The sequence below is a fragment of the Bacillus sp. NMCC4 genome, assembly GCF_002998555.1.
Classification (GTDB): Bacteria; Bacillota; Bacilli; order Bacillales; family Bacillaceae; genus Bacillus.
Map to the genome: position 1 here is coordinate 687,673 of NZ_PVRA01000001.1, position 115,343 is coordinate 803,015.

114 protein-coding genes, 1 pseudogene and 2 riboswitches (2 of these 117 only partly in view) are annotated in these 115,343 nt (G+C 42.4%); of the genes and pseudogenes, 29 read left to right on the forward strand and 86 right to left on the reverse strand.

All coding sequences use genetic code 11. The features are described 5' to 3' along the window. From C6Y02_RS03595 to sigY, 9 genes are all read right to left on the reverse strand, one after another. Window positions 1-58, reverse strand: the beginning of a protein-coding gene (locus C6Y02_RS03595) for a BglG family transcription antiterminator (RefSeq protein ID WP_095285630.1). 1,886 nt of this gene lie to the left of the window's left edge; 58 of the gene's 1,944 nt are visible here — the first part of the coding sequence; its start codon is at window positions 56-58; its stop codon lies beyond the left edge, outside the window. A gap of 237 nt (window positions 59-295) precedes the next feature. Beyond that, window positions 296-655, reverse strand: a complete 360-nt coding sequence (locus C6Y02_RS19420; protein ID WP_223249927.1) for a class F sortase — start codon at window positions 653-655, stop codon at window positions 296-298. Next, window positions 615-896, reverse strand: a complete 282-nt coding sequence (locus C6Y02_RS19425) for a hypothetical protein (protein ID WP_223249928.1) — start codon at window positions 894-896, stop codon at window positions 615-617. The genes C6Y02_RS19420 and C6Y02_RS19425 overlap by 41 nt, the downstream gene beginning before the upstream one ends. Window positions 897-966: 70 nt before the next feature. Further along, window positions 967-2,349 carry a copper amine oxidase gene (locus C6Y02_RS03605; protein WP_106030662.1) on the reverse strand — a complete coding sequence of 461 codons (1,383 nt, stop codon included), beginning with the start codon at window positions 2,347-2,349 and terminating at the stop codon, window positions 967-969. A gap of 123 nt (window positions 2,350-2,472) precedes the next feature. After that, window positions 2,473-2,586 carry a hypothetical protein gene (locus C6Y02_RS19430; protein ID WP_008345567.1) on the reverse strand — a complete coding sequence of 38 codons (114 nt, stop codon included), beginning with the start codon at window positions 2,584-2,586 and terminating at the stop codon, window positions 2,473-2,475. A gap of 83 nt (window positions 2,587-2,669) precedes the next feature. Next, a complete protein-coding gene (gene gdhA, locus C6Y02_RS03610) occupies window positions 2,670-4,040 on the reverse strand; it encodes an NADP-specific glutamate dehydrogenase (RefSeq protein WP_106030663.1) in 1,371 nt (456 codons plus the stop codon). Window positions 4,041-4,354: 314 nt separating this feature from the next. Next, window positions 4,355-4,567: a hypothetical protein gene (locus C6Y02_RS03615; protein ID WP_034660437.1), complete on the reverse strand. Its 213-nt coding sequence runs from the start codon at window positions 4,565-4,567 to the stop codon at window positions 4,355-4,357. Further along, complete coding sequence (locus tag C6Y02_RS03620) at window positions 4,564-4,875, reverse strand: YxlC family protein (protein WP_034660438.1); 312 nt, start codon at window positions 4,873-4,875, stop codon at window positions 4,564-4,566. The genes C6Y02_RS03615 and C6Y02_RS03620 overlap by 4 nt, the downstream gene beginning before the upstream one ends. After that, on the reverse strand, window positions 4,872-5,405 hold the full coding sequence (gene sigY / locus C6Y02_RS03625; RefSeq protein WP_034660439.1) for an RNA polymerase sigma factor SigY: 534 nt from the start codon (window positions 5,403-5,405) through the stop codon (window positions 4,872-4,874). The genes C6Y02_RS03620 and sigY overlap by 4 nt, the downstream gene beginning before the upstream one ends. A 483-nt stretch (window positions 5,406-5,888) precedes the next feature. On the opposite strand from sigY, the gene C6Y02_RS03630 reads away from it, so the two are divergent. Continuing rightward, entirely contained in the window at window positions 5,889-6,926 is a 1,038-nt protein-coding gene (locus tag C6Y02_RS03630) for a pectate lyase family protein (RefSeq protein ID WP_034660738.1), read from the forward strand. A 57-nt stretch (window positions 6,927-6,983) separates the two neighbouring features. On the opposite strand, the gene cydC is transcribed toward C6Y02_RS03630, so the two are convergent. From cydC to C6Y02_RS03705, 15 genes are all read right to left on the reverse strand, one after another. Then, window positions 6,984-8,717: a thiol reductant ABC exporter subunit CydC gene (cydC, locus tag C6Y02_RS03635; RefSeq protein ID WP_106030664.1), complete on the reverse strand. Its 1,734-nt coding sequence runs from the start codon at window positions 8,715-8,717 to the stop codon at window positions 6,984-6,986. Then, entirely contained in the window at window positions 8,707-10,443 is a 1,737-nt protein-coding gene (gene cydD / locus C6Y02_RS03640) for a thiol reductant ABC exporter subunit CydD (protein WP_106030665.1), read from the reverse strand. The genes cydC and cydD overlap by 11 nt, the downstream gene beginning before the upstream one ends. Further along, window positions 10,443-11,459, reverse strand: a complete 1,017-nt coding sequence (gene cydB, locus C6Y02_RS03645; RefSeq protein WP_060597575.1) for a cytochrome d ubiquinol oxidase subunit II — start codon at window positions 11,457-11,459, stop codon at window positions 10,443-10,445. The genes cydD and cydB overlap by 1 nt, the downstream gene beginning before the upstream one ends. Beyond that, window positions 11,446-12,861 carry a cytochrome ubiquinol oxidase subunit I gene (locus C6Y02_RS03650; RefSeq protein ID WP_060597576.1) on the reverse strand — a complete coding sequence of 472 codons (1,416 nt, stop codon included), beginning with the start codon at window positions 12,859-12,861 and terminating at the stop codon, window positions 11,446-11,448. The genes cydB and C6Y02_RS03650 overlap by 14 nt, the downstream gene beginning before the upstream one ends. Before the next feature lie 331 nt (window positions 12,862-13,192). Further along, window positions 13,193-14,314 (reverse strand): heme oxygenase, encoded by a 1,122-nt coding sequence (gene isdG / locus C6Y02_RS19645; protein WP_106030666.1) that lies wholly within the window; start codon window positions 14,312-14,314, stop codon window positions 13,193-13,195. A 1-nt stretch (window position 14,315) separates the two neighbouring features. Next, window positions 14,316-15,329 carry a FecCD family ABC transporter permease gene (locus tag C6Y02_RS03660; protein ID WP_106030667.1) on the reverse strand — a complete coding sequence of 338 codons (1,014 nt, stop codon included), beginning with the start codon at window positions 15,327-15,329 and terminating at the stop codon, window positions 14,316-14,318. Then, a complete protein-coding gene (locus C6Y02_RS03665) occupies window positions 15,326-16,264 on the reverse strand; it encodes an ABC transporter substrate-binding protein (protein WP_106030668.1) in 939 nt (312 codons plus the stop codon). Before C6Y02_RS03665 ends, C6Y02_RS03660 begins: the two co-directional genes overlap by 4 nt. 18 nt (window positions 16,265-16,282) lie before the next feature. Beyond that, window positions 16,283-17,035 carry a class B sortase gene (gene srtB / locus C6Y02_RS03670; RefSeq protein WP_106030669.1) on the reverse strand — a complete coding sequence of 251 codons (753 nt, stop codon included), beginning with the start codon at window positions 17,033-17,035 and terminating at the stop codon, window positions 16,283-16,285. A gap of 16 nt (window positions 17,036-17,051) precedes the next feature. Beyond that, window positions 17,052-17,822, reverse strand: a complete 771-nt coding sequence (locus C6Y02_RS03675; RefSeq protein ID WP_034660447.1) for an ABC transporter ATP-binding protein — start codon at window positions 17,820-17,822, stop codon at window positions 17,052-17,054. Next, entirely contained in the window at window positions 17,809-18,795 is a 987-nt protein-coding gene (locus C6Y02_RS03680) for a FecCD family ABC transporter permease (RefSeq protein ID WP_106030670.1), read from the reverse strand. Before C6Y02_RS03680 ends, C6Y02_RS03675 begins: the two co-directional genes overlap by 14 nt. A 33-nt stretch (window positions 18,796-18,828) precedes the next feature. After that, window positions 18,829-19,716: a heme ABC transporter substrate-binding protein IsdE gene (gene isdE, locus C6Y02_RS03685; protein WP_106030671.1), complete on the reverse strand. Its 888-nt coding sequence runs from the start codon at window positions 19,714-19,716 to the stop codon at window positions 18,829-18,831. A gap of 75 nt (window positions 19,717-19,791) precedes the next feature. Further along, window positions 19,792-21,600: an NEAT domain-containing protein gene (locus tag C6Y02_RS03690; RefSeq protein WP_106030672.1), complete on the reverse strand. Its 1,809-nt coding sequence runs from the start codon at window positions 21,598-21,600 to the stop codon at window positions 19,792-19,794. An 18-nt stretch (window positions 21,601-21,618) separates the two neighbouring features. Beyond that, a complete protein-coding gene (gene isdC, locus C6Y02_RS03695) occupies window positions 21,619-22,272 on the reverse strand; it encodes a heme uptake protein IsdC (RefSeq protein WP_106030737.1) in 654 nt (217 codons plus the stop codon). A gap of 20 nt (window positions 22,273-22,292) precedes the next feature. Further along, on the reverse strand, window positions 22,293-22,751 hold the full coding sequence (locus tag C6Y02_RS03700) for an NEAT domain-containing protein (RefSeq protein WP_106030673.1): 459 nt from the start codon (window positions 22,749-22,751) through the stop codon (window positions 22,293-22,295). Between the two features lie 371 nt (window positions 22,752-23,122). Further along, on the reverse strand, window positions 23,123-23,455 hold the full coding sequence (locus tag C6Y02_RS03705) for a winged helix-turn-helix transcriptional regulator (RefSeq protein WP_106030674.1): 333 nt from the start codon (window positions 23,453-23,455) through the stop codon (window positions 23,123-23,125). A 176-nt stretch (window positions 23,456-23,631) separates the two neighbouring features. Between C6Y02_RS03705 and C6Y02_RS03710 the strand changes: the two genes are divergently transcribed. From C6Y02_RS03710 to fosM, 4 genes are read left to right on the forward strand one after another with little or no spacing between them, the layout of a single operon-like run. Next, window positions 23,632-24,525, forward strand: a complete 894-nt coding sequence (locus C6Y02_RS03710) for a VOC family protein (protein WP_060597585.1) — start codon at window positions 23,632-23,634, stop codon at window positions 24,523-24,525. Further along, window positions 24,503-25,264: a GTP cyclohydrolase II gene (locus C6Y02_RS03715; RefSeq protein ID WP_060597586.1), complete on the forward strand. Its 762-nt coding sequence runs from the start codon at window positions 24,503-24,505 to the stop codon at window positions 25,262-25,264. Before C6Y02_RS03710 ends, C6Y02_RS03715 begins: the two co-directional genes overlap by 23 nt. Next, window positions 25,251-26,342 carry a bifunctional diaminohydroxyphosphoribosylaminopyrimidine deaminase/5-amino-6-(5-phosphoribosylamino)uracil reductase RibD gene (ribD, locus tag C6Y02_RS03720; protein WP_106030675.1) on the forward strand — a complete coding sequence of 364 codons (1,092 nt, stop codon included), beginning with the start codon at window positions 25,251-25,253 and terminating at the stop codon, window positions 26,340-26,342. Before C6Y02_RS03715 ends, ribD begins: the two co-directional genes overlap by 14 nt. A 58-nt stretch (window positions 26,343-26,400) precedes the next feature. Next, window positions 26,401-26,826 carry a FosM family fosfomycin resistance protein gene (gene fosM, locus C6Y02_RS03725; RefSeq protein WP_060597588.1) on the forward strand — a complete coding sequence of 142 codons (426 nt, stop codon included), beginning with the start codon at window positions 26,401-26,403 and terminating at the stop codon, window positions 26,824-26,826. 129 nt (window positions 26,827-26,955) lie between these two features. Here the strand turns inward: fosM and C6Y02_RS03730 are convergent. The 8 genes and pseudogenes from C6Y02_RS03730 to C6Y02_RS03760 form a co-directional block, all read right to left on the reverse strand. Then, a pseudogene (locus tag C6Y02_RS03730) lies at window positions 26,956-27,812 on the reverse strand (polysaccharide deacetylase family protein). 65 nt (window positions 27,813-27,877) lie between these two features. Then, the gene (locus C6Y02_RS03735; protein WP_060597590.1) at window positions 27,878-28,207 is read right to left on the reverse strand and encodes a PTS sugar transporter subunit IIA; all 330 of its coding nucleotides are present in this window, start codon (window positions 28,205-28,207) and stop codon (window positions 27,878-27,880) included. Between the two features lie 19 nt (window positions 28,208-28,226). Beyond that, a complete protein-coding gene (locus tag C6Y02_RS03740; protein WP_060597591.1) occupies window positions 28,227-28,550 on the reverse strand; it encodes a PTS sugar transporter subunit IIB in 324 nt (107 codons plus the stop codon). A gap of 12 nt (window positions 28,551-28,562) precedes the next feature. After that, a complete protein-coding gene (locus C6Y02_RS03745) occupies window positions 28,563-29,996 on the reverse strand; it encodes a glycoside hydrolase family 1 protein (protein ID WP_106030676.1) in 1,434 nt (477 codons plus the stop codon). Further along, on the reverse strand, window positions 29,993-30,250 hold the full coding sequence (locus C6Y02_RS03750; RefSeq protein ID WP_223250427.1) for a mannonate dehydratase: 258 nt from the start codon (window positions 30,248-30,250) through the stop codon (window positions 29,993-29,995). Before C6Y02_RS03750 ends, C6Y02_RS03745 begins: the two co-directional genes overlap by 4 nt. Beyond that, window positions 30,172-30,351, reverse strand: coding sequence for a hypothetical protein (locus C6Y02_RS19445; protein ID WP_223256476.1), 180 nt, complete (start codon window positions 30,349-30,351; stop codon window positions 30,172-30,174). The genes C6Y02_RS03750 and C6Y02_RS19445 overlap by 79 nt, the downstream gene beginning before the upstream one ends. 14 nt (window positions 30,352-30,365) lie before the next feature. Next, entirely contained in the window at window positions 30,366-31,676 is a 1,311-nt protein-coding gene (locus C6Y02_RS03755; protein WP_034660464.1) for a PTS sugar transporter subunit IIC, read from the reverse strand. Window positions 31,677-31,765: 89 nt separating this feature from the next. Beyond that, entirely contained in the window at window positions 31,766-33,724 is a 1,959-nt protein-coding gene (locus C6Y02_RS03760) for a BglG family transcription antiterminator (RefSeq protein ID WP_106030677.1), read from the reverse strand. Window positions 33,725-33,860: 136 nt separating this feature from the next. On the opposite strand from C6Y02_RS03760, the gene C6Y02_RS03765 reads away from it, so the two are divergent. Beyond that, a complete protein-coding gene (locus C6Y02_RS03765; RefSeq protein WP_223250412.1) occupies window positions 33,861-34,073 on the forward strand; it encodes a hypothetical protein in 213 nt (70 codons plus the stop codon). A gap of 48 nt (window positions 34,074-34,121) precedes the next feature. On the opposite strand, the gene C6Y02_RS03770 is transcribed toward C6Y02_RS03765, so the two are convergent. From C6Y02_RS03770 to C6Y02_RS03795, 6 genes are all read right to left on the reverse strand, one after another. Then, on the reverse strand, window positions 34,122-34,547 hold the full coding sequence (locus C6Y02_RS03770) for a YwqH-like family protein (RefSeq protein ID WP_060597595.1): 426 nt from the start codon (window positions 34,545-34,547) through the stop codon (window positions 34,122-34,124). A gap of 287 nt (window positions 34,548-34,834) precedes the next feature. Further along, entirely contained in the window at window positions 34,835-35,098 is a 264-nt protein-coding gene (locus C6Y02_RS03775; protein ID WP_106030678.1) for a YwqI/YxiC family protein, read from the reverse strand. 38 nt (window positions 35,099-35,136) lie between these two features. Further along, complete coding sequence (locus C6Y02_RS03780; RefSeq protein ID WP_060597597.1) at window positions 35,137-35,562, reverse strand: YwqH-like family protein; 426 nt, start codon at window positions 35,560-35,562, stop codon at window positions 35,137-35,139. 295 nt (window positions 35,563-35,857) lie between these two features. Continuing rightward, window positions 35,858-37,264 (reverse strand): Na+/H+ antiporter NhaC, encoded by a 1,407-nt coding sequence (nhaC, locus tag C6Y02_RS03785; protein ID WP_106030679.1) that lies wholly within the window; start codon window positions 37,262-37,264, stop codon window positions 35,858-35,860. Between the two features lie 140 nt (window positions 37,265-37,404). After that, a complete protein-coding gene (aspA, locus tag C6Y02_RS03790; RefSeq protein ID WP_066031535.1) occupies window positions 37,405-38,829 on the reverse strand; it encodes an aspartate ammonia-lyase in 1,425 nt (474 codons plus the stop codon). A 28-nt stretch (window positions 38,830-38,857) separates the two neighbouring features. Further along, complete coding sequence (locus C6Y02_RS03795) at window positions 38,858-39,847, reverse strand: asparaginase (RefSeq protein ID WP_003215391.1); 990 nt, start codon at window positions 39,845-39,847, stop codon at window positions 38,858-38,860. Between the two features lie 207 nt (window positions 39,848-40,054). Here C6Y02_RS03795 and C6Y02_RS03800 point away from each other — a divergent pair, with 207 nt between their 5' ends. Next, window positions 40,055-40,402 (forward strand): helix-turn-helix domain-containing protein, encoded by a 348-nt coding sequence (locus tag C6Y02_RS03800; RefSeq protein WP_003214932.1) that lies wholly within the window; start codon window positions 40,055-40,057, stop codon window positions 40,400-40,402. Window positions 40,403-40,464: 62 nt separating this feature from the next. On the opposite strand, the gene C6Y02_RS03805 is transcribed toward C6Y02_RS03800, so the two are convergent. From C6Y02_RS03805 to C6Y02_RS03825, 5 genes are all read right to left on the reverse strand, one after another. Continuing rightward, on the reverse strand, window positions 40,465-40,932 hold the full coding sequence (locus C6Y02_RS03805) for a helix-turn-helix domain-containing protein (protein WP_034660471.1): 468 nt from the start codon (window positions 40,930-40,932) through the stop codon (window positions 40,465-40,467). Window positions 40,933-41,030: 98 nt separating this feature from the next. Then, the gene (locus tag C6Y02_RS03810) at window positions 41,031-41,558 is read right to left on the reverse strand and encodes a YfjD family protein (protein WP_106030680.1); all 528 of its coding nucleotides are present in this window, start codon (window positions 41,556-41,558) and stop codon (window positions 41,031-41,033) included. A 21-nt stretch (window positions 41,559-41,579) separates the two neighbouring features. Further along, a complete protein-coding gene (locus tag C6Y02_RS03815) occupies window positions 41,580-42,338 on the reverse strand; it encodes a hypothetical protein (protein WP_106030681.1) in 759 nt (252 codons plus the stop codon). Between the two features lie 12 nt (window positions 42,339-42,350). Further along, window positions 42,351-43,547 (reverse strand): DUF6861 domain-containing protein, encoded by a 1,197-nt coding sequence (locus C6Y02_RS03820; protein WP_034660741.1) that lies wholly within the window; start codon window positions 43,545-43,547, stop codon window positions 42,351-42,353. Between the two features lie 4 nt (window positions 43,548-43,551). Then, complete coding sequence (locus C6Y02_RS03825; protein WP_034660474.1) at window positions 43,552-43,875, reverse strand: WXG100 family type VII secretion target; 324 nt, start codon at window positions 43,873-43,875, stop codon at window positions 43,552-43,554. A 226-nt stretch (window positions 43,876-44,101) separates the two neighbouring features. Between C6Y02_RS03825 and pepT the strand changes: the two genes are divergently transcribed. Both pepT and C6Y02_RS03835 read left to right on the forward strand, forming a co-directional pair. Further along, on the forward strand, window positions 44,102-45,334 hold the full coding sequence (pepT, locus tag C6Y02_RS03830; protein WP_106030682.1) for a peptidase T: 1,233 nt from the start codon (window positions 44,102-44,104) through the stop codon (window positions 45,332-45,334). Between the two features lie 287 nt (window positions 45,335-45,621). Continuing rightward, window positions 45,622-45,801, forward strand: coding sequence for a hypothetical protein (locus C6Y02_RS03835; protein ID WP_003215411.1), 180 nt, complete (start codon window positions 45,622-45,624; stop codon window positions 45,799-45,801). Window positions 45,802-45,884: 83 nt separating this feature from the next. Here the strand turns inward: C6Y02_RS03835 and C6Y02_RS03840 are convergent, their stop codons facing one another. Further along, window positions 45,885-46,562 carry a DUF3298 and DUF4163 domain-containing protein gene (locus C6Y02_RS03840; protein ID WP_066031534.1) on the reverse strand — a complete coding sequence of 226 codons (678 nt, stop codon included), beginning with the start codon at window positions 46,560-46,562 and terminating at the stop codon, window positions 45,885-45,887. A 210-nt stretch (window positions 46,563-46,772) separates the two neighbouring features. After that, window positions 46,773-46,885, forward strand: a riboswitch (SAM riboswitch). An 87-nt stretch (window positions 46,886-46,972) separates the two neighbouring features. Between C6Y02_RS03840 and C6Y02_RS03845 the strand changes: the two genes are divergently transcribed. Beyond that, the gene (locus C6Y02_RS03845; RefSeq protein WP_106030683.1) at window positions 46,973-48,097 is read left to right on the forward strand and encodes a 5-methyltetrahydropteroyltriglutamate--homocysteine S-methyltransferase; all 1,125 of its coding nucleotides are present in this window, start codon (window positions 46,973-46,975) and stop codon (window positions 48,095-48,097) included. Window positions 48,098-48,150: 53 nt separating this feature from the next. Here C6Y02_RS03845 and bglH read toward each other — a convergent pair whose 3' ends face one another. From bglH to C6Y02_RS03900, 11 genes are all read right to left on the reverse strand, one after another. After that, window positions 48,151-49,569, reverse strand: a complete 1,419-nt coding sequence (gene bglH, locus C6Y02_RS03850; RefSeq protein ID WP_060597604.1) for an aryl-phospho-beta-d-glucosidase — start codon at window positions 49,567-49,569, stop codon at window positions 48,151-48,153. Next, on the reverse strand, window positions 49,541-51,448 hold the full coding sequence (locus tag C6Y02_RS03855; RefSeq protein ID WP_106030684.1) for a beta-glucoside-specific PTS transporter subunit IIABC: 1,908 nt from the start codon (window positions 51,446-51,448) through the stop codon (window positions 49,541-49,543). Before C6Y02_RS03855 ends, bglH begins: the two co-directional genes overlap by 29 nt. Window positions 51,449-51,775: 327 nt before the next feature. After that, window positions 51,776-52,609, reverse strand: coding sequence for a BglG family transcription antiterminator LicT (licT, locus tag C6Y02_RS03860; RefSeq protein WP_034660482.1), 834 nt, complete (start codon window positions 52,607-52,609; stop codon window positions 51,776-51,778). A 235-nt stretch (window positions 52,610-52,844) separates the two neighbouring features. Beyond that, a complete protein-coding gene (locus C6Y02_RS03865; RefSeq protein WP_106030685.1) occupies window positions 52,845-53,660 on the reverse strand; it encodes a YwqG family protein in 816 nt (271 codons plus the stop codon). Between the two features lie 171 nt (window positions 53,661-53,831). Continuing rightward, window positions 53,832-54,671: a methyl-accepting chemotaxis protein gene (locus C6Y02_RS03870; RefSeq protein ID WP_034660484.1), complete on the reverse strand. Its 840-nt coding sequence runs from the start codon at window positions 54,669-54,671 to the stop codon at window positions 53,832-53,834. Between the two features lie 149 nt (window positions 54,672-54,820). Further along, window positions 54,821-55,555, reverse strand: coding sequence for an energy-coupling factor transporter transmembrane component T family protein (locus C6Y02_RS03875; protein WP_034660485.1), 735 nt, complete (start codon window positions 55,553-55,555; stop codon window positions 54,821-54,823). Beyond that, on the reverse strand, window positions 55,545-57,143 hold the full coding sequence (locus C6Y02_RS03880) for an ABC transporter ATP-binding protein (protein WP_106030686.1): 1,599 nt from the start codon (window positions 57,141-57,143) through the stop codon (window positions 55,545-55,547). The genes C6Y02_RS03875 and C6Y02_RS03880 overlap by 11 nt, the downstream gene beginning before the upstream one ends. Next, on the reverse strand, window positions 57,118-57,717 hold the full coding sequence (locus C6Y02_RS03885) for an ECF transporter S component (protein ID WP_034660488.1): 600 nt from the start codon (window positions 57,715-57,717) through the stop codon (window positions 57,118-57,120). The genes C6Y02_RS03880 and C6Y02_RS03885 overlap by 26 nt, the downstream gene beginning before the upstream one ends. Continuing rightward, window positions 57,714-58,400: a thiaminase II gene (gene tenA, locus C6Y02_RS03890; protein ID WP_106030687.1), complete on the reverse strand. Its 687-nt coding sequence runs from the start codon at window positions 58,398-58,400 to the stop codon at window positions 57,714-57,716. Before tenA ends, C6Y02_RS03885 begins: the two co-directional genes overlap by 4 nt. A gap of 86 nt (window positions 58,401-58,486) precedes the next feature. Further along, window positions 58,487-58,590, reverse strand: a riboswitch (TPP riboswitch). 56 nt (window positions 58,591-58,646) lie between these two features. Further along, on the reverse strand, window positions 58,647-59,774 hold the full coding sequence (locus C6Y02_RS03895) for a hypothetical protein (RefSeq protein WP_106030688.1): 1,128 nt from the start codon (window positions 59,772-59,774) through the stop codon (window positions 58,647-58,649). A 141-nt stretch (window positions 59,775-59,915) separates the two neighbouring features. Further along, entirely contained in the window at window positions 59,916-60,572 is a 657-nt protein-coding gene (locus C6Y02_RS03900) for a type 1 glutamine amidotransferase domain-containing protein (RefSeq protein WP_034660493.1), read from the reverse strand. 254 nt (window positions 60,573-60,826) lie between these two features. Here C6Y02_RS03900 and C6Y02_RS19270 point away from each other — a divergent pair, with 254 nt between their 5' ends. After that, window positions 60,827-60,991, forward strand: a complete 165-nt coding sequence (locus C6Y02_RS19270; RefSeq protein WP_003214630.1) for a hypothetical protein — start codon at window positions 60,827-60,829, stop codon at window positions 60,989-60,991. 33 nt (window positions 60,992-61,024) lie between these two features. On the opposite strand, the gene C6Y02_RS03905 is transcribed toward C6Y02_RS19270, so the two are convergent. The 11 genes from C6Y02_RS03905 to C6Y02_RS03960 all read right to left on the reverse strand — a co-directional run bounded on the left by C6Y02_RS03905 (window position 61,025) and on the right by C6Y02_RS03960 (window position 71,343). Then, window positions 61,025-61,396: a DUF1304 domain-containing protein gene (locus tag C6Y02_RS03905; protein WP_034660494.1), complete on the reverse strand. Its 372-nt coding sequence runs from the start codon at window positions 61,394-61,396 to the stop codon at window positions 61,025-61,027. Window positions 61,397-61,401: 5 nt separating this feature from the next. Continuing rightward, the gene (locus tag C6Y02_RS03910; RefSeq protein WP_012011773.1) at window positions 61,402-61,656 is read right to left on the reverse strand and encodes an ORF6C domain-containing protein; all 255 of its coding nucleotides are present in this window, start codon (window positions 61,654-61,656) and stop codon (window positions 61,402-61,404) included. 208 nt (window positions 61,657-61,864) lie between these two features. Beyond that, window positions 61,865-64,246 carry an immune inhibitor A domain-containing protein gene (locus C6Y02_RS03920; RefSeq protein WP_106030689.1) on the reverse strand — a complete coding sequence of 794 codons (2,382 nt, stop codon included), beginning with the start codon at window positions 64,244-64,246 and terminating at the stop codon, window positions 61,865-61,867. A gap of 189 nt (window positions 64,247-64,435) precedes the next feature. Next, on the reverse strand, window positions 64,436-64,729 hold the full coding sequence (locus C6Y02_RS03925; RefSeq protein ID WP_060597613.1) for a putative quinol monooxygenase: 294 nt from the start codon (window positions 64,727-64,729) through the stop codon (window positions 64,436-64,438). Window positions 64,730-64,754: 25 nt separating this feature from the next. Next, window positions 64,755-65,393 (reverse strand): nitroreductase family protein, encoded by a 639-nt coding sequence (locus C6Y02_RS03930; RefSeq protein ID WP_106030690.1) that lies wholly within the window; start codon window positions 65,391-65,393, stop codon window positions 64,755-64,757. 14 nt (window positions 65,394-65,407) lie between these two features. After that, a complete protein-coding gene (locus tag C6Y02_RS03935; RefSeq protein ID WP_081311465.1) occupies window positions 65,408-65,851 on the reverse strand; it encodes a MarR family transcriptional regulator in 444 nt (147 codons plus the stop codon). A gap of 181 nt (window positions 65,852-66,032) precedes the next feature. After that, window positions 66,033-67,334, reverse strand: coding sequence for a pyrimidine-nucleoside phosphorylase (locus C6Y02_RS03940; RefSeq protein ID WP_066031527.1), 1,302 nt, complete (start codon window positions 67,332-67,334; stop codon window positions 66,033-66,035). A 25-nt stretch (window positions 67,335-67,359) separates the two neighbouring features. Further along, on the reverse strand, window positions 67,360-68,541 hold the full coding sequence (locus C6Y02_RS03945; protein ID WP_060597614.1) for a NupC/NupG family nucleoside CNT transporter: 1,182 nt from the start codon (window positions 68,539-68,541) through the stop codon (window positions 67,360-67,362). A 166-nt stretch (window positions 68,542-68,707) separates the two neighbouring features. Continuing rightward, window positions 68,708-69,379 carry a deoxyribose-phosphate aldolase gene (gene deoC, locus C6Y02_RS03950; RefSeq protein WP_060597615.1) on the reverse strand — a complete coding sequence of 224 codons (672 nt, stop codon included), beginning with the start codon at window positions 69,377-69,379 and terminating at the stop codon, window positions 68,708-68,710. Window positions 69,380-69,462: 83 nt separating this feature from the next. Beyond that, window positions 69,463-70,407 (reverse strand): DNA-binding transcriptional repressor DeoR, encoded by a 945-nt coding sequence (deoR, locus tag C6Y02_RS03955; protein ID WP_034660503.1) that lies wholly within the window; start codon window positions 70,405-70,407, stop codon window positions 69,463-69,465. Window positions 70,408-70,467: 60 nt separating this feature from the next. After that, a complete protein-coding gene (locus tag C6Y02_RS03960; RefSeq protein WP_060597616.1) occupies window positions 70,468-71,343 on the reverse strand; it encodes an aldose 1-epimerase family protein in 876 nt (291 codons plus the stop codon). Between the two features lie 241 nt (window positions 71,344-71,584). Between C6Y02_RS03960 and C6Y02_RS03965 the strand changes: the two genes are divergently transcribed. After that, entirely contained in the window at window positions 71,585-73,408 is a 1,824-nt protein-coding gene (locus C6Y02_RS03965) for an acyltransferase family protein (RefSeq protein WP_106030691.1), read from the forward strand. Between the two features lie 27 nt (window positions 73,409-73,435). Here the strand turns inward: C6Y02_RS03965 and C6Y02_RS03970 are convergent, their stop codons facing one another. Both C6Y02_RS03970 and C6Y02_RS03975 read right to left on the reverse strand, forming a co-directional pair. Continuing rightward, window positions 73,436-74,533: a saccharopine dehydrogenase family protein gene (locus C6Y02_RS03970; protein WP_106030692.1), complete on the reverse strand. Its 1,098-nt coding sequence runs from the start codon at window positions 74,531-74,533 to the stop codon at window positions 73,436-73,438. Next, entirely contained in the window at window positions 74,530-75,237 is a 708-nt protein-coding gene (locus C6Y02_RS03975) for a class I SAM-dependent methyltransferase (RefSeq protein ID WP_034660508.1), read from the reverse strand. The genes C6Y02_RS03970 and C6Y02_RS03975 overlap by 4 nt, the downstream gene beginning before the upstream one ends. 128 nt (window positions 75,238-75,365) lie before the next feature. Here C6Y02_RS03975 and C6Y02_RS03980 point away from each other — a divergent pair, with 128 nt between their 5' ends. Continuing rightward, the gene (locus C6Y02_RS03980) at window positions 75,366-76,373 is read left to right on the forward strand and encodes a helix-turn-helix transcriptional regulator (protein WP_106030693.1); all 1,008 of its coding nucleotides are present in this window, start codon (window positions 75,366-75,368) and stop codon (window positions 76,371-76,373) included. 36 nt (window positions 76,374-76,409) lie between these two features. Here the strand turns inward: C6Y02_RS03980 and yidA are convergent, their stop codons facing one another. Next, a complete protein-coding gene (gene yidA, locus C6Y02_RS03985; protein ID WP_106030694.1) occupies window positions 76,410-77,222 on the reverse strand; it encodes a sugar-phosphatase in 813 nt (270 codons plus the stop codon). A gap of 310 nt (window positions 77,223-77,532) precedes the next feature. On the opposite strand from yidA, the gene C6Y02_RS03990 reads away from it, so the two are divergent. Both C6Y02_RS03990 and C6Y02_RS03995 read left to right on the forward strand, forming a co-directional pair. Beyond that, complete coding sequence (locus C6Y02_RS03990; protein ID WP_034660511.1) at window positions 77,533-77,892, forward strand: MerR family transcriptional regulator; 360 nt, start codon at window positions 77,533-77,535, stop codon at window positions 77,890-77,892. A 144-nt stretch (window positions 77,893-78,036) separates the two neighbouring features. Continuing rightward, a complete protein-coding gene (locus tag C6Y02_RS03995) occupies window positions 78,037-79,020 on the forward strand; it encodes a Gfo/Idh/MocA family protein (RefSeq protein WP_106030695.1) in 984 nt (327 codons plus the stop codon). 42 nt (window positions 79,021-79,062) lie between these two features. On the opposite strand, the gene C6Y02_RS04000 is transcribed toward C6Y02_RS03995, so the two are convergent. Next, a complete protein-coding gene (locus tag C6Y02_RS04000) occupies window positions 79,063-80,577 on the reverse strand; it encodes a methyl-accepting chemotaxis protein (protein WP_106030696.1) in 1,515 nt (504 codons plus the stop codon). A gap of 319 nt (window positions 80,578-80,896) precedes the next feature. On the opposite strand from C6Y02_RS04000, the gene C6Y02_RS04005 reads away from it, so the two are divergent. Beyond that, complete coding sequence (locus tag C6Y02_RS04005; protein WP_106030697.1) at window positions 80,897-82,234, forward strand: amino acid permease; 1,338 nt, start codon at window positions 80,897-80,899, stop codon at window positions 82,232-82,234. Between the two features lie 31 nt (window positions 82,235-82,265). Here C6Y02_RS04005 and C6Y02_RS04010 read toward each other — a convergent pair whose 3' ends face one another. The 6 genes from C6Y02_RS04010 to C6Y02_RS04035 form a co-directional block, all read right to left on the reverse strand. After that, complete coding sequence (locus C6Y02_RS04010) at window positions 82,266-83,372, reverse strand: DNA alkylation repair protein (protein ID WP_066031518.1); 1,107 nt, start codon at window positions 83,370-83,372, stop codon at window positions 82,266-82,268. A gap of 89 nt (window positions 83,373-83,461) precedes the next feature. After that, window positions 83,462-84,790: a GntP family permease gene (locus tag C6Y02_RS04015; RefSeq protein ID WP_106030698.1), complete on the reverse strand. Its 1,329-nt coding sequence runs from the start codon at window positions 84,788-84,790 to the stop codon at window positions 83,462-83,464. 24 nt (window positions 84,791-84,814) lie between these two features. Next, window positions 84,815-86,359 (reverse strand): gluconokinase, encoded by a 1,545-nt coding sequence (gene gntK / locus C6Y02_RS04020; RefSeq protein ID WP_060597626.1) that lies wholly within the window; start codon window positions 86,357-86,359, stop codon window positions 84,815-84,817. A 185-nt stretch (window positions 86,360-86,544) separates the two neighbouring features. Next, the gene (locus C6Y02_RS04025; protein WP_106030699.1) at window positions 86,545-87,402 is read right to left on the reverse strand and encodes a MurR/RpiR family transcriptional regulator; all 858 of its coding nucleotides are present in this window, start codon (window positions 87,400-87,402) and stop codon (window positions 86,545-86,547) included. A gap of 164 nt (window positions 87,403-87,566) precedes the next feature. Then, complete coding sequence (locus C6Y02_RS04030) at window positions 87,567-87,905, reverse strand: DUF3969 family protein (protein WP_045210169.1); 339 nt, start codon at window positions 87,903-87,905, stop codon at window positions 87,567-87,569. A gap of 3 nt (window positions 87,906-87,908) precedes the next feature. Beyond that, the gene (locus tag C6Y02_RS04035; RefSeq protein WP_106030700.1) at window positions 87,909-88,352 is read right to left on the reverse strand and encodes a hypothetical protein; all 444 of its coding nucleotides are present in this window, start codon (window positions 88,350-88,352) and stop codon (window positions 87,909-87,911) included. Window positions 88,353-88,749: 397 nt separating this feature from the next. On the opposite strand from C6Y02_RS04035, the gene C6Y02_RS04040 reads away from it, so the two are divergent. After that, complete coding sequence (locus tag C6Y02_RS04040) at window positions 88,750-90,426, forward strand: hypothetical protein (protein ID WP_060597628.1); 1,677 nt, start codon at window positions 88,750-88,752, stop codon at window positions 90,424-90,426. A 15-nt stretch (window positions 90,427-90,441) separates the two neighbouring features. Here the strand turns inward: C6Y02_RS04040 and C6Y02_RS04045 are convergent, their stop codons facing one another. After that, window positions 90,442-91,341 (reverse strand): LysR family transcriptional regulator, encoded by a 900-nt coding sequence (locus tag C6Y02_RS04045; protein ID WP_034660520.1) that lies wholly within the window; start codon window positions 91,339-91,341, stop codon window positions 90,442-90,444. 172 nt (window positions 91,342-91,513) lie between these two features. Here C6Y02_RS04045 and C6Y02_RS04050 point away from each other — a divergent pair, with 172 nt between their 5' ends. The 7 genes from C6Y02_RS04050 (at window position 91,514) to C6Y02_RS04080 (ending at window position 101,104) form a co-directional block, all read left to right on the forward strand. After that, the gene (locus C6Y02_RS04050) at window positions 91,514-92,509 is read left to right on the forward strand and encodes a LacI family DNA-binding transcriptional regulator (RefSeq protein ID WP_060597629.1); all 996 of its coding nucleotides are present in this window, start codon (window positions 91,514-91,516) and stop codon (window positions 92,507-92,509) included. A gap of 172 nt (window positions 92,510-92,681) precedes the next feature. Next, window positions 92,682-93,947, forward strand: coding sequence for a galactooligosaccharide ABC transporter substrate-binding protein GanS (gene ganS / locus C6Y02_RS04055; RefSeq protein ID WP_106030701.1), 1,266 nt, complete (start codon window positions 92,682-92,684; stop codon window positions 93,945-93,947). Between the two features lie 138 nt (window positions 93,948-94,085). Further along, the gene (locus tag C6Y02_RS04060; protein WP_003214698.1) at window positions 94,086-95,324 is read left to right on the forward strand and encodes a carbohydrate ABC transporter permease; all 1,239 of its coding nucleotides are present in this window, start codon (window positions 94,086-94,088) and stop codon (window positions 95,322-95,324) included. Window position 95,325: 1 nt separating this feature from the next. Next, window positions 95,326-96,168 carry a sugar ABC transporter permease gene (locus C6Y02_RS04065; RefSeq protein WP_106030702.1) on the forward strand — a complete coding sequence of 281 codons (843 nt, stop codon included), beginning with the start codon at window positions 95,326-95,328 and terminating at the stop codon, window positions 96,166-96,168. A gap of 11 nt (window positions 96,169-96,179) precedes the next feature. Further along, window positions 96,180-97,388: a glycoside hydrolase family 53 protein gene (locus C6Y02_RS04070; protein WP_106030703.1), complete on the forward strand. Its 1,209-nt coding sequence runs from the start codon at window positions 96,180-96,182 to the stop codon at window positions 97,386-97,388. Between the two features lie 23 nt (window positions 97,389-97,411). After that, the gene (locus tag C6Y02_RS04075) at window positions 97,412-99,478 is read left to right on the forward strand and encodes a beta-galactosidase (protein WP_106030704.1); all 2,067 of its coding nucleotides are present in this window, start codon (window positions 97,412-97,414) and stop codon (window positions 99,476-99,478) included. A 297-nt stretch (window positions 99,479-99,775) separates the two neighbouring features. Next, window positions 99,776-101,104, forward strand: a complete 1,329-nt coding sequence (locus C6Y02_RS04080; RefSeq protein WP_034660528.1) for a CitMHS family transporter — start codon at window positions 99,776-99,778, stop codon at window positions 101,102-101,104. 45 nt (window positions 101,105-101,149) lie between these two features. On the opposite strand, the gene C6Y02_RS04085 is transcribed toward C6Y02_RS04080, so the two are convergent. The 7 genes from C6Y02_RS04085 to C6Y02_RS04115 all read right to left on the reverse strand — a co-directional run bounded on the left by C6Y02_RS04085 (window position 101,150) and on the right by C6Y02_RS04115 (window position 107,915). Then, a complete protein-coding gene (locus C6Y02_RS04085; RefSeq protein WP_034660529.1) occupies window positions 101,150-101,578 on the reverse strand; it encodes a DUF4064 domain-containing protein in 429 nt (142 codons plus the stop codon). Window positions 101,579-101,602: 24 nt separating this feature from the next. Next, window positions 101,603-102,556: an ABC transporter permease gene (locus C6Y02_RS04090; RefSeq protein WP_066031512.1), complete on the reverse strand. Its 954-nt coding sequence runs from the start codon at window positions 102,554-102,556 to the stop codon at window positions 101,603-101,605. After that, a complete protein-coding gene (locus tag C6Y02_RS04095; RefSeq protein WP_106030705.1) occupies window positions 102,553-103,482 on the reverse strand; it encodes an ABC transporter ATP-binding protein in 930 nt (309 codons plus the stop codon). Before C6Y02_RS04095 ends, C6Y02_RS04090 begins: the two co-directional genes overlap by 4 nt. 327 nt (window positions 103,483-103,809) lie before the next feature. Further along, window positions 103,810-104,148: a zinc ribbon domain-containing protein YjdM gene (locus C6Y02_RS04100; RefSeq protein WP_060597637.1), complete on the reverse strand. Its 339-nt coding sequence runs from the start codon at window positions 104,146-104,148 to the stop codon at window positions 103,810-103,812. Between the two features lie 93 nt (window positions 104,149-104,241). Then, a complete protein-coding gene (locus tag C6Y02_RS04105) occupies window positions 104,242-105,381 on the reverse strand; it encodes a glycerate kinase (protein ID WP_106030706.1) in 1,140 nt (379 codons plus the stop codon). A 31-nt stretch (window positions 105,382-105,412) separates the two neighbouring features. Beyond that, the gene (locus C6Y02_RS04110; protein WP_106030707.1) at window positions 105,413-106,684 is read right to left on the reverse strand and encodes a GntP family permease; all 1,272 of its coding nucleotides are present in this window, start codon (window positions 106,682-106,684) and stop codon (window positions 105,413-105,415) included. Window positions 106,685-106,802: 118 nt separating this feature from the next. Next, window positions 106,803-107,915, reverse strand: coding sequence for a CdaR family transcriptional regulator (locus C6Y02_RS04115; RefSeq protein ID WP_106030708.1), 1,113 nt, complete (start codon window positions 107,913-107,915; stop codon window positions 106,803-106,805). A gap of 161 nt (window positions 107,916-108,076) precedes the next feature. Between C6Y02_RS04115 and C6Y02_RS04120 the strand changes: the two genes are divergently transcribed. The 4 genes from C6Y02_RS04120 to C6Y02_RS04135 all read left to right on the forward strand — a co-directional run bounded on the left by C6Y02_RS04120 (window position 108,077) and on the right by C6Y02_RS04135 (window position 113,149). After that, on the forward strand, window positions 108,077-108,724 hold the full coding sequence (locus C6Y02_RS04120; RefSeq protein ID WP_066031508.1) for a TetR/AcrR family transcriptional regulator: 648 nt from the start codon (window positions 108,077-108,079) through the stop codon (window positions 108,722-108,724). 72 nt (window positions 108,725-108,796) lie between these two features. Continuing rightward, window positions 108,797-110,050 carry an MFS transporter gene (locus C6Y02_RS04125; RefSeq protein ID WP_106030709.1) on the forward strand — a complete coding sequence of 418 codons (1,254 nt, stop codon included), beginning with the start codon at window positions 108,797-108,799 and terminating at the stop codon, window positions 110,048-110,050. Continuing rightward, on the forward strand, window positions 110,047-112,374 hold the full coding sequence (locus C6Y02_RS04130; protein WP_106030710.1) for an ABC transporter permease: 2,328 nt from the start codon (window positions 110,047-110,049) through the stop codon (window positions 112,372-112,374). The genes C6Y02_RS04125 and C6Y02_RS04130 overlap by 4 nt, the downstream gene beginning before the upstream one ends. 13 nt (window positions 112,375-112,387) lie before the next feature. After that, entirely contained in the window at window positions 112,388-113,149 is a 762-nt protein-coding gene (locus tag C6Y02_RS04135) for an ABC transporter ATP-binding protein (protein WP_106030711.1), read from the forward strand. 32 nt (window positions 113,150-113,181) lie between these two features. Here the strand turns inward: C6Y02_RS04135 and C6Y02_RS04140 are convergent, their stop codons facing one another. After that, entirely contained in the window at window positions 113,182-113,394 is a 213-nt protein-coding gene (locus tag C6Y02_RS04140; RefSeq protein ID WP_066031504.1) for a hypothetical protein, read from the reverse strand. A 414-nt stretch (window positions 113,395-113,808) separates the two neighbouring features. Here C6Y02_RS04140 and C6Y02_RS04145 point away from each other — a divergent pair, with 414 nt between their 5' ends. Further along, window positions 113,809-114,987 (forward strand): Rap family tetratricopeptide repeat protein, encoded by a 1,179-nt coding sequence (locus tag C6Y02_RS04145; RefSeq protein ID WP_095285588.1) that lies wholly within the window; start codon window positions 113,809-113,811, stop codon window positions 114,985-114,987. 100 nt (window positions 114,988-115,087) lie between these two features. On the opposite strand, the gene C6Y02_RS04150 is transcribed toward C6Y02_RS04145, so the two are convergent. After that, window positions 115,088-115,343, reverse strand: partial view of a PRD domain-containing protein gene (locus C6Y02_RS04150; protein ID WP_106030712.1) — the 3' end only. It continues 593 nt past the right edge of the window; only the last 256 of its 849 coding nucleotides appear in the window; its start codon lies off the right edge, out of view — the gene reads right to left on this strand; its stop codon occupies window positions 115,088-115,090.

Consider the following 115,343-nt stretch of genomic DNA (forward strand, 5'->3'; position numbering starts at 1 on the left):
GCGGGGTCTCCGCTGCCATGAGCTGACTTAAGATGTGCGCCAGTCTTTTACTCAGCATCAGATCGGCCTCCTTATGTAAGGGTGGAGAATCTGCCTTGTCTGGACAGGGTGTATACGCTTGCAGTTCTCTTCATTACTCATATTCTACTGAAAAGAAATAAAAATTGCCAACTCATTTATATGACAAACGCCCCTATTTATACAACAAACCATATCTAATGACCTATGAATCTTTTTGTAGGACTCTGGCAGAAACCATCAAAAAAGGCGCTACACCTCCGTGTCATCGCCTTTTTTATGAAGGGATCAGCTGGGTAAAGACAACCAGTCTCTTTTCATGAGTCCCTGCTGCATGATCAAATGTCCCTGTACACGTAATGAAATTGAGATTCCGTGTAAAAGCGTACCCGAAAAACGCATTCGGCTTTTCTTCACGCGGATAGCTTTGCACTTTGATCACTTCAAAAGTTCGCTTTTTTCCTGACGAGGACGTCACGATTACCTTGTTTCCCTTTTTTAGCTCCTTTAATCGATAAAAAACAGAAGGTCCCCATTTATTATCAACATGGCCATTCATGACGGCATTTCCTTTATCTACTGGCTTTGGACCATCTTTAAACCAAGCTGTGTTGTCCGTATTTTTTGGGACGCCCATACTGCCATCCTTTGATAAAGTTGTTTTCTCCACTAATCGCCGGAATCGCAATTTCAGCCGGGACAATACCAGACGGTTCGTCTTTTAACATGTCTTGTGAATGAGACTGTTTTGCGGCTTGGTTTGTTGTCATTTTTTCAGGAGATGAGGTTGTTTTAGAGGATGACGAATCATCCATAGATTGTGATGCGCAGCCCGTGATGATGAGAAGCATCAGAAGACCAAACAACCACCTTATCAAGTCAGTCTGCCTCCTTTTAAAGAAAGGAACGGCACGATTGTGCACGTTCCCCTTTCCTTTTTATACGAGCTTAATTTGATGTCTTACGGCGAGTAAGGAAGAACGCACCCGCTGCACCGCCAGCTAGGATCAAACTTGCGATCATTCCCGCAAATGCTTCATATGACATACCTAAAGGACCGGCTGTGCCTCCCATACCTGTTTTAGGCATTTCATTAGGCATGTTGGATTTGAACAGTTCAGGATGCTGATCAACAATCGCTGCTGCGACATCTTGACCGACCATGAACATATGACCGTACGCTTCTCTCACTGTTGGATAAAGCTGATCATATTCGCCATTATGGTAAGACGTATATGTTTTGATCAGCTCATCAATATGCATTTTCAAGCCAGCTTCTAAATCCGCCGCCTTCAAACGTCCATCTGTCGCTTGATCTAGAAATTTCGCTTGCTTCATCCGATACGCATCTAAGTTTTTCACAGCTTTTTCTTTCGCTTCTTTGTCTCCTGATGCATCCGCTTTGACATAATCAACTAAGTAACCGATATGGCTTGACCAAATGTCTTTGAATTGTTTTCCTGCATCCTTACCATAAACAGATGCAAGCGCATCTGATAAATCATTTGTGTTTTCGTTCAAAGCTGCCGCTGCTTGATCAAAGTCCTTGCTGCCATCATTTCCTTTTTGCATAGCAACGACCGCAAGCGCCAAATGCTCTGAGAACAAGTAGTTTAAATCTTCACGAAGGTCTGCTGCTGGTGTGTCGACTGATTTGTGATCAAATTTCCCAGGAAATTGATCTGTGATCGCCCACGATACGCCTTTGCCTACTTCAAACATATGATGAATGGATTTTCTAACCGTTTCATAGGTCGTATCAAAATCCTTTTCAGTGTAGCTATCAAACGCTTTTAACAGTTCATTGACGTGCATTTTTAAGCCTTCTTCTAGTTCGCTAGCTTTCAATCTTCCGTCTGTTGCTTGATCGAGCATATCGGCTTGTTTCATGCGATATTGGTCAAGCTGCTTAACTGCTTTCTTTTTACCTGCTTCATCTTTCTTTGCCGTTGCTTGTACATAATCAACAAAGTAGCCGATATGACTTGACCAAATGTCTTTGAATTGTTTCCCTGCTTTTTTTCCGTACACAGAAGCGATGGCTTCCGATAAGTCATTTGTGTTGTCATTTAGCGCTGCCGCTGCTTGTTTAAAATCTTTGCTACCGTCAATTCCCTTTTGCATTGTGATGACTGCTAAGTAGGCATGCTCCGAAAATAACTGGTCTAGTGCTGCTCGAAGAACGGTTGCTTTGTTTGAAACCTCTTGTGACGAAGATGTCTTCTTTGCCTCTCCATGCATATGTCCTTCGTGTGCACTTGCGCTATGAGCTGCCGGAAATAGTAATGCTGCGCTAAGTGGAATGGTTAAAATCGCTTTTTTCATGTTCATCTGTTTTTCTTCCTCTTTCCGTTTGTTATGTACTTAACGGAGTGAGGCATGACTTGGATCATTCAAATCTATTATTTTTTCGTTCAGGACACAATCGGTAATGCTTGCATAAAAAAAGCCGGATTATCCGGCTGATACGTTACGACTTTTAGATGCTTTTCGCTCTTTATATATTTTCCTCACCACTGGATAAATCACTGGTGCCCATTTGACAATTTGTTTCAGCCATTTTTTCATTTCTCCCGCGCCTCCTTATTGTCATTCTTACAAGGACGATTCCCCATCTTGTCATGAAATAAACAGGTGCGGGAGAGCAGGAGTTAAATCACGCCTTGTGCGATCATCGCATCTGCCACTTTGCGAAATCCTGCAATATTTGCTCCTACGATTAAGTTTCCAGAGTGTCCATATTCATCTGCTGTCTCTGTACACCGACGATAAATCGTCTGCATCATTTGTTTCAGCTGATCATCTACTTCTTCAAATGTCCAAGACATTCTTGCACTATTTTGTGCCATTTCCAGTGCTGAGACACCTACCCCGCCAGCATTCGCCGCTTTTGCCGGCGCAAATAGAATATCATTCTGTTCAAACACTTTGACTGCCTGAAGAGTAGAGGGCATATTAGCTCCTTCTCCTACCGCAATGACACCATTTTTCACGAGCTGCTGCGCTTGCATCTCAGATATTTCATTTTGCGTTGCACATGGAAGCGCAATATCACAAGGAACAGACCAAATTTGTTCACAATCTTCAATCAATTTGGCATGCGGGTGAATGTCTATGTATGCCCCAATCCGTTGATTGCTCACTTCCTTTAGCTGCTTCACGGTCTCAAGTGAAATGCCTTGAGGATCATAAATCGCTCCGCTTGAATCACTGCAAGCAACGACCTTACCGCCTAGCTCCATGACCTTTTCCATCGCATAAATAGACACATTCCCTGATCCAGACACAACAACTGAATGCCCTTCAAATTGCAGTCCATGCGCTTTTAACATTTCTTCCATAAAGTACACCAGTCCATAGCCTGTCGCTTCTTTTCTCGCTAAGCTGCCTCCAAATCCAGGACTTTTCCCTGTGAGCACACCCGCCTCATAAGCACCGCGCATTTTCTTGTACTGTCCGAACATATAGCCAATTTCGCGTGCCCCTACGCCAATATCACCTGCTGGTACATCTTGATCAGGTCCAATATATCGGCTGAGTTCACTCATAAAGCTTTGGACGAAACGCATGATTTCTCCATCAGATTTCCCTTTAGGGTCAAAATCTGATCCACCTTTTCCCCCGCCGATCGGCATACCAGTCAGTGCGTTTTTAAAGATTTGTTCAAATCCTAAAAACTTAATAATGCTTGCATTGACAGATGGGTGGAATCGAATGCCTCCTTTATAAGGACCGATGGCACTATTGAATTGAACCCTGAACCCCCGATTGACTTGTACTTTCCCCTCATCATCTACCCAAGGTACACGAAATACCACAAGCCGCTCAGGCTCAATGAGTCGTTCTAAAATGCCCTGTTTTTCATACTCTGGGTGTTTTGCAAAAACAGGAACGAGTGATTCTAGAATTTCTTTTACGGCTTGCTGAAATTCCTCCTCACCAGGATTTCGTTTTTCCACCTCCTCTAACACACGGTCGATGTAGCTTTGTGCTGTTTGTGCTGCTCGATCTAAGGTCAACATGTCTCTTCTGCCTCCTTTGTATATCTTCACACATTTATCCTGTTAGATTTTCTAACGCATATTGAGATTAATTTAACACCATTTGTAAAATCTGATCAATACTGATAACAGATGAAAATGATGCCGATTTGAGATGGATCAAGCAGCTGCAGCAATCGTTTTTAGAAAGTATCTCTTGCAGAATGACTATTGTGCTAGAAATGATGATTTAGACGTTATATATCCCGCACTCTTTAACAAATAGATGAATCATGAATGATTTCTAGTTGATCTTCAACCCGAAAAAAAGGCCTAAAGTTTTATAGGCCGTCCGCTCAATCTTTTCGGATCTTCTCATCTTTCTTTCGATCAGGGTACACGACACAAAGCCAATATAAAATAGAAGACGATGGGAAATTAATTAAACCGACAATGCCCCAAAACCACTTATAGCGCCCTCTTTTCTTTGCATCCATAAATAAAAGAAACCCCTGCGCAAACAATAACGGCAATGCGCACAATAAGATGATCATCTCCGTCTGACTCATAAGGAAGACCCTCCTTTAATGTGTTGATATTCCTTGATGCCGACAACGACGCAGAGCGGCACACTCACTACTTGAAGAAGAATGAAGATGATAGGCAAATGGGTGATGGCAGCGACAAATAGTGCCAGAATGGTCAGACTGATGAGAACGTACGCCAGTACTTCTTGTTTAAAACGCCTTTTCTCTTGTTCCTTTGCCTGCTTCAGCATCATCATGACAGCCTGCTCACTTGGCTCTTTCACTTCAATTTGTTCATCTAGCTGCTGTAACTCTTCCTTTAAACGTTCGGTGAACTGATCTTCCTTCATTGAGACCACTCCTTTCGAATTTTCTTTAATCCATGATGAACCCTCGACTTCACAGTGCCTTCTCTCATACCGAGCATTGAAGCAATCTCTGGATAAGTAAAGCCATAATAATAGTGCAAAATAATCGGTGCTCTCTCCTGTGCCTTCAATTCGTTTAGAGCATCCCACATCTCATGCCATGTGCGGCCCTTTTGCTGAATGTCCCATTTGAAGCGGCGTATGGTCTCTTGATTCGCCTTCCCTTCTCTTAATTGTTCACGTTTTCTTTTCTTCTGGTGATCTAAAAATTGTCTAGATGCAATGGAAATGAGCCATGTTGAAAATAAGGAATCTCCTCTAAATGAAGAAAGTTTCATGTACGCTTTCAGCATCGTTTCTTGCATGATTTCTTCTGCCAGCTCTTCTTGAAGGGTGAGCTTCATTATATAACGGTAAAGAAAGGAATAATGATGACGATAAAGGGCTGTAAATGCAGCATCATCTCCCTGTTTTGCCCGCTGAATCAATAATGTCTCTTCTGTCTGCTCCAAACACACCCCTCCTTCCTTTTCTTCTCTTATTCATGTGACGACACGGATGACGACATCGTTCAAAATAGACTTAATTTTTTTAACTTGGCTCCTTTTCTCCCTGTTGATCCAGTATTTGATTCATTTTATATCCAATTTTTTCTTATGTAATGATTATGACATTCTTTCGTCCCTAACAAAATGGTGCGTTCGTAATCATCTTGATTTTCTATCAAGCGAAGAGCCTCTCCCTCATAATCACTAGGTCATCCCAATACCTATCGTCAATGATCCTTGTCTCATTTAGATGAAAATAAAATAATCATGGCCTTAGTTTCCTAGAAAATCATGGAATACACAGCGCCAATTCTTAGCCGATGATACCTTTTTGCGTGCTATGCTCTTCCTACATTCCGAAAAAGGCGATACTGGCGAAGAAAGGGGGAGCAGTTGAATTGCAGCTTATTTTTGGAAACGTTTACATTAAAACAAAATAGAATGGAGATGTTGACTTTGAAGAAAAAAGTTCCAATGTTAGCTGGTGTGTTAGCGGTTGGTCTCGTGACTTCATTATTTGCACCTAATGGGGAGGCAAAAGCGGCAGCCAAGTATCCAGAAAGCCCTTCTATTATGGCCAATTTTAATCAACAAGGATTCTCCACATTAAATGGCGGTACAACAGGCGGTGAAGGCGGTAAAACCGTCACAGTCAAAACTGGAAATGAACTATTGGCTGCCCTCAAAAGTAAAGGAACAAACGAAAAATTAAAAATTGTTGTCGACGGGACGATTGCCCCTTCTAATACATCTGCCAATAAAATCGATGTGAAAGATACAAACAATGTCTCGATCGTCGGCAAAGGCACGAAAGGTGAATTTAATGGAATTGGTATCAAAGTATGGCGTTCCAATAACGTCATTATCCGCAACCTGAAAATCCATCACAGTAACATCGGTGACAAGGATGCCATCGGAATCGAAGGCGCTTCTAAAAACGTATGGGTCGATCATAATGAGCTGTACAACACATTAAACTCTGGGAAAGATGATTATGATGGATTATTTGATGTGAAAAAAGACTCCGACTATATTACCTTCTCATGGAACTATGTACATGACAGCTGGAAAACGATGCTCATGGGCAGCTCTGATAACGACAACTACAACCGAAAAATTACGTTCCATAACAACCGTTTTGAAAACCTGAATTCTCGTGTACCGTCTATGCGCTACGGGGAAGGTCATGTGTATAACAACTACTATAAAGGCATTCATACCACAGCGATCAACTCTCGTATGGGCGCGAAGATGAGAATTGAGCACAACGTATTTGAAAATACAAATAATGCGATCGGCAGCTGGGACAGCCGTCAAGTCGGTACATGGCATGTCATCAACAACTCATTTATTAACAGCACAGGCAGTCTGCCAACGTCTTCAACAGGTACGTACAACCCTCCTTATAACTACTCTTTGCTTAACGTAAACAATGTCAAATCAGAAGTGGTATCAAATGCTGGTGTTGGAAAGGTAAACCCTTAAAACCACAAAACGTTCGGGCAGAGATCTCTGTCCGAACGTTCTTGTTATTTCGTTTATTTATATTTTAGAAAATGGACGATCCATCTCATACAATTTTTGATAGCGCAGGTTTTCTCTCAGTAAATCCTGATGCTCCCCCTGCATCTCAATTTGTCCATCTTCAATAAACATAATGCGGTCACATGCCTCACAGCCAGTGAGATGATGGGTAATCCAAATGACCGTTTTTCCTTTTAACACACGGAAGATGGTTTCAAGCAGCTCACGCTCTGTGCGCGGATCAAGTCCGACGGTGGGCTCATCTAATACAACAATCGGGGTGTTTTGCAGCAAAATCCGGGCTAACGTCATCCGTTGTCTTTCTCCACCTGAGAAACGAATCCCTGTCTCCTGCACACCGGTGTGATAACCCTCTGGCAAGGATTCGATGGTATCGTGCAGCTGCACTTGTCTCGCTGCTTCTTTTACTTGCTCTTCTGTCGCATCTGGAGAGCCTAAGCGAATATTGTTTAAAACAGAGGTATCGAATAAATACGGCTGTTGATTGAGCACTGACACATAGGTGGACATGGTTTCTCGAATGCTTTCTACCGGTTTCCCCTGGATACTGACAGCTCCTTGATTTGGCACGACAGCTCCTTCTAACAATTTCAAAATAGTCGATTTTCCTGCACCACTTTTTCCTAAGAGAGCAAGTGATTCACCTTGCTTCAGTGAAAATGAGAGATGCTTTAGCACGTGTTGGTGCGAATCATACCCAAAGGATACTTGATCAAAACAGACAGCTTGATCGTGAGAAATGGTTGACTGATCCACTGTCTTGCGCTCAGATTCTCCTTCATACGAAAGCTTTTCATAATGATTTAATCTGCTGACAGCATGCTGATAGACTGGAATATCACCTGCTGCATCTGAGAGTGGAAGAAAGGCTTCTGTTAACGGAAATAGCACAAGCACAAAGGCTGCAATCAGGGTGTGTGACATCGAGCCTGACTGAACGACCGAACCGCTCCAATACACGACAAACACGACAGCTCCTCCAATCATAAGCTGGGCAAAAAACTGGCGCAGACGGATAAACCGGTGCTTGGCTGCTTCAAGCGCTAACAGTTTCGCTTCTTTCTGTTCATATTCATCAACAAAATCTTTCTGCCTGCCGCTAAACAGCCAGTCACTAACGCCCATGACTGCATCTGTTAAATGGCTGTACAGTTCATTTCTGCCTTTTTTCATTTGAATTTGTCTCGCCCGGTTCACTAGCACTGTGACGTATGGGAAAACAAATACGAGAAGTGCCATATAAAGCAGCATCAGTCCAGCAAAAGGCCACGAGAATAGACCAAGTGCCCCAATGGATGCGGCATATAAAAGCAGCGCCCCGATGGATGGAAAGATGGTTTTTAAATAGGCGTCCTGCAGTCTCTCGACATCATCTGACAGGAGCCCAAGCATTTCACCTGTACCCAGCTTTGTCTGTTTCGCACTTCGTTCAGCCATGTCATACAGACGGACACGCATTTTTTCAATCATTGTCAAAATGAGCTGGTGGCTCGCCAGTCTTTCTGCATAGCGGGCAGCTGAGCGTGAAATACCAAAGGTCCGTACAGCTACAATTGGAACGTATACCATAAGTATATTCTCAGGTCTTGTGGCAGCTTTTGAAATGAGAAATCCTGACGTATACATCAGCATAGAAGCAGAGAATACTGCAATTGCCCCTAGAAACAAAACCAGCGCAAACAGCTTTTGATTCTCCTTGATATAAGGTATAAACCAGCCTTTACTGACCATGTGTGACCGCCCCCATTTGCTCCTGTACCAATTGATAATACACGCCTTTTCTTTGCATCAATGATTCATGTGTACCCATTTCTGCAATTGTTCCATGATCCATGACAATGATCTCATCCATGTCTGGCATCCAATGAAGCCTATGTGTCGCTAAGAACACAAGTTTATCTTCAAACAGCGGAAGCATTGTTTTCTTCAATTCATACTCTGTCTCAATATCGAGATGCGCCGTTGGTTCATCTAACAGCATAATTGACCGCTGGCCCAGCACCGTTCGCGCAAGCGCAATTCTTTGCGCCTGTCCGCCGCTTAGTCCTCTTCCCTGTTCTCCAATGACCTCATCGAGACCATTTGGCAGCTGCGCTACGAGCTGAGATAATCCAGCTTCACAGACAGCTCTTTCCACTTCTTCATCTGTGGCATGCGGTTCATAAAAACGAATGTTTTCTCTCAATGTCATGTGAAATAAATAAGGGTGCTGCGGCATATAGACGACTTCCTTTTGCCATTCCTTCATCTGTAAATGAACAAGCGGCTGGCCGTTTAGCGTGATTTGACCTGAGGTCGGTTCAACAAAGCCGCCGAGCACATCGGTTAACGTCGATTTCCCTGAACCACTGGCACCAATGATCCCGATTTTTTTCTTCCCTTTGACAGTGAGGTCTACATCCTGAATCGAATAAGGGGCATGTTCATCATGCTGGACACTAACATCTTGCAGCGTGAGCACAGCTTGTTCACCCCACTTGTCTAGCTGCACGGATTGTGTCTCCTGCGCGCGGAAGCCCTTTTCTTCTAAAATGACCTGCATCGCTTCATTCGCTTCTTTCCCATTTAGCGTCGCATGATAATCATTTCCCACTTCACGTACTGGCAGGAAATATTCCGGCGCCAGCATGAGCGCCGTCAGAGCCGGCAATAACAGAAGCTCTCCTTCAATTAATCGCAAGCCAAGAAAGACAGCGACGGTTGCAATCGACAGCATGGAAAAGAAATCAAGCGCAAATGATGAAAGAAATGCAACCTGCAGCGTGCTCATGGTCGCCTTTCGATATCGCTTTGACACTTCCCCGATATTGCGGGAATGTTTTTTGCTAATGCCTAAGTAACGAAGCGTTTCAAGGCCGCGGAGAGAATCAGTAAAATGATTGGATAATTTCTCATACGATCTCCATTGTTTGGCCGCTTTACGCTGAGCGACAAGGCCTAGCAAAATCATAAAGATAATTAAAATCGGCAGCGTCACGATTAAAATGACGGCAGATGTTTCGTCTAACGTCCAAACATAGATGAGAACCATAGCCGGTATCACTGCCATGTTCACCATTTTCGGTAAAAATAGCTGTAAATACTGACGATATTGAGCAATCCCCTCCATCGCTAATGTGACAAGCTTTCCTGTACCTTTTTTCTTTGTAAAAGCTGGACCTAAACGAAAGAGTTGGTCTAACAGCTGTTTTCTGACGTCTGCTCCAATTCGGGAAGAGTAGGTAAACATGACCTTCTCCCGAATCAAGGTGAGACCGTGCCGCACCAGAAAGGCAGCAAGAAACAGCAGGACATAAGGCGTTGCCTGCGAAAGGCTTTTCCCGTCAAACAGCGTAGTAATGGCATGTGCCAGCCACTGTGCTTGGAAAATAATACTTGCTCCTTGGATGAGTGACACAATACCCAAAAGGGCAAGAAGCCCCCTTATTCCTTTTAATTGAAGCAAACGTTTGTCCATTAGTAGGTCATTGGCTCCTTACCGCTTACACGTTTACGGAAGACGTAATAGCTCCAAATTTGATACCCAAGCACAAAGGGCAGCAAAGAAATGGCAACAATCGTCATCACCGTCAGTGAATATGATCCGGATGCAGCGTTTTGAATGGTAAGATCAAACGCATGGTTGATTGAACTAATCATGACGCGCGGGAACAATGCAGTGAAAAGCATCGTCACTGTCACCATGATGCCTGCACCTGTGAATAAGAATGTCCAGCCATCACGTTCTTTTCTCATAAAGAATAGAGCCGCGACGTAACAAACCACAATCAGGACAGTTAACGGAATGGTGATGATCGGGCGTACCGTATAAATGTCTGTTTCCATGATAGATACACCGACAAATAGGACAAGAACTGGCAGCGCAATAAGCAGGACACGCTTGCCAAGCTTTCTTGCACGATCTCTTAAATCACCCTCTGTACGTAGTGTGACGAAAATCAATCCGTGCAGAAGGCAAAGAACCGTCACAGCTAACCCGCCAATCACTGAATAAAGGTTCACAAAATCCGTAAAACCAGCATACATATTCATGTCTTGATCAATTGGCATCCCGCGTAAAATACTCGTGAATAGCACACCGAGTAAAAACGGCGGCAGCAGACTGCCAAAGAAGATGACCCAGTCCCATGCTTTGATCCAAGAGGCTTTCTCCACCTTCCCTCGGAATTCAAAGGCGACTCCGCGCCCAATGAGCGCTAAGAGGAGAACCGCAAATGGTATATAGTATCCACTGAACATCGTGGCATACCAGTGAGGGAATGCAGCGAAAATAGCGCCCCCAGCTGTAATCAGCCAGACCTCATTCGCATCCCAGAAAGGACCAATCGTATTAATTAAAATGCGGCGTTCGTGCGCATCCTTTCCAAGCAGCTGCATGGACATCCCAACACCAAAATCAAATCCCTCTAAGAAGAAAAATCCAACAAACAATACTGCGACAAGAATAAACCAAATCTCGTTAAGATATGCCATGATATGCGCCTCCATCAAATGGATCTGTAGACAGGTCCGTTTCATCCTTTTGATCTGTATCCTCTTCCGAATGTGCACCTTTTTTAATTTCTCGAATGAATAGGTAGGCAAGCAAGATGGCAAGAATCAGATAAATCGTCGTAAAGCTAATGACTGAGAATAACAGCATGCCATACGATACGTTTGGCGAAATCGATTGAGCCGTCGTCATCATACCAAAGACAGTCCACGGCTGACGCCCAATTTCAGTCATGATCCAGCCAGCTGAGTTCGCAATAAACGGGAACGCAATCATCCCTACCATGAAGCGTAAAAACCATTTGTTCGTTTCGAGTTTCTTTCTAAAGCTCAAGTACAAGCCAATCATACTGGCAAAAATCATCAGCATTCCGGCACCAACCATGATTCTAAAGCTCCAGAAGGTTGTTTTCACTGGCGGAATGTAGTCTCCAGGGCCAAACTTTGCTTCATATTCTTTTTGAAGTGTCAGCATGCCTGGCACATCTCCACTGAACTTCTGATAAGCCAAGTAACTTAAAGCAAACGGAATATTGATCTCCGCAGAGTTTTCTTTTTTATCTGTGTCAATATTGGCAAATAGTGTCCAAGCCGCTGGATCTCCACTATCCTTCCAAAGGGCTTCACTTGCTGCCATCTTCATCGGCTGTGATTTCATTAAGTGCTTCGCTTGATCATGTCCAGAGAACGCCACACCTAAGCCAGAAATTAAAGCGAGGACCATGGCAATCTGGAATGATTTTTTGAAAAAGGCGATTTCTTGTTTTTTGATCATTTTATAGGCACTAACTCCTGCAATAAAGAATGCACCTGTAGCCAGCGCACCAAACAGAACGTGCGGGAATTCAACCCAAAGCTGCGGGTTCGTTACAAGAGCGCCAAAATCATTCATTTCTGCGCGGCCATTTTTAATGACAAATCCAACTGGCTCTTGCATAAATGAGTTGGCGAGTAGAATCCAAAACGCCGAAAAGATCGTACCAAGAGAAACAAGCCAAATACACAATAAATGAATCTTCTTCGGCAGACGATCCCAGCCGAATATCCAAAGTCCAATAAATGTAGATTCAAGGAAAAAGGCGAGCAGTGCTTCAATGGCAAGCGGTGCACCAAACACATCACCGACAAACCTTGAATAATCTGACCAGTTCATCCCAAACTGGAATTCCTGCAAAATCCCTGTCACCACACCTACTGCAAAATTGAGTAAGAATAGATGACCCCAAAACTTCGCCATTTTTTTATAAATCTCTTTTTTCTTGACGACATAAAGGGTCTGCATCAAGGCGACGATAAACACCAAACCTATTGACATAGGAACAAAAATAAAATGAAATAATGTCGTTGAAGCAAATTGAAATCTTGCTAAAAACAGCTCACTCACAGCCTTACATCCTCCCTTACTTTCACATGCCGAATGATTCGAAACAACTATGCTCACCACTTCACAAAATATTCACTATTTGTTCAATGATTCACAAATAATAGCCTGTTTGAAATGGTTTACTCGGTGAAATTTTACTCTTGCTTTTCATTCGGTTAGTTATTTATACCTGTACTTTACACCCATGCGCTTCAAAAATAAAGTAAATTTTACCTAAAAATTGGATGGTATTGTGTCAGTTGTTTGAATACTTTGTCAAAGATATGTGACAGAAAGTAAAAAAACGCAAAAAAATAGCGCTGCACATGAACCGCAGCGCTATGTTTCTTTTTTAGGCTTTTTTCTGTAAAGCTGGTCTAGTGACTTGCACTTCGTAGTACGTAATTTTGTTTTTTAATAGTCCTTCAGGTTTCGCTTTCCCATGAGCGTGCGCATCACCAAATGCCTGAGATTTTGTCCAGTTCACAAAGTCTTCTTTTCGATTCCAGCGGGTATGAATGGTCACTTCATCGTAATCGGTTGTCTGCTGTGTGACCCATACTTCCATGCCTAAAAATCCTTCCATGAATTCTACTTGTCCCTGCTTGTTAAAACGCTTGACGAGGTGGTCAGCACTGCCTTTTTCTACTCTTACCTGGTTGTTGACAATGATCATTTTCTGTTCATCTCCCTTTTGTTGTTGGATTGAAGCGATTGGGATAATGAGCGGATGCTCACCGTCTAAGTGAACCTCAGCCTGAATCCCAAAGACTTCTTTGAAAAAGTTTTCTGTTAATACTTCGTTTGGTGTCCCTATTTGATAAACCTGACCACCCTTCATCGCAATGAGGCGGTCACAATATTTTGCTGCCTGCTGCAGGTCGTGAAGAACCATTAAAATGGTGATTCCATGCGTCTTATTCAGCTGTTTGAGCAGCTCTAGTAAATCAAGCTGATGTGCAATATCTAGGTAAGTCGTCGGCTCATCCAGAATCAAGGTCTCTGTCTTCTGAGCGAGCGCCATCGCAATATACGCCTTTTGTCTTTCTCCGCCTGACAATGTATGCAGCATTCTGTTTTCATTGATGCGGCTATTGGTCACATCAAGCGCCCACTCAATCGCTTCTTGATCTGTCTTCGAGCTCTTTTTCCAGATCGAACGATGCGGACTGCGTCCAAGTGCGACCAGCTCCCGCACGGTCATAGAAGGGATGGCTGTTCTCGTCTGCATGAGAACGGCGATTTCCTTTGCAATCTCCTGAGCTGTCATCTCTTTTTGCGGTATATCGTGAATGTATATCATGCCGCTTTCGATCGATGTAAGACGTGCGGCTGCTTTAATAAAAGTCGACTTCCCTGATCCATTTGGTCCAATAATTCCTGTCACACTTCCTTTAGGAACAGCTGCTGAAATAGACGACAGCCGAAAGCCTCCTTGACTGAGACTCACGTCATCCATAGCTATCACTTCCAACTTAACCCCTCCCTTTCTTTTTTAATAAATAGAGGAAGAAAGGTGCACCGATGCAGGCAAGCAGGATACCGACAGGCAGTTCAACCGGTGTAAACCATACCCGTGCCGCTGTATCTGCAAAAACCACAAGTACGCCTCCGCCCAGCATTGAGATCGGCAGCAGGTACCGGTAGTCATCTCCAATTAAAAGACGGATAAAATGAGGAACGACCAGGCCGACAAATCCAATTAAGCCGCTCACACTTACAGCTGCACCAGCTAAAAGCGCCGCCAGCGCAATTAAGAAAAACCGGGTGCGCTCTACTCTAAGGCCGAGTAACTGCGCCGATTCATCACCAAGCAAAAGAAGGTTTGCCGGCTTGATGGCAAAAAAACAAAGGCACAACCCAGCAAGCGCATATGGCGACACGAAGCTTAGATGATGCCAGCTCCGTCCATTTAATCCTCCGGATAAAAAAGGCAGAACAGCCTGCACACGCTCACTATAAAGCACCATAAACCCATTCATAACCGCCCCAAGGAGGGCATTGACTGCCACTCCCGCCAAAATCAATTTCAGCGGGGAAACCCCTTGATCAAATGAGAGCATATACACCACAAGTGCCGCTAATAAAGCGCCAAGGAAAGCAGCAGCTGGCAGCAAATACGTGAATTGCGGAAACACAATCATGCTGAGCACAGCAGCCAATCCGCCGCCAGCAGTCACACCGATGATGCCAGGGTCAGCGAGTGGATTTCGGACGACTCCTTGTAAAATCGCCCCTGATGCTGCGAGACAGGCCCCAACGATGAAACCGATGAGAACGCGCGGCAGGCGTAAATCCATCACAATTTTCTCATGAACAGGCTGGCCTGATCCCATCAAAGCAGCGACCAAATCTGGCAGCGATAATTGAACAGAACCTAATGCAAGCCCTAGGCATGCGCCCACACCTAACGAGAGAAATAGTACGGGTATCAGCCATTTTCGTCTCGACTGTCTTTTTTGAAAATCTAACTCTGCATTCATTTTCATGATGACAATCGCTTCAATCTTTTCTCTAGCTCATCAATCGCTCTCATCACTTCCGCGCCTGGGTTCGTTCCAAATAGATCACTAGGCAGAATCTCGACGTGTCCATTTTTCACAGCTGACACATCGTGCCAAGCGGCATTCTGTTTCATTTCACTCATAAAGCCCGCTTTCACATCTTCAGGATTGCTGTGAGTCATAAGCAGAATAAGATCAGGATCGGCTTCGATGACCTTTTCTGCATTGATTTGAGCGTATTGAGGGAATTTCTCGAGTGCTGGTTCATTTTCAACGATGTTCGTCCCTCCTGCGATGTGCAGTAAATCTCCGCTTAAGGATTGAGGAAGTGCCGCCATATATGTGCCAGGTGCCCCGTATACAACGAGTGTCTTCACTTTTTTCTGAGGCTGCTTGACCTGCTTTTTCCTCTGATCGATTTGCTCATTGAGGGCTTTGGCCTTTTGCTGCTTTCCGAGCAAATCCCCGAATAACGTTATTTGACGCTGAATATCCTTCACTGAATTGGCACTTGTCAAAAGAAGCTGTGAACCAATTCCTTCTATTGTAGAGATGTCCTTACTGTTTAATTGTTCATTCCCAAGCACAACATCGGGCGTTAAGCTTGTGATGAGCTCTACATCAAATTGATGCGTTGTGCCAATCGTTTGTACAGACTTTGCCTTTTGTAAGCTGTCTGGTAATTCGGCGGCCGGACGGCCAACTACCTCACCGCCTAAGGCATACAGGATGCTCATGTCTCCAGTCGATAATGCGACGATACGCTGAGGTGATTCTTCAAACGACAGCGTTCTGCCAGTAAAATCCTTTATCTTCAGCGCACCTTGCCCGCTTCCTTTCTCTACAGGTGCTGCCTGACTGCATCCGCCGAGGAGAAGCATCAAGACGAGTCCAGCGAAGATCACATATGAAAATTTCAACCGTCTGTCTCTCCTTTTCTAGTAAACTTTCTTTAGCTTTGCCTGTACGACAAGACGCCCATTTTTAGGTGCAAGCACATGATCACAAGTCGATAAGGTGAGGATGAGGTCATCTGTGGACACGTCTGTCTTCGTTTGGTAGATTGATTTTTTCCGCACAGCTTGTAAGTAGTGCGCATATTCGCCTAGATCTTGAAAATCGGTTTGAATATAATCGAAATCCACCGTTGTTTCATACACAGCAAAAATCTCCGCCTCATAGCTTTGATACAGCGTATCGTACTGAAATGTCCGGTGCTCATGGAAGAAATCCTTTTTTAAATAGTTTGTGAGTCCAGCGAACATGGATCCGTCTCTCATCCGATGCCCGTACACCACAGTATTCGGGCTATCGTGCAAGACGTCATTGCGATAATCCATAAAGATACTGCCTGCCCGGGTGTCGTTTTTTAAATAATTGCGGGTTAAGTAGAACGCATTATCACGAGATTGAACGATTGGGTACTGAATCATCGTGTCCTTCATATTGATCCAGCCGACAATGTCGTTGTTCACCTTCCGCAGCTCATCAAATGACGTACGGGTGGTTCCCGGTTCCCGGCTTTCAGTCATTCCTTGCTCTTGACCATACATCGTCTGAGCCTTTGCAAGCACCTGACGATTTTGATAATAGCCGAACAGTTCTAAGCCAATGGCTGTACCGCTATAAATGAATACTCCTAAACAGACGATCGTCACCAGACGCTGCCAGACCCGTTTTCCTCTTTTCACACTGTCTCACCTGCTTTTATATGCCAACAGGCACGATGTACATTCCTGTTTCTGCATCCTGTCTAATCGTGACGGACACATCATAAATGTGCCGCACATTCTCTTCTGTTAACACATCGTTTGGCTGTCCTTCACTGATAATTCGTCCATCCTTCATCGCAATGATGACGTCACTGTAGCGGACAGCCTGATTCATGTCGTGCAGCACCATGACAATCGTGAGTCCATGCACGACATTGAGCTCACGGATCAGCTCAAGAATGTCAAATTGATAGTAGATATCCAAATAGGTTGTCGGTTCATCTAAGAAAAGGATCGGTGTTTTTTGCGCAAGTGCCATCGCAATCCATACACGCTGACGCTCACCACCTGACAGTGAGGCGAGCGGCACCTTTCGTTTTTCCGTTAGCTTTGTACTGGACAGTGCCCACTCTATCGCTCTCTCATCCTCTTCCTTGTCACCCCCGCGCATCGTCTGGTACGGCGTTCTACCGAATGCCACGACCCGTTCGATCGTTAAATCAAGCGGCGCTTCATTTTGCTGATGGACGACAGCCAGCTTTTTTGCCAGCTCCTTTGGCTTAAATGCATTCAGCGCTTGTCCATCTAAGTGAATTTGCCCTTTGTTTGGACAATGATTATTCGCCATCAAGGAAAGCAGTGTGGATTTCCCCGAGCCATTTGGACCGATAATGGTTGTGATTTTCCCCTTTTCAATCTGTGTTGTGACCGATTGAACGATGTCCTTCTGCTGGTCATATGAGAATGACACCTCACGAATGTCCATGGAGACGGTCCCCCCTTCTTAATAAAAAGATCAGAAACGGCCCGCCAATCACGGCCATGATCGTAGAGGCAGGAATCTCATTTGGCGCTACAAGCGTCCTGCCGAGCGTATCAGCCGTCAAAATCAGCAAAGCCCCGCTTAACGCAGAAAATGGAATGAGTACCCGATGATCCGAGCCAACAAGCCTTCTTGAAATGTGCGGAATGAGCAAACCGACAAAGGCAATCACGCCCGCTACCGCAGCTGTCACCGCCGCGAGTAATACCGCTGTGATGGAAATCAAAAGGCGCATTCTGGTCACACGCAACCCTAAATTTTTCGCTGTCTTGTCCTGAAGAGCCAAGAGGTTACACCATCTGCTGAAGAAAAGTGCTACGACAAGGCCGGCGACGCCATAGACTCCGATTAAACGGACATCTCCCCACGTTTTCATCGTGAGATTTGACTGTCCTGACTGATTGATCGTGATATTGAAATAGCTGCAAATGGTCACAAATGCTTCAGCCATTCCAGTAAACATGGCATTGATGGCGATCCCAACCAAAATCATACGGATTGGGCTTAAGCCACCCTTCCAAGACAGAACGTACACGAGGAAACATGCAATGGCTCCGCCTAATACCGAAAATAAAGGAGAGTAGAAATAAAATTGAGGAAGCGCTGTAATCGCCATTAAAGAAAAGAAGCTGGCTCCTGATGAAATTCCAATGACGCCGGCATCAGCTAATGGATTTCTCATGACCGACTGCAGCAGTACACCGGAGACAGATAAGGCGGCCCCTGTAAACATTGCGATGAGCATGCGGGGAATTCTCAAATCTTTAATGATGTCTACCTGTGCATGTTGACCGGTGATGAGCCCTTCCAATAATTCAATCGGGGTGACATGAATGCTCCCAGTAATGGCGGAATAAATAAACACGCACACCAGTAAGAGACTGACTATCAGAAATAAAATCCCTGTTTTTTTCATCTTGAACGTCCTTTTATCATTAAGATTCGCCGCTTATGACGGATACAGCATACGCGTTAGTTCATCTAATGCCTCTGCTGCCTTTAAATTGCCCGTTGTCCCGAATAAGCTTTCTTCGAGGTCATACACCCGGTCTTGTTTGACCGCATGAAAATGCTTCCAGATGTCATTTGTTTTAAATTCTTGATCAAACATGCGGACAACTTCATCTGGCATCCCATGTGCGGCCCGGAGTATGATATCTGGATTGGCTTTTTGTAAATACTCCGTATTAGATGCCAAATACTCCATTTTCTCACCTTGGACAATGTTCTTTCCGCCTGCGATACGTACAAGATCACCAATATATGAATTCTCTGTTGCCACCAAATAACTGCCCGGTACACCAAGCAAAATCAGAACAGACGGCTTGCGCTTTCCCTTCGTCTTCTCTTGTATGTCTTTCTTTTTTTGTTCAAAGTCAGACACGATGCGCTCGGCTTGTTTCTTTCTGTCATACTGAGCTCCGAGCTTCGTGATCGCCTTTTCCATGCTGCCAAGGCTCTCGAGATTTAAGTATGTGGCAGGGACACCTGCTTGCTGAAAGGGTGTCTCTAAATCATATTGAAGGGTTGTGACAGACAGGACATCTGTCGGTTGAAGTGATTGGATGATTTCCATGTCCGGGCTCATTGGATTACCGACTTCCGGCAGTCCTTTATAACGAGCTGGCAAGGATTTTTGACTTGTTGGCACCCCGACAAGATCCACCTCTAAAGCATCCATCATCTCCACAGCAGCAACAGTCGTTGCCACAATGCGCGCACTTGATTCTGCGCTTTTTTTGCCTTTCGCTGAACTTTCGGCTGACTGTGAGCAGCCCGATAAGATCACGCACACACTAAGAGCAGCGATCAGGGTACATATCATTCGATGCTTCAAAAACAGAAGCCTCCTTTCGAAAAAAGAGAGTGGATGCGCCGAGAGAAATTGCGCATCTCACTTAAACTAATCCATCTATCTTGTTCTTGTTTGATACTTTCTTACGAGTACGAATAATGACCCGCCGAATAAAAGAATATACACCCAAAGAAGAGAGGTATCTCCTGTTTTCGGATTCAACTGTCCAGTCTCAGACTTGGTTTGGTCATCTGATGGAGTAAATGTCATCTGCTCTGCGCCTGTTTCCTCTGGCGCTAGATTTTCAAGCTGATTTGTTTGAGAATCGCGATCATTTGGATTTTTGACAAAGCCGATACTCTCATCGTCTCCGATTACCGTAGCAATGCCGCTTCCTTCACCAAGAGTGATTCCTTTTGTGTCATAGACAAGTTTGACATCGTACTGCTCATGATAATTCGCAGCCGGAATATCAATTTTTACGCGTGCTGCTTGAGCAGTGCTTAAACTTTTGGCTTCATATTGAATCACTCGTGTGTCTGCTTTTTGATCTGTTTTAGCGACAAGAGTCTCTTCATATTTCCCGCCTGTCCCTACTTGGAAGGATGTGATGGCTGAGCTGTTCTTCACTGTATATGAAACGAAATGGCGGCCATTTTTCACCACCAATGTCGCAGGGCTCACGACGTAATCGTTCATACGAGAAGGCTCATCCTTGTCTGCTTTCTTCATTGAGAAAGGCAGCTTGTATACACCATCTTTAAGCTTAGCCGTCTCTTGAGCAGCTCCGCCGTTATTTGTTTCTGGTGATGGTGTGTTTGGTTTTGGTGTTTCTGGTGCAGCCGGTGTTTCTTCCTCTACCTGCCCGTTCTTAAGTGGAGCGATACTCTTTGCATCGAATTGAAAACGAATATCGTAGGTTTGGTCATAGTTAGCAGCTGCTACCACGATGTGTACTTTCCCTTTGACCGCTTTTTTCAGATCAGCGACATCAAATGACACCACTCTTGTGTTCTTTGCTTTATCTGTGCTGACAGTCTTCACTTCTTGATAAGATCCGTTTTTCTCTGTTTTCAAGGAAGCGACAGACGTATGATCCTTCACCGTAAAGGAAATGGTTTGTTTTCCATTTTTGATGGTTAAGGATGCAGGATGTGAGAAGTATTGGTTCATCCGAGATGCCTCGTTCTCATCCCCTTTCAGCACACTGTAATTGATGCGGTACTCGCCATCTTTTAAGTGATTTTGCGCAGAATCATCTGGTTTTGATCCATTGTTATTGCCAGGTGTTGCCTGATGATCGTCTGGTTTTGTCCCATTTTGATCATCCGGTTTTGTTTCGTTATCGTCTGGCTTTGTGCCATTTTGGTCATCTGGTTTTGTTTCGTTATCGTCTGGCTTTGTGCCATTTTGGTCATCCGGTTTTGTTTCGTTATCGTCTGGCTTTGCAGGTGTAACGAGTGTTAGGCTGCTTTGATCGAATGCAAGCTGTACGTCATACGCTTCGTCATAAATAAAGCCGCCTAAATCCCAGTAAATTTTCACCCAGCCGTTTAATTTGGCGGATAAGTCAGCAACATCAAATTTGATCACACGTGTATTGGCTGTTTCATCCTCACTGACGGTTTCAGTGGTGACAAGAGCACCATTTTGTTCAACCTTGAAATCTGTAATCTCTTTGCTTTGCTTCAGCGTGACATAGGCTGTTGTCTTGCCATTTTCCACAATCAGCTTAGCTGGCTTTTCTGTATAGGTATCCATCATGGACGCTTCTGTGCTGCCATTCTTTAAAATGGTGAATCCGGCCGTGTATTCACCATCAACAAATGATGCCGCTTGAGCCGTTCCTTGAGGAATCTGAAACGCAGTCAATAAACTGAATAAAACGAGCAGAATGGCTGCCTTTAGATGAAAAAGACGTTTCAAATGGTGACACTTCCTTCCTTAATGCTTGATGATCCACTTTCTTGCTAAAAACCCGCCTGAGCATAGAGCAAGCACAAGGAGCCACCCTGTCTGGTTTGTATCACCAGTTTGAGGATTCTCTTCCTGTTTTGTCGTGGATGAATCAGATGTTTTAGTTGATTCTTTTGATGGCTGCTGATCTTCTGCTGCACCCGCTGATTTGTTTGTGCTGTTAGACGAAAGCGATTTCATGCTGCTCTCATCGAATTTCAGCTGAATGGTATAATCATGATCATAATCAGCAGATTTAACAGTGACATGAATTTTTGACTTGATTGGCTTAGACAAGCTCTGAGCTTGGAACTGAACAAGCCTTGTGTTGGCTTTTTTATTGGTTGAGAGAACCGTTGTATCGACATAGCTGCCATTTCCCGGCACTTTAAATTCCGTCACCCAGCTGCTATTTTTAATGGTCATTTGTACAGTCAGCTTCCCATTTTTTGCAATCACTTTTGCTGGCTTCAGCCAGTAATCATTTGCCATGGAAACCGCATTTCCTTCAGCCTTCAGCACAGTATAGTTGACGGAGTATGTACCATCCTTTAACGTGGCAGCCTGTGCGTTTGAAAAAGGCAGCATGAGTGCCAATAATAAAGCGGTCATGAAGACTGATAGCCTCATCATTTTTTTCATCAAGCGAATTTCCTCCCTTTCTATTGAACAGATGCTGCATCAAACTTGAGGCGGATGTCGTAATTGCCTGTATATCCGATGACCGGTACAGTCACGCTCACTTTTGCTGGTACGACTTCTGTCAGGCTGTTCACGTTGAATTCAACCGTTCTCTTATTTGCAGCTGTATTTGTACTGATCACCTTCGCATCTTTGTACACACCTTGATCAAGTGTTTTAAAGCTTGTGATCCAAGAGCTATTCGTTAACGTGACTTGTGCTTTGATTTTTCCATTCTTCACGACAAGCTTGGCTGGTTTTTCAAAATACGTATTCGCTGTTGAAGTCGAATCGCTATCTGCCTTCCATACCACATATTGTGCTGAATGTTGACCATCTGCTAAGCCTGCTGCTGAGGCTGAGCTAACTGGGGCTAGGGCAAATAATAGAACAAAACTAAAGAACAATAATACGTGTGATGCTGAACGAATGGCTTTCATGTGAACCCTCCTAAATGATATTGATAATTATTCTCAATAGATAATAAAAAAAATAACCTTCATAAGCGCTGGATCACACTTATAGATGATTATGATAATCATTATCAATTGAGTTGAAAAAATAAATCTTTGCTTCCTAAAAGCCAAAGATGTCTGTTTCTAAATGATGGTTTGAAACGTGTTTTAGGTAATCTGTCCCATTCATGATACCATGGCATAACCTCCATTCCATTACAGGGAAAAGAACCCTCTTCTCCTTGATATTATATGATGAATGAATTTATTGTCAACATCATTTTTCATACTATTGACTTAGATTTCTGGAAAATCGCACAAAAAAAATTTCGACCAGACAGACTGATCGAAATCGTTTAGGAAGAGACTTGTTCCCCTTTTTTGCTGTTATTACGTTCTAAAGACCAAGCATACATTTCACGAATAATCGGCTCAATTTTCTTCCCTTGCGCTGTTAATTCGTATTCAATCCGTACTGGAATGTCAGGGTATACGTTTTTCTCAACGAGTCCTTCAGCCTCTAAATCCTTCAGCCTTTCTGATAATAATCGTCCGCTGATGTTCATTTCATTTTCAAGCTGACAGAAACGCTTAGGGCCTGTCAGAAGCTGATTGATGATGAGAATGACCCACTTCTTGCCTAGAATCTCCATGGCATCTGTGATTGGACAGCCATCTACTTGAGCCATACCTTACTCCCTCCCGCTTTTCTCTCTTTTTTTCATTATAGCACAATTAATTACTTGAAATAAGTCACTAACTATTATATAGTTTAGTTACTTTAAGTAACAAGGTATTCATTTTTATAGATTTTCAAAAACATTTGAACATGCCGATGCATATATCATGAAGGAGCTGACCGAGCTTGAAGACAATTGAGGAGCTAAGATTGGGTGTAACAGAGTTACATGTGTCCAGCTTTGAGCGTTCTTTACCTTTTTATACAGACATTTTAGGATTTACAATAGTAGAACAGACGGAATCCACCGTCACTCTTGGAAGCAATGCAAAGGAACCCATTCTTTTGTTAAAAGAGGATGCACAGCTCAAGGAGAAGCCTGATCATGAGCCAGGACTTTATCATTTTGCTGTTTTATTACCTACCAGAAAAAACCTGGGCACATGGCTGGCACATGTGATCAAAAAAGGCTATCCTTTAATTGGAGCAAGCGATCACTTTTTCAGTGAAGCCATTTATTTAAGTGACCCTGACGGCATTGGCGTAGAAATATATGCTGATCGCCCTGAGGACGTTTGGGTAGGTGAGCATGGAGAACTGAAAGGTGGCGGAAATGCACCTCTTGATGGAGATGGTCTCCTGCAAGAAGCCGCTGATACAACTTGGGAAGGACTTCCCGCTGGTACAGTTATGGGACACTTACATTTCCATCTTAACCCAGAAGAAGCTGATTCCTTTTATGTCAATACGCTCGGTTTTCACATCAGAATGGCTCCACCAGCAAGCCTGTTTATCGCCGCTGGTGTGTACCACCATCACCTTGCCTTTAATGCATGGGGACGGGGACGAAAAGGAGCCATTGATCCACGTTTTTCAGGAATTAGAAGCTATACACTGGTATTCCCACAAGAAGCAGACAGACAGTCCGTCGTCGAGTGTCTGACAAAAGCAGGCACTCAAGTGAAAACAACAGGGAAAAGTAACGAATTTGTTGATCCATTTGGCGTTCTCGTTCGTTTACAGATTGAAGAAACAGACAAAAAAGAAGGTGCAGAATATGGACAAACACACAGATCTTAAAACAGCCATTTTAAAAGATAAAATCAAACGAGTACAGCAAGAAGACGGGTATATATATATCACTGGACCCATTAAATTGCCAGTGAATTTAGACGGCAGAACCGTGATGTTCAACTGGTATTCATGGTTAAAAGACGATGGAAAAGAGCCATTGTCAGATGACGCTTTAATTGAAAGCCTCTCGTCCCGCCAGCTTGCCGATCAACAGCAGTCAAGCGTTCTAGTGTATGGGGAGTTCGAGCACGCTGACGAAGCCCTTATCCGCATGCATTCCATTTGCCACACTGGTGATATTTTCGGAAGCAAGCGCTGCGACTGCGGGTTCCAATTGAAGCAGTCCATGCGGATGATTGAAGACAATGGTGCAGGTGCACTGTTCTATTTAGCCAATCATGAAGGCCGCGGTATTGGACTTTTCAGTAAAGCCATGGCTTATATTCTTCAAGAAAACGGCTACGATACAGTAGAAGCGAACGAAGCACTCGGCTTTGAAGATGACACGCGTCAATATGAAGAAGCCATCGCGGTTCTTCAAACACTTCGTACAAAGCCAGTCAGACTCATTACCAATAATCCGAAAAAGACAGATGCCATCAGCCATGCAGGTCTATCTCTTTCTGGACGCATTCCGCTTTGGGGTGATGTCTCGGAGTTTAATGAAAAATACTTACAGACAAAAATCAACCGCTCAGGTCACATGAAGGCGGAGCAAGAGGTGCGTACGATTGCCACATCATGAGCGATATATGAATCTAGCCCTTGAAAATGCACAGGCAATGAAAGGTCAGACCTCTCCAAACCCGCTCGTCGGGGCTGTGATTGTGCGAGAGAATGAAATTGTTGGTGTCGGTGCTCACATGAAAGCCGGTGAACCGCATGCTGAAATTCATGCACTTAAAATGGCTGGAGACAAGGCAAAAGGAGCCACCATTTATGTGACCCTCGAGCCTTGTTCCCATCACGGCCGCACAGGCCCTTGCGCGGAAGCACTTGTGAAAGCAGGCGTCGAAACCGTTGTCGTGGCAGCGCTTGACCCGAACCCGCTTGTCGCAGGCCGCGGGATTGCCATCTTACAAGATGCTGGCATCCAAGTGATTACAGGCGTACTGGAACAGGAATCCATTCTCATGAATGAAGTATTTAATCATTTTATTACGAAAAAAACACCTTTCGTGACGCTCAAGGCAGGTATTACCTTAGACGGAAAAATTGCGTCTGCTACGTCTGACAGTAAATGGATTACATCTGAAACATCTCGTTATGATGCTCATCATATCCGCAGTATCAATGATGCGATTTTGGTCGGTGCTCAAACCGTTATTCATGACGATCCTTCACTAACTGCACGGATTCCAAATGGGCATCATCCGATTCGAATTGTCTTAGACTCTAAGCTGTCAACACCGCTGACAGCAAAGATCGTCACTGATCAGACGGCACCTACATGGATCTTTACGACAAAGCAAGCCAATGAGGGAAAACGAGCCGCTTTAGAAGCAGCTGGCGTCAGTGTCTTTATAACAGATAGCGACACGCGGGTGCCCCTGCAAGAAGTGCTTCAAGTGCTGGGAGAAAGAAATGTCTCCTCCCTCATGATTGAAGGCGGCGGCCAGGTCAATGCCTCATTTTTAGAACAGCAGCTTGTAGATAAATTGGTCATCTATATGGCACCTAAACTCATTGGCGGTCGGCTGTCCCCTTCCTTTTTTGGAGGCGAAGGCATACGCCTCATGAGTGATGCCATCGAATTGGATCAACTCTCAGTAGAACCACTAGGGAAAGATATCAAAATAACGGGCTATCCTGTTTATCAATAAACAAGCTTGTAGACCCCATCTACAGGCTTTTTTTCAAATATGTTTTGAGGTGAATGTGATGTCGATAAAAGGAATCAATCATTTGTTATTTTCTGTTTCTGATTTAGAAACCTCTATTGATTTTTACACAAACGTATTTGACGCCACTTTATTAGTAAAAGGAAAAAAGACAGCTTACTTTGATTTGAACGGGCTATGGCTTGCCCTGAATGTGGAAAAAGACATTCCTCGTCAAGACATTCAGCACGCTTACACGCACATCGCTTTTTCAATTGATGAAGAGGATGTAGATCACATGTACAACAAGCTAAAACATTTGAACGTCAACATCTTGCCAGGCCGTCCAAGAGATGAAAAAGATCATCAGTCGATCTACTTTACGGACCCTGATGGACATAAATTTGAGTTTCATACCGGGACCATGAAAGATCGAATCGATTATTACAAGCAAGAAAAAGCTCATATGGAATTTTTTGATGAATGATAAAAAAACAGAACTTCCATCTTCATGAAAGTTCTGTTTCGCCTTTGAACCACCCAAATGTCGATTCACCAATCATCACCGTGAAACTTGTCGTAAAATGTTTCATGTGAAACATTTGTGATTTGATCTCTATCGATTCCCCTCTACCAATCTGCCAAAGCTTTCGGGTGAAAGTCCCGGTGACACGCGAACACGGTGCAAGGACATCATGCCCTGTTCCTTCTTCGCATGTCCTGGTTCAGTGGTGACAGCCATTTGATAACCGGCTTCCTTCGCTAGCTTCAGCGTGTCTTCGTTATAGCGCCCAACAGGATACTGACCATTCTCGTATGCTGAGAAAATCGTTGATCAAAGAATGCCTTTGATCCTTTTAATTCCTCTTTCTGCTGCTCCTTTGATAAACGATTGAGCTCTAAATGATGAATTGTATGACTCTCAATCGAAAGCCCATTTGCTATCATTTCATCCATTTGATCATCCGTTAAGTGGTTCGGGCGGCCAATGGATTGCGCAATCATGAAAATCGTTGCCTTCATTCCATACTGCTTTAAAATCGGGAATGCCTTAGTATAGTTATCGGTATATCCATCATCGAATGTAATGAGGACACACTTTTCACTTGGCCTCGTATTTGTTGTGAAGACGCGATACGCTTCTTCTGGCGACAGCGTGACATAGCCGTTGTCCTTCAGCCATTTCATATGAGCCGCAAACTCGCTCTTTGGTACACGCAGCGAGCTGCCGCTGGAGATGCTGTGATACATCAAAATTGGAAGCTCTATCGGCTCCTTTTGCTCAATCCATTTTTGTGTATCAATCACTTCCTCTTTTGTCTGCTGAATCTCTTCTGTTTCTTTTGCTAGTAATGGACCCTTTTCCTCTTTGACTACTTGCTGGTTTCCTTCCGTTTGCTCCTTCATTCCCGTACAGCCCGAAATGAGCAGCGCCAAAAGACCAACTGCAATCAACATACATGTTTTCTTCATCCACCAATCCTGCTTTCTCTTTATCTACCGAATGATTATAACAGAAATTGGTTAATAGCTGATATCTATTTTGACAGGGCGTTCATTTTTTTACACATTTCGATCATTTCGATGGCGAGCAGATGAATGGTCTCTGTTGTGAGCATTTGATCTTCTGCGTGTATCAGCAGTAAAGAAAAGGGAAGCTGCTCACCTGCCGCCTCTTTTTGGATCAGCGGCAAGTGCAGATTGTGGATGCTTCGAAACGCTTCCTCCCCTTTTTCAATCAACTGCTGTGCTTTTTCAAAATCATCTGCTCTTGCTAGACGAATCGCTTCGACATAATGACTTCTTGCCTCGCCTGCATGAGCAATGATTTGAAAGGCTGCTCCCTGCATTTCCTCTAATACCGTCATCTGCTTCTCCTCCAATTACTTAAGATTCATTTGCTAGTTTCAGAGCATGCTCTAGTATTTTTTCCCCGTTCGCTGTTCCGTATAATCTCACATTGATGACATCGACAGGTATTTGATAAGGTGCAGCGGTTTTTTCTGCTGCCTTTTTCATAAAGCTTACTTGCGGTCCAAGTAAAATCACCTGAACATCTCCTCCATGCTCTTCTAATTCATCCGCAATGGCCCCTTCAGGTATGGCGTAGATATCATAATCCAGCTCTTTAGCTTCTGCAGCAGCCTTCATTTTGGACACTACAATGGACGTCGACATTCCTGCGGCACAAGCGAGAATGATTCGTTTCATATTCCATCACTCCTATCGATAGATGACTTCTGTTTCAACCTTCAGTTCCCTTGTTTTGATTAATGTCTGGTACCAATACGCTGATGCTTTCAACTGGCGATTACGTTCATTTTCCAGCTGGATTTCGACTAATCCGTAGCGGTTTTTAAAGGCATTCATCGGTGAGACATTATCCGTAAAAGCCCACAGCATATAGCCCGTGCAATTTGATCCTTCTGCTTTCGCTTGAAGTGCCCGCTTCAAATGCTGGCTGATAAATGAAATGCGATACTGATCATCAATGATACCGTCTTCATTTTTAAACCGTTCTTCCTTTTCTACACCCATCCCGTTTTCGGCTACAAACCACTCGATATTTCCGTATTCTTCTTTTATTCTCATCCCCATATCATAGACAATGTTTGGGTAGATTTCCCAGCCTCTGAATGGATTCATTTTTCTCCCTGGAAGCTCAAACATATCGTAATAATAAGACGGATGAAATGGCGTCCCTTCGTTCCACGCCTTACTCGGCGCCTTGACACGATGCGGATAGTATAAGTTGAGCCCGACGACATCGACCGTATGATTCTTGATGACCTGAAGCTCTTCCTCTGTCGCATCAAAAAGAATATCATGCTTTTTCAACACATCGAGCAATTCCTCTGGATACTCCCCTTTGATGGAGGGATCTAAGAACATTCGATTGAAAAACAAATCATACATCCGTGCCGCTTCTTGATCATGCGGGGCAGAGGATCTTGCATACGTCACTTCTGGATTGAGAATCACCCCGATTTTTGCACCTGTCGATTCCTTCAATCCCATCTCCCGAAACAACTTCACCACTTTTGCTGTTGCCAGCGCTTTATGATAGTTCCACTGCATCCATTTTTTCGTATTTTGCTCAAAGGGATAACGGATGGCATCTAGATAAACACGTGTTTGGACAACAATTGGTTCATTAAAGCTAAACCAATGTTTGACCCTGTCCCCGTAGCGCTCAAACACTTTTTCCGTATAGAGAACAAACAGCTCGACGACATGCTTTGATGACCATCCGCCATACTTCTCAAGCAAAACGGCAGGAAGCTCATAATGCTCTAAGCAAAACATTGGCTCTACACCTGCTGCAATTAATCCATTGATCAAGTCATCAATGTAACGGGCATAGGTCTCATCCACAATCCCCTTCTCGTAATCTATGAGAAACCTCGACCAATTGATCGATGTCCTATAATGTGTCAGTCCAATCTCTCTCATTAAGGCCACATCTTCAGGATAGCGCTCGTAAAAGTTCGTCGCACCAGCCGGACCATATCCTTCGTGCCACACGTGATATCCTTCCTTATACCATGAATCAATGTACGAATCCTGATGCACCTGCTTTCCCTTCCATCCCTCTGTTTGCCAAGCAGAAGCCGCGGCACCTAGGATAAAATCACTTGGAATCTCGATTCTGTTCATATCGCTACCTTCCCTTTCCTCGTTTGAACGTGAAGCCCCTCCCAAATTCCTTGCAAATACACAGCCCCAAGTGCTCGATCATATAAACCGTAGCCAGGTCTGCCTGTCTCGCCAAAGATCATACGTCCATGATCCGACCGGACATAGCCATTAGAGCCCTCTTCAAACAAAGCCTTCACAATTGCTCCCATATCAAGACTTCCTGCTGACGAAAGGTGCGCTGACTCTTCAAAATCACCATTTTCATGAACGATGACATTTCGTCAATGAGCAAAGTGGATGCGCCATTTTTCGGATATTTACGCGCAAGTGAAACGGGATCATCCTCTCCATACCACCTACATTGCATGTTCATTCATGCCCCTCCTTTTATTCTGAATCTGGTGCCGCTTCTGGTTTGCGGTTAGACAAGAGAACAAATGGCAAATAGATGAAGACTGCTACTACAATACAGATGAGCTGTGTAATGACAGCTCCCATGCTGCCAGCGGTTGACAGCCATGCATTCACAATCGGCGGTGTCGTCCAAGGCACCATCACGACTGCTTTTCCAGCAAATCCTGTAGCCGTCGCAATATAACCAATCGTCCCTGTTACAAGCGGTGTGACGATAAATGGGATTGCCATCACAGGGTTTAACATGACGGGCAAGCCAAAAATAACGGGTTCATTGATGTTGAAGAGGCCCGGCCCAGATGAGAGCTTGGCAATGCTTCGCATCTCTTCCCTTCTTCCAGCAATAAAAATCGCAATCAAAAGCCCAATGGTCACACCTGAACCACCGATACTCATATACACATCCCAAAATGGCATCGTGATGATATTCGGAATCTCTTTTCCCTCTTGAAATGCTGTCATATTCACTGCAATCGACCCTAATAAGAGCGGCTCCCGGATCGGTTTGATCATCTGGTTGCCATGGATGCCGATCACCCAGAAAAATTGCGCCACAAACATCAACGTTAAAATCCCCGGCAGACCCTGTACAACACTTTCTAGCGGGCGCTGCACCACGTTATACACTGCTTCATGCAAATAAATGCCTGTCAAACGGTGAAATGCAAAGCCGAATGAACTAATGATCGTAATCGTAATGATCGAAGGAAAAAGTGACGAAAAAGATGTCGCAACATTCGATGGAACAGAATCTGGCATCTTGATTTGAAGCCATTTCACCTCGGTCAGCTTACAAAAGATTTCCACAGATATGATCGCAATGATCATCCCTAAAAATAAGCTTTTTGGATCAGAAAATTGCCTTGCCAGTACATCTACAACCTCACGCATCGATCCATCCACTTCAAGAAGAAGTGTCGTTGGAATAACAGATATAAATGAAATCAATGCCATCAGCCCTGGGAACAGGGACTTGTGCCCGTTGATTTTCCCAAGCTCTATCCCGATGAGGAACACAGCCCCAATCGTTAAAAAGTTCAGCGTGGCATAATTGATTGCCTTCATAATTGGCTGAAGCTCCGCTAAAAATCTGAATATCTCAAAATGAGCAAGCCCTGTTTCCGGGCTCATGATCATATTTGCCACCAATACAGCAAAAGCCCCTGTAATGATGATTGGCATCAATGTGACAAATGCCTGTTTAATCGCCATAATATATTTCTGATTCGTGATGCGATAAGCCACATTCCCCATGACGTCTGCCGCTTTCTCCTTGAAGCTCATGATCCGTCTCCCCCTTTGCAAAAACTCGTGATCATCCTCCTTTTTGATGTTATTTTAAAAGCGCTTTCATTAACATCTAATCTTTTTCCTCACAGATGCGGAAATGGGTGTCCCGTTTTTTCATTCGGATGCTCCAATACTTGAAGCGCCGCCGTCAGTTCCTCAAATGAAGCGGCCTTGATGAGTTGTTCCACCACTTCCTTCCGCTCTGTCAGCCGCACAAGAAATTGATAAAGCGACTGTAATTCTTTTTGATACGTCTTCTGGATACTCAACAAACAAACGACTTGTACTCGATCTTCACCCCACAGCACCGGTTTTTTCAACGTGCAGATCGCACAAAACGTGTCATCTGTTGCCGGCTTCATCGGATGAGGAATCGCGACCAAATGACCGAACGATGTTGGGGACACTTGCTCTCTTTCCAGCAATAATTGTTCAAACTCGTCCGGGATGCGATGTTGTTCCTTTAGCACGTTCACAAAAAATTGAAGAACCTCTTCTCTTGATTGAAGGTCTTGCTGATAAAATGCCAGCGCCGGACTGACATACCGCAAAACCCCTGTATCCTGTGGATCCTGCACAAAACGTTTCAGCCGTACAATATCATCGTCACTTAAAATCGTATGTACATCAATCACTGGCACCGGCAATGTGTTCTGAAGCGGAATGGTACTAATAATAAAATCAATGCTTCTCAAATCATACGAAGGAAGATCCCCAACACTTGCAGTTCCAGCGATCTCCAGCCTTCCGCTAAAAGCCGCCGTCAGCTTATGAAGAAGGAGCTGACTGCTGGCGACACCCGTTGCACACACAATAAGGCATCTCTTTCTCACATGCTGTGATTTTGTCCGCTCGATTGCAGCACCGATATGGAGCGCCAAATACCCAATCTCATCCTCATGGATCTCGACCCCCTCTTTTTCCTTCAGCCATCTCCCCATATAGACACCCGCTTCAAATGCAATGGGATAATGCCTTTTAATGTCCGGTAAATAGGGGTTACGAATGTTCATATCGTACTTAAAACGATGAATGGCGGAACGCAAATGAAGACTTAATCCAACGATCAACTCCTTATCAAATTGAATATCAAGTGACATGTGCTCCTCTACATAAGCAAGTAATTGGTGAGTGAAGCGAAAGTGATCTTCGTCTAGAAGGTGAAATAGCGTATGGCCGTCATCTCCATATGCCATCATCTTGGCACCCATCAAGTGAATCGCAATGTACGCCATTTCAGATAACGGAAAATCAATAGCTAATACATGCCGAATATCTTCTGCCATTTGTTGAGCCACTTGAAAAACAGGCTGCACTTGAATGTCTTTCAATTCCGCTTCTGGCATCATGACTAGTTTTTTCTCTTCAATTCGTTTGCATGCAATGGCGATGTGGGTGACTAAATTACTTAAACCGATCTCTGACAGATGAAGTCCGCTTGCTTTTGTACGTGAACGCACAATGTCCTGAACCAATTGATACGTTTCTTCAGGTAACAGCGCAGAGTTCGCATGCTCTTGCTGAAACACATGCTCAGCCATACAATATCTTAATTTCATTTCATCCCCTGTCAGCCGCAATCCATATTTAGGGCGATGTGCTACAGAAAGTCCATGTAATGAAAACAAATGTCTGACCGCTTTCAAATCATTCTTCACTGTCGATTCACTCACAAATAGTTCCTCTGCCAACCCATCTAATTTGATATAGTCTTCAGACAGGAGCAGCCTTTTCAATAGATACGCCACACGGTCTTTAGGCTGATTGGGAATGACCTGTTCCTTTTTTTCGTTTCTTTCTCTCAGCGACTTTTTCAAAAATGTACGAAATGCCCCATAATCCTCGACGGTCAATGTATACCCTGCCCCGCGTTTGATATGTAGTGCGGCTCCTTGTTCATCTATTATAGATTTAAGCGCTTTCATATCTGTTCGGATGGTTCGTGATGTGACGCCAATCACGCGGGCAATTTCTTCACTTGTCAGTTCCTGCTCCGCTTGCATCAAGCGTTTCAGGAGCTCCTCCTGACGTAAAGATAGCATGGGCTCTCCTCCCTTGGCATTTACTTTTGCCTATCATCATAAACGAAAATAGAACTCTTTGCCCAGTTTTTCTTACAAATCGGGAACCTCAATATGGCTCAATCGTATGATGATGAAACAAGAGGAGGGATGCATTATGGGTTCTTTTATGTTTGTTGTTATGATCATATTGGCTTCTTTAGGAGCAATCATTGCCCACCTGTTCACATCAAAGGATAAACGTACATCTGCTAAGCGTTCTTCACATCACAGTTCAACGACAAGTACCTATACTGATTCATATACTCATCACGCTTCTGATGCCTCCTGCGGGGGAGATTCAGGCGATAGCGGTGGTGGATGTGACTAAACAAAAAAACAGCCGCTCGCTTATGAGACGGCTGTTTTATATTTTATTTTAAAGAGCTTTCCAGCCCCGTTCAATCAAATGTTTAACATCCTTTGCAAAATCCTCGCCCTTTTCCATCACGTCCTGGGCTCTTCCGGCAAAATTACTGGCAACAGCCAGCTCCATTTTTTTTAATTCAAAGTGCAAGATTTTTTGATCAATCTCGGTTATATATTTTTCATACTCATTGTTCACGATGTCGTGCATTACATGGTAGGCGTCTTTTCGGTGGCGATGAAAGTCGGTTCCTCTCTCACCTTTCCATGACGAATCTAGAGCAGGCTTCTTAATTTCCTTTATGTCTGACTGCGCAAGATCTTGTTCTGTTCGAATATTGCTTTTGGCTGTCTTTAACCGAGAGATCATTTCATCAAATTCTGCACGTCTGTTTTCAATTCCCATATGCAGATGGTGTAGCATCTCGGATAAACTCATGTCATCCACCTCTATCGGACCTCATACGAAAGCACAGCGTCAGAGCCTTGGAAGCTATCGACTCACTTGATTTTTCCAATCCTGACATTTCTATCGTTTCGCTTTCATTAAGTATAGTATAAGGTGAAAAGCCTCAGTCTTAAATAGGGAAAAGGTGTCCTTTTAGTGACGTGTTTGGAAGAAAAACGGAATAATACAAGGTCGTACATCCTGAATTTTATATGATTCCATTGAACTATATTTCTTATCATGCAAATGTAATCCATAAATAAAAGCGATTGTGCTGATTATTTTGCAGCAATCGCTTCGTCCTGTTCTTTTAAGGTTTTCACATTCGAGCGCGTGTCCTGGACATTTTTGATTAAGGCTTCTTTAAAGTTTGAGACCATTTCGTTCACCTCTGCCTCACGTGCCGTCCATTTGGTCACAAATTCAAGGCTGTTTTCACCCGCTTTATCTGCTGCTTTTTTCATCGTTAAAGCTTCGACTGCTTGGGAGACTTCATCTAGTTGATTCATAACTGTTTGGTAGTTTAACTTAATTTGTCCCATCGTGATATCCTCCAGAATTGTTCAGTGTGAAAGCAGCTTTAAAAACTGTTCCATGCTTTTGAGATCAAGCGTTTGGCGTCCTCTACTGCGTCTTCTCCTTTTTCAGCAAGACGTGCGGCGTCTCCAGCTAAGGAACTGGCAAAGGATAACGCAGTTTGTTCAGCTTCTAATGTACTGATTTTGAATTCGATGCGGCTCACGTAGCGTGGGTATTTGTCGTTCACAATCGTTTGCAGCGCATCATGTGCTTCATTCCGCTCTGATTTGAAATCCTTGCTTCGCTCACCTTTCCAAGAGGCCCCAAGCTTTGGCTGCTTGATTTGCTTCAGGTCTGTTTCTGCCGCATCTTGTTCACGTTCGACCTTACTTTTCGCCTTTTTAAGTCGAGCGATTTTCTCTTCAATTTCTGCTTTTTTACTTGTAATGCCACCGTTTAGGGCAGACAGCATATCCGACAAGCTCATTATGGCTTCCTCCTCCTGTCAAAAAATAAAAACGCTGCTTAGAGTTCCTCTAAACGAGCGTAAGGTGAATAGCACTTTTTCCAATATTGTTATTATAAGGTTCAAAGACTCATGTTTGAATAGGGATTTATACCCTTTTTATGGGATAAATATGCTTTCGTTCTGCTCCACATTACCCCTTTAGACCTCTTTTATAAAGGGTCTAAACTCCCGATCATCTTCTTTATATCATATGTAGTCTCTCGGTCCTAGGACAAGCAAAAGCCGCCTAATTGAGGCGGCTTTTGTAAACGGCTTATGAAGCCGATTCTTCTGAGTCTTGTTGATTTTTGACGTACCAAATGAATTTCCCTGTATATCCGTAGATAATGGCAAGAGCAATGGCAACAAAGCTCAACCACATAAATGGTAAATATGAGAATGTCGAGACGCCTAGAATTCCAGCCATGTAAATTCCGTTATCTGACCACGGAACCATACCAGACGTCATTGTTCCACCGACCTCAGCGTTTCTAGATAGAACGCGTCTGTCTATTTTCAATTTATCGTAGCTTTTTTCCATAATTTTCGGTGTAAGAATTAATGAAACGTACATTGCACAGCCAAAAATATTTGCGAAGAATGCAACAACAAGTGTAGATAAGGTTACATTTCCTGCATTATATAATTTCTTCTCGAAAGTAGCGACAATCACTTTTAAGACGCCGAGATATTCAAGTACGCCACCAAAACCAAGCCCGAGAATAATGACAACTAAAGATCCAAGCATATTCACAATACCGCCACGATTTAACAGCGTATTTAAGAAATCTACATCTGAATTAATAGAGAAGCCATTGTATGCTGAACCAATCGCATCTGCTGGATTCATTCCTTGGAAAGCCATCGCCCAAATAGATCCTAAAAGAGCACCAATGGCAATAACAGGCATTGAAGGTTTCTTAAATACGAGCAGTAATACAACCACTACTGCTGGGATGACCATCCAAATGTTAATGGTAAATGTATCATGCAGGGCATTTTTCAAAAATTCTACCTTATTTTGATCAATGTTGCGTCCACCATACATAAAGCCTGTAACCGTAAACATAATGGCCGTAATGACAAAGGCTGGTATGGATAAAACCATCATCGCTCGAACATGCGCCAGCACGTCCACTTTTGAAAGAGAGGAAGCGAGCACTGTACTATCTGATAATGGGGATAATTTATCTCCAAAATAAGCACCTGATAAGACGGCACCTGCCACGATCGGAAGTGGGATACCTAGCCCTTCACCAATTGCGATCATCGCAATCCCTGCCGTTCCAACCGTCCCCCAAGAGGTTCCTGTTGCAATGGACATGAGTGCACAGATGACAAGTGTAGCTAATAAGAAGATATTAGGATGAATAAACTCTAGACCGTAGTAAATTAACGTAGGTACAACTCCACCTGCAATCCATGTACCAACAAGTGCACCTACTGCAATTAAAATTAAAATGGCTTCTAGACCATTCGATATCCCTTTTGTGATCGCATTTTGAAGATCCTTATATGAATGCCCCAATCGAATACCTAATGCGATAACTATAAACCATGAGATAAACAATGCTAGTTGAATATCTAATTTGAAATAAAGAGTAAAAGATAAAACAATTGCTAAAAATAAGCCAAGTACAGACACGACTTCTAACATAGACGGCAGACGTGGTGATTTCATTGTGTTTCCTCCCTTTGTGAGTGCGTTAAGCGTTTTCAAAATATTGTGAAAAAAGTGTGTCAATTCGAAAGAAAGTGAATTGCCTGTTTTTCTCTATTTCACAGGCAATTCGACATATTAATAAAATAAAATTTTTGATATTATTCCCGTTCTAGCAGTTCTTGTCCTGCAATACCAGGCTTTGTCATCTCATATGGATTCAAAATAATATCAAGTTCTTCTTCTGTTAACACATCATTTTGCAAGCAAAGATCTCTAATGGATTCTCCACTTAAAATGGCTTCCCTTGCGATTCTAGCCGCGGCTTCATAGCCTAAGTGAGGGTTTACCGCAGTAATGACGCCTGCACTTTTTTCCACATATTCTTTCAAACGTTTTTCATTTGCTTCAATGTCCACTAAACAATGATCTGTGAATGAGCGGAATCCGTTATTCATTATACTAATAGATTGAAGCAAGTTAAAGACCAAAACAGGCTCCATCACATTTAACTCAAGCTGGCCTGCTTCAGAAGCAAGACAGATGGTATGGTCGTTCCCAATGACCTGGAATGCAATTTGGTTAATGAGCTCTGCCATGACTGGATTGACTTTCCCAGGCATAATGGATGATCCAGGCTGACGAGCTGGCAATGCAATTTCAGCAAGTCCTGCACGTGGACCAGATGCCATTAGGCGAAGGTCGTTGGCAATCTTAGACATGTTCATCATGCATACTTTTAATGCGGCGGACACTTCTGTGTAAGCATCTGTATTTTGCGTAGCATCCACGAGATGCTCTGCGCCTACAAGCGGAAGACCAGAAATATCTGCTAGCTTCTTCACCACGATTTCAATATAACGAGGATCTGCGTTTAGGCCTGTCCCAACAGCTGTTGCACCCATATTCACTTCATATAAATGCTGCTTTGATTGGTTGATCCGTTTAATGTCACGGCTGAGCACGCGGCTGTATGCCTCAAATTCCTGTCCTAAACGAATTGGAACAGCATCCTGCAGGTGTGTACGTCCCATTTTGATCACATGATCAAATTCTTTTGCTTTCTTTTTGAATACGTCCTGCATCGTTTGCATTGTTTCAAGCAGAATGTCTAACTGCTTCAATACAGCAATGTGGATAGCTGTTGGAAACGAGTCATTCGTCGATTGTGACATGTTTACATGTGTGTTTGGGCTTAAATGGATGTATTCACCCTTTTGATGTCCCATGATTTCTAGCGCTCTGTTTCCAATCACTTCATTGGCATTCATATTCATCGACGTTCCTGCGCCGCCTTGGATTGGGTCTACAATAAAGTACTCATGCAGCTTGCCTTCAATAACTTCATCAGAGGCTTGTACGATGGCATTTCCAATTCCTTCATATAAACGTCCAACTTCCATATTGGCTTGAGCTGCTGCTTTTTTCACGATGGCAAAGGCTCTGATCAGTTCCTCGTGCATGCGATATCCTGTAATCGGGAAATTTTCTTTTGCACGAAGGGTTTGAACCCCATAATACACGTCTGCCGGAATTTCTTTTTCACCCAGAAAATCCTTCTCATAGCGATAAGTTGCTTGAACCATCTGATATGACCTGCTTTCTATAGAATAGTTAAATCACTAAATCTTCTGCGATTGGCGTTTCCATAATCTTTTTCACTTCTCTTGGGTCTGTTGTTTTACCTAATGCCCACATAAGTTTCGGCACGATGGCTTCTGTGTTCATGTTTCGTGAACGTGCCACCAGTTCTTGATTGATTTTGCGTCCTACTTCATACACGCTCATGTCTTCTCCTTCTTCAAGACACTGAGTTGTGATGACAACAGAAATGCCTTCTTCGAGCAATTCGTTGATTTTCTCTAAAAGGTTTCTTCCTTCGAAAGGAATACCGCCGCTGCCGTAGCTTTCGATCACGACTCCTTTGTAGACGCCTTTGATTGCATCTAAGAACTCAGGCTTTAGACCTGGGTGCAATTTCAAGAGACAAACGTCGGTGTTTAAAGATGCGTCTAATTTAAGCGGTTTCATTGACGATCTTTTTACTTTGCTATTGTATTCAATTTGATGGTTTTCAATCGATGCAATATATGGGTAGTTAATACTTTCAAATGCATCATAGCTTTTCGTTCTTAGTTTGATTGCGCGTGTTCCTTGAATGACTCTGCCATCAAAGACAACATACACGCCGCCTACGCCGTCACATGCAAAGCGAATCGCATCGGTGATGTTTTTCTTCGCATCTGTTTTCTTAAACGTAATCGGGATTTGTGAGCCTGTAATGACAATTGGCTTATCCGGATTTTGCAGCATATAAGAAAGAGCTGCTGATGTATAGGCCATCGTGTCTGTACCATGCGTGACAACAAAACCGTCATATTGATCATAATTTTCATAAATGGCTGTTGCAATATCCACCCAGTATTCAGGCTGCATATTTGTACTATCTATACTCATTAGGGACTTTGTATCCATTGTATACTCTGCATTAATTTCGTTTAAATAGCTTAAAAGGTCCTCAGCTTTAACACCTGGAGCCAAACCGTTTTCACTCTCTACAGATGCAATCGTCCCACCAGTGGTTAAAAGCAATAATTTCTTCAACAGGTCCACCTCTTTCAATAAAATTACTTCGTTTGTCACACATATTATAAGCTAGCTTGTGCTATTCTATAATATACGCTTTACGCGTACCTTCATTGCCATTATAGTCACATAACGCGAATTAATCAAGAAATTATTACGCATAACGCGTACATTCCATGTCAAAATATGATATACTGTTGTTGTATATAAAGGAGCGTTCATGTAATGATACTCGATCGTTTAACCACCCTTAGAAAAAAGAAAAAATGGTCTCTCCAGCATACGGCAGATCGCCTAGGTATCGCCAAAAGCACCTATGCCGGTTACGAATCTGGGTACCGACGACCTTCGCTTGAAGCAGTGAAGCGGCTGGCTGATTTGTATGATACGTCCATTGATTTTTTACTTGGTAGAACGGACGAGCCAGAGATACAACGCAAAATCTCTGATATCAAAATTGAACTGACTGAAGCAAAAGAAGGAACCATCCTTGTCGACGGCGTTCCCCTAAATGATGAAGAAATCAAACAGCTTGTTGCCTTTATTCGGGCGAAAAACACTCTAAAAGTATAAACACAGAAAAGAGAGGTCCCTAATCAATCGGGTGCCTCTCTTTCCTTTTCCCTATCAGCTGCTTATGAATAAGGAGAAGACAGCTGACTTAATTCCTCTAACCGCCGCTTCGCTTCATCTTTATTAAACGAACTATAATAGCGATAATTCTCATCATCTAAGATGCGGTAATGCTGACTAAGCACATTTTGCTGAAGACGAAATGTGCCTTTTTTGATAGACGTCCGCCACCAAACCTTTCCGCCAATCGTACGTTCCACCGATAGATGCAATTCATCATGTGCCACGACTTCCAGAATCTCAAGCGGATCATCCCCAAGTGTCCCTTTTAAAATGTCACTATCCCTGAATAATGCACATACGGCCGCAGTTTGCGTCCAGTTGAGGCGCAGCCTATTTTTTTCAACCTGCTGCAAATGCCGTTTCGATAGACCAAGTACCTCAGCCATGCGGTCCTGCGTATAATTCTTTTCTTTTCGAATCCGTGCCATTTGTTCTGTGACGAGGTCGATTACCATCTCTTTATCCATCTCTCATCACCTCTCCGAGTGTTCAGTCTTTACTGACATCATACACGATTTCTTCGAAAAAGTGGCACCTCATCCTTCGGAATCATGGAAAATACATCCTAGTCGATCTGCTCTTCGACCTGACCATGCTGCTGTCTCCAGTTCTCTTGGGCTGACTGATTTAAATATGGGTAGATCTCTTGTTTGACGGCTTGCTCGAATACTTCTTCATCTAAAATACTGTACGCTGGAATCTTGATCAATTTCCCGTCTATTTTCCGAATCAACACATCCATGAAGAGAAAACCCCGTACACTGTACCGATGCCTGCGCATATCGATGGATTGAATGTCTTGAAAAGGGATCGCTTGCCCGCGATGTAAAACCGCGCCATTCTCCCCGCGCTGAATGCGAAAAATCACATTTCCTCTCTTCGTAAAAGCCGGCAGAATCATCAAAAAAGAGATCCAGCCATAAACAATGCCTAGTAGTCCGCCTAAAAATAAAAACAATGTATAATTCGATTCAAATGTAAGAGCTTCTGAAAACAACCAAATACCGATGATACCGAAGCCGCCTGTTGCTAAGAATGCCCATACCCTTAAAAAGGTCCTGCTCCTCACTTCTATTACTTCACTTGGATTCAAGCGTCATTCTCCTTTTCTCCATTAGAATATAGAACGTAATACGTCTCTATGAGCCGTCTCAATGCGAAATTCATTTTCTTTTATTCCCGACACAAGCCACGACTGTTCCTCACCTGGAATGACAAATAACATGGACTCCACATCAGGCGTATTGTTTTTGTCGTAGACGACCTTCATCAGGGAGTCCATCTTTCCTTTTCTCGCCTTTACATCAGAAACAAATGCCTGCACGAGTTCTTCGTTCTCTGCTCGATGAAGGAAGGAGGGCCACTCATTCTTCGCCTCACTTGCTTGCTCTAATAGCTTTTCAAATTCCTCTGCTTGCAGGGTGATGACAGGTGCAGGGTGATCACTCATCTGTATGTTGAAAAAGGCAGTCACTTGTTCCTCTGCCTGCTGATCGTCTTTCAGTTTTTGAATCTGATGGACTTGTTGATCATAAAGCGTGTGGTGCGCATATACGCCCATTTGTGTCGTGTGAAAGGAGGTACTGACTTCTTCATCTTTATCCCCAAATCGAGACGCCTTGACGGTGTGAGATGCATCATTCATCGCCTGAATGAAATGACGGTATTCCGCTTTATAACGATATTGTCTGTTTTGAAATTCAAGTACACCTTTTGCGAGCAAAGAGCGGCATGCAATTTCAAATAAAAACCCTAGGCGCTCGTCCTCTACATCAGGATAATACGCTTCCTTTAAGGACATGCCCTGTTCAAAATAGCCTTCACTGTAAAAACTAAAGATGAGTTCCTCAATACTTAGACTTAGCTGATCCAACTTGATCTCTCCTTATCCAAAAGAAAATGCACCCTTAAAGAAATCGCCTGCACCTTTAATGAGCGAATCTGCGGTTTCTTTTGTTTTTTCTATCCCTTTATGTATCACCTGATTTGCCTGATCAATGGTGTCATTGACTGCTTTCACACCTTGACCCGCCAGCTCGAATGCTTGTTTCCCTTTATCCACGACCGCATGAATTGGGTCCTTTAATTTCACTGCAACCTGCTCAGCAAAGCCTGATGTCAGCTTGGCGACTTTTTCTCCTATAAATCCACCGACTGCTGAACCAATGGCTCCTCCGACAACGGTTCCAATCGGTCCTGCAAAACTTCCTAGAGCTCCTCCGACAACGGCACCTGCGACAGATCCGCCAGCGATAAAGACCGTATTGTTCACTGCATTTCCAACAGCCTTCGCATTTTCACGCTTAAGGACTTCTGGCTGATCACCGAATTCTGCATAGTTCTCGGCAATTTTCAATCCACAGCCGACCGTTTCCGTTGCACCAGTGACAACCGTTGCAATGATGGCATTTCCTTTCGCGAATCTTGATCCATTTTTCAAAACAGACTTGATCGCAGCCGTGTCCTTCCAATTGATACTTCCTTTTGTAAAGTCACGGACACTATTCGTGAATGCAACTGTATCGTCAGGATAAAATTTTGTGAATTTCTTATGGACCAAATCAGCCATCGACCAGTTTGATCGCTTTAATAATTCTTTTTTACTCAGCCAAATCCTTGCTAACCGGTCAAATCTCGTTCCTTCTACCCGGCTGGTCAGATCAAGCAGCAGCTTTGAATGCTGCGCTGCATACCGGCCATTGTCTTTAATGAAGGTCGTCATCCCAAGCCCGTAGTATTTCGCCTGCATCATCACAATACCAGCTAAGCTCGTGAGTGTACCATATTGATCATAGATGCTGTACATTTTCCGTAAAATATCGTCTGCTTCGACCATTTTATCTTTTGCATGACGAATCGCAATATCATCACTGCTCAATTTACTGATCAATGCTTGTCCTGCTCCCCATGCATCCCCGACACCTGAAAAACAGCTTCTATACCGAGGATCACAGCCTAAAATGAGACCATCCAGTTCACTATGTAAATCGCGGTGCTTCGTTTCAATGACAGACAATTCGCCTACAACATCATTCGCCAGTCCTGTCAGCTGATCTGGATCAACCACAATGTCACGTGCCATCACATCATCTCCCTTCTCGATTTCTTTCTCTCCGTTCTTCTCTTCTCTTTCGCTCAAGCTCTTCCATTCTGGCAATTTCAGCTTTCCGTTCCTCGATTTTGACCGCTGCGTCGCGCAGTTCCTGACTTGTTTCAAGCAAGTCCTTTTCAAATTGATCATAGCGTGACGTTGTTTCCTCAAAGCTTTGATCAAATTTATTCCTTGCTTCTCCCTGCCAGCCTGATCCTACTGCCTTCAGCCGATTCTCCAGCAGCTGCTTTGACTGCCGAATCTCATCAGCTGCTTCCTGAAACTTTTGAGCGAGTGCCAGCGTTTGACTAGAATCCAACTTTCGCACCCCTTTCTCCCAATTCAACGTACAAATGGATGATTTTATATGTCCTCATTATAAATAAAAAGACACCCAAAAAAATCACCCTAAAGAACCATTCAACACACCACCTAATGAAAGTAGGTCTTTTTACTCTCTAATTGCCAGAGAAAACCTTTCTTGTTATGAAGCGCATTCAAGACGTGATAAAATGGACGTATTCTACAAAAGGAGTGACGTATAGATGAAAAAGGAAATGATTCAGCGTTTCACAAATTATGTGAAGGTAGATACGCAGTCAGATGCAGAAAAGGAAAGCTGCCCATCTACTGAAGGACAGTTGAACCTAGCGAGACAGCTAGTTGAAGAGATGAAGTCCATCGGGATTCAAGAAGTGACAATGGATGAAAACGGCTATGTCATGGGAACGATCCCGTCTAACACTGACAAAGACGTGCCGACCATTGGCTTCCTGGCTCATATCGACACAGCCACTGACTTCACCGGCAAGAATGTGAAACCGCAGCTTCATGAAAACTATCAAGGCGGCGACATCACCTTAAATGATGATCTACATATCGTTTTATCTCCAGCACAGTTTCCAAATTTACAAAAATATCAAGGACATACGCTGATCACAACAGATGGCACGACCCTGCTTGGTGCAGATAACAAAGCAGGTATCGCAGAAATTATGACCGCTATGCATTACTTGATTGAGCATCCAGAAATCAAGCATGGAAAAATTCGCGTCGCCTTTACACCAGATGAAGAAATTGGCAGAGGGCCGCACAAATTTGATGTTGATGCCTTTGGCGCTTCCTATGCTTATACAATTGACGGAGGACCGCTCGGGGAGCTGCAATATGAAAGCTTCAACGCAGCAGGTGCGAAAGTATCAATTAAAGGAAACAACGTCCACCCAGGGACAGCAAAAGACAAAATGGTCAGCGCTGCGAAGATTGGGATGCTCTTCCACAACAAGCTTCCTTCTGATGAATCTCCGGAATATACAGAAGGCTACGAAGGATTTTTCCATCTCACGAAGTTTGTAGGAGAAGTCGAAGAAGCAGAGCTGCAATATATTATTCGTGATTTTGATAAAGACAAATTTAACGATCGCAAAGCACTATTTGAAAAAATAGCAAATGACTTAAAAGCCATCTACGGAGAAAACAGCATAAATCTCAGCATTCAAGATCAATATTATAATATGAGAGAAAAAATTGAGCCGGTGAAACATATTGTGGATATTGCCCATGAAGCAATGGAAAACCGCTCAGTGACACCTGTGATCGAACCGATCCGCGGCGGTACAGATGGCTCCCAGCTTTCATATAAAGGTCTTCCAACGCCAAACATCTTTACTGGCGGGGAAAACTTCCACGGTAAATATGAATTTATTTCTGTCGAGAACATGGTGAAAGCAACAGAAGTCATCGTTGAAATCGCACGTTTATTTGAAGAAAAAGCATAGATATGTTTACAACCGTTCCTGTTCGGGAACGGTTTTTTAATAAAAGTTTACAATTTTCTGAAACTTTTATGACACTTTTTCGTACTAATAGAGACAACACCAGAAAAATTCTTCTTGACGAGTGCAATAACTGGAAATATAATAGTTAAAAACAACCAGTATTTTAGACCTAAATTAGCAGATCGACTAAACCTTAAGAACTAAACCGATTCTGCTGCTTATTTTCAGTTATAAACATCACTCACCCTGTCTACACTAAAGAATAGGATGAATTGGAGGAATGTCATATGATGATTTTATTGATTATCGCTTCACTTTGCTGCTACTTACTATTCTCTTTCAAAAAAGATAACCGCACACCAAAACGAAAAAGCGCAGAGCTTTCGGAGTTTGAAATCTTTCGTATGCGCCGCCACTACAACGGAAAACGCCGTCATCCACTAAATGATGCACCTAAACAAGTATAAATCTAAAGAGAGAGCCTCATGAGGGGCTCTTTTTGTTTGAGTAAATAACAAAAAACGACCAGATTCATTGGCCGTTTTTCTTTTTATTTATATACCTTCGCAGGAACTTGAATCATAGGAATTCCTACATAATAAGGTGAAATTTCATATGGCTGGAAGACAACAGCAATTCCCTTTTTCGTGAAGTAATACTGCGTGTTGTAGTTGATTTCAATGTCACTTTTTTTCAGGTTCGCATAGAATTTGCTTTTATGTTTCTTTGTGTAGTTATAAATATAATCTCTTACTTTCGTACGTTTTTTCTTTGTTTTCACAACGTCTGTCAAGAACAGCTGCTTTGTCTTTTTCTTTGTTAACACATAGTTCATGCTGGAAACCATCGTATCCCCATGCATTCCACCATCATTCATGTAGTCATAGTTTAAGATACTGAGCTTCTTCCCATTGTTAAATTTCGTTTTAAACGATCTTTCGTACGTGATCTTCCCAAAGCCTTCCTTTTTCGCTTCGTCCTTTAAGAACAAGTACGTAGAATAGGAGAAGGAAATATCTTCTTTCAAATCACGATTGATGGTTTTCATATGCGCCTTGCTTAGGTTTTTCACCTGTGCATATTTGAACGTTTTTTTCTTTTTATAATAGTGTGTGCTTACTTTTGCTTTTTTTGCTTGTTTGGCATCCGCAGATCCAACTGGCGCAAACAACGAAACAATCAGCGAAAAAATGAGCAGGCTGATCATTAGGCCTTTTTTCATTGTCATAGTAAAAACCCCCATTTTTGTCTATTACCAATTGAGTATACCATGACAAAAGAACCAAAAGAAGCGCTATTTCCATATTATTCTTCCTTTTTCCACATCGGGTTTTTTACCATTATTTGTTTATGTGGAAAATTAAACAGTAAAAACCATTGACTTTCTCTCGAAAAAGTTGAATAATTATGTTTATTAAGAAAATTGAATCAAAAGGTAACCTTATTAAGAGTGGTGGAGGGACTGGCCCTGTGAAACCCGGCAACCGCTGTTCCTCGGAACAGAATGGTGCTAATTCCTTAAACAAGCAGATGCTTGTTTGAAGATAAGGCAGAGTTCTCTCAGTATATGATGCTCTTCCTTATCCAAGGAAGAGCTTTTTTATTTGATTTTTAACCTGTAGAAAGAAGGGATTCAGCATGACACAAGTACAAACCATTGGAAAGAAAACAACGAAACCGCCATTTCGCGCAGATCAAGTAGGCAGCTTACTTCGTTCAGAACGTATCAAGGAAGCACGCAAGCAAAAGGCAGACGGTACGCTGACAGCAGAGCAGCTCCGGCAAATTGAAAATGAAGAAATTACACGCATTGTGGAGAAGCAAAAAGAAATTGGATTAGAGGTTGTCACAGATGGAGAATTTAGACGTGCATGGTGGCATTTTGACTTTCTTGAGGGATTAGATGGGGTCGAAGGATTTGAAGCGGATCAAGGTATTCAATTCCACAATACGACAACAAAAGCGCGTGGCATCAAGGTAACGGACAAGATTGACTTTACAGATCATCCAATGCTAGAGGATTACCGTTTCCTTCAAAGCATCGCTGGTGATCATACGGCTAAAATGACGATTCCAAGTCCGAATATGCTCTTTTTCCGTGGAAAACTTGAAGAAGGAGTATACGACAGCCTAGAGGCATTCCACCATGATGTGGCACAGGCGTATAAGAAAGCCATCCGTGCTTTTTATGATGCAGGCTGCCGTTACCTACAGCTCGATGATACAGCATGGGCCGTGTTCTTTTCTGAAAAAGGGCATGAACAAATCAAAGCCTTTGGCCGAGAAGAAGATGAACTTCGTGAGTCATTTGCGAAAACAATCAATGAAGCGGTTGCCGATCGTCCAGAGGATTTGGTGATCACTATGCACATTTGTCGTGGTAACTTTAAATCGACGTGGGCAGCTGAAGGCGGTTATGAAGCAGCGGCAGAAACGATTTTTGCCGGCTTAGATCTGGATGGTCTCTTTTTAGAATTCGACGACGATCGTTCTGGCGGTTTTGAACCCCTACGCTATGTGAAGAACCCAAACCTCCAAATCGTACTAGGGCTTGTCACTTCAAAATATGGTGAGTTTGAGCCGGCTGAACAGATTAAAAAACGGATCGAGGAAGCGGCTCAATATGTCGACATTAACCAGATTTGCTTGAGTCCGCAATGCGGGTTCGCCTCAACGGAGGAAGGCAATCTGTTAACAGAAGAGCAGCAATGGGAGAAGCTGCGTCATGTGATTGAGATTGCAGATCAAGTGTGGACTTCATAGTCCCCTTGACGAAAAAAAGACAAACCGCAGTATGAACGGTTTGTCTTTTTCTTTTATGCATCTAAATGATCACCATTTGTCGCAATCACTTGTTTATACCAATCGAAGCTTTTCTTTTTCTTTCTATCTAATGTACCTTTTCCTTCGTTATCACGGTCAACATATATGAAGCCGTAGCGCTTTTTCATTTCAGCTGTTGATGCGCTGACAAGGTCAATTGGGCCCCAGCTTGTATAACCCATCAAGTCTACTCCATCTGCAATGGCTTCTCTCGCCTCTAGCAAATGACTTCTGAGGTAATCAATTCGGTAATCGTCTTGAATGGATCCGTCTTCTTCTACTTGATCGACAGCTCCCAATCCATTTTCTACAATAAACAATGGTTTTTGGTAGCGGTCATATAGCTGGTTTAGTGTTGTACGAAGTCCTTTTGGATCAATTTGCCAGCCCCAATCACTTGCTTCTAGATAAGGGTTTTTCACGCCTTCAAATAGGTTACCACCAGTAACTTGTCCAAGAACCTCTGGATCTGTACTTGTCACAAAACTCATATAATAGCTGAAGCCAATATAGTCCACTGTATGGTTTCTTAGGATGTCTTCATCACCATCTTGGAACTCAATATGAATTCCATTTTCGCGGAAGTATCGTTTCATGTAACCTGGGTAGTAGCCTCTTGCCTGTACATCTGAGAAGAACAATGTTTTACGATCCTGATCCATTGCAGCAAACATATCTTCTGGTCTTGAGCTGTACGGATAAGTTGTCATCGCTGCAATCATACAGCCGATTTTCGCATCAGGAATGATTTCGTGTCCTGCTTTGACAGCTAAAGCACTTGCAACAAATTGGTGATGCGCTGCTTGATATTGAATGCTTTTCTCGTCATCACCCTCTTCAAATACAAGTCCGCCGCCAGTGAAAGGCGCATGTAACACGACGTTGATTTCATTAAAGGTCATCCAATATTTCACTTTGTCTTTATAGCGAGTAAACAACGTTTTCGCGTATGTTTCATAAAGATCGACAAGCTTACGGTTTCTCCAACCGCCGTAGTTTTTCACAAGTGCAAGCGGCATTTCATAATGAGAAATCGTGACAACTGGTTCAATTCCATGTTTATGCAGTTCATCAAATACTCTGTCATAAAAAGCAAGGCCTGCTTCATTTGGTTCAGCATCGTCGCCATTTGGGAAAATACGCGGCCAAGAAATGGATAGTCTGAAGCATTTGAATCCCATTTCTGCAAAGAGTGCAATATCTTCTTTATAGCGATGGTAGAAGTCAATCGCATCATGATATAAGTTCAAGTCTTTCATTGATTCATCGAATGGATGCATAATCCCGTGTGGTGATACATCAGCTGTCGATAAGCCTTTTCCATCTTTATTATAAGCACCTTCAATTTGGTTGCCCGCAACAGCGCCGCCCCATAAGAAACCTTTAGGAAATGTTTTTTCTAACTTGTTCATGTTGAATGCCCTCCTCATTTTCTTCTACACTGACTGTGAGCAGTGTCTCTTGTACTGAAATCGTGCCTTCTGTTTTCGCATCAACTTGTGCAAAATCGTTTGTGTTGGTCACAATAATTGGTGTGGTGACATCATAGCCTTCTTGCTGAATGCCCTCGATATCAAATTCAACGAGCACATCTCCTGCTTGAACAAGATCACCTGACTCTACATGACTTGTGAAATGTTTTCCGCCGAGCTTCACCGTATCAATTCCAACATGGATGAGAAGCTCTGTGCCTTGGTCACTCTTTAAGCCAATGGCATGTTTCGTTTGAAAAATGGTTTCAACCTTGCCGTTGAATGGTGCTACAACACGTCCAACTGTTGGAACAATGGCTGTACCTTTACCCATGATTTCATTAGAGAATGTTGCATCATTTACTTGATTTAGCGGCTTTAGTTGACCTTCAAGCGGGCTTTGTACCACTTCATTTTGAAGTGCTGCTGTGTCTTTCTTTTCTTCTGGTTTGTCTGCTTTTGTATCATCTTTCACTGGTACATCTTTGAATCCTAGGACAAGTGTCATGATGGTTGCTACAACAAAACCGATGACCAATCCAATGATAGAGTAGACAAATGTTGGGCCAATGAATGTTGGGAGACCTGGGAGACCTGCTGATCCAGATATCACATATGATTTTACTTTAAAGATCGACATGAACACGCCGCCTGCTGCTGCACCAATGAGGGCTGCAAAGAACGGTTTTTTCAATCGCATGTTCACACCATACATAGCAGGTTCAGTAATACCCATTAATGCAGTGATACTTGTAGACATCGCCAATGATTTGAATGTTTTGTTTTTTGATCTTAAGAAGACACCGAATGCTGCGCCTGCTTGTGCCATATTCGCTACAAACATCATTGGAAGAATGAAGTCAAAACCGTTTAACGTAATGTTGTTGATCATGATTGGAAGTAGTGCATAGTGCATACCCGTAATGATCAATGGTGACATGAAGCCGCCGATCAAGAATCCGGCCAAAATACCTGCATGTTTGAACAATAAATCAATTCCACCTGAAAGACCATTTCCGATAATCCCACCAAGCGGTCCTACCGCGATGAGCATAATTGGTACTACGACAAGAAGTGTGACCGTTGGAACAAGAATGATCTTTAATGATTTCGGACTATATTTTTCTGCGAATCTTTCAACATATGAGCCGAGCCAGATGGTGAGTAGAATTGGAATCACCGATGAAGAGTACACAACAGAAACCACTGGCAAGCCTAGAAATTCTGTATTTCCCGCGCCCAGTAAAGCAGTTAACTGCGGGTGCAGTGCGGCTGCTGCAATGGCAGCGGCAATATACTGATTTGTGCCAAGTTTTTTGGCTACGCTTACAGCTAGTAGAATCGGTAAGAAGTAAAAGGCTCCGTCTCCGATGGCTGTTAAAATTGCATACGTACTGCTTTTATCTGATATCCACTGGAACGTAAGCATGAGTGCCAATATTCCTTTGATCATACCGGCTCCAGCGATGGCTGGAAGAATCGGCGTGAAGACACCAGAGATAAAATCGAAAAGTTTTGATATCACATTTTGTTTTGATGCTTCTTCTGTACCGCCTGACTTTACATCTGTTGACAGTCCTGAGTCAGCAATCATCGCTTGATAGACATTTGAAACATCATTGCCGATAATGACATGATATTGGCCTCCGCTTTGATTCACACCCATGACGCCGTCTGTTGATTGCAGCTTCTCTTTATCCGCTTTGCCTTCATCGTATAAGTTGAAGCGAAGTCTTGTCATACAATGCGTGACGTGCTTGACGTTCTTTTCACCGCCGACAAGCTCTAGAACTTCTTTTGCTGTTTGTTTGTGGTTCATTGTATTACCCTCCAATCGTTGATTAAATCATGATATAGAAAAAACCTAAACATCCATTAATGTCCGAGAAATAGCAATTCAGACATTAATCGATATTTAGGTTTTGCCTGCTTAACCAGTAACAATCCTTCATAGCGATTGATCGTTATTTAATTTTTATAAGTCTTTAGATATAAAAAAACCTAAATCACGCCTTATCAAAGATAGGGACAATGATTTAGGTTTTGCCTGCTTGACCAGTAACAATCCTAAAAGATTGTGGGTTATTTTGTTTATAGTTATAAATTATCATGTTAATTTTATGATGTCAACGCTTTCTTTTTGAATTTATTTTCTTTTTACCACTCTGTCGATATGCAAAGTTAAATATAGCATCTCATCTTCTATGAGACTTCGGTTGTATTCTTTTTGAACATAATCATTAATTTTCTCAGCACATTGAAAAGCCGCGGTGTTTTTCTCTTTTACTACTTCATACAGGAATTCATTTTGATTTTCCATTTGTGTTTCGTTAAACAGACGCTGTCCAAAAAACTTCAAATGCGTGACAAAACGGAAATAATTTAATGATTCCTCGTCTAAATCAATTTGAAAGTGATACTTGACGATATTTAAAATATCTTGAATGAGTTTGGTAATTTGAATCACGTTTGGCATTTCTTCATTGAGCTCTGCATTGACAATATGCATGGCAATAAAACCGGCTTCATCCTCAGGAAGATGAATGTTAAGCTTGTCCTGAATAATCCGGATCGCTTCTACACCACACATGAACTCTTCTTTGTACAACCGTTTGATTTCCCAGAGCAAGGCATTTTTGATGTCCATTCCTTTTTGATGACGTTCAATAGCAAAGGTGATATGATCCGTCAGCGTCACATAGATGCTGTCATTCAAATTTTTATTAAGGGTTGTTCTCGCATGATCAATAATCGCCTCACACACTTGCATATACTCGATTGGAATATCATAAAGCAGGGTTTTGAATTTTTCTGATATATCTTTATTTTGAATGGAAAATACTTTTTCAATACGTTCTTCGTCAATCGGATCTCCACTTTTCTTTTGAAAAGCGATCCCTCTGCCCATAATGACCAGCTCATGCTGCTCGTCATCATACGCACTGACCACATTATTATTGATTACTTTCGAAATGATCAATTGATACCCCCCAGTACATTCCACTTTTTCGAGCAATTTATCGTTGATTGATATGTCATTTTATTATTATTTTCAAAAAAGAGGACTTTAAGATGATTTTACATTTTTTTTTGATACGGTCAACTAGAAAGAATGACATATTACCTCTCAAAAATGACGAAATAGGGGCAAAAAAGTCTAAAAACATACAAAAAAACACTCTATTAAGAGTGTTTAAAAAGTCTATTTTACAAAATCAGGAGCAATCCCAATTATAGACGACATTCTCGAAATTTTTTCGTTTGAGGTCTTCTGGTTTGATAAAAAAGTTGGCGATTCCGCAATCTCCCCACAACAGATCTACTTCATCATCTGAGTCGATTTGTAATAACAGAACGGTATGTTCCTGGTCTTCGTAGGTACGCGGGTCCTCTTGTGTAAAGCCTGGATATCCGCCCAATTTGTGACCAAAGCCACTCTCTGTCTCATAAAATTCATCCAGCAGGGCATCAGCTTCATTTCCATCAATGCCTTTTACATCTTCGAATAGGTCCCAGCTTCGCTTACCTGTGACTTTTTCAAAGCGAAAATCTCCTACACTGACCGTTTCGCTTGCCAGTTCACCTGTAATTGCGCCTTCCTTCGTCACAGGAAAATAAAAGTCGTCTGGAATTTTCACAAAAGAAAAATCAGTCAACAACTCTTCTTCGGCCAAGAAAGGTTCCTCAATAAATTTGATCCGAAAATCTTTTTGCTCTGTTTTATGGTCAATATTCATCCCATAAAGATCATCATGCACAGAAATAAAGACTTGCAAAAGTCCTGTTTCTGGATAATCCTTCAGCTTCGGCAGCTGGCCAAAATTTATTTGTGCCAATAGCTTCATAGGGTGTCCTTCACCATCAACTGGATATTCGTCGTTTTTTGGGAAGTAAGGATCGCCTGCAATTTTGCTGTCGTATGGTCCTGTTTTTCCTTGTTTCATCTGTAATTGAATCATTGGCTGTTCAGTTTGATCTAACATTGTACGGTAAGGTGCTATTATTTCTTGCAGCTTCGCTGATTGTGTCACGATGGTCTTCCTCCTTATGAATAGGTCTACTGACCAGACTAGTATCTCTTTTTCTATCATACAGAAGTGTACCCTGCCTGTCAGCGATAAATCGGTCATTATCCGAACAACTTGCCCACCTTAAAACGTAAAAAAACCTCCGATTCATCTGGAGGTTTTGGTCGGTATTTTTTATTTCACTTGATAGTTCACTAAGTCTTCTGCCAGTGATTTCATCGTTTCATTTGTTTCATGAAGACCTTCAATAATTTTTGTGAACGTGCCTACAAGCTCTGCTTGATGCTCAGAGGAAGCGACAATTTGTGCTATTTCTTCTTCCATTCCTTTAATCGATCCCTGCACATCTTTTAGCGCTGTTTCAATATCCGTCGTCGCTTGTTTGGCGTGAGTTGACAGCTTTCTCACTTCCGTTGCGACCACTCCGAAGCCTGCTCCTGCTTCACCTACTCTTGCAGCTTCAATTGATGCGTTGAGTCCAAGTAAGTTCGTTTGATCAGAGATACCTTTGATGAGATTTGACACTTGATTGATTTTAGAGGAATTTTCTACAGTGGTTTTCGTGTTTTGTAGAATTTGTTCACTTGTCGCTTGTAGTTCCTCTGAATGTGCGGCAACTTGCTGTACCATTGCGACTAGTTTTTCGGAAGCTTGGTTGCTCTCCGTCATGATGTGATCTAATCGTTGTTGATTGGTCTGGTCATAGGCCACGCAGAAAGCAGCGACTACTTGACCCGTCTCATCTTTAATTGGAACGGCTACAATATCCATTGGAATCCCGTATACCTCTTTCGGAATTTGGATAAACGATGGCTCTCTCCCATTTTTCAACATAGAAAAGTTTTCGAACCCTGGAGCTACTATGTCCCCAGCTTTAAACCCTAAGTCAATGTTCCCATGTTGCTGATAATAAAGAACCTTCTCTTTCCCTAAAACAGAAAAGGTTAGTTGCTCTCTCATAGCTAGTCCAATGATTGGTAAAGCGTCTATTATGTTATCAATTCTCTGTGACATTCGCTCACGTTCATCCTCTCTTTTTCTCAGTACATCCTCTTTATCGGTTCGTTATAAGGTCTATTACAGCCTGTAATGTGCACTAATATCAATCAAATGACCTAAGACATATAAAAAGCCCACATTCTATCAAGAGAATGTGGGTATTTTTAAAAAAAGGACATGCACATCAAGACACTGATACCGATGAGCAAAAGATACATATAGTCGATCCACGAAGTGCTGATGACATGATAATACGTCCGCTCCCTCGCCCCCGTGAAACCTCGTGCTTCCATCGCAATCGCTAAGCGCTCTGATTTTCGTACGCCCTGCGTAAAAAGAGGAAGTGCATAACGCATAAAGGCTTTCCAGCTGTTTTTTTGCTTATAGCCTCTGATTTTATGTGCTGCCTTCATTTGCTTTAATTCACTTTGAAATAACGGGATAAACCGGAAGCCGGCAAGCATCCCATATGCCCATTTTGGGGACATTCGGCATTGATGTATTAAGCTCATCATAAAGGCCGTCAAATCTGTTGTGGACGTAAAAAGGAGACCGAATGTCACAAAGCCAAGCATTCTGAAAGAAATGGTAAGGCCATTTTTCAAACTCTCCTCTGTGATATGAAACCATGCCCACTTCCAAACAGTATGATCCCCCTTGCCAAAGGCCGCCATCATCCAAAATACGAGAATAAAAAAGAGCAGATAAGGGACAAGTCTTGTGAAAAGATACTTCATATTCCATCCGCCTAAGACAAGTCCAATACCAAGTGCAAACAGCCAGATGATGAAGGTTGTTTTAGGGTCAGATATCGCCATGAGACAACACATCGCAAGCAGATGAGCGAGTAATTTGATGACTGGATTCACAGTGGAAAGAAAGGAGTGATTACTTTGCAATCGTCAGCACGTCCTTTCTTTCAGCCACATAGCGATAATGCAAAGGGGCTCTCAGCTGATAAGCATCGACAAGTTCCTGATTTGAAAATAAATCATAAGGCGTGCCATCATACACATGCTTTCCTTGGTGAAAAAGAAGCACTTGATCGGCACACTTATCGAGGAGGTCCATATCATGTGTGACCATCAAAATGGTGGTGCCTTGGCATTGACGCTCTTTCAAACGCCTCATTAATTCCTTCGCCGTTCTTTCATCCTGCCCGAAAGTCGGTTCGTCTAACAATAGTACATCCTGATCAAAAAGGAGCATTGTGGCCACACTCAATCTTCTTTTTTGACCTAAGCTTAAGGTGAAAGGATGCGCTTTTGCATGCTTCTCTAAACCGAACTCTTCCAATAGCTGAACTGTTTTTTCTTGCACAACGGATTCTGGCCAATTTCGCTGTCTTCCACCAAATGCGATTTCATCGTAGACTGTATCTTGTATGAATTGAAGCTCCGGATTTTGAAACACAAAGCCTGCTTTTTCATATAGTCGTCGGTCAGACCACTTTTTGAGGGGTGTCTCTTTTAAGAAAATGCTGCCTTTTTTCGTTGGCTCTAAACGGACTAAATGTTTGAGACATGTGCTTTTCCCGCTTCCATTTTCCCCAATTATCGCCACCCAATCCCCTGCTTTGATATCCAGCTGAAGGTCACTCATAATCCTTTTTTTCCCGTAGCTTAATTGAAGATCTTCTGTGCGAATGATGGTCTCTCGCTCAGTCGACGGCACTTTTTTACGCTGCTCTTTTCTTGCTTCAAAGGTTTGCATAAGCGTTTGACTCATTGGATGAAATGGGTCTTGAATAATTGCGGACCATTTCTCGGGAAATAATTTCGGCCGCCAAATCCCTGCCTCTTTCATTTCTTCTTCATATGTCGCGAGCACATCTTTTGGAGGCCCCTCTGCTAAAATGCTGCCTTGATCGTCTAATAAAATCACCCGGTCCATCCATTCGATGACACCATCTAGCACATGCTCTACAAAAATCATGGTTTGTCGCTGCTCACCTGCAAGCTGCTGTAGCAGCTGGAAAACCTCCATTCTGCCTGCTGGGTCAAGCTGTGCGGTCGGTTCATCAAAGAACAGCACATCTGGCTCTAACGCTAGTAAACAAGCAAGTGCCAATCGCTGCTTCATGCCGCCAGATAATGTATGAATGTCTGTATCCGGATCGACATCGAGTTGGACTTTTTGCATGAGCTGCTGAATGATGTCATCCATCTCTTCACGAGGGACGGAACGGTTCTCTAAGCTAAAGGCAATTTCTTCATTGACGCGGTGCATACAAAACTGGGAATCAGGATCTTGAAACATGACGCCTGTATGTCTTTGCAATCTCACTTCGCCCTGCATGTCAGCTTCCATATGTTCTGGAATAATCCCAGCCAGAACTGAAATGAGTGTGGATTTACCGCTTCCGCTTGGTCCTAAAATAAGCACCTTTTCTCCTTTTTGAATGGAAAGAGAGATTTGATGCAAAACAGGCTGAGGCTGTTCATAAAAACGGACAGTGAGATTATTGCACGCGAGAAATGAATCCATGCTGTTCACCTTTGTTTCGTTTTTCTTTCATGATGGCATATTGATTCAGTACACCGGTTTTGGATAATGCGTCCACCACAACTTTCGCTAAGCATCCGCCCAGTATCATCCCGCTGATGATTTGAGTCATCAGTGTGATGAGTAAAACTTGAGGCGTGTAATAACCAAAGCCATTTGCAACGAGGCTATATGCCATTGCTCCAACAGCTGCAAAGGCACCTGACAGCATCAGTGTCCACATGCGATATCGTTTATAACCAAAAAGAGCAAAGGCGATTTCTGCCCCAAGCCCTTGGCATACACCAATCAGCAGGGCTGAAAGACCAAAGTGGCTGCCTGTCAGTAATTCCACAGCGGCAGCGGCTGTTTCTGCAATCAGGGCAGCTCCCGGCTTTTGGATGATATACGCGACGATTGGACTGGCAATCACCCAAATGCCAAACATGATGTTGCCTCCTGCTGGGCCAACAAGTGCTGTAATTGGTAAGTAAAGTGTGGACCATCCTAAATAGATGACACCGCACGCAACGGATAAAATGACAGCAAGGACGACTTCTTTCATCTTCCATGTCATGATGAATGCACCTGCAATGGAACTGGCCACTCTTCCACCGTAAACGCCATTTCCCAAAACTTGTACTCAAGATGACAGCTTAAGATAAAGTGCTGTTTCATTTTTTCCTTTTCCTTCTCACTTGCTCCTTCCGCCAGCTGATCGAGCCGCTTGCAAAGCTCCACTGTAATAGAGTCGGTTAACCCTCCATAAAACGTGATCCACTCATAAAACGGATGTGACGGGTCAGGCTGCACGTCTGAGAGCATTCGTTTTCCAATTTCCCAATATGTCCAAGGACATGGAAGCAGGACAGCAATGATTTCCCCAAGCGTGCCTTCCTGGGCGACTTGCAGCATGTGATGAATATAGTGATGAGCACTCGGAGCCAATGAAGCTCCTTGGAGCTCATCATACGATACACCTGCCACTCGGCAAAGATTTTGATGAGGGTGCGTCTCACTATCTAGTACAAACGCAATCTGTTGATGGAAAAAGGCAATATCTTCTTTGTCTGTACATCTGCTTAGAGCCGCTGCATAAATTTTAATAAATGCATGTAAGTATTCTGCATCTTGTTTGACGTAATGAATGATCTGTTCCTTTTCCAGCTTTCCTGCTGCCAGGCCTCTGACAAACGGATGCTGATAAATGGCTTCAAATAATGGTTCTGTTTCTTTTCTTAATTGCGCTGAAAATGTCATAAAAAAGCCTCCTCTTCTTCAGTTGAATAAATGAAAAAGCCACCCCAAATGGAGCGGCCTTCTTATCGATTCAATCATGAATAAGACAAGGTCCAGCTCCACTTCCCTCCGCTAGTACGAACTAGATCAGGTTCAAAGGGTCCAAGATTTCCTCTTGTCTCAGTCATACATGACTCCCCTAGTGGACTTATATCATTTAATTATCTTTACTCTACACATGTGGTGATTTTATGTCAACCGCCTTTCTTAATTCAATGTTTTGATCGTTGGCAGCTTCTCGATCCCTGCGGCATAGTAAAAATTAAGGACACTGAAGAAATCAATTGGCTTTCCTGTTTTCAAATCAACAGCTAAAATATGATCACCGTAATTTGTCATATCATCAATATCTAAATACCTTGGCGTTTTCTTGCCAAGTGTATCTACAAAGGTATCGTGGTAATATTGACCGCTTGCATATGAAGATTGATGGTACATAAACAATGTCTCCACATCTAAGTAGACGAGAATGGCCTCTGAGGAGCTTGCATAAGGCGCTGAGTACGACACTGGAGCGGAAATGCTTTTCACTTTTACACTTGAAATTGAGTGGGTTCTTTGTTCGTATTTACCATCATAAGAGAAATAAAATACACGCTCCCATTCATAATCTGCTGTCTTCGATTGCTTGTTGTATACTTTTGCGCCATTTGCAAATACATCCCCATTTGCATACGCAGCTACAAAGTATTGTAAGGTTGACGATAGGGATACAGCCCCTGTGAAATTGGGCGGGTTTTTTGCATTCACCTGTAACGTGTAAGAGTCTCCGAAATCTCCACCGCTTGTGATACCGAATGCGTAGTCACCTGCTGGTAAGTTGGTCAAACCAAGGAGACTGCCTGCGGGCTGAATCAGGTCTGTCGGGTACGCTTGTCCTGTTTCATAATCAACAACAAATAATTGAACGAAATAATCGGGATTTGAAGAGGTAATCCGGCTGATGAGTGCCTGAGGTGAAGATGTGCTTAAAAACCATAAATCAACTGGGTCGTCCTCTGATAAGACAACAGATTGGTTGATTGCTAGTCCATCAATGGAGCGAATGGCAGATGTACGCATCTTGCCATCTTTAGCGGCTTTTCGTTTGATACTGATTCCATTTTTCTTATCTACTTTAAAAGATTTTTTCAGTTGCTTCTGTTGGATAGCGGTTCCTTCATCCTGCTTCAAAAACGACTCTTGCACTTGCTGAATAGCTTTTTCCGTCAGTGGTGACAATTTCCCATCTGATTTCGGTGCTTCTTCTGCTTTTAATGCTGGTGAAAATAAACCTGTTGTGACAAGTAAAATAGACAATAAAGCTGCAGTGATTTTCACATAAAATGCTCTCACAGGAACATCCCCTTTTTCCTTAATTGGGTTTTTTGCCCTGTTAATATTTTACCATTATTCTATTCATTGTTTTGGTCTTTTTTAGGACATCTTTATGACAAAAAAACCAGCCGCATATATTACGACTGGTTTTTGATCATTTTATGAAATGGTTTTAACAAACAGGCGTGCTGTTTCTGCGCTGGAACCTGGGTTTTGTCCAGTAATGATTTGCCCGTCAACTACAGCGAATGGTGCAAAGGCATCTCCTTTTTCAAACGCTGCCCCTTGCTCACGAAGTTTTGTTTCCAATAAAAATGGAACCTTTGATGTCAGCTGAACAGCTTCCTCTTCTTCGTTTGTGAAGCCTGTGATTTTTTTGCCTTCGATAAAAGATTTGCCATTTTGATCCTTCACATCAACGAATGCTGAAACGCCGTGACAAACAGCTCCGACTGCACCATTTTTGTCTGAAATGGCTAAGATTGCATCGGCTACCAGTTGATTAGATGCAAAGTCGATCATTGGGCCGTGTCCTCCCGCAAAGAAGATGCCATCATAATCAGCTGGGTTCACATCTGTAAGCGCCTTTGTGTCTTGAAGTAATTCATATACATCTTCATATTGCGCTGGTACACCTTCTGGAATGGAATTTTTATCAATAGGGACAGTGCCTCCTTGAATAGAGACAATTTGGACATCTAGTTCATTTTCTTTAAAAATATGAAATGGCTCTGCCAATTCTTCTAGCCATAAGCCTGTTGGATGTCCGTTCATTTCCGAACTGCTTGTCGATACTAATAACACTTTCTTACTCATCTTGATCATCCTTTCGATATATCATATGGTTATTTTATATTTTGCGCAATTAAACATCAAGCAATTAAACTTCAATGCAGCTCTTTATGGTATACCCGATTTTCTAAAAAATATGGCATGACATCAAATCTAATCAATATGTCACATTCTATTGGTAGGGCATTTCATGTAAAATTGTCATTGAGTGATATCATATGAGGTAAGATGGATAGACCTCTCGGATGTGAGGGGACTTTAAAAGGAGTGGAAAAGAGATGAAAACCTATTCGATTGTGATGATCATCATCACGCTCTGTATCATATTGGCCGTCTTTTTGATGAACCTAACAGGGGTCATGTATGGAAAAATTATTTTGGCTGTTGCCGTTGCTCTTTGTCTGACATCCATTATTCGTCTGATGGGTCTTCGAAAAAGATAAAAGCCGCCCTCACTAGGGCGGCTTTATTTATGGTTAAATTGCCAGGATAAGCGCAATTAATGCAAGCAGCGCTGGTACTCCTTGCTTGATGATGATTGATTTATTAGAGGTCACACCACCAAATACCGCAGCGATGATCACACAAAGAATGAAAAATAGCTGAATCATATATCCAACAGTATTCGATCCGAGAATGAGCCCCCAAATGAGTCCTGCAGCTAAAAACCCGTTATAAAGCCCCTGATTGGCAAACATCACTTTTACATTTGGATCCTTTTGCAAGTGTTCTGGCAGCTTAAAGGATCTCTTTGCCATCTTTGATTCCATAAAAAACATTTCTAATAACATAATGACAATGTGTTCTAATGCGACAATTCCTACTAATATCATTGCTAAAATATTCAATTTAGTTAATTCCTTTCTGATAGACGATCACGAATCTCTATTTTATCCGTGTATAAATCAAAGTCTTGTATTAATTCAAGCGCTTCAGTAAACCGGCTTTGTGGAATGTCTTTCATTTTTCTCACACCGAATTCCTTTTTAATAAAAGCCATGATGGTATTGATATGAAGCTTACCGTGACCATCATACTCCAAATGGCTGCAAAAAGTCTGCATCGTCCCTCTAATCACCTTCAATTGCTTAGCAGTGACACAACTCATTGGTAACGCTCATCCTTTCCTTTGTTTTAACAGCTAAAAAAGAACCATGTATGAAAGAAAAACCTTCCAGTCTCTATTATATAATGATTTCATTCGGATATCAAAATAAAAAAGAACAGACATTCGACCAAAAAGCCGCCCTTTTCATCAAAAACATTTTATTACCATATCAAAAAGCCGGATTCAATGGTAGAATCCGGCTTTCTGTTTAGTTACTTTTAGAAATTAATACCTTTCCAACAGAACGATCCTTACTTTGTCCAACGACTTTAAAGGATAGACCGTATGTTGGTACATCACGCCCTGCATCTGGATTATTTGGATTCACATAATTCTTTTTATCACTAAATGTACGAGTCGGACGAATATAGCGATCTACCAACGTTAAGCCTGTTGTCGCTGTATAATCAATATTCAGCTTCGTACTTGGATTCAAAGAAAATGCTGCATCATGTACTTGGAAGCCTGTGGCAGCAATGGAGCCGTCACTCCACTTCAATACTTGCTGATCAGCATCTACTACCCCAAGGAAACCGTTCCCTGGGTGATTTCCTACCCAGTTATCACTATAGGATTGATCGACATACCACACGACCAAACCGTTATTATAGCTCATGAGGCTTGCCCCACGTTTGATATGCTTTAAGCCTTTATCAACGTCAGCATAAGAGCGCCACTCTAACAAATAATATTGGGGTGCATATTGTTTTCCATTAGATTTTGAGAATCCGTTAAAGGTGAAAGTAGACGTGCCCTCGGCATCATCTGACCACACTTTCGTCCCATCTGCTGTGATGTTTAAATCATCTACAAATAACCCTGGCAGTGAATAGCCTGCATCGGTTGTATAGCGGAATTGCAGGTCGATTTTCTTCCCTGCATAAGCAGAAAGATCAAAGGCTGCATCTACCCATCCGTCCGATTTTCCGTCAATTCCATTGCCTTCGTTCGCACCTGCTTCATTTCGATCATTCGTGATGTTACCAGCAATGGTCTTCCACTGATCAGTTCCTGTTTCACGTACTTCTACATACGCATAATCATAATCTTCTTCGATATCGTACCATGCTTTAAATGTAAGCTTTGCTTTGCTCCCCTTCGACAAATCGATACCTGTTGTTGTCATGGTCGCATTCAAATTGTCACCCGTTCCGCTGAAGTACGAATATTGTCCTTGAGCAGGTTTTGTGACCACAATCTCTTTATCTGGTAAATCCACTCGAACCGCATCATGATTCGTTCCTTTTGTTGCTGCTTCATCAATCAGCACTGTTTTGCTTTTCTTTAATGTTTTACCATCAATGGTTTGTCCAGTAAGCCAGTTACCACCATGCAAGTTTTGAAGCATTTCTTTCGCATATGGACTAAAGCCTGTTGGTTCCGTTCCAGGGACTTTACCTGCCCAGCTTCCGCTTGACATGATCGACCAGTATGAAACAGGCTCGCCTCCGCCTGTGTACTGTGTATCGTACTCATCAGGAAGACCAAGATCATGTCCAAATTCATGTGTGAACACGCCTGCCGCGCCATCTTCAGGCTCGATAGTGTAATCTAACGCACCTAATTTTCCGCCTTGCCCGACTTCAGATTCAGTGTTTGGAATTTCAAATACATCACCAAGTGACCAGCGGTGCGACCAAATCGCATTAGAGCCAAGTTGTCCGCCGCCAGCTTCTTCACCTACGCCAGCATGAACGACCATCAGATGGTCAATGATGCCGTCTGGTTCGTTATAAACGCCGTCTCCATCCATATCATAGCGGTCCCATTGATCATATTCACCGAGATCAATGTTCGGGTCTTTTGCTGCTGCTTCGAGTACTTCTTTCACCAATTCACGCGGTTTGCCGTCACTGCCTGATTCGTCTGGTACGTTTCCACCGTAATAGGCTGCTTCATGCTTAGCTGTATACCATCCTGCAACTGTTCCACTGATTGTGTAACTACCGCCGGACTGCTTTTCATAATATTGCTTCATGGATACTTTGCGTTTACCATCTGGACCGATGTAGCCATTTTTTCCGAAAAGCATATCTTGATAGTGCTGTTGATTGTACTTGTCATAGTACATATCAGTCTCTTCTTTTTTAATACTATTATGCTTATAATCTTTAAAATCTACTAATAAAACCAATACCTTATCATTGCGAACATCGCCTTTATACTTTTCCTTTTTGACCGGTTTTACATGATTCCCTTCTTTTCCTTTATGCTTCTTTAACTTTTTCTTTTTGGCTAATTTGTTATGTACCTCTTGTTTGTATTCTTTCAGAAATTCAGGCTCTTCTGTTAAGGTGCTTGCACTTTGTTTCATGGCAGATTCTTCTTTTTTCTTTAGATATTTCTTTAATGCTTTTTGGGTTTCTGCCTCATTGGCATTTTTTTTGATCTTTCCTTGTTTTTTCAAGGCTTTGATGAGACGGTCTTCATTCACGACACTTGCGTCAAATGGAATACCTGAATAATGACCGCCATCTGAGGATGTTGATTTCTCTGTGGTGTGGGCAGATAGAGGGGTGCTGAAAGCTGCCAATGTGCCTAAACTGAGGACAGCTGTTAGTGCAATGCTCGTCCATTTCCCTTTTTTCATATTAGTTCCTCCCTAATTTGGTAATAAATAATATCTCATTCTAGCATATTCCAATATACTTAAGTCGAAAAACATTTTATTTTCAGAAACTTTGTGGAAAATGCACAATACGGGATTGAAATGGGTGGAACAAGGTGTCGAAAATAAAAGAACCCTAGACGATAACCGCCTAGGGTGTTTGTTGTTTTACTATGAAAGCTGCTGGCCTTGAAATGCAACAACGTCAAGTGGAGCGGCTAAGAATTCTTTTGCCTTCGCTACGAAAGCTTGGAAATGTGCACTTGCATTATGGCTCTGAACCGCAGCGTCATCTTTCCACACTTCTACCATTAAAAAGGTATTTTCCTTTTCTGTATCCTTGAACAGCTTGTAGGATACATTGCCTTCTTCAGCTTGTGAAGCTTTCATTAATGCATTGATTTCTTCTAGAAATACGTTTTCTTTTTCTGGATGAATGGTCATCCCTGCATGAATAATAATCATATGATCGTCTCCTTTTGAAAAGATATTATTTCCACTCTGTAATGCGTTCAATCGGTAAGCGGTAAGATGCATAACCTTCGTCAGCAGCTTTCCCAATTGATAACAGCATCACTGGTACATAACGTTCTTTATCCCAGCCAAATGTTTCAGCGATGACTTCTTTATCAAATCCGCCAATTGGATTTGTATCATAGCCGTGTGCACGTGCTGCAAGCATAAGCTGCATAGACACAATTCCACCGTCAATTAAGATTGTTTCGCGATTGTCTTGCTCTGGAAGAACCTCAAAGTGTGCAGTTAGTGCAGCAATTTGTCTTTCTTTCACTTCTTGCGGCATGTAGCCATGCTCTACTGCTTTTGAATAAATTTCATCTAAGTATTCATTGCTTTTCATATCTGCAAATACTGCAATGACAGCTGCTGATGTTGACACTTGAGTTTGGTTGAATTTTGCAAGTGGTGCAAGCTTTTCTTTTCCTTCTGGGCTGTCAATGACCATAAAGCGCCAAGGCTGTGCATTCACTGATGATGGTGCCGTTGTTGCTTCTTCTAAAATCTCTGCCATTTCTTCTTTGCTGATTTTCACAGCTGGGTCATAGTTACGAATAGAGCGGCGCCCTTTCATAACTTCCATAAAATCGTTTGTTTTTAATGTTGTAGCCATGTTGAAACACTCCTTTAGGTTGTTTGAATCTTTTCGATGTTTTGTTGTATTCGCATGAGCACATCAGTGAGAAGCTTTCGTTCTTCGTCACTTACGTTTTCAAGCATTTCTGAGATAAATCGTTCTTTTTCTTTTTTAGAAGCTTCGATTCTCTTTCTGCCTTCTTCTGTCAGACGAACAAGTGTGACTCGATTATCTTCTGGCTTTCTTCTGCGCGTAACCATTCCTTTTGTTTCTAACTGTTTTAAGTGACGCGTCACAGCCGCACTATCAATATTTACTTTTTTCTGCAAATCTGACTGGCTGATTTCGTCTGCTTGGAATAACAGTGATAGCAACTCTAGTCTTGATTGGCTGATGCCCGTGCATGCTTCGAACTTCACACCCATCATACGGTTCACGCACTGCAAACGGTATAATACCTCTGCTTCTTCAGAGCAAAATGCAGTCAATGCCATCCCCTCTTTTCTATTCAGATCAATTAGTTGATATATCAATCATTGACTCGTCAACTAATATACACCCATTATTTGATGATTGCAAGAGGTTTGTTTCATAAAGTGAAATTTTTTATCTCAATAGAAAAAGAAATGAACAAAAAAAGGACAAAAGCGACGAAGCACTTTTGTCCTTTTTCCTTTATTCTGTGATCACAGTGTGAATGAGAGTTGGTGCATCAGCATGATCTGCGATGCGGATGTTGTCATAAATTTTTTCCATGACATTCGCAACATCTTCACGATTTGCATGAAGTGTCACGAGTGAATCTCCTTTTTCAACACGATCGCCTACTTTTTTGTTCAGCATGATGCCGACAGATAGGTCGATCTCGTCCTCTTTTGTTGCACGTCCTGCTCCAAGAATCATCGCTGCAACACCGATTTCGTCTGCGACGATTTCAGCAACCACACCTGATTCTTTTGCAGGAACGTCGATTTGGTAAGGGGCTTGCGGCAGTTTTTCCGGCTGATCCACAATCGAGCCGTCTCCACCTTGATTTTCTAAGAATTCCTTGAATTTCTCAAGTGCTTTGCCGTTTTTCATGACTTCAATTAGCTTTTCTCTTGCTTCATCAAGTGTCTCTGCTTTTTTCGCAAGAACAACCATTTGACTTCCTAATGTGAGCACAAGCTCGTTTAAGTCTTCAGGGCCTTCGCCTCTAAGCGTGTCAATCGCTTCTTTCACTTCAAGGGAATTTCCAATCGCTAATCCTAGCGGCTGAGACATATCAGAGATGACAGCCATCGTTTGTCTGCCTACGTTGTTTCCAATGCGAACCATTGCTTTTGCAAGCTTCTCAGAGTCTTCAGGTGTTTTCATGAAAGCACCTGCGCCCGTTTTCACATCTAGTACGATTGCATCTGCACCAGCAGCAATCTTCTTACTCATAATAGAGCTTGCAATAAGCGGGATGGAGTTAACGGTTCCTGTCACATCACGAAGGGCATAAAGCTTTTTATCCGCTGGTGTCAGGTTGCCTGATTGACCAATGACCGCTACTTTATGACGGTTTACAAGCTCGATGAATTCGTCTTTTGTAATTTCTACGTGGAAGCCTTTTACCGCTTCAAGCTTGTCCACTGTACCGCCTGTATGTCCAAGGCCGCGGCCAGACATTTTCGCAACAGGTACATCAAGTGCAGCCACAAGAGGAGCAAGTACAAGCGTTGTTGTATCGCCTACACCGCCTGTTGAGTGCTTGTCTACTTTAATACCCTCAATGGCAGACAGGTCAATCGTGTCTCCTGAGTTCGCCATAGCGAGCGTTAAGTCTGCACGTTCTTGATCCGTCATATCTTGGAAGAAAATCGCCATAGCCAAGGCACTTGCTTGGTAGTCGGGAATTGTTCCGTCTGTATATTCTTTGACAAAGAAAGAAATTTCCTCTGAAGATAATTCTTTTCCGTCACGTTTTTTCGCAATGATATCTACCATTCTCATTGTTTTCACCATTCCTTTTTTTAAATTAGTAAATCAAACCGACAACGCCTGCTGTTAAGAAGCTGACAAGTGTTGCACCGAATAACAGCTTTAATCCAAAGCGTGCGACAACGTTCCCTTGTTTTTCGTTTAAGCCTTTGACTGCTCCAGCAATGATACCGATAGAAGAGAAGTTCGCAAATGACACAAGGAATACAGAAATGATCGCTTCTGTACGAGCACTGAAATGCACACTATCTCCATTTAGAGCAAGCATTGCCACAAATTCGTTAGATACCATTTTCGTTGCCATAATGCTTCCTGCTTGTACGGCTTCGCTCCAAGGTACACCGATAAGGAAAGCAAATGGAGCAAACACATATCCAAGTACATCTTGGAAAGAAACACCGATGACAGCTGTAAAGATTCCATTAATCATCGCAATTAATGCAACGAATCCAATCAACATCGCAGCGACAACAATCGCTACTTTGAAACCATCCATAATATATTCGCCAAGCATTTCAAAGAAGGATTGCTTTTCTTCTTCAACGACTTCGAGCATGTCTTCGTCCTTAGCTACTTCATATGGATTGATAATAGACGCGATAATAAATCCACCAAATAGGTTCAGCACAAGTGCTGTGACCACGTACTCTGGTTTAATCATTTGCATGTACGCACCGACAATAGACATCGATACTGTCGACATCGCAGATGCACATAATGTATAAAGACGCTGCTGAGGTAACAATCCAAGCTGCTTCTTAATAGAAATAAACACTTCTGATTGTCCTAAAATCGCAGACGCTACTGCGTTGTAAGATTCTAGTTTCCCCATACCGTTTACTTTGCTAAGCAAATAACCGATTCCGCGTACGATAAGCGGAAGGATACGCCAATGCTGCAAAATACCGATCAATGCCGAAATAAAGACGATCGGCAGTAAGACGTTGATGAAGAAAGTTGACGCATTATCATTCATTAACCCGCCAAATACGAAGTTGATTCCTTCGCCGGCATAGCCTAGAAGCATTTGGAATCCTTTTGCAAAGCCGCCGACTAGGAAGTTTCCAACACCTGTATTGAGCAGAATATAACCTAAAATAAATTGCAGTACAATCATGACAAATACTGGACGGAATTTTACTCGTTTTTTCCCGTTACTAGCCAGCCATGCAATGGCGAGAATCACCAGCAAACCGATGATACCAATCAAGTATTTCATGTTTTTCCTCCTCGAATGAATTCGTTTACATTAATGCGCTTGTATGGAACAAACCCTATTTAGTAAACAAAGTGCGGAAGAAATTCCCAGAAGTGAGATCCTTCCGCATATGACTTTTTCATCATTTATGAGTCACGAATGTTATCCTACCATAGGATCGTATGAATTAATAGTCTTTCGAAGGAGCTGATTGGTCCCCTTTGATAATAGAAACGCCTGCACTCGCACCAATGCGGGTAGCGCCTGCAGCTGTCATCGCTTCAACGTCCTCTTTTGTTCTCACGCCGCCTGATGCTTTCACACCAATGTCAGGTCCAACTGTTTTACGCATTAATGCGATATCCTCAGCTGTTGCACCGCCTGTACTAAATCCAGTCGATGTTTTCACAAAATCAGCGCCAGCTTTTACTGAAAGCTCACAAGCTTTGACTTTTTCTTCATCTGTTAATAAACAAGTTTCAATGATGACTTTCACTAAGGCTTTGCCTTTTGCTGCGTCTACAACTGCACGAATATCTTGTTCAACTGCATCATATTCGCCGTCTTTCAATGCCGCGATATTGATGACCATGTCCACTTCAGTTGCACCGTTTTCAATTGCATCATTTGTTTCGAATGCTTTCACTGCTGTTGTGTTTGCACCTAACGGGAAACCGATGACTGTACATACATCAACGCCTGTTCCTGCTAGTTCCTTCGCTGCAAGAGATACCCAAGTTGGATTCACACAAACGGATGCAAATTGATGAGTTTTTGCTTCTTCAAGTAACTGCATAATGGCAGCTCTAGATGTATCTGGTTTTAGTGCTGTATGATCAATGAGCTTTGCTATCGTCATGCTTACACTTCCTTTTAATTATGATACTTTCATCATATATGACCGATGAACATTTGTAAACATAGTTATGAAATTTTGTTCATCTATTTTGTGACATTTAAAAGAGCCTTTGCTGTATGCTGATCAATAATCAATACGTTCGCATATTTTCCTCTTAGTGCCCCGTGGATAGATGCAACCTTGCGATGTCCGCCAGCGACAAGAATGGAGCGTTCTTTTGTCCTTAAATCATCAAGCTCCACACCAATAGTGCGGTTGTTAATCGCTTCACTGCAAATGCGCCCTTCCTGATCATAAAAGCGCGAACAGATGTCTCCGACGCTGGATGCTTTGAGCAGCGCTTTTTCTTCTTCACGGAAATAACCAAGTCTAAACAAAAGTGCTTCATCTCTTACCGTTCCAACAGTAAACACAGCAATATTCGCCTGTTTCCCCATTTCAATGATGCGCTGAATATGTCTGTCCTGCTCAACCATCTCCTTGACGGCAGCACTATCAAATACAACAGGAAGCGGTAAATAGCGCGGTGCTGTTTGAAAGGCCTCAGCAAACAGCTGGATGGTTTCCGCAGAATATGTATTCACATGGGAGTGGCTGATCCCACCCTTCAGCTGGACAACCTCCACACCTTTGACCTGTTTAGGTTGCATCTTTTGGGCAATTTGATACATGGTGGTTCCCCAGCTCACACCAACGATATCACCGTCTTTCACTGTGTCTTGCAAGTACTCGGCACCAAATTGGCTCAAGTATTCGGTAATCGTTGGATAATCATCTTTGGGCGAAAACACCACATGAGCTTCGAGCAGGTCATATTTTTCCTTGAGCAATGAAGATAGCTCATTTAAGTCTTCAAATGGGTCCATTACCGTTATCTGGACGTACCCCTTCTCCTTCGCATATTGAAGCAGCCGAGACACAGTTGGTCTCGACAGGTCGAGTTGTTTGGCAATTTCCTGCTGGCTGTAATCCGATAAATAATAAAGCCTTGCCGCTTCAATACTCAGTTGTTGTTTCTCCCGATCCATTCGTACGCCTCCTTTTTTCTTCTATCATAACAAAATGTTCATCTTATCATGCACAAATGTTCATTTGAAGAAAATCGTATAGGCGGCTTGGAAGGTTTCATTCTTCTCTAAAGTTTGAATACCGAACTTTTCCTTGTACTGCCCATTCGCCCCTTCAACATCGGCAATACCGTACCAAGGCTCAATACATACAAATGGAGCCATTGTGCCTTTTTCTTTATTATAAGGTGACCAAATACCAACAAACGGAAAACCAGTGAGATCAACCTCAACCCCGTGACCTGCCTGAGAAATCAATGACACTCGATTGATATGACTATAGATCATCGCATCATGCTGAAAAAGCTCTGGTCGAAGCTGAATCGGTTCAAGTTGAATGCCTTTTTCTTTCTCCCTGACAAGTGAATTTTTTAGTTCATATTGGACAGGAAGATACTCAGTGGAAGGGGTCAATGTCAGGTAGTAATCTGCTGTGCGCTCACCTTCAACAAGCGGGACATGAAATGCGGGGTGCCCTCCAATGGAGAAATACATCGTGTCATCTCCGTCATGATCAATTTCCCAGGAAATCGTCAGACCATTTTCCGACAGCTCGTATCGAATACGGGCTGTAAATTCATAAGGATACTGCTCGATGTGGCGGCCTTTTGATTCATATTGAAAGGTCACCGTATGTTTCGTTTCTTCATATAAATCAAAATCAACATCCCGCAAGAATCCATGCTGCGCAAGCTCATAGGTTTGATCACCTATCTTGTATTGGTCATTCTTTAATCGTCCGACAATTGGAAATAAGACTGGCGACACCCTGCCCCAATAAGCAGGATCGCCAGACCACATATAGTGACGTCCACTTTCCTTGTGAAGCACCTCTCTGACCTCAGCACCTCTCTCATTGACCTGAATCAATAACTGATCATTTTCAATCGTTCTCATTCCACACATCCCCTTTCCTTCTTCTTTTATTATGACAGGGATTTTGGTTTTGAGTATAAAAATAAGGCAGCCTTCCAGGCCATCAATTCTTTCTTTATATAAAAATTTTAAAAAAAGACAGAAATTCGCCAACAAAATGTGATGCTGATCCGTCTAATCTTATATAAAATAAAAGAATCGTTGTTCTTTTGGAATGACAACAAAAAAGAAGCGTTTTGACATAAATGGGGGATTCATTTTCATGAACAGCAAGGAAAATCGTTTACGTTATATATTAGGATTAGATGGGCTGAGGGCTGTTGCTGTATTGGCAGTCATTGCTTATCACTTACATATCGGACCTGCAAGCGGCGGGTTTCTTGGCGTTGATTTGTTTTTTGTGATTTCTGGATACTTGATTACGACGATCTTGTTACATAAGCAGGATCTGGGCTATCAAGAGCTTTTACCATTTTGGATGGGCCGGATCAGAAGGCTTCTTCCAGCTGCTTACGTGATGATTTTTTTAACCGTCAGCTGGTGTGCGATTGCGGGTTCGAATGCACTATTGTCCATTCGTGGCGATGCCTTATCGTCCTTTTTTTATGTCAGTAACTGGTGGTACATCTTCCATCAGCTGTCTTATTTTGATAGCTTCAACGCTGTATCTCCACTGAAAAATTTGTGGTCTTTGGCGATAGAAGAGCAATTTTATATCATTTGGCCGATTCTATTGATTGCAGGGCTAAAATGGGTGAAAAATAGATCCCATCTGCCAATGATCACCTTTGGCCTTGCACTTGTCTCCGCCTTATGGATGGCGATTCTTTATTCACCAGATACGGATCCAAGCAGAGTTTATTACGGAACAGATACTCGTGCATTTGCGCTCCTGATTGGGTGCAGCCTGGCATTTGTATGGCCCATGCAAAGACTGTCCAGCAAAAAGTTACTTCCTGTTGGCAGACGTATTTTACATATCGCTGGTTTTGGTTCGTTTGCGGTTTTTCTTTTGTGTGTTTATGCAGTGGACGAATTTGACGGCTTTCTCTATCAAGGAGGCATGCTTTTATTCTGTCTAAATGCAGCAATTTTAATTGCGTGCATCTGCCACCCTGCAAGTCTTTTAGGGAAATGGCTCTCCTATCAGCCGCTCGTCTGGCTCGGAAAGCGTTCTTATGGTATTTACCTGTGGCATTATCCCATCATCGTGCTGACCACCCCTGTCATTGAAATTGGACAGCCTTCTATGGGGCGTGTCGCATTGCAGCTCATGGCCATTTTACTCATTGCAGAGGCCTCTTACCGCTTCATCGAACAGCCGATTCGCCGGCTTGGCTTCAGACAATATTTTGCCTCTTGGTCTATTTGGAAAAAGGGATTCAAACAATGGTCTACGTCTCATAAAGTGTTCCTTGGAATCGCAGCAGCTCTTTTGATCTTATTTACCATAGGCATGTCCAGTTCGTCCCATACGTCCCCACATGCCAAGGAAGTGACACAAATTAAGACGGCACCGAAAAAAGCAGGAGACTCTGCGGAACCAAAAGCTAAGAACAAGAAAGAAAAACACGAGAAGAAAGCAGCAGATCAGAAACAGTTCCACCAAATTCTTGCTATTGGTGATTCCGTCATGCTGGACATTGCGCCGAATCTTGAAAAAGCATATGCACAAATCACCATCGATGCAAAGGTTGGCAGACAAATGAACGAAGCCGTCAGCATCGCTCCTCAATATGCTTCATTTAATCAATCTGATGCCGCTGTTATTATTGAGCTTGGCACGAATGGCTATTTTACTGAGGGCACATTGACAGCATTCATTCAACAATTTTCAAAGGCGCACATTTTCCTTGTGAACACGAGAGTCCCAAGGTCTTGGGAAAATGATGTGAATGCAGTCATTCAGCGAGTGGCCGATCAACATTCCAATGTGACCCTTGTCGATTGGCATTCAGCTGCTACCGGACAGCCCTCTTATTTTCAGCCTGATGGTGTTCACCTTTCAACAAAAGGCTCTGACACATTGACACAGCTCATTACAGCGAGCATCAAGAAAAAAGGAGATGTGTCATCTTCATCATAAAAAGACTAGCATCCTGCTAGTCTTCTTTTATTCCGTCAAAAGGATGGCTCTAACCGCTAACACCCGCTTTTCCTTCGTTGTTTGATCCACCAAAGCAAAATCACCGTTCTCATACGCTAGAGAAAATACTTCTTCGATATGAAAAACACCTGTCTGAAACCGCCTGCTCAATAAATGCAATGCCGCAGCAGAGGCGACTTGAGCTGTTGCTTGAGACTCGTCGCGCCCTTTTATTCCAAGCGCTGCTTGATGAATCTTGTTCCCATCCATTCCTGTAGCCTCCACTTTCACTGCATATTGATCTGTTCCCATTTGAGCAGATTGAATCATGGAAATGGCTCGTTTCTTGATTTTCGGCACAGTGAGAAGGGACGTCATTCCGAGACTCCTTGTGAAGGCAAATGCACGCGTTGCCGCGCGGGAATCAAAACAGAGCCTTGTCGTCACAGAAGGCACGCGGAGCGTCGAAGGCAATGTCTGCTGATCAGAGAAGGGGAACTGATAGGCATGCCGCTTTCCAAGACTTCCACCAAAGTCTATCCGTTTACCTCCAGTAAAGCTTTTGACTCTTTTACGCTGATGATGCTTAGTAAGCACATAGTCAGTATGGACATGATCAAGCGTCCATTCAATAGCGGCTTTTCCATGCTGATCACCCAACCCAAGCATAATCCCTATATCTATTTGATTCACTGATGAGAGCATAGATGCTGCTTTCGCTGCCAATAAATTCGTAAGGCCAGGCGCAAGCCCGACACTGAGCAAAGCCGTTGCACCGATGTGCCGCTGATCCAGCTTTGCCACCTGCTCTATGTACGCCCCTTTCGCGGAGATATCAATATAATCAATGCCTGACCGCAAACATGTTTCAGCAAATGACGGATCTTCTTGATCAAGACACATGATCACCAGCTTTGTTTTATCCATCCAGTCCGAATATAGCGGCTCACTGACATCTAGTTGATAAGGACGAACTTTCCCTTTTGACTGGCGTGAAAATTTCTCTGCCTTCTCATAGCTTCTGCCTGCCGCAACAATTTGCCCGGGATACACTTCGCTTAACTGTAGACATATTTGCTGTCCAACATGTCCATAGCCGCCAATCACCATCACCTGTGATCTCATTTCTCATCCGCCTCTCTTCGACCTCGCTTGCAAACAAGCCCTTTGATCATTCCTGCCTGAAAATAAGGTCTGATGTCTTCAAATCCCGCTTTGATTAAATGCTCTCTTATCTCTTCCTCAGGAACAGGGTGTGTCGCGTGTCCCAGCCTGTTTTTAAAGGATGTAAACACTTCTTTTTCTAGACCCTGCCGCTGCATGAAAAGAGAAAGCATGAAAAGCTCCTGTTGAAATGTATGGGACTTCATCTCTCCCTGTATAAAAGCCAACACAAGCGGTGCATCTGGTTGAAGCCTGCGGGCAATCTCCTCTAAAAAGGGCTGGCGCTTTTCTATAAAATGAATCACAAGCAAACTCATCGCTGCATCGTAAACAGGTTCAGCAGAAACCTTATCTAATACGGTCTCATGCCATGTAACACGCGCCTCCATCTGAAGCTGTCCAACTCGCTGTTTCGCCATATCCAGCATAGAAGGTGACGGATCGATTCCTGTGATGAGCCAGTCTTCTTTTCTTTGAAGCATGTTGATGATCTCTTCGCCCCCGCCCGCTCCAACAGTCAAAATGCGAGAAGCCGCTCCCTTTACTTCAGTTTCTAATACGTCTATTGTCAACTCATGCAATAGCTGATAGCCGGGTACTTTATGAGCAATCGTGGCTGCGTATGATTCAGCTACGGGATCGTGCCAATGCTGGTTTCCTTTCATGTCCTTCTCCTCCAGTTCCTTTCCGCTTTACATCGTTTCCTGTACACTAACGGTATGACATCTTATTGTAAAAAGAGACATCAAAAAACACGATCCCTAAAAGTGGGGATTTTTGAGGAGGAGATCATGTGACCAATCCAGCCACTCATTTTCAGCAGCTGAGACAACACATTCGGGACGAGCTTGCTGCCGTCCTTGATTTTGATGCCGCCTGTATCACGACCATTGATCCAGCCACTCTCCTCTCGACAGGTTCCTTCACAGATGAACCGATTGAAGAAATTCATGATCAGCTGTTTCAAAATGAGTTCTTAAAAAAGGACGTGCATCAACATGAGTCTCTAGCCAAAGGCCCTATTCATGCTGCGAGCTTAGTCCAAAGCGGGGAATATCTCAACAGTGATCGCTACAGAGACATTTTGTTGCCTAAAGGATGGTCTGATGAATTGCGGGCAGCCCTTGTGATTCAAGGAGAATGCTGGGGTATTGCCAGCCTATATCGTCTAAAGGACAAGGAACCTTTTCAAGAACAAGATATCCGAGCGGTCATCGAACAAACGCCCAGACTCGCAGCCAAGCTAAGAGATGAACTTTTCAAGAAAAGAGATACTGAAGAGGATGACGCAACGGAGCAGCAAGGTTTCCTCATTCTCTCACACGATTACAATCTTCTTTATGGAAATGAGACAGGGCTTCATTGGCTTCATACATTTCAATCCTTTGAACAAATCCATGACAAGGCGACCATGCCGCGCCCGTTCAGAGCATTAGGGGCTAAACTTTTATACGGAGGTATCGACCAAACAGCGGCAAGCATGACGAGAATGCCTACGGGGCTGTTTCTCTCTCTTCAAGCATTTCGATTAGCGCAGGCAGCCGGGCAGGAAGAGGCTGTCATGATTCACATCAAGAGAGCCCAAACAAATGATATTCTTCCTTATGCGGCAAAAACGTACCGGCTGACAGAAAGAGAGATGAACGTCCTCGACTGCTTATTAAAGGGACAGTCTACAAAGGAAATCGCCAGTACTTTATTTATTTCAACCCATACCGTCCATGATCATGTGAAGGCGATGCTGCAAAAGACAAATTTGAGCAGCAGACGGATGCTTGTTTACTTTTTCTCTCACATATAAAAAAGCGGCTACATCACTGGTAGACCGCTTTTTTGTTTATTTTCCTAAAACTAACTCATGCAGGACATGTGCTACTCCTGCTTCATTATTGGATTTTGTCACAACATCCGCTACTGCTTTGACATCATCAATGGCATTTCCCATGGCAACGCCGCAGCCCGCAAATTCCAGCATCGATACGTCGTTCCCATTGTCACCAATGGCCATGACCTCTTCACGAGCAATTCCCAGCTCTTTCGCTAGAAGCTTCACGGCGTTTCCTTTGCTGACTTCAGGATGCAGGATTTCAAGGAAGAAATCTGTGCTTTTCACCATCATGTACTTGTCTTTTACTTCAGATGGAATGGCTTGTATCGTCTTTTCCAACCGTTCTGGCTGATCAATATACATCATCTTCGGAAGTCTCATTGAAGGATCTGCCTCTTCAACAGGTAAATATTTAAGCGGCAGCTTTGTTAAATAAGATTCAAGTACTGTGTATTCACTAATATCACGATTCGGTGTGTACAAATGAGCGGAATCGAAATAATGCATCGGTGTATCGAGCTCACGGCTCAGCTCATATAAAGAAGTCAAATCATCATAGGATAATGTCAGTTCTGACACCACTCCATTTGTATGGCTGTTTTGGACAAGCGCCCCATTGTAGGCAATCACATAGTCTCCTTCTTGATTGAGCTGAAGATCATCTAGATAGCGATTCACTCCACCAATAGGTCGTCCTGTACATAATACAATCTTAACTCCCTCTGCCTTCGCCTGTTGAATGGCCTCAAACACCTCAGCTGGCACCATATGTTGATCATTTAATAACGTACCATCCATATCAATTGCAACTAATTTATACATTCACTGGTCCCCTTTTCTCAGCAAAAAACGTGCTGTCACTATTTTGAGCCATCATCTATATGATGACAGGTTATATCATTACTATTTACCTATTTTAGCCTATCGTTTTTTCATCACGCTGTCTACTTGTTCTCACCTGTAACAAAATTGTCATCTGCCTACTCTATTATATCGTATTCTATTCATCCTGCTTTAAACAGAGTTTGTGCCCTTTTCCAATGAGAAAATGAAAACAAATGTTCACGACTGAACATTTTGAAACTAGCAAATCTAATTGTATGATGGATAGCAAAGAAAGGAGGTGCAGGGAATGATTACGTTTACTAGAGGTAAATTGTCAAAACTGTCTGGTGTGCATATTGAAACCATTCGTTTTTACGAAAATGAGGGTGTGCTCCCCGAACCAAAGAGAGCACATAACGGCTATCGTTTATATGATAAAAAATATGTACTCATGCTTTCCTTTATCACAGAAGCAAGAAAGCTAGATTTCTCACTCAAAGAAATTCGCGAAATTATCAAATCACTATTTGAAAAACAATCAAAAACAGAAGCTGAACAGCTGCTCGAACAAAAAGTTGAGGATATTCAACACTCCATTCAAGAGTTAAAGAAGAGGAAGGCTGCCATTCAATTGTTAACAAAACAAACATTAGCGGACATCAGCTAATTGTAAGGGCTGCCAAAAATGTGCCGGTGTTTGCCACTGGCACCCCTCTCCGCCCAGGCCTCAAGTGCACGTGTAATTCAAACATCAGTTATACTAGAGACAGCTTTACTTGATATCAAACGAGTGGAAGGGGTTTTGAGTAGAATGAACATTGCAACCATTGGAACAGGTGTGATTGTGGAAAGCTTCTTGCAAGCGATTGAACAGCTTGAAGGCGCTTCTTGTCATGCCGTCTATTCAAGAAAGGAAGCAACGGCAAAGAAGCTCGCAGACCAATTTGGTGTGAAAACAACTTATACGGACTTAACGGCTATGCTAGAAGATCCGAACATTGAAGCCGTTTATATTGCATCACCGAATCGTTTACATAGCGAGCATGCCGCAGCTGCATTGGAACACGGAAAACATGTGATTTGCGAAAAGCCTTTCACCTCTAATGTCAAAGAGCTGGAAGCCTTAATCGCACTCGCAAAGGAAAAGCAGCTTCTCTTATTTGAAGCCATTACGACCGTTCATATGCCAAACTATCATTTGATTAAAAAGCACCTTCATCAATTAGGTAAAATCAAACTGGTTCAATGCAACTATAGTCAATATTCAAGCAAATATAATCAGCTGCTAGCCGGCGAAACGCCAAATGTCTTTAACCCTGAATTCTCCGGAGGAGCGTTGATGGATATTAATATCTATAATGTCCATTTCATCATGAACCTCTTCGGATCACCAGAACAGGTCCGCTACCAGGCAAACCGTCACCCAAATGGCATCGATACATCTGGTGTTTTGACTTTCACCTACAATGATTTCATTGCGACAAGTGTCGGCAGTAAGGATACAAGCAGCATGAATTTTGCATTGATTCAAGGAGAAAAAGGCTTCATTCATGTGAAAAATGGGGTGAATGGCTGCGAGGAAGTGTTACTTCATGTGAATGATCAGGTGACCTCACTCAATGCACAAACAAATTCAAACCGCCTGTTTTATGAAACAGAAGCTTTTCAGCACATCATTGAAACAAAAAATTATGAACAGTGCTATGCATGGCTTGATGAAAGTCTCTCCGTAATGAAAGTCCTTGAAGCTGCAAGAAAAGATGCAGGTATTGTTTTCCCAGCAGATCAATTTTAATCAAAAAAACCGCCTTCTATGCGAGAGGGCGGTTTTTGGCGATTAAATACTCTTTGAATAGGCCACAAGGCGCTGAGACATGTGGTTCACTTCATCGACTGAAGCATTTACTTGCTCTGTTAAAGCAGCCTGTGTTTGTGTAAGAGCTGTCATGTTCGAGATATTTTCAAGAATTTCATCAATTTGTGTTTTCATTTCTGTTAAACTAGATTCGATATTCTCCGTTGCATTGGCACTATGAAGCGCCAGCTTACGCACTTCATCTGCAACGACTGAGAATCCTCTTCCTTGCTCACCAGCTCTCGCTGCCTCGATCGCAGCATTTAAACCAAGCAGGTTCGTTTGGTTCGCTACTTCTTTGATCAAGTCAGAAATATTTTTCGTCTCATCTGCACTATTTTTTGCTAGATTGGCAGCAGATGTTGACTGCTCTTGTGCGACAGCAAGCTCTTGCGCTTGGTTTGTCACAGAGCTGATGCCGGATACCATCTCGCTGATCGAACTTGAAAGCTGTTCTACTTGTGAAGCCATTTCATTCGCTGTTTTCTCTTTGTTTTTCTCTAACGTGATGTCACGAATGGTTCCAGCCACACGAAGAGGAACACCTTTTTCATCACGAATGGTTTCACCACCTGCATGATACCAGCGATACTCGCCATTTTTGCTCTGCAATCTGTAATCAATGTCAAATGGTGTGCGTCCAGAGTGATCATTTAAATGATCTGCAAAAGCTTGGAGAGCCTTTTCTTGATCCTCAGGATGCAGGCGATCGCTCCAGCTGCTTAACACGTTCGGGAAATCCTTTTCATCCGTAAAACCAAGCGTTTTTCTGAACTGCGGGGACCACCAGAACTCGTTATTCGGATTGACTGGATCGCCGGCCTCTACGACCATGTCCCAAGGAGCTTCCACAAGCGCACGGTTGATCAAGTCATATCTCGTCACGAATGCTTGCAGCTCGGCTTCTTTCAATTTCTGATCATGAATATCAAAAAGAGCTCCCGCTACACGAAGAGGGACACCATTTCGATCACGAATGGTCGTGCCAGTTGCTTTGAACCAGCGATAATCTCCGTTTTTCAACTTCAAGCGATATTCGATATCATATGGTGTATGTCCCGAATGATCCAATAAATGCGAAGAGAATGCATTTAAGGTATATTCTTGTTCATCCGGATGGATTCGAGATGCCCAGCTGTCTAAAACATTTGGAAAATCGTGCTCATTTTGAAAGCCGATCATTTTGCGGAAATCATCCGTCCATGTGAACTCATTTTTTGGATTGACCGGATCTCCAGCGACAACGATCATATCCCATAAACCAACTTGAATGGCTTTTGTCACTAAATTCATCCGCATTTGAATATCTTCATTTACTTCCTGCATCTTTTGCAAAGCTTCATTTATTTGGGCTACTGCTTCAATCGTTTGACTTGAAGAGAATGCAGCAGTATCTATTCTTGCTGAAAGGTCTCCCTTCTCAATTCGTTCTACTAATCGACTGCTTTCATTTAAAAGGGTTCCCGCTGACGAATCATTTGCTTTTCTCATAAACATCTTTCATAACTCCTTTCACTTCTTCATACATTTTTGAAATATTTTACAGTTATAAACAATTCTTTATTAGGACTTTAGTATTACAAAAGATATATCGACAAAAACTGAAAATTGTTTATGTCAGAATGAAGGCAAATGTTCATTTTTTCTCGAAGTTTCAGATTTTGGTGATGGGTCGTGGAAAGAATTTATGGAAAAAAACGGCTCATTTGAAAGAAACAACCGCCTTTTTTGTCTGAAAAATCTCTTTTTTTATATTGACACTGACGTCCCGAAAAAAGAAAATGGAACATAAGCATTTTTAAAAAAGGAGAACGTCATGAGCGCGAATCAGGAACAACAAGAATTAAAAAAGCTTTTATCACCGCGTCACATTCGCATGATTGCATTGGGCGGGGTCATTGGTACAGGAATTTTTAAAGGAAGTGCCGATACAATCGGTTTAGCAGGTCCTGGGGTCATCTTTTCCTATGTATTTGCCGGATTATTATTGCTCATCGTGATGGCAGCCTTAGCTGAAATGGCGATTGTCTATCCGGGAAATAACCTTCGCGACCTGATACAGATTGCGCTTGGTCAACGTTTTTCATTTGTCGTCGGCTGGGTTTACTGTTTCATGTGGCTCACTGTGTGTGTCATTGAGATTATCGCGGCAGGCAGCTTGCTTCAATACTGGATGCCGAACGTGCCGCTATGGTCACTATGTTTACTCTGCTCACTCTTAGTCATCGGAATTAACTTAAATAATGTAAAATACTTTGGTGAAATTGAGTTTTGGTTCGCTGGAATGAAGATTTTCGTTATTATTGTGTTTATTATTCTTGGTGCAGCCCTATTATTTGGGATCATTCCGAACGAACAAAGCACACCTGCACTCACCAACTATCAAAACTTCGTCCCGAACGGATGGGGTGCGATCTTTGCATCTTTATTAGTCGTTATCTTCTCTTACGGGGGCTCTGAATTGATCGGGCTGACCATTACAGAAACAAAGGATGCCGAGAAGGTCTTGCCTGGTGTTGTTAAAAGTATGATGTGGCGTATTATCTTATTTTACACTTTGCCGATTTTGATCATCTGCGGACTCATTCCTTGGAATCAAATTGATCCAAATAACAGCCCATTTGTTCAAGTCTTTTCAGCAGCCGGTATGCAAGGCGCCTCTCACTTCATTAATTTTGTATTGATTACAGCCGTTTTATCTGCGGCCAATTCTGGCATTTATGGAACGACGAGAATGATGCATTCTCTCTCTAAATCAGATGGCGGTCCGAAAAGGCTGGCACAGGTCAATAAAAGAGGCGTACCCATTTTGAGTTTATGGGTGACCGTTCTATTTCTTCTCATCGGAACATTCTTTGCTTACTTATATCCTGAGCAAATTTTCAGTTATATGCTGGCTATTCCTGGTTTTGCTGTTTCACTCATTTGGATTAGCATTTGCATGGCACATCTGAAACTTCGCCCGAAATATCCACAGGAGCCGTATTTTAAGGTGTGGCTGTTTCCGTATTTGACTTTATTTGCAGGTCTTGTACTAAGTGTGAGTTTTGTGATGTTTCTATTCAGACCAGAAAACTTGCCTAGCTCGATTATCAGCATCGGTTTCTTAGTCGCAGCCATCATTGCTTCATTCTTAATGAAAAAGAAGGCTTAAACGCCAAAACCCGCCTAATGGCGGGTTTTTTTCATGAGCTGCTGGCTTCTGTCACTTCAAAATCAACCGACGCTTTTGGGATACCGTTGATGATAATCGATAAAGTATGGGTTCCCTCATAATGTTTTCTCGTCGTCATATTTTGAAAAGACTGTGACCTGACGAATTCTCTATGTAACGCTGAGCCTCTTTCAAACTCTGTAATTTTAAATACCTTCTGATTGCGGGTCCCCCGAGCTTTGACGTAGTCTATGGCATACTCTACACGCAGCTTTAGCGGCTTATCGGCCTGAAGTGTAAAATGAAAAGTCATTTTCTCACCGATCCGAATAGGGTCTTGTACTATCTTCAAATCCGTTACCTGAACGGATGGATCGTCTCCATAGCCAAACAAAGCCATGATATCTGGATCTCCTTTTTTGAGTAAAGTACGGGATGCATGTTTGACAATCCAGTTCGTATGTTTGTTGGTTCCATACCAGTTTTGAACTGTCTGCTTCATCAGATCAGGCTGAATTGCTGAGATATCATTTAGATGGTTCGCTACACTTTTTTGCACATACCGCGCCGAGTCAGACTTCAAATTTTCCAAAATCGGCAGTGTGACCGAAGGATTTTTTTTAAGCGAAGGAACAGATAAGCCCCATGGCAGACGCGGTCTGCAGCCTTCACTAGCAAGCCTCCGTATATGCTCATTTTGATCCTGAGACCATACGAGCATTTGCGCCAGCATTTTGTCTTGATCTTGAATCAGAAATGGCCGAACGGCAAATTCAGAAGTGGAAAAAGGCGTGAAGAATTCGAGCGCCTTGATCGAGAGATCCCAATGTGCAAGGCCATATGTCTCGACATAGTCTGGAAATACGAGCGCACTAAGCCCTGAAAAATGCGGCGCTGCCTGACGCAGTACCTCAATTGCCTGCTTATAATCCTCAGGCAGACAGGCATGCATCGATTCAGTGACTCTTCTCATCCGTCCTTTTAACTCAAGCTGCTGCCAATCCTCTTGAAGCACGAGCCGCTGGAATTGCTCAGCATCAAATACAGTCGAAGCCTGTACAAGTTTCTCCGCTAATTCTTGAATAAATAATTCATGGTACACATGTTTTAATGGTTCGATCGTGTCCGCCTCCCACATCTCAATATCATTATTTTACCCCAATCTGAAGAAAGTGGTATCACAACAAGCAAAAACAGCCCAATTCCAAAGAACCAGGCTGTTGTTCGCTATATAAACATATTAATGATCATAATAAATGCAATAGCACTAACGGAAATGATCGTCTCCATAGCCGTCCATGTCAAAAACGTCTCTTTAATGGTCATACCAAAATACTCTTTGATCAGCCAGAAACCAGAGTCATTGACGTGAGATAAAATTAACGAACCCGCTCCTGTTGCTAACACAAGCAGCTCTCTGCTCACATCCGGCATAGTTGCAGCAATTGGGGCTACAATACCTGCTGCCGTCATCATAGAGACCGTCGCAGATCCTGTTGCTACACGAATCACCGCAGCAATTAGCCAGCTTAGCAAAATCGGTGAAATCGGCGAGTGTTTGGCTAAATCCGCAATATAATCACCAACGCCCGAATCAATGAGCACATTATTAAAAGCCCCGCCTGCTCCAATGACAAGCAAAATGGAAGCGATTGGTCCTAAGCACTCGTTGCTAAATGAAAGCACTCGGTCACGGCTCATTCCTTGCATAAAGCCAAGACTGAAGAAAGAATACACCGTTGCAATCAGCAGTGCTGTAATTGGATCCCCGATGTACTTGAATACCTGAAACCACATATTGTCCTCTGGTAAGATAATGTCCGCCAATGTGGCAAGAAGCATCAGAATCACCGGCACCAATATGGTAAACATCGTATTCGCAAAGCCGGGGAGCCTTCGATCTTCATTTCGTTCAGTGAATTGCTTTCTCAGCATCTCCGGAACTGGTTTATGTATCCGTTTTCCAATCCACTTACCATACAGCGGTCCAGCAATAATCGCTGTCGGCAATCCGACAATTATAGAAAAGAAAATGGTTTTCCCCACGTTGGCATGATAGATGCCAACGGCTGCCATTGCCGCTGGATGAGGCGGCACTAGTCCATGCACGACAGACAAGCCAGCAATTAACGAGAGCCCAATTGTCACGAGCGAGATGCCTGTTTCAATAGCAATTGTAAAAAGTAAAGGAATGAGAAGAACGAAACCGACCTGGAAAAAGACAGGTATCCCCACGATAAAGGCAACAAACATCATTGCCCAATGCACATTTTTCGTCCCAAACCGGCCGATTAAAGTTTGAGCTATCCGCTCTGCTCCCCCTGATTCAGCCATCATTTTCCCAAGCATTGTACCAAGCGCTAGAACAATTGCCAGCAATGATAACGTATTGCCTAATCCCGTTTTAATCGATTGAATGATTTCCTGCAAATCCATTCCAGTAGCAAAGCCCACTAGCATCGAAGTAATAATTAAACTCACAAATGGATTCAACTTAGCGATTGTAATGAGAATGAGTAAAAGGACAATCGCCGCAATCACGATGAATAAAAGCATGTTCTCCCACCTTTTCCCTGATGTTTAACGATTTTGTTTTAATTGCAGCGCACTAATGACATCAAATTCATCCTTCAGTTTATCGTAGAGACGCTCATATAAATAAAATAGCTCTATGTAAGTTTCATTGTTCTTCATATTAGGTTCATGACGGGCAGAAATTCGAATCCACTCTTGAACCTCTTCTATCTCTTCCATATGACCTAAACTATGAAGTGCGAGGACAGCCGCCCCAAGTGCTGACGCTTCATAACTTTCTGGAACAAGTACTTCTCTGCCCATCGTATCCGCTAAAATTTGCCGCCACAACGGAGATCGTGCAAATCCGCCCGAAGCTCTGACATCCTTTGCAGAACCGGTTAAATCTCTTAAGGCAACACCAATCGAGAAAACACTCATAATGACGCCTTCTAACACAGCTCTAATAAAATGCTCCCGCTTATGCTGAAGACCGATCCCAAAGAAGGTGCCTCTCGCATTTGGATTCCAATAAGGTGCACGCTCACCCGATAAAAATGGCAGAAACAGCAGTCCCTCTGAGCCTGCTGGAATCTTTTCCGCAATATCCATCATTAAATCGTAAGGGTCCACACCAAGGCGCTTTGCTACCTCCACCTCTGAAGATCCAAATTCATCCTTCAGCCATCTCAGCATGATCCCGCCATTATTGGTCGGTCCTCCCACAACCCAATGTTTATCTGTCAGCGCATAGCAGAACGTTCTTGATTGCTCATCTGTGATTGGTTTGTCTACAACCGTACGGACCGCACCGCTTGTCCCAATCGTAACAGCCACCTCTCCTTTTCCAATCGCGCCAACACCTAAATTCGCTAGAACGCCATCATTCGCACCAATCACAAATGGTGTATCTTCTTTAATACCCATGCGCAGTGCAATCTCAGGCTGAAGTCCTCTCAGCTGATACGTCGTTGGGACAAGTTCAGACAGTTGACTGGCTTCAATTCCAGCAATACGAAGCGCCTGTTCATCCCATTGAAGCGTTTCCAAATGGAACAGACCTGTTGCTGAAGCGATTGAATAATCGACGACATACTGACCGAAGAAATGATATAGAATATATTCTTTGATAGAAATAAATTTCGCTGCCTTCTTGAAGAGATCAGGTGCCATTTCCTTGATCCAACGTATTTTTGAAAGCGGTGACATTGGATGGATCGGTGTACCTGTCCTTTTATAAATGTGGAAGCCATCCATATCTGATAAGATTCGTTTCGCTTGTTCTGCACTTCTGTTATCTGCCCAAATGATACTGTTCGTTAACGCCTTGCCATCCTCATCCATCACAATTAAGGAATGCATCGCAGTACTAATCCCGATGCCGATGAGATTTGCTACATCAAATGCTGCTGTCGTCAATGCACCTCTTACACTCGCAATGACGGCTTCTAATATCTTTTCAGGGTCCTGCTCAACCCATGCTGGCTGGGGCTGAATGAGATCATAAGGTACTGAATGCTTCGTTATTACTTTCCCCTGTGGTCCAAACAGAACCGCCTTTGTACTTGTTGTTCCAATATCCAAACCAATTACCGCCTGGTTTCCCTTCATCTGTATCACGCCCAATCATTGATTTGAAATCAGATATGAAGTTTTTGATATACCTGTTAAATCCCATTATAAAAATAATTTTTTCGACATTCAACGACCGAAAAGAAAATTATTTTCATCCAAAAGCTCACAATCGTTACCATAACAGCATTTTTCATCATCAGAAAAATTTATTTTTGGAATCATTACACCCTTTTTTGTGATATGGTTTCTCGCATTTGCTTTAAATTTGTTATTGTTTCCTGCTGCCTTAAGTGAGCAAGTGCAAAATATAGAACGTCAATGACAGTCAGCTGAGCAAGTCTTGCAGACATCGCTTCTGTTCGAAAAGCCGTTTCTTGCGTCGCTGTATACAACGTGACATCTGCAAGCTGACTCAATGGAGAGCGCTGATAGCTTGTAATGCCGATGGTTTTGGCTCCTTTTCCCTTTGCTGTTTTCATCGCATCGAGTAAATCTTTATTACGTCCAGAATGAGATATACCGATCACTGTACTGTGCTGGTCAAGGAGACCAGCAGACATCGCTTGAAAGTGAGAATCTGTGTGAACAATACAGTTGATACCTGTCCTCATAAATTTATGAAAAGCGTCTGTTGCAATGAGTCCAGACCCACCACTCCCATAAAACTCTAAGCGTTTCGCTTCATGTATGATTTGTATGGCCTTTTCTACATCCTCTGGATTCAACAATTGAAAGCTATCCTTTAAAGCGGATATATTCGCCTGAAAAACCTTTTGCATAAAAATCGCTGTATCATCATCAAGACTCATTTCTTCATCTACATAATTAGGCTTTGTTTGGTCTATTTCCTGGGCAATAGCAATCTTCAAATCTTGAAAGCCCTCAAATCCAAGCCTTTTACAAAGACGAAAAATCGTTGCCTCTGAGCTCGCTGTCTTTTTCGCAAGCTCGACAATAGACAAATGGATGATGTCGCGGGGCTCACTCGTAATATGTTCTGCAATTCCTTTCAGCTTTGGCGGCAATCCCCTGCTTGCTGCTCGTATTTTTTCAATACTACTTAAATTAACAGAAGCCAATTGACTTCACTCCTCACTCATTCTTGTTAGCGCATACATTTCCTCATGTTCCCATCTTATAAAAAAGAAGCCTGTTTGCACAGACTTCTCTTTTTATGAATTCATCGTTTTAATCAATAAATCAAAAAAGATTTACTCAAAATTTTATAATATACACTTTTAGCTCAACAATCTACCACATTATTTTCAACTTCATTTTCTATATTTCTTTCCAAAAATCTTAAGCATTTTACCCTTATTTCTTCTAAACTATCACTTAATTCATGTGGTATTAAACTTTCTACATCTTCAAGTTCTGTTCCCAAATGAAGTATATTTATCAGTTCTTCATTTATCCCTTTCTTTTTTAAAACATCGATTGTTCGTGGACTGAACATGAGCTTTTCCGCTTCTTCTATAGTGATTAAACCTTCTTTTAGCGATATGATTATACCAATGATATTTATAACAATAATCCTATCTAAATCTTCATGTGAAGAATATCTTAGTTCTATTTTATTCATAAATCATTTCACACTCCAACCTTTTTTAACTTTCACATCATACACCAAACCAGATTTACTTTGAAAATAATGTACAGAAACCTTTTTTCCTTCTTTATAGCCATCTTTATATACTTTTTTCCAAGTCCCTCCTTCAATCTGTTTTAACTCAGATAACAACTTCTTATTATTTACTGTAACTTTTTTAGTCCCATTTTGAACAGCTTTAAAACCAGCAGGATATTTAGGGGCATATTTTATTGATTTATACAAATGTTTACTTGCTTTCACCCCGTTTACAAAAATAGTCCGGATGACAAGACCCCATACAGCATCGGCTTCTTTATAACCAATTTGGACACTTTTGTCTCTTGAAGAAGCCTCTCGATTAATATTGAATGTTACAGACGGTGAAAATAACGATACAATTAAAGTAAAAATAATGAGGAAAGGAATACGTCTTTTCAATTTAAATTACCTCCTAATATTAACTATATAAAATACAATATAACATACTAGGAATATTATAACTATTTCATTCTGTAGAAAATTAAAATGAATCTTTATACTGTTTAAAAGATATCTCTATCTTTTAACATCTTATTTATTACAATATAAATTCCTAAAGTAATGAATAAAAAAGAATATACCCCTCGGAGATAAAAATTAAAGTTTAAGTCCACAAAATATTCACTAAAATCTAATCATCTAGCGCAAGGACAATATCATTTAACCTACCGAAATATTAAAAGGCCCTTTTCAACTCATTTTTTCATAAAATCGAATTGGTATGATTCTTCTGAATCTTTTCCCCGCTTCACTCGTATATACTAAAAGAGTGATTGATTTGAAAGGAGATCTGTTTGTGGGATATATTTTGTTATTTTCGGTTGTGATCGGTCTGATTTTGACCCTTTTGCTCACACCGCTCAGATTGTTCGTTAGAAAGAAAGGAACAGAACAGCAGGTTCCGCTTATGTGGATTGCAGGCCTTGCTTTGCTGTTCATGGTCGGTATTTTTATTTACTATTACATCACCAATTTAGATCGTAACCCTTCATCCCTATGGTTGATTGGACTTGTTGTGACAGCAGCAGGTGCCTTTTTGTCAGTTGGATTGGAGCGTAAGATCAAAGGCGTGCTGTTTCTTATTCTATTACTGCTCGGTGTTTATATGGCGACAGCTTTTCTATTCAATGCGAATGAGAAATTTGATGTCTCCAAAATGGAACAAAAAGTGGAAATCAAAGCGTTTGATGAGACGGAAACACCTGCGAGTGTACCGCCTCAATTTGCTCGGAACAAAATGAAGAAATCGTTCGGACAGGTCCCAAACACAAGCTACTATGAGCTTGGCAGCCTGCAAATCCAGAAGGTCAACGGTGAGTATGTGTACATCGCCCCAGTGGAGTTCTCGGACTTCTTTAAATGGATTCGTTCGGGCAGTACGCCGGGTTACTTTACATTAAGTGCGACCGACTCATCAGCTAATCCAAAGTTTGTGAAAACAGAGATGGTTTACACACCTTCCTCTTATTTCAACAAAGAAATTGAGCGGCATATCCGCCTTCAGTATCCTGATTTGATTTTCTACGGCGACACACAGCTGGAAATCAATGATGATGGAAAACCTTATTACATTCGCACGTATGGCGATTTTATCTCTGCCCGAAACGGCTTTAAAGCTTCCGGCGTAGTCGTTGTTGATGCCAAAACAGGTGCAACGAAGAAATATGCTCTAGATCAAGTACCTGCTTTTATTGATGGCGCTGTTTCACCAGAAGCGGTCAGTCTGCAAAACAGTTATTTCGGAAACTATATTCACGGGTTCTGGAACAGTATGTTTGGAAAATCAGATGTGAAGCTGCCTTCAGATGAAGGAACAGAAGCCAATGTAAGTCCAGTGTTTGATTCAAAAGGAGATATGTATTACTTCACAGATTTCACAAGTCCGAAAGAGGGCGTTGATTCGATGCTTGGGTATGCCCTGACAAATGCCCGGACAGGAAAAGCGACTTATTATACCGGTAATCTTGAAGAGTCCTACATGGATTCTCAAGGCGCTCTGCAAATTATTGAAAAACGATTCATCGAGAAGAAATGGAAAGGGCGCATGCCCATTCTCTATAATTTCTATGGAGAAGCCAGCTGGCTCACACCGGTTCTCGATTCAAATGGATTCCTGCAAAACTACTTTATCGTTTCTGCAGCCAATCCTGAAATCGCTGCGTACGCTTCAACACCAAACGAAGCATTGAGAGCCTATAAGACAGCTCTTCAAAAAGGCGGCGGCACCGTCAACAGTTCATCTAAGCAGGAAAAGAAAGAAGCTACAGGAAAAGTCAAACGAGTCTATAAAGAAAAGACCGGTGATTATACAACCGTCACCTTCCTGCTAGACGATGGTAAAAGCTACACCATGTCATCTGAAAAAGAACCTCTTGTCATTTATTTAAAAGAAGGCGATCAGGTCACCATGAAATACACAGATACAGGTGAAATCTTCCTTCCAGTTGATGAAATCAAAATCAAAGGATTATAAAAAAAGACGTTTCTCCTACTGAGGAGAAGCGTCTTTTCTCTCTTTCCTTAACAATTCAACGAGCAATTCTTTATTTTTATTTCCCCCTGTCATTGGTGACTCGACATAGGAGAATTTTCGTTTGAAATCCATTCCTCTCACAGAAATGACAGCCAATTCACCGCCAATGCTGCCTCGCTGGAGGACATATTTAGATAAAACGGAAAGCCCCATTCCGTGGATCACAGCTTCTTTAATCGCTTGATTGCTGCTAAATGTCACAAAGGTCCGTGCTTTCAGTCCATTTGATTTCAGGACGTGCTGTAAGTATTCTCCGGTACCTGATCCCTCTTCTCTCGTGATCCATGTTTCGTTCTGCAGTTGATCAATCGTGACATCCTTTTTCTTAGCAAAGGGGTGATCTAATGGCGCCACGATATAGAGCTCGTCTTCTAGAAAAGTTTCGACAGTTAGTTCTTTGTCATTGGTCTGTCCTTCGATCAAACCGATGTCAACATGGAATAAGCGGACATGTCTGGCGATCGCCTCTGTGTTATCAATGACCACCTCAATATCAACATGCGGATAGAGCTGATGAAACTCTGCCAATATTTGCGGCAGCACGTACTCTCCAATGGTGAAACTCGCCCCGATTGTCAGCTTCCCTCTTGCCAGATGATGATGCTCATAAATATCCTGCTTCGCCTGTTCATATAAACGAATGATTTGTTTTGATCGATGGTACAGCATATCCCCAGTTGGTGTAACCGTTAATTGCTTTGGCGAACGATTCAGCAGCACGGTCTGGAATTCCTGCTCCAAGTTCTTAATATGAAGACTGACACTCGGCTGAGAAATCCGCAGCTTTTGGGCTGCTTTTGTAAAGTTTTTCTCTTCCACAACTGTCACAAATGTCTTCAGTGCATCGTAATACATCGGTCCCTCTCCTATCAGAAATCTTAATCCAAAACCTTTCATATATATATCTTACTAATTCCTTCCCAGTGCGTAAAGAAGCGCTTAACTGAAAACAATTTAATAAAAATATTTACTAATTTTTTTAAAGACTCTATACTAGGAGGAGATATTTTCTATAGGAGGTGCTGATTTGGCAGCTAAAATAAAGGACATTGCTGAAAAAGCTGGATTATCCATTGCGACTGTATCTCGTGTACTAAACCAAGATCCCAACCTATCTGTCACGGATCAAACACGCGAAAAAGTATACGCCGCCGCAGAAGCTTTGTCCTATCAAAAGAAAACATTCAAACATTCATTAAAAAAAATCGCCTTTCTCTATTGGATGACCGAAAAGGAAGAGCTTGAAGATATTTATTTTAAATCCATTCGACTGGGCATTGAGGAACTGACCAATACTCGGAGTTTAAATGTCACCGCTTACAATCCATCTGATGGGCTTCATTCCATTGATCCTTCTACAGAAGGGATCATCGCCATCGGCCGATTTAAAACGTCAGAGCTTGATCAATTATATGCAATCACCCAGCATATCGTTTTTATTGATACGTCACCGGATGAAGACCGTTTTGATTCTGTAAAACCAAATCTAAAACGAATTGTTGAAAAGATCATCGATTCTTTTATTGAAAAAAAACACACATCCATTGGATTCGTAGGCGGCACAGACCTTGACCTGAATACGAATGTGCATATTCCAGATATTCGCGAAACGACTTTCCGTGAATATATGATGGCTCACAATGTCCTTGATGAGCGATTGGTCTATGTCGGTCATCATTTCTCAGTAGATGAAGGGTATTCGCTGATGATGAAGGCGATTGATGAGCTTGGTGATGATCTGCCCACCGCTTTTTGTGTCGCTAGTGATCCTCTTGCCATCGGCTGCTTACAAGCATTAAACGAGCGCGGATTTTCTCTGCCGAACCGCGTGAGCGTCTTTAGTATCAACGATATTCATGTGTCTCAATATGTGTCACCACCGCTCACCACGTATCATATCCACACGTCTTTACTTTGTGAAACAGCTGTCGATTTACTGTTAGAAAGACTTGTGGACGGCAGAGCATTACCTAAAACTGTTCTGATTGCTTCAGAACCTGTCTTTCGAAAAAGTACGATATAAACAACTAGAAGCCCTGTCCAATGTGGAGGGCTTCTTTTCTCTCTATATGAGTAAAAAATTTTACTTAATAAATTTAATAAAATATGTTTACTTTTTTTACTTAAGTTGATATTCTCACATTAAGAAAGCGTTTTCTTATCATCTGTGAAAAAAGAACGAGAGGGGATTACCAATGAAAAAGGGAAAATGGGCGACATTATCAGCAGTGGTTGGTACTGCTGTGCTTCTGCTTTCAGCTTGCGGACCGGGAGATGACAATTCAAGCGGTACACAGCCGGCATCTACAGGTACAAAGACCTTGCTAGTGTGGGAGGATGTCAAAAAGTCTGATGGGATTCAAGACGCTGTAAAAGAATTCGAAAAACAACATGATGTGAAAATCAAAGTGGTCGAAAAAGCTTATGCCGACCAAGTTGAAGCTCTCCGTCTAGATGGAGCAGCCGGGACAGGTCCAGACGTCATCACGATGCCTCACGATCAAATTGGATCAGCTGTCACTGAGGGGCTATTACAGGAAATGAAGCCAGATCAAAAAGTGATCGACTCCTTCACAGACGAATCCATTCAATCACAAACGGTAAACGGCAAGCTGTATGGCCTTCCTAAATCCGTTGAAACGACGGTGCTTTTCTATAACAAAGATCTTGTCAAAAAGGCACCAACGACACTTGATGGCTGGTATGATCTTTCGAAAAAGCTGACAAAAGACGGGAAATACGGTTTTGTTGCGAAATGGGATGAAATTTACTATGCACAAAGTGTGTTAGGCGGATCAGGGGGCTATATTTTCAAGCAGAAAAGCGACGGCTCTTATGATGTTAATGACATTGGTCTGAACAACGATGGCGCCATCCAAGGCGGAGAATACATTCAAAAATTCTTTAGCGAAGGGCTTTTCCCGAAAGGCATCATTGGTGAACAAGGAATCAATGTCCTCAACTCCTTATTCACAGAGAAAAAGGCGGCAGCTGTCATTTCTGGTCCATGGTCATTTGGTCCATATAAAGAGGCGGGTATTGACTATGGCGTGGCCGAGCTGCCAACACTCCCTAACGGAAAACATATGAGCTCATTCTTAGGTGTAAAGAGCTACAACGTCTCCTCTTATTCTAAAAATAAAGAACTTGCTGAGAAATTTGTTGAGTTTATCACGAACGAAAAAAATTCGAAGAAGCGCTTTGAATTGACAGAGGAAATTCCACCAGTGAAAAAACTGATGAAAGATCCAATCATTACGGAAAACGCTAATGCGGATGCTGTTTCAAAACAAACGAAATATGCCACGCTGACACCGAACAATCCTGAAATGGCAGAAGTGTGGAAGCCGATTGATAGTGCATTAGGTCTCATTGCAACTGGTCGTACAGATGTGAAAAAGGCATTTGATGATGCGGTCAATCAAATCGACTCTCAAATTAAAGCAAATCACTCCAAATAACCATCAAATGCGGGTAGTCTATCAAGCTGTCCGTAGTTGATCTAATTTCATATGAAGTAGGTGTTAGACGTGACGGGTAACCTTGAACTAGACCGCACACACACAGTGGAATCAAAGACACACCGGAGACGGGCGCTAATGTTCTCCTTTATACCCGGGATGGGGCAGATATACAACAAACAATACGGCAAAGGGGCACTCTTTTTCCTGTTTGGCGTCTCTTTTTTGATTGTATTTTATGATTTATTCAATATTGGCTTTTGGGGACTGTTCACACTGGGGACGATGCTGCCTCGTGACAACTCTGTTTTTCTTTTAGCAAAGGGGATTATTGCGCTGTTAACAGCTGGTTTTGGTATCGGCTTTTATGTACTCATGATGCGTGATGCTTTTATGAATGGAAAGAAACGGGATCAAGGGGTACCACTTCATTCCATCCGTGCTCAATATCATCAGCTCATCGATCAAGGCTTCCCTTACTTAATGAGCACTCCTGCTTTCTTTTTACTTCTATTTTCTGTTGTCTTTCCTATTATGTTCAGCTTTGCGCTTGCCTTTACGAACTATGATTTATACCACTCGCCTCCTGCCAATCTGATCGACTGGGTAGGAATCAAGAACTTTCAAAATATCTTTTCCATTGATATTTGGAGAGACACCTTCATTGATGTACTTGGCTGGACCGTCGTATGGACTTTGGCTGCGTCGACCCTTCAATGTGCCCTCGGCATCTTTTTAGCGGTTCTGCTCAATCAGAAGGATTTAAAGGGAAAACGGTTTTTTAGAACCATTTTGATTCTCCCTTGGGCTGTTCCGGGCTTTGTGACCATTTTGGTGTTTGCTGGACTGTTCAATGATACCTTTGGTGCCATTAACAATACACTTTTTGCATCGATAGGGATTGATCCAAAACCATGGCTGACAGATCCATTTTGGAGCAAAATTGCCCTTATTGCGATGCAGACTTGGCTTGGATTTCCTTTTGTTTTCATTATGACAACAGGCGTTTTGCAGGCGATTCCCGAGGATTTATATGAGGCTGCGACCATCGATGGAGCCAATTTTTTTCAGAAATTCCGGTCCATCACGTTACCGCTTGTTCTCTATTCCATTGCACCCATCCTTATCACACAATATACGTTTAACTTTAACAACTTTAATATTATCTACTTATTTAATGGCGGGGGACCGCCTGTTGCGGGGTCAACCGCTGGAGGAACGGACATCTTGGTTTCTTGGATTTATAAACTTACGATGCAGTCCTCTCAATATGCACTCGCTGCGGCTGTCACGATTTTACTTTCAATCTTTGTCATCGCCATTGCACTCTGGCAGTTTAAGAGAACGAATTCATTCAAAGAGGAGGACATGATGTGATATGGGATCAAAACAAAACAAGCTCATTCGCCTGAGCATTACTTATTTTATCCTTTTCATTGCCTCCATTTGTATTCTATATCCACTGCTTTGGACAATCGGTGCTTCCTTTAATCCTGGAAACAGCCTCATGAGTACAAGTATGTTTCCGAAGAATCCAACGTTCAGCCACTTTACCGAGCTCTTTTTCGGTCAGGGGGCACTTTATGCAAAATGGTATTGGAATTCCATGAAGATCAGTATTACGACTATGCTCTTAACGTTAATTCTTGTCAGTTTTACAGGCTATGCCTTTTCCAGATTCCGTTTCAAAGGACGGAAAAATGGGCTGATGCTCTTTTTGCTGCTGCAAATGATTCCGCAATTTTCAGCGCTGATTGCGATTTTTGTTTTGGCTCAAATGCTTGGACTGATTAACAGTCACCTTGCACTGATTTTGATTTATGCAGGCGGGCAAATTCCGATGAATACGTATTTAATGAAAGGCTATCTTGATGCGATTCCGAAGGATCTCGATGAATCAGCCAGAATGGACGGCGCAGGGCATTTCCGGATTTTCATCCAGATTATCATGCCGCTTGCTAAGCCGATTTTGGCGGTTGTCGCCATCAACTCTTTTACAGGACCACTGGGTGATTTCATCATCTCCAGTGTCATTGTCCGCTCACCCGAAATGTATACGCTCCCGATCGGTCTGTACAATCTTGTGTCAGACAAAATGGGGGCCAGCTACACGACCTTTGCAGCCGGGGCTTTACTCATTGCGATTCCAGTCGCTTTATTGTTTCTTGTTTTACAAAAACAATTTGTATCCGGCCTCACACAAGGCGGGACAAAAGGATAAGGGGAGATTTGATGAAAAAGTGGATGCTCGTCACGGTTGTCGTTTTCTTTTTTATGGGGTTAGGTATTTTGCCTGAAGCAAAAGCCGATACGATTTCTGTTCAGCCGATCAATGGACTGCAAGGTGATTTCATCAAAGGAGCCGATATCTCTATGCTTGCAGAAGTAGAGAGAAGCGGCGGCAGATACTTCGACCAGAACGGAAAACAGGTGGACCCGCTCAAGCTATTAAAGGAAAAAGGCGTCAACTATGTGCGCATTAGACTGTGGAACCATCCATACGACAACCAAGGCCGTGCCTATAACGGTGGGACAAATGATTTAAACACAGCCATCGCTCTATCGAAACGTGCAAAAGCACAAAATATGAAAGTGCTGCTTGATTTTCACTACAGTGATTTCTGGACTGATCCTGGTAAACAGTTCAAACCGAAAGCTTGGGCATCTCTTTCACAAAGCGATTTAGAAAAAGCGGTCGGCACTTACACAGGGGATGTACTCAAAGCGATGAGAGCACAAAATGCCCTTCCGAACATGGTTCAGGTTGGGAATGAACTGAACTCAGGCATGCTGTGGCCAAATGGAAAGAGCTGGGGTGAAGGCGGCGGGGAATTTGACCGGCTCGCCGCTTTGCTAAAGGCTGGCACAAATGCTGTCCGCTCTGTCGATTCTAACATCAAAATCATGCTTCACCTTGCACACGGAGGGGACAATGGTGCGTCCCGCTGGTGGTTTGATGAAATCACAAAACGAGGCATCTCATTCGATACGATCGGTCTATCTTATTACCCGTATTGGGACGGTGGATTTAATGGTCTGACGTCTAATATGAATGATATTAGTGCCCGCTATCACAAAGACGTGATTGTTGTGGAAACCGCCTATGGGTTTACGACAGCAAATGGCGACAACCTAGAGAATTCATTTAATCAAGACTCTGTCAAAACAGCCGGCTACCCGGCTTCACCTCAAGGTCAGGCATCTTTTATACGAGATCTATCAGAGAAAATTTCACAAGTGAAAAACAATCGCGGAAAAGGGTTCTTTTATTGGGAGCCGCTTTGGATTCCAGCGAAAGGCGCTCCGTGGTCTAGTCAATACGGGCTGGCTTATATCCAAACAACCGGTACAGTCGGAAATGCTTGGGAAAATCAAGCGATGTTTGATTTCAACGGAAAAGCACTGCCTTCTCTTGATGTATTTAAACAAATGACACCGTAATTAAAAGGATAGGACGTGACAAAATGGGAAAGCGTTACCCACTCGTTCACCCAAATGTGAAAGGCTTTTTGCATGGTGGCGATTATAATCCAGATCAATGGCTCCATATGCCGGAGATCATTGACGAAGATTTTCGATTAATGAAGCTTGCACACTGTCAAACATTCTCCATCAACATTTTCGCATGGAGTAAGCTAGAGCCAAAAGAAGGGCAGTATGATTTTGCATGGCTGGATGACATCATGGACCGCTTGGCAGCTCAGGGGGCTCACGCCATTCTCGCAACGCCAAGCGGGGCAAGACCTGCTTGGCTGTCACAAGCATATCCAGAGGTATTGCGCGTCGAAGCGAACCGTCAGCGTAATTTACATGGACTGCGCCATAATCATTGCTTCACCTCACCGGTTTATCGAGAAAAAACGAATACACTCAACCGGCTGCTGGCTGAACGCTACAAGGATCATCCAGCACTGATCATGTGGCACATTTCGAATGAGTACGGCGGCGAATGTCATTGTGATCTTTGCCAGGAAGCATTTCGGGACTATTTGAAAGACAAATACAATCATGACCTTGAAGTTTTGAATCAAGCATGGTGGACGGGTTTTTGGAGCCACACGTATAGTGACTGGTCACAAATCGAATCACCTGCACCGCACGGGGAGCACATGATTCACGGGATGAACCTAGACTGGAAGCGCTTTGTCACAGCGCAAACGATCAATTTTTATCAAAATGAAATTGAACCGCTGCGGGAATTGACGCCTCATATCCCAGTGACCACCAACTTTATGGGCGACTACCCGCATATGCGCCCATTCCTTGGGCTGGATTATCATCAATTTGCAAAAGAGGTCGACGTGATTTCATGGGATAGCTATCCAGCATGGCATAGCGGCAGGGAAACAACCGCCGAATTAGCGTCAAACGTCGCCTTCGTTCACGATTTATATCGTTCATTAAAGGACGGTCAGCCATTTCTCGTTATGGAGAGTACACCGAGCCTTGTGAACTGGCATGAAGTGAATAAGGTCAAACACAAAGGAATGGCACACCTTTCTGCCATACAGGCGATTGCCCATGGATCAGACTCCGTGCTTTACTTTCAGTGGCGCCAAGGCCGAGGTGCCTCCGAGAAATTCCATGGCGCCGTAGTCGATCATTCCGGACATGAACATACGCGCGTGTTTCAAGAAGTCGCTGATCTAGGGAAACAATTGGAGCAGCTGCAGCTCATTGCGGGCACGTCCGTACAACCAGAAGTCGCCATCATATACGATTGGGAAAACCACTGGGCCATTGATGATGCGCAAGGCTTAAATAATACAAACAAACGCTATGTAGAGGCTTGTCAAACTCACTATCGAAGCTTTTGGAAAAAAGGCATCCCTGTTGACATTGTCGGCATGGAGAAGGATTTCTCATCCTATCGTGTGCTGGTTGCTCCAATGCTCTACATGATCAAACCAGGCGTCGCAGAAAAAATCGAAGCCTTTGTCAAAAAGGGCGGTATTTTTATCGCGACATATTGGAGCGGCATGGTCGACGAAAATGACCTATGTTTCCTCGGTGGTTTCCCCGGCCCTCTCCGTCATGTACTTGGCATATGGGCTGAGGAAATCAACACATTGATGCCAGATGAACATGTGTTAATAACCACAGGGAATGGACGCACCTACCATGTCGGGCAATATTGCGAATCCATTCATCCTGAAACGGCTTCTGTGTTAGGGCATTTTGAGAATGGCTGCTATGAAGGACAGCCAGCCCTGACTGTCCATCCTTTTGGAGATGGAAAAGCATACTATATGGCTTCCGAAAATGAGCAGATTTTTTATGATGAGTTTTACGAGGATCTCATCGCAGGAATGGGTATACAGCCCGTCCTATCATCTGTGATTCCAGAGGGAGTTAGTGTACAAAAACGAACAGATGGCACGCAAGACTATGTATTTATGATGAATTTTACAGAAGAGCTGCAGAACATATCACTAGATTCAGCGGAAAGCTATGAAAATATGCTGTCTGAAGAGCAGGTGCCAGACCAGCTTCAGCTTGACCCTTACGAGTACGTCATCTTGAAAAAATAATTTGAAAGAAGCGTTCATTCATTGGACGCTTCTTTTATTTTAATGATTCCAAATACCTATATAAATATATTTTCTTGTAGAAATGCCCTTGAATCGTTATATTTTATCTAAATTTTTTGACATGTTTGATACCGCGCCGTGAATGGATTCACCATCCTTTTTTACCATTGTATAGGCATGAAAGCGGTTGCCTAATACTCATATTTTTGATACCCTTTTTTTCAATGCAGATATGGGACTGCATTGTCATAAAAAGAGCAAGAAAATGTAAACGGTTTATTGTAGGGGGAGGGACTTATGTTAACGTTTGTTGGATTATTGATTATTTTAACGATTGTTGTATTGCTGATTTGGGGGAAAGCAAGTCCAATTGTTGCCATGGTCATGGTGCCTTTAATCGGGGCATTCATCGCAGGATTTGGAATCAATGACATTCAATCTTTCTTTGAAGAGGGGATTATCAAAGTACTGCCAGTGGCGACCATGTTCATCTTCGCCATTTTATTTTTTGGTATTTTACAAGATACAGGGTTCTTTGAACCTGTAATAAAAACACTGATTAAACTGACAAAGGGAAATGTTGTCACGGTTGCGATGGGAACAGCTCTAATAGGAGTCATCGCTCATTTAGACGGAGCAGGAGCGACTACATTTTTATTAACTGTACCTGCACTGCTTCCACTTTATAAAAAATTACATATGAGTCCGTACTTATTGCTGTTATTGATCGGGACAAGTGCCGGCTTAACGAATATGGTGCCGTGGGCTGGCCCCACAGGACGGGCAGCGAGTGTCCTTAATATGGACCCATCTGAACTTTGGGTGCCGCTCATTCCCATTCAGCTCATTGGGGTCGTTCTCGTATTAGGAATGGCATTTATTTTAGGAAAAAGAGAAGAAAAACGCATTCGGGTCAAAATCGCCGCAAATGAAATCGCTGCTGTTCAATTAGAAGGCGCAGATTGGGACCGGGCTATTCAATCCATTAGCGAGACAGGTGATGCCGCTTTAAAACGTTATCACTTGATTTGGGTGAATTTCATTCTGTTTGTAGCCGTTGTTGTCCTTCTTGTGCTCAACGTGATTCCGGCTAGTTATATGTTTATGATTGGTCTTTCTCTCGCACTATTAATTAACTATCCGAAAGTGGATGTACAAATGGAGAGAATCAAGGCGCATGCACCTAGTGCACTCATGATGGCTGCCGTTATTTTCTCCGCAGGTTCATTTTTAGGAATTCTCGAAGGAACGGGCATGCTAAAAGCTATTGCTGTGGACAGCATTCAGATTCTACCTGCTTTCCTGCTTCCATTTTTACATATCATTGTTGGGATGTTTGGGGTACCGCTGGATATGCTGACAAGCACAGACGCCTATTATTATGCTCTACTTCCAATTGTCGAATCGATTACATCTGAGGTTGGCGTGTCGGGCACTTCCGCTGCGTATGCCATGATGATTGGAAACATCATCGGAACCTTTGTCAGTCCACTCGCTCCAGCCGTTTGGCTTGCGATAGGTCTTGCGGGAGTCGATATGGGGAAACATATCCGCTACTCCTTCTTTTGGATGTGGGGATTCAGTATTATCCTTCTGTTCGTGGCGATGCTGATCGGTATCATTTAAAAAAGAAAGACATGCGTACAACGACGCATGTCTTTTTCTTTGTATTTATGAAGGATATTCACTCGTGTGAATGTCTGTTTTCGGCTTTCTAATAAGAGACATCAATCCAATGATAAACAATAGAACCATTGGAGCAAATGCAAGGCCGACTGTTCCAATCAAAAGAGTCACAGCAGACACCAAGAAAAGAATACCTGAAAGCACGGCACGGCGGTCTGTTTTCAAGAAAATCACACCGACAATCGATAGCACAGCCGCAATTGCGGAAACGACCATGAACTGAGTACCAAATGCATTAACAGAAGCCTGAAGCGTTTCAATCGGCAATGTTTCTCCTTCCTCTTGCAACACTTCATTGATTTGATCATAAAATGATGGACCTAAGGAGAGAATTAATGCTCCAAATCCAACACCAATGGCATTGAGGACAATACTAATAATCCCCATAATTTTTTCACCTTTCCGTCTAATCATGTGTAAACCTCCTAAAAAGTTAAATTAACTGCCTGTTTTCACTTCTCGCTTTTGGAAGACAATTAAGGCAATCGCCAAGAAAATAGCCCAATAGATGACTAGGACTGTTAATGAGAATCCTAGAGACATGTCTTCGATAAAAGTAGGTGTGTCTGCAAAATATTGTGCAGGATCGTTTGCAAACAATAAGTATTTCGCCCAATCAAAGAAGAACATCAAAATACTTGTGATGGATGCTCCAACAATATAGGCTAACACACTGATCGCAATAGAAATGGCCTCACTTCTAAATACCGTTGAGATGGCAAAAGAAAGTGTCCCTAGTACAACAAACATAGCACAATGTGCCAAATAATACGAAACCATATTTGCAAGCTGAGATCGTTCAATGACTTCACCATTTTGATAGGACAAATACACATAATCATGATTTAATCCAAAGAATATCGCACCTAAGATAAATGATAGGACAAATAGAACCGCGATAAGAAATAGTGAGTAAAGTTGAACGGTAAAGTATTTAGATAAGAGAATCTTCATTCTTGATGGTGGACGAATTAACAATAATTTAATTGTACCATGCTTATATTCAGCCGAGACAATCGTGGCTGCAATGATAATCACGAATACACCGACCAGCTGAAGCAAATCAGCATTGATCTTCACATAAGCCCATGCATTTTTACCAAATTGATCCGCAGGAGGCAAATCATGTTTGATGCGATACTCATTAATTGCTATATCCTTTTCTAGGGATCTCTTATAAAATCCTAAATCATTCTCTTTCAATTCTTGTTTCTTTTCTTTATTGTCCATTCTCAGCTCGGTTTTCCAATCACCCGAAGCTTGATCTTTGTCATTTGTTTTCACTGCAAAGATCAGTGTGGCAATCATACCTAAAACAAGAAGTCCAACCATAATCCAAGTTCCAACACGATAACTGATCTTCATCCACTCGTTTTGAATGAGGCGAATCATACGTCTGCCTCCTTTTTACCTGTTAAGCTTAAGAACTTATCTTCTAAGGTTTGTTTTTCTATTTTGATTTCGTACAAATGAATGGACGCGTCACTCAAATGACGAATCAATTCCGGCATTTTCTCTTCTGGCAAGGAGAAGAATAAATACTGCTCCTCTTCTCTTACAGTCGTGCCTTCCTCAAATACACCAATGAGCTTCTGCGCTTCTTCCAGCTCACCGGATGCGACCTTCATTCGATAATTGACCAGTTCGTCTTGATTCGTCTCTGTACGCTGATCCTCAATCGCAATCAGCTTTCCTTTTTGGATAATCGCAAAACGATCACACATCAATTCCATTTCTGACATGAGGTGACTTGAAACAATAACAGCCAGCCCTTCTTCCTTTGCCAGCCTTCTCAAGTAATCTCGTATCATGCGAATTCCCTCTGGATCAAGTCCATTGGTTGGCTCATCTAATATCAGCAGTTTCGGTCTATGTATAAGAGCCTGCGCAATGCCTAAACGCTGCTTCATTCCTAATGAAAACGTACGGACACGCTTATGTTTCACGTGCTGTAAGCTGACCAGCTCTAGCAGCTCATCAATTCGCCCTTCATCCACTTTCCCATTCATTCTGGCAAAGTGAACAAGATTTTGTCTGGCTGTTAAGTGATTATACATTTCTGGGTTTTCAATTATGGCACCAACATCTTGAATGGCAAGCTGATATGAGGATTGAATACTATGACCATTAATCAGAATGTCGCCAGATGTAATAGGAGAAAGACCGACCATCATACGAATGGTTGTTGTTTTCCCTGCGCCGTTTGGTCCTAAGAAGCCAAAGACTTCGCCCGCTTGGACAGAAAAGCTCAAGTCTTGAACAATCTTTTTCCCGTGAATATGCCTAGATACATTATGCAGTTCTAAAACGTTCGTCACGTTACCTCTCCTTCTTTGTCTAAGTATCATCTATCATCTATTTCCTGATAAACACCATGATCCGTTAAAAATAGAAGAACACTTCCATATGGTACAGCAATGCCCAAAAGTTGTGAAGGGGATTAGCCAAAATTTAGCGAATCATCTGCCTTTTTTAAGGTAGGGTTAAGAAAACAGCAATTTTTTATGTGAAAAGAGGCTTGATTTTTTTAAAAAATGAACCTTTTTCAACAGGTATATATGTATGGAATTCTGTTTAAGATTATTCCTTTCACCTATAAATAAAGAAATAAAAAGAGGCCTCTTACTGACAGCCTCCTTTCGTTATTATACCTTTTTCACAAACTCTGATTTTAACTTCATTGCGCCAAAGCTAGGAATTTTACAATCAATGTTATGATCGCCTTCAACTAAACGAATGCCTTTGACCTTCGTCCCTATTTTTAAAACGGAAGAAGAACCTTTTACTTTTAAATCTTTGATGACAGAGACCGTGTCCCCATCATTTAACAGATTCCCATTCGCATCTTTGACAACAAGCTGGTCCTCTGCCGCTTGTTCTTGTTCAAGTGACCATTCATGGGCACATTCAGGACAAACCAGCAGACTGCCATCCTCGTAAGTATAAGGTGAACTGCATGAAGGACAATTCGGTAGATTAGACATTTGTGTTTCCTCCAACTTTCTATTTTATTTCATACAATTTTACCACATTTCTATAGAAAGGAATGTGATAGAAAAGGAAACATTTTTCAACGTTTACTTATTTATTCCAATTGATATAGCAGCCGCAATATTCCGAGCGGTTCTCTCTACATGAAGAGCCCCATCTCTCATCGCCTCAGAAAGAGAAGTTACACCTGGAACGATACTAAAAAGTGCATCAATTCCATGCTCATGTACAACTGCACTGTCTTTTGAGAGGGAGCCCGCAATACCAATCACAGGCAGGTGATACTGCTTTGCTGCTTTGGCTACACCAATTGGCGTTTTTCCATAAATGGTCTGCTGGTCAATCCGGCCTTCCCCAGTAATGACAAGGTCTGCCTCCTTGATGACATCATCAAAATGAACTGCCTTCAGCACAATATCAATTCCTCTTTGCAAATCGGCGTGTAAAAAGCCTAATAAACTCGCACCAAGTCCTCCTGCCGCTCCTGCCCCTGCTACACCTTCAAAAAATACATTGAACTGTTTTTCTGCTACTTGTGCAAAATGAGCTAAGTTTTTATCTAACACTTGAACCGTTTCTTTATCAGCACCCTTTTGAGGACCAAATACAGCAGATGCTCCTCTTTCACCCGTTAAAGGATTGTCCACATCACAAGCTGCCTCCAGCCGAACGGATTGCAGTCTTGGGTCAAGTCCAGATAGATCAATAGAAGCTAATTGATGAAGGGCTCCACCGCCTCGCGATAGCTCCTGTCCTGCATTATCAAGAAAAGCCGCACCTAATCCTTGCATCATCCCAACGCCGCCATCATTTGTTGCACTTCCGCCAAGCCCAATGATGACATGCTTCGCTCCTTGATCCAGTGCCGCAAGCATTAATTCCCCTGTTCCTCTCGATGTCGTGAATAAGGGATTGCGTTTTTCTTGCGGAACAAGGTGTAACCCAGAGGCTGCGGCCATCTCTATGACGGCAGTCTGACCGTCCCCTAACATGCCAAAAAAGGCATCAACAGGCTCCCCAAGCGGGCCTGTGACCACTTGATTGACAATGTGCCCGCCCGTCGCATCAACTAGCGATTGAACAGTTCCCTCTCCTCCATCTGCCATTGGAAGTTTGATATATTCAGCGTTTGGCAAAATCGCATGAAATCCTCGTTCAATGGCACACGCTGTCTCATATGCAGATAAACTTTCTTTAAATGAATCTGGTGCAATCACAATTTTCATCCTAAAGCCCCTCGTTTCTTATCAAATGTCATCAGCCAAACAACTGGAAAACGCCGAATATAATGGTCGATACGACGGTTAATGTCAAACCAATTAACGATTCAAAAGGCATGAGTTTCAACCGCTCTTTGATGTCCATTTGAACACTTCCTGCTGTGGCATGGAAAAAGCTCCCGTGCGGCATATGATCTAGCACTGTTGCCCCAGCATGAATCATGGCTGCTCCTGAAAGAGCAGATACGCCAAGGCCAATTAATGTACCGCTAAATACGCCACTCGCTACCGCCGTTCCTGCTGTTGTCGAAGCGGTGGCGGCTGACATAAATATCCCCGAAGCTGGTGCAAGTAAATACGGAGGTAATCCCGATGCATCGAGTGCTTGAATAAACACATCTTTTAAGGAAGAATTCGATACAATTCCTGCTAGTGTGCCTGTCCCTAATAACATAATTGCTACACCCGACATTTTATGAAGCCCCGATATCGCATAATCATTGAGAAACTTCCCTTTTTTCATGAAAAGAGCGCCTACAATGCCTCCGATCGGTAAGGCGATCATTGGGTCTATATTGATTTGAAAAAGCGGTCTTAAAGCCAACAATAAAATGGTGACAAGCGGACCCGCAAGTGCTTGAAAAAAAGCTGGCACTTGAACTTTGCTTTGCGCAGTTTCCTCTTCAAGAACAGGTGTCCCTTTTTTTGCAAGCTTTTTGGCTAACACATATGTAACAGCCAATCCAAACACAGCCGGGATGACACCCGTAGCCATCATTGAAGTAAGCGGTACACCAAAAGCATCAGAAGCGGCAATGGCATTCGGATTCGGTGACATGATATTCCCTGCCTTCCCGCCTCCAATCATGGCAAGTAGAATCCCCGTTTTCGACAGCTTTGCCCGTTTGGCAATGGCAAGTGCAATGGGCGCTACCGTGATAACAGCTACATCTACAAAAACGCCCACTGTTGTTAAAATCATGGTTGCCAGTGCGAGTGCTAATAACGCCCTCGCCTCTCCAAGCTTTTTCACGATAGCCTCGGCGATAGTTAAAGCTGCACCCGACTCAATCAAAACGCCAGCTAGTACACCTGCCGCCATAATTCTGAGGACAGCCGGAATCATATCCTTAGCGCCTTCCATCATGACGTTGACGGTCTGAACAATATCTACACCGCCTACCAAGCCGCCTATGAAGGCACCTGCCAGCATGCCATATGCAGGTGATACTTTTTTTAGAATAAGAACAATCGCTATCACAAGCGCCGTCACGGCTCCCAGTGTACTTACTGTCACATCTCCACTCATCCTCGATCTCCCCCAAAATGTCTTTCTCCAATTGTAAGCGTTTACTAGTGGGGATCGGGTTGTGAATCTAGATGAATTTTTTTAATTTATCCCTTCATTCCATTGTGCATATGCACAATCAAGATAGTTGACTCATCAACTGCGCCATATAAAGCTCCATCAACTGTTTCACATGACGGGGATTTTTTCCGGTCAATGCTTGAATTTTATCTAAACGATATCGCAAAGTATTCCGGTGAATAAATAAACGATCAACAATTCTTTGTAAATCACCGCCCTCTTCAATGTAAATCCTTAATGTTTGGGCGAGCTCCGCTTCCTGTGTTAATGGATTGTAAAAGTCAGTCCATCTAATCTCCTCTTCAACAGCTCCTGCAGTGAGGAATAGCCTTTCCAACTGATAAGATTTAAAAAAATAAATACTCTCCTCGGGATCAAGAGTTTTCCCCAACCTCAAGGCATCTCTTGCGTGCTCAAAAGACAATGGCAGCCGGCTTATGTCGTCAGCGACAGTCCCTATCCCCACCAGCACCTGCCCTCCTACTGCTTTTTCCATTGTTCTTTGCAGCTGCCCTCCCACATGCTTTAAACGATGATCAGGGATCGGCTGCCTTAAAAGAACCAATTCATGACGAAAGGTCATGCCAAGCAAATCATCCGCATTCTTATCGTATTGAATCGCATGCATCATTTTATGCACAGCGTCTTCCGAGGATGGAACTGGCTGAAAAACGATGACCATTCGGCGCTTATCTAAATCCATTCCTTGCCATGCAGCTCGGTTCTTTAGCTGATGATCACCAACGTCCGAATCAGAAATTAACTGATTGACAATTTCACTCTCTATTCTTTGCCGCCACTGAATTCGTTCAAGCAGAAAAGACTGCTCTAACACAAGCTCAGCTGCCATTTTCACCAGCTCGGCATGATGCCGAATGTCCTCTGGCTCACCAGTAATTCCAATCACACCAACTACTTGTTCACGAAAGCAAATAGGCAAATTGATTCCAGGTCTCACTCCTTCTAAGCGTAAGGACGCCTCATGGTCAATTTCCATACTGTTCCCGCTTGTCAGCACAAGTCGTGCACCATCATGTTTCTGACCAATCCTGTTTCGTTCACCAGAACCAATTATGACACCATCTGCATTCATCACATTAATGTTTTTATCTAAAATACGCATCGTACGTTCAACCATTTCTTGCGCCAATTCAGCAGTTAAAAATTGCATGAGGCATCTCTCCTGAGGCTGTTTTCATTCAATGTATCATAGTGTCATTGCACAATAAATGCAAAGTGTTCAAAAATGAGGCATTGACAAAGGGACATTGAAAAGTGTTTAATCAAATCAAAGGATCGACCGACAGTCTAGTCAAAAGAAAGGATGGCTTTATGAGAACCGTTAAACATCCTGAAGAACGTAAAAATGACATCTTAAACGCAGCCGAAGAGCTTTTTTCTACCAAAGGCTATCAGCAAACAACGATTATCGACATTCTGAAAGCTGTTGGCATTGCAAAAGGCACTTTTTATTATTACTTTTCATCCAAAGAAGAAGTGATGGATGCCATTATTGACAGGATCATCAAAGCAGATATCATCGTGGCAAAGCGTATTGCGGCTGAGCCAGACCTTCCAGTCGTCGACAAACTATTTCGTATCATCATGGCACAATCGCCTCAGCAAGGAAGCAATAAACAGGGGATGATTGAACAATTCCATCAGCCTTCTAATGCAGAGATGCACCAAAAAAGCTTAATCAAAGCGATTAAAGAACTATCACCCGTATTGGCAGACGTCATTCAGCAAGGGGTGGAAGAAGGAACATTCAAAACAAAGTTCCCGCAAGAAACGGTTGAATTCCTTCTTGCTTCTGCGCAGGTCATATTTGATGAGGGCCTTTTTCAATGGACAGCCGAAGAAAGTATACAGCGCGCTCTAGCTTTTATCGATATCCTCGAATCCTCATTACATGCAGAAAAGGGGAGCTTCTCCTTTCTTCTAAAGCGATTAACTGGAGAGCTGGATGAAAAGAATTAGTGATTGGTCACTTCAATACCAATCCTGCATACATTATAGACTGACGGTCGGTCTAAAAGGAGAGTGATACTCATGTCTTTGTTATCCAAAAGAGGTTCATCCCACTTTATGTACCTCGTTCTCGGACAAATTATTTCCGTTTTTGGTTCTTCCTTAATTCGGTTTGTTATATCTTTACACGTACTGGATATGACGCAGCGTGTTGACTTATATGCCTTACTATTCGCTTTATCCAATGTCCCACTCCTTCTTTCTCCCTTAGCAGGAGCAATCGCTGACCGGTTTAACAGAAGGAACTTGATGATTTTATTTGATGTTCTCACCGGCATCATGATTCTGGCTTTTTATTTTTGGTTATTCTCAGGAAATGATTCACTCTATATGATCGGAGCGGTCATGGTGCTTCTTGGTGTGATGAGTACGTTCTATGCTCCTGCTGTGATGTCCAGCATTCCACAGTTAGTAAAACAGGAACAATTAGAACAAGCAAACGGAATCGTCAATGGCGTGCAGGCACTTTCAGGTGTTCTCGCTCCTATTATCGGCGGGGTTCTGTACGGACTGATTGGAAGTCAATCCATCATAGGTGCCAGTGCTATCGTGTTTTTTCTATCAGCATGCATGCTTTTACGGTTAAACATATCCTTCTCACCTAGCCCGCTAACGGAAACTATGGGCAAAGTGCTCATAATAGATATGAAACAGGGATTTTCCTATATTGGCAGTCAGCCATTTTTAAAAAGAGCCATGCTGCTTGCTGCAATGTTAAATTTCATCCTCACGCCATTTTTTATCGTGGGTGGTCCAATCATTTTAAGGGTCACAATGAAAAGCAGTGACATCATGTATGGAATAGGCATGGGCTTGATTGAGTTCGCTGTGATCGCAGGGGCTCTGCTAGTTGGACTTGTAGCAAAGCATTGGCAGATACCTACTTTATATCGCTGGCTGATCGTCATCGCGATCATCTTGCTACCTGTCGCATTCTCAACATCCAACACAGCTCTTCAATTTGGCACTTATCCAGCTTATTTTCTCTTTCTAGCAGGATGTCTTCCAATTGCTATGCTGCTTACAATGATCTCAATCGTTGTAATTTCACATGTTCAAAAGAAAACGCCAAATAGTCAATTAGGAAAAGTGATGGCAAACCTGACAATGGTTTCTCAATGTGCTGCCCCGCTTGGTCAAATGATGTATGGATTCTTGTTCAATACGTTTTCAGCCAACATGTATGTGACGGTGCTAATAGTCAGCACTTTCATGTTTGCCCTTGCCTACTTAACAAAAAATATGCTTCAACATGAAGGAGAATCAGCCTCATGAGACTGACGTTTATAAAGAAAGACTTAACCCGCCACCGTCTCATTTCCATCGGTTTAACCATTTGTATTATGTTGACATCATTTCTCGCAACAAACGCCGCTCAAATGACAGTACAGCTGAATGGTTCCATTTCTAATCTGCTCCATTCAGCCAAGGCACCAGATTTTGTCCAAATGCATGACGGCAGCCTAAATGAAAAAGACATTGAAGCATTTTCAAACAAGCAGTCCATGGTAAAAGCACATCAAATCGTCCCAATGATTCCAATAGAACATGCAAACATCAAGTTCGGACATGAACCCGCCAAAGCAGGTGTGATGGATCATTTATTTGTGAAACAAAATCGTCATTTTGATTTTCTTTTAAATGAACAAAATGAAAAGCTCACTGTCAATAAAGGTGAAGTGGCTGTCCCTATCTATTTTCAACAAAAGTATCATCTCAAGATAGGAGAAACGTTACTGATTGGGAAAGGGTCTAATCAATTCTCTTTCCGCATCAAAGCGTTCTTGCGAGATGCACAAATGAACCCCAGTCTTGTTAGTTCGAAAAGATTCCTTCTTCATCACAAGGATTGGGACGCAATGAATCAAGTGTTTCATAAAAAGGAATATTTAATTGAATTTTTACTGCATGATGCCGCTCAGGCAGATGCCTTTCAAGCAATCTACCAGTCATCACAGCTTCCACAGCAAGGTCCAGCTGTCACATTACCTTTGCTCCGTATGCTGAATGCATTGACAGATGGAATGGTGATTGCCATTCTCCTGCTTGTTTGCATGCTACTTATCGGTATAGCCCTTCTCTCTCTCCATCTTGCTATGACAGCTTCTATAGAAGAGGACGAACGTGAAATTGGAATACTGAAGGTGCTTGGGATTCCTTTAACAAGAATCAAGCAATTATACGTTGGAAAGTATGCCGTGCTTGCTTGTGTAGGGTGTATAGCAGGATATGGGTTAACGCTTTTATTTGGTGATATGTTTACGGCCAATATTCAGCGATACATGGGGAATCAGCCTTCTTTTACTTCTTGGTTCATCCCGCTTTGTGTTTCTATAGTGATAGCAATGATCGTCATTTCTTGCAGCTATGCTGTCCTAAGAAAGTTTGGTCGAGTATCAGCCGCTCAAGCACTTCAAGGCGGCGCCATTTCAACGAATGATAAAAAACAAATACCCCTACATCTCAAGAAAAACAGGTTCATCCCGGTCAATATTTGGCTTGGTTTAAAAGATCTGTTATCACGAAAGAAGTTGTACACAACGATTACTTGTATTATCGCGCTTTGTACATTTTTGATGCTGCTGCCTATTCAGCTATGGCACACCTTACAATCGCCGGATTTCATCACATATCTTGGCTCTGGTCAAAGTGACCTTCGAATTGATATACGACAAGGAAATCATCTAGAGGAAAATACAAATGAAATAGAATCAATGATTCGTGAAGATCGGGATATTCATACATCAGCCATATATGAAACAACTTCTCTTCAGGCAAAATCAAAGGAGAATACATTAGAAACACTCTATTTAGAAACAGGTGATCTCTCAGCATTTCCTCTCACCTATTTACAAGGGCGACAGCCTTTAAAGAATAAAGAAATTGCCTTATCAGTACTAAGTTCAGATTCACTCCAGAAAAAGGTAGGAGAAAAAATCACTCTCGTAACAAACGGGCATGAAATTCAAAAAACAGTGACTGGCATTTATCAGGATGTCACCAACGGCGGCAAAACAGCCAAAGCAATATCACAGCCATTTTCCCAATCAGCCCTTTGGAAAACCATTCAAATCCAACTAAAACAAGGAGTAGAAATTGCGGAGAAAAAGACAGTATTTGAAAAAGGGATATCTCCTGCAAAAGTGACAGATATGAAAGAATACGTTCATCAAACAATCGGCAGCACAGCCTCTTTAGTAAAAATCGTTGCATTTTTGTCTACATTAGCTGCTTTTGGAACCGCCAGTTTGATGCTATTCATGTTTCTGCACATGTTAAAAACGAAAGATTCAAGTCGAAACCACATGTTAAGAATGATTGGATTTTCTAAAAAAGATGTAACAGCACAATATATCACAAGTTTTATCGTCGTTATCTCTTTGGGCGCCTTTATTGGTACGATCGCTGTCCATACGATTGGACCAGCTTTGATGAGTGTAGGTGGAGCCTCCCTAGGGGCATCAAGCCTGCAGTGGCTGGCACCACAATGGGTGTCAGTTGTGTACCCAATCACACTGTTGATTGTCAGCTTAGCTTTAACCGCTTCGTTATTGAAGACGCTTTTTACTAATCAAACTACACGTCATACACTTTCATAAGGAGATGTTTCACATGGAACACTTGATTGAAACAAAGCGATTGTCTTTGCAAATCGATTCTTTAAAAGGACAGAAACAAATCATTCTTAAAGATATCCATTTATCGATAAAGCCTGGGGAATTTGTGACCATTATGGGACCTTCCGGATGCGGGAAAACTTCCTTGCTTTATCAACTTAGCGGGATAGAAACAGCCTCAACAGGTGAGATCAAATATAAAGGCCGATTACTATCAGAAATGACAGACAAACAGTTAACTGCTCTGCGCTTAACAGATATGGGATTTGTCTTTCAACACAGCCACTTACTAAAAAATCTTAATCTATTTGACAACATCATTGCTGCCGCTTACTTAACAAAGAAAAAGCCGAGAAAAGAAATGAATGAACGAGCTAAATATTTAATGGAAAAACTTGATATTGATCATTTAGCAGATCGATATTTGTCAGAAGTATCAGGAGGTCAGCTTCAGAGAGCCTCTATCTGTCGAGCGCTTATGAATGAACCAGACATTCTTTTCGCTGATGAACCAACAGGTGCTCTTAACTCTAATGCAACGAAGGAAGTGATGAATATATTTTCGAAAATCCATTCTGAAGGAGCAACACTACTGCTTGTCACACATGACCCAAAGGTTGCTCTTCGTTCTGAAAGAATCATGTTTATGAATGACGGAGAAATAACAGCCAGCTTACATTTAGGGAGATATGATGACTCAACTGCCGAGAATCGAGAATTTAGATTAAATCAATGGCTGCAAAATTTAGGTTTGTAATTGGAGTAAAAACAGGCAGAAAGCTGCCTGTTCTACTTTTTCTGGCACTCAAACGAATAATCCATCGAAAAACGATTTGTTTCTAATATGATTTTGCCGCCTACTTGTTGACAAGATTCTGTCAGTAACTCTATTTCTTTGCTATAAAAGTATCTCTTTGACATATACAGAGTCACTAAAACGAGTAACAGCGTCGTCATGATCACTGTGATTTGCCAGTTTAAGATTTGAAATCTTTTTTTCATATCAACGTCCTTTCTAATAGACTAGTGTTTGTGATTGGCATTTACTTTTGTCTGCTTCTATCAGTTTCTATTCCAAATTTGATCTAGCATCATCATAACTGATTTTCTTTAACAGATCGACCTTCCAACTCACCAATCTATTACATAAAATAACTTTATTTGTAATATACCAGTGATATTTTCGAACATAATCATAAAACCCAATGTATATACCCCTTTTTTAGACGACTAAAAAAAGATTTTAATCATTTGTAAAAACATTCAATCACCATTACAATTTCGTACATCACATGACCTTAGGTCCTTTTTATTACCTCTTGGCAATCACCTCGCAGAAATGATTATATTCTTCCAAAAATTGTGATATCGTTTTTTAGTGAAACAGGTGAAAGGATCTTAAAGAGGTGAAATTTGATGGCTATCATTTCTGCTGAACAGGTGGGGAACCGTTTAAATGATTGGCGAATTGCGATTCGCAAGCATGATGTACACAGTGCTAACGCAATGTACACAGAATTAAAGCAATTACTTCAAGAAATGGAAGAGAATCAGGAGGTCTTGACTTATTATTCATTGCTAGAAGGCAAGTATAAACTCATGTTATATGAACGGAGAGGTAAAAAACTGAATGAACAGACAGAGCTAGATTGCCCCTCTAAAACAAACGATTTAATTGAATACTATTTTTACCTATACAAAGCCCTTTACGCTTCATATAACAGGGACTATGCATCAGCCATTGGACTGTTTAAAATTGCCGAGAAAAAACTGCAAAACATTCCGGATGAAATAGAAGTAGCAGAATTTCATACGAAAATCGCAAACTTATATATGCTACTTCGTCAAAGCCTAATTTCTCTTCACTATATTCAGAATGCTATAGATATTTTCAAAAGTCATGAAGGATATGAAAGAAGACTAGCGACAGCCTTTGTCATCGCCGCTGCTAATTATATGGACATTGGCGACTTCATAAGAGCAGAAAACTACTACAAAAAAGCAATACACATCGCTGACAGTCTAAATGATCATTTTCTAACTTCACAGCTTTTTCATAATATCAGTATTCTGTATGCCGAAGCTGGAGAATCGAAAAAATGTATCGATGCCCTAGAAAAGGCTCTAAGTGATGAAAACTACCTCTCATCGTGCTATTTCCATCACTCCATGTTTATGTTAATCAAAGAGCTGCTCTCTATTGATGAAAGAACACAAGCTCTCTATTACTTCGAATTGGTCAACCAAAAACATGAATCAGAGAAATGCCCCATCTATACAGCAAAAATGAATTTGCTTTACCATCTATATTTTACTGAAGATATGGCTCAAAAAGCTCAAGCCTGTTTCGATGAAATCAGCATTCTAAAAGAATTAAAGGATGCTGAAGGTGCCTGTGAATTAAGTGCTCTAGCTGCAAAACACTTTGAGGAATTGGGTGACATTCATCAAGCCTATCTCTTTTTAAAGGAAGCCTATCACGGGAACCATCCTATACTTGACTGGAGGAATTCTAATGAAAAAAATGAGTTTATTGATCATCGCTTTAACCATCGTTGTTTTCGGACAAACAGCGTCTTTCAATTCGTTAAATGAGACGAATGCTGGTACAACAGAACGACCTATCGGAACTTAATATAAAAATTGGTCATAGCAAAGAACCACTTGCCTGATCACAAGGCAAGTGGTTCCACCATTATTTTAATTGCTGATAAGATATGAGGCGGTGTATATGTACCGCAAGATAAGTAAGTTCATCATTAGGAATGACGATACTATGCACCTGTTTAATATAATCTTTGATTTTAAAAGCAACATCCATCGCTTGAGGATACAAGTGTGCAATTTGTTCAAACAACTCATTTTCTTGATCTGAGAGTAATTTATTTGCATAAAATCTTTCTACAAAGAACTTCACATGTGTAATGAACCGACTGTAATGAATATTCTCT

Coding starts and splice junctions, on each gene's coding strand:
- C6Y02_RS19420 (WP_223249927.1), bottom strand. CDS start 655: ATGGGCGTCCCAAAAAATACGGACAACACAGCTTGGTTTAAAGATGGT.
- C6Y02_RS03605 (WP_106030662.1), bottom strand. CDS start 2,349: ATGAACATGAAAAAAGCGATTTTAACCATTCCACTTAGCGCAGCATTA.
- C6Y02_RS19430 (WP_008345567.1), bottom strand. CDS start 2,586: ATGAAAAAATGGCTGAAACAAATTGTCAAATGGGCACCAGTGATTTAT.
- gdhA (WP_106030663.1), bottom strand. CDS start 4,040: ATGTTGACCTTAGATCGAGCAGCACAAACAGCACAAAGCTACATCGAC.
- C6Y02_RS03615 (WP_034660437.1), bottom strand. CDS start 4,567: ATGAGTCAGACGGAGATGATCATCTTATTGTGCGCATTGCCGTTATTG.
- C6Y02_RS03620 (WP_034660438.1), bottom strand. CDS start 4,875: ATGAAGGAAGATCAGTTCACCGAACGTTTAAAGGAAGAGTTACAGCAG.
- C6Y02_RS03630 (WP_034660738.1), top strand. CDS start 5,889: ATGTTGACTTTGAAGAAAAAAGTTCCAATGTTAGCTGGTGTGTTAGCG.
- cydC (WP_106030664.1), bottom strand. CDS start 8,717: ATGGTCAGTAAAGGCTGGTTTATACCTTATATCAAGGAGAATCAAAAG.
- cydD (WP_106030665.1), bottom strand. CDS start 10,443: ATGGACAAACGTTTGCTTCAATTAAAAGGAATAAGGGGGCTTCTTGCC.
- cydB (WP_060597575.1), bottom strand. CDS start 11,459: ATGGCATATCTTAACGAGATTTGGTTTATTCTTGTCGCAGTATTGTTT.
- C6Y02_RS03660 (WP_106030667.1), bottom strand. CDS start 15,329: ATGAAAATGAATGCAGAGTTAGATTTTCAAAAAAGACAGTCGAGACGA.
- C6Y02_RS03675 (WP_034660447.1), bottom strand. CDS start 17,822: ATGGACATTCGTGAGGTGTCATTCTCATATGACCAGCAGAAGGACATC.
- C6Y02_RS03680 (WP_106030670.1), bottom strand. CDS start 18,795: ATGAAAAAAACAGGGATTTTATTTCTGATAGTCAGTCTCTTACTGGTG.
- isdC (WP_106030737.1), bottom strand. CDS start 22,272: ATGAAAAAAATGATGAGGCTATCAGTCTTCATGACCGCTTTATTATTG.
- C6Y02_RS03700 (WP_106030673.1), bottom strand. CDS start 22,751: ATGAAAGCCATTCGTTCAGCATCACACGTATTATTGTTCTTTAGTTTT.
- C6Y02_RS03705 (WP_106030674.1), bottom strand. CDS start 23,455: ATGGCTCAAGTAGATGGCTGTCCAATCACAGATGCCATGGAGATTCTA.
- C6Y02_RS03715 (WP_060597586.1), top strand. CDS start 24,503: ATGGACAAACACACAGATCTTAAAACAGCCATTTTAAAAGATAAAATC.
- fosM (WP_060597588.1), top strand. CDS start 26,401: ATGTCGATAAAAGGAATCAATCATTTGTTATTTTCTGTTTCTGATTTA.
- C6Y02_RS03735 (WP_060597590.1), bottom strand. CDS start 28,207: ATGACGGTATTAGAGGAAATGCAGGGAGCAGCCTTTCAAATCATTGCT.
- C6Y02_RS03740 (WP_060597591.1), bottom strand. CDS start 28,550: ATGAAACGAATCATTCTCGCTTGTGCCGCAGGAATGTCGACGTCCATT.
- C6Y02_RS03745 (WP_106030676.1), bottom strand. CDS start 29,996: ATGAACAGAATCGAGATTCCAAGTGATTTTATCCTAGGTGCCGCGGCT.
- C6Y02_RS19445 (WP_223256476.1), bottom strand. CDS start 30,351: ATGAACATGCAATGTAGGTGGTATGGAGAGGATGATCCCGTTTCACTT.
- C6Y02_RS03755 (WP_034660464.1), bottom strand. CDS start 31,676: ATGAGCTTCAAGGAGAAAGCGGCAGACGTCATGGGGAATGTGGCTTAT.
- C6Y02_RS03760 (WP_106030677.1), bottom strand. CDS start 33,724: ATGCTATCTTTACGTCAGGAGGAGCTCCTGAAACGCTTGATGCAAGCG.
- C6Y02_RS03765 (WP_223250412.1), top strand. CDS start 33,861: ATGGGTTCTTTTATGTTTGTTGTTATGATCATATTGGCTTCTTTAGGA.
- C6Y02_RS03770 (WP_060597595.1), bottom strand. CDS start 34,547: ATGAGTTTATCCGAGATGCTACACCATCTGCATATGGGAATTGAAAAC.
- C6Y02_RS03775 (WP_106030678.1), bottom strand. CDS start 35,098: ATGGGACAAATTAAGTTAAACTACCAAACAGTTATGAATCAACTAGAT.
- C6Y02_RS03780 (WP_060597597.1), bottom strand. CDS start 35,562: ATGAGCTTGTCGGATATGCTGTCTGCCCTAAACGGTGGCATTACAAGT.
- nhaC (WP_106030679.1), bottom strand. CDS start 37,264: ATGAAATCACCACGTCTGCCGTCTATGTTAGAAGTCGTGTCTGTACTT.
- aspA (WP_066031535.1), bottom strand. CDS start 38,829: ATGGTTCAAGCAACTTATCGCTATGAGAAGGATTTTCTGGGTGAAAAA.
- C6Y02_RS03800 (WP_003214932.1), top strand. CDS start 40,055: ATGATACTCGATCGTTTAACCACCCTTAGAAAAAAGAAAAAATGGTCT.
- C6Y02_RS03805 (WP_034660471.1), bottom strand. CDS start 40,932: ATGGATAAAGAGATGGTAATCGACCTCGTCACAGAACAAATGGCACGG.
- C6Y02_RS03820 (WP_034660741.1), bottom strand. CDS start 43,547: ATGGCACGTGACATTGTGGTTGATCCAGATCAGCTGACAGGACTGGCG.
- pepT (WP_106030682.1), top strand. CDS start 44,102: ATGAAAAAGGAAATGATTCAGCGTTTCACAAATTATGTGAAGGTAGAT.
- C6Y02_RS03835 (WP_003215411.1), top strand. CDS start 45,622: ATGATGATTTTATTGATTATCGCTTCACTTTGCTGCTACTTACTATTC.
- C6Y02_RS03840 (WP_066031534.1), bottom strand. CDS start 46,562: ATGACAATGAAAAAAGGCCTAATGATCAGCCTGCTCATTTTTTCGCTG.
- C6Y02_RS03845 (WP_106030683.1), top strand. CDS start 46,973: ATGACACAAGTACAAACCATTGGAAAGAAAACAACGAAACCGCCATTT.
- bglH (WP_060597604.1), bottom strand. CDS start 49,569: ATGAACAAGTTAGAAAAAACATTTCCTAAAGGTTTCTTATGGGGCGGC.
- C6Y02_RS03855 (WP_106030684.1), bottom strand. CDS start 51,448: ATGAACCACAAACAAACAGCAAAAGAAGTTCTAGAGCTTGTCGGCGGT.
- C6Y02_RS03870 (WP_034660484.1), bottom strand. CDS start 54,671: ATGTCACAGAGAATTGATAACATAATAGACGCTTTACCAATCATTGGA.
- C6Y02_RS03880 (WP_106030686.1), bottom strand. CDS start 57,143: ATGGATTCATTTCTCGCGTGCAATAATCTCACTGTCCGTTTTTATGAA.
- C6Y02_RS03885 (WP_034660488.1), bottom strand. CDS start 57,717: ATGACATGGAAGATGAAAGAAGTCGTCCTTGCTGTCATTTTATCCGTT.
- tenA (WP_106030687.1), bottom strand. CDS start 58,400: ATGACATTTTCAGCGCAATTAAGAAAAGAAACAGAACCATTATTTGAA.
- C6Y02_RS03900 (WP_034660493.1), bottom strand. CDS start 60,572: ATGAGTAAGAAAGTGTTATTAGTATCGACAAGCAGTTCGGAAATGAAC.
- C6Y02_RS19270 (WP_003214630.1), top strand. CDS start 60,827: ATGAAAACCTATTCGATTGTGATGATCATCATCACGCTCTGTATCATA.
- C6Y02_RS03910 (WP_012011773.1), bottom strand. CDS start 61,656: ATGAGTTGTGTCACTGCTAAGCAATTGAAGGTGATTAGAGGGACGATG.
- C6Y02_RS03920 (WP_106030689.1), bottom strand. CDS start 64,246: ATGAAAAAAGGGAAATGGACGAGCATTGCACTAACAGCTGTCCTCAGT.
- C6Y02_RS03925 (WP_060597613.1), bottom strand. CDS start 64,729: ATGATTATTATTCATGCAGGGATGACCATTCATCCAGAAAAAGAAAAC.
- C6Y02_RS03930 (WP_106030690.1), bottom strand. CDS start 65,393: ATGGCTACAACATTAAAAACAAACGATTTTATGGAAGTTATGAAAGGG.
- C6Y02_RS03935 (WP_081311465.1), bottom strand. CDS start 65,851: ATGGCATTGACTGCATTTTGCTCTGAAGAAGCAGAGGTATTATACCGT.
- C6Y02_RS03940 (WP_066031527.1), bottom strand. CDS start 67,334: ATGAGAATGGTAGATATCATTGCGAAAAAACGTGACGGAAAAGAATTA.
- C6Y02_RS03945 (WP_060597614.1), bottom strand. CDS start 68,541: ATGAAATACTTGATTGGTATCATCGGTTTGCTGGTGATTCTCGCCATT.
- deoC (WP_060597615.1), bottom strand. CDS start 69,379: ATGACGATAGCAAAGCTCATTGATCATACAGCACTAAAACCAGATACA.
- deoR (WP_034660503.1), bottom strand. CDS start 70,407: ATGGATCGGGAGAAACAACAACTGAGTATTGAAGCGGCAAGGCTTTAT.
- C6Y02_RS03960 (WP_060597616.1), bottom strand. CDS start 71,343: ATGAGAACGATTGAAAATGATCAGTTATTGATTCAGGTCAATGAGAGA.
- C6Y02_RS03965 (WP_106030691.1), top strand. CDS start 71,585: ATGAACAGCAAGGAAAATCGTTTACGTTATATATTAGGATTAGATGGG.
- C6Y02_RS03970 (WP_106030692.1), bottom strand. CDS start 74,533: ATGAGATCACAGGTGATGGTGATTGGCGGCTATGGACATGTTGGACAG.
- C6Y02_RS03975 (WP_034660508.1), bottom strand. CDS start 75,237: ATGAAAGGAAACCAGCATTGGCACGATCCCGTAGCTGAATCATACGCA.
- yidA (WP_106030694.1), bottom strand. CDS start 77,222: ATGTATAAATTAGTTGCAATTGATATGGATGGTACGTTATTAAATGAT.
- C6Y02_RS03990 (WP_034660511.1), top strand. CDS start 77,533: ATGATTACGTTTACTAGAGGTAAATTGTCAAAACTGTCTGGTGTGCAT.
- C6Y02_RS03995 (WP_106030695.1), top strand. CDS start 78,037: ATGAACATTGCAACCATTGGAACAGGTGTGATTGTGGAAAGCTTCTTG.
- C6Y02_RS04000 (WP_106030696.1), bottom strand. CDS start 80,577: ATGTTTATGAGAAAAGCAAATGATTCGTCAGCGGGAACCCTTTTAAAT.
- C6Y02_RS04005 (WP_106030697.1), top strand. CDS start 80,897: ATGAGCGCGAATCAGGAACAACAAGAATTAAAAAAGCTTTTATCACCG.
- C6Y02_RS04010 (WP_066031518.1), bottom strand. CDS start 83,372: ATGTGGGAGGCGGACACGATCGAACCATTAAAACATGTGTACCATGAA.
- C6Y02_RS04015 (WP_106030698.1), bottom strand. CDS start 84,790: ATGCTTTTATTCATCGTGATTGCGGCGATTGTCCTTTTACTCATTCTC.
- gntK (WP_060597626.1), bottom strand. CDS start 86,359: ATGAAGGGAAACCAGGCGGTAATTGGTTTGGATATTGGAACAACAAGT.
- C6Y02_RS04030 (WP_045210169.1), bottom strand. CDS start 87,905: ATGAATAAAATAGAACTAAGATATTCTTCACATGAAGATTTAGATAGG.
- C6Y02_RS04045 (WP_034660520.1), bottom strand. CDS start 91,341: ATGTATTACGATGCACTGAAGACATTTGTGACAGTTGTGGAAGAGAAA.
- ganS (WP_106030701.1), top strand. CDS start 92,682: ATGAAAAAGGGAAAATGGGCGACATTATCAGCAGTGGTTGGTACTGCT.
- C6Y02_RS04060 (WP_003214698.1), top strand. CDS start 94,086: ATGTTCTCCTTTATACCCGGGATGGGGCAGATATACAACAAACAATAC.
- C6Y02_RS04065 (WP_106030702.1), top strand. CDS start 95,326: ATGGGATCAAAACAAAACAAGCTCATTCGCCTGAGCATTACTTATTTT.
- C6Y02_RS04070 (WP_106030703.1), top strand. CDS start 96,180: ATGAAAAAGTGGATGCTCGTCACGGTTGTCGTTTTCTTTTTTATGGGG.
- C6Y02_RS04075 (WP_106030704.1), top strand. CDS start 97,412: ATGGGAAAGCGTTACCCACTCGTTCACCCAAATGTGAAAGGCTTTTTG.
- C6Y02_RS04080 (WP_034660528.1), top strand. CDS start 99,776: ATGTTAACGTTTGTTGGATTATTGATTATTTTAACGATTGTTGTATTG.
- C6Y02_RS04085 (WP_034660529.1), bottom strand. CDS start 101,578: ATGATTAGACGGAAAGGTGAAAAAATTATGGGGATTATTAGTATTGTC.
- C6Y02_RS04090 (WP_066031512.1), bottom strand. CDS start 102,556: ATGATTCGCCTCATTCAAAACGAGTGGATGAAGATCAGTTATCGTGTT.
- C6Y02_RS04100 (WP_060597637.1), bottom strand. CDS start 104,148: ATGTCTAATCTACCGAATTGTCCTTCATGCAGTTCACCTTATACTTAC.
- C6Y02_RS04105 (WP_106030706.1), bottom strand. CDS start 105,381: ATGAAAATTGTGATTGCACCAGATTCATTTAAAGAAAGTTTATCTGCA.
- C6Y02_RS04110 (WP_106030707.1), bottom strand. CDS start 106,684: ATGAGTGGAGATGTGACAGTAAGTACACTGGGAGCCGTGACGGCGCTT.
- C6Y02_RS04115 (WP_106030708.1), bottom strand. CDS start 107,915: ATGCAATTTTTAACTGCTGAATTGGCGCAAGAAATGGTTGAACGTACG.
- C6Y02_RS04120 (WP_066031508.1), top strand. CDS start 108,077: ATGAGAACCGTTAAACATCCTGAAGAACGTAAAAATGACATCTTAAAC.
- C6Y02_RS04125 (WP_106030709.1), top strand. CDS start 108,797: ATGTCTTTGTTATCCAAAAGAGGTTCATCCCACTTTATGTACCTCGTT.
- C6Y02_RS04130 (WP_106030710.1), top strand. CDS start 110,047: ATGAGACTGACGTTTATAAAGAAAGACTTAACCCGCCACCGTCTCATT.
- C6Y02_RS04135 (WP_106030711.1), top strand. CDS start 112,388: ATGGAACACTTGATTGAAACAAAGCGATTGTCTTTGCAAATCGATTCT.
- C6Y02_RS04140 (WP_066031504.1), bottom strand. CDS start 113,394: ATGAAAAAAAGATTTCAAATCTTAAACTGGCAAATCACAGTGATCATG.
- C6Y02_RS04145 (WP_095285588.1), top strand. CDS start 113,809: ATGGCTATCATTTCTGCTGAACAGGTGGGGAACCGTTTAAATGATTGG.